General features: G+C 66.6%; 71 protein-coding genes and 3 tRNA genes (1 of these 74 cut by a window edge). 45 read left to right on the forward strand and 29 right to left on the reverse strand.

Going from position 1 to position 80,815, the window contains the following annotated elements; translation table 11 throughout:
- From QWJ37_RS06240 to QWJ37_RS06265, 6 genes are all read left to right on the forward strand, one after another.
- Positions 1 to 345, forward strand: partial view of a tetratricopeptide repeat protein gene (locus tag QWJ37_RS06240; RefSeq protein ID WP_290244756.1) — the final stretch only. It extends 630 nt beyond the left edge of the window; only the last 345 of its 975 coding nucleotides appear in the window; its start codon lies beyond the left edge, outside the window; the stop codon is at positions 343 to 345.
- A 15-nt stretch (positions 346 to 360) separates the two neighbouring features.
- Entirely contained in the window at positions 361 to 1,482 is a 1,122-nt protein-coding gene (locus tag QWJ37_RS06245) for an NADH:flavin oxidoreductase/NADH oxidase (RefSeq protein ID WP_290244758.1), read from the forward strand.
- A 104-nt stretch (positions 1,483 to 1,586) separates the two neighbouring features.
- Complete coding sequence (locus QWJ37_RS06250) at positions 1,587 to 2,378, forward strand: ABC transporter ATP-binding protein (protein ID WP_290244760.1); 792 nt, start codon at positions 1,587 to 1,589, stop codon at positions 2,376 to 2,378.
- Positions 2,360 to 3,943, forward strand: coding sequence for a transporter (locus QWJ37_RS06255; RefSeq protein WP_290244762.1), 1,584 nt, complete (start codon positions 2,360 to 2,362; stop codon positions 3,941 to 3,943). Before QWJ37_RS06250 ends, QWJ37_RS06255 begins: the two co-directional genes overlap by 19 nt.
- A gap of 15 nt (positions 3,944 to 3,958) precedes the next feature.
- A complete protein-coding gene (locus QWJ37_RS06260; RefSeq protein WP_227903965.1) occupies positions 3,959 to 4,276 on the forward strand; it encodes a DUF3039 domain-containing protein in 318 nt (105 codons plus the stop codon).
- Positions 4,277 to 4,451: 175 nt separating this feature from the next.
- Entirely contained in the window at positions 4,452 to 6,245 is a 1,794-nt protein-coding gene (locus tag QWJ37_RS06265) for a DEAD/DEAH box helicase (RefSeq protein ID WP_290244764.1), read from the forward strand.
- Between the two features lie 103 nt (positions 6,246 to 6,348).
- Here the strand turns inward: QWJ37_RS06265 and QWJ37_RS06270 are convergent, their stop codons facing one another.
- Both QWJ37_RS06270 and QWJ37_RS06275 read right to left on the reverse strand, forming a co-directional pair.
- A complete protein-coding gene (locus tag QWJ37_RS06270; RefSeq protein WP_290244766.1) occupies positions 6,349 to 6,966 on the reverse strand; it encodes an isochorismatase family protein in 618 nt (205 codons plus the stop codon).
- A 2-nt stretch (positions 6,967 to 6,968) separates the two neighbouring features.
- Positions 6,969 to 8,294 (reverse strand): nicotinate phosphoribosyltransferase, encoded by a 1,326-nt coding sequence (locus QWJ37_RS06275; protein ID WP_227903323.1) that lies wholly within the window; start codon positions 8,292 to 8,294, stop codon positions 6,969 to 6,971.
- 86 nt (positions 8,295 to 8,380) lie between these two features.
- On the opposite strand from QWJ37_RS06275, the gene clpS reads away from it, so the two are divergent.
- The 8 genes from clpS (at position 8,381) to QWJ37_RS06315 (ending at position 14,584) form a co-directional block, all read left to right on the forward strand.
- Complete coding sequence (clpS, locus tag QWJ37_RS06280) at positions 8,381 to 8,689, forward strand: ATP-dependent Clp protease adapter ClpS (RefSeq protein ID WP_227903322.1); 309 nt, start codon at positions 8,381 to 8,383, stop codon at positions 8,687 to 8,689.
- A 52-nt stretch (positions 8,690 to 8,741) separates the two neighbouring features.
- A complete protein-coding gene (locus QWJ37_RS06285; protein ID WP_227903321.1) occupies positions 8,742 to 9,299 on the forward strand; it encodes a DUF2017 domain-containing protein in 558 nt (185 codons plus the stop codon).
- 187 nt (positions 9,300 to 9,486) lie between these two features.
- Positions 9,487 to 10,500 (forward strand): glutamate racemase, encoded by a 1,014-nt coding sequence (gene murI / locus QWJ37_RS06290; protein WP_290244770.1) that lies wholly within the window; start codon positions 9,487 to 9,489, stop codon positions 10,498 to 10,500.
- On the forward strand, positions 10,497 to 11,342 hold the full coding sequence (locus tag QWJ37_RS06295) for an MBL fold metallo-hydrolase (RefSeq protein ID WP_227929505.1): 846 nt from the start codon (positions 10,497 to 10,499) through the stop codon (positions 11,340 to 11,342). Before murI ends, QWJ37_RS06295 begins: the two co-directional genes overlap by 4 nt.
- A 42-nt stretch (positions 11,343 to 11,384) precedes the next feature.
- Positions 11,385 to 12,140, forward strand: coding sequence for a ribonuclease PH (rph, locus tag QWJ37_RS06300; RefSeq protein WP_269436389.1), 756 nt, complete (start codon positions 11,385 to 11,387; stop codon positions 12,138 to 12,140).
- Positions 12,141 to 12,779: an RdgB/HAM1 family non-canonical purine NTP pyrophosphatase gene (gene rdgB / locus QWJ37_RS06305; protein ID WP_290244772.1), complete on the forward strand. Its 639-nt coding sequence runs from the start codon at positions 12,141 to 12,143 to the stop codon at positions 12,777 to 12,779.
- Positions 12,780 to 12,876: 97 nt separating this feature from the next.
- On the forward strand, positions 12,877 to 13,566 hold the full coding sequence (locus QWJ37_RS06310; protein WP_290244773.1) for a DedA family protein: 690 nt from the start codon (positions 12,877 to 12,879) through the stop codon (positions 13,564 to 13,566).
- Positions 13,559 to 14,584 carry an exonuclease domain-containing protein gene (locus QWJ37_RS06315; protein ID WP_290244774.1) on the forward strand — a complete coding sequence of 342 codons (1,026 nt, stop codon included), beginning with the start codon at positions 13,559 to 13,561 and terminating at the stop codon, positions 14,582 to 14,584. Before QWJ37_RS06310 ends, QWJ37_RS06315 begins: the two co-directional genes overlap by 8 nt.
- 19 nt (positions 14,585 to 14,603) lie before the next feature.
- Here the strand turns inward: QWJ37_RS06315 and QWJ37_RS06320 are convergent, their stop codons facing one another.
- A complete protein-coding gene (locus QWJ37_RS06320; protein WP_290244775.1) occupies positions 14,604 to 15,722 on the reverse strand; it encodes an ADP-ribosylglycohydrolase family protein in 1,119 nt (372 codons plus the stop codon).
- Between the two features lie 186 nt (positions 15,723 to 15,908).
- Between QWJ37_RS06320 and QWJ37_RS06325 the strand changes: the two genes are divergently transcribed.
- From QWJ37_RS06325 to QWJ37_RS06345, 5 genes are all read left to right on the forward strand, one after another.
- On the forward strand, positions 15,909 to 16,919 hold the full coding sequence (locus tag QWJ37_RS06325; RefSeq protein WP_290244776.1) for an aquaporin: 1,011 nt from the start codon (positions 15,909 to 15,911) through the stop codon (positions 16,917 to 16,919).
- A gap of 92 nt (positions 16,920 to 17,011) precedes the next feature.
- Positions 17,012 to 18,175 (forward strand): exonuclease SbcCD subunit D, encoded by a 1,164-nt coding sequence (locus QWJ37_RS06330; protein ID WP_290244777.1) that lies wholly within the window; start codon positions 17,012 to 17,014, stop codon positions 18,173 to 18,175.
- Positions 18,172 to 21,237 carry an SMC family ATPase gene (locus tag QWJ37_RS06335; RefSeq protein ID WP_290244778.1) on the forward strand — a complete coding sequence of 1,022 codons (3,066 nt, stop codon included), beginning with the start codon at positions 18,172 to 18,174 and terminating at the stop codon, positions 21,235 to 21,237. Before QWJ37_RS06330 ends, QWJ37_RS06335 begins: the two co-directional genes overlap by 4 nt.
- A 155-nt stretch (positions 21,238 to 21,392) precedes the next feature.
- Entirely contained in the window at positions 21,393 to 22,712 is a 1,320-nt protein-coding gene (locus tag QWJ37_RS06340) for an MFS transporter (protein WP_290244779.1), read from the forward strand.
- A 120-nt stretch (positions 22,713 to 22,832) separates the two neighbouring features.
- Entirely contained in the window at positions 22,833 to 22,991 is a 159-nt protein-coding gene (locus tag QWJ37_RS06345) for a hypothetical protein (protein WP_290244780.1), read from the forward strand.
- A 93-nt stretch (positions 22,992 to 23,084) separates the two neighbouring features.
- On the opposite strand, the gene QWJ37_RS06350 is transcribed toward QWJ37_RS06345, so the two are convergent.
- The 5 genes from QWJ37_RS06350 to QWJ37_RS06370 all read right to left on the reverse strand — a co-directional run bounded on the left by QWJ37_RS06350 (position 23,085) and on the right by QWJ37_RS06370 (position 27,484).
- Positions 23,085 to 24,056, reverse strand: coding sequence for a serine/threonine-protein kinase (locus QWJ37_RS06350; protein WP_290244781.1), 972 nt, complete (start codon positions 24,054 to 24,056; stop codon positions 23,085 to 23,087).
- 177 nt (positions 24,057 to 24,233) lie between these two features.
- Positions 24,234 to 24,995 carry an alpha/beta hydrolase gene (locus tag QWJ37_RS06355; RefSeq protein ID WP_290244840.1) on the reverse strand — a complete coding sequence of 254 codons (762 nt, stop codon included), beginning with the start codon at positions 24,993 to 24,995 and terminating at the stop codon, positions 24,234 to 24,236.
- Positions 24,996 to 25,040: 45 nt separating this feature from the next.
- Positions 25,041 to 25,370 carry a biotin/lipoyl-containing protein gene (locus QWJ37_RS06360; protein WP_227903308.1) on the reverse strand — a complete coding sequence of 110 codons (330 nt, stop codon included), beginning with the start codon at positions 25,368 to 25,370 and terminating at the stop codon, positions 25,041 to 25,043.
- Positions 25,363 to 26,328 (reverse strand): alpha-ketoacid dehydrogenase subunit beta, encoded by a 966-nt coding sequence (locus QWJ37_RS06365; RefSeq protein ID WP_290244841.1) that lies wholly within the window; start codon positions 26,326 to 26,328, stop codon positions 25,363 to 25,365. Before QWJ37_RS06365 ends, QWJ37_RS06360 begins: the two co-directional genes overlap by 8 nt.
- Positions 26,329 to 26,461: 133 nt before the next feature.
- A complete protein-coding gene (locus QWJ37_RS06370; RefSeq protein WP_227903307.1) occupies positions 26,462 to 27,484 on the reverse strand; it encodes a thiamine pyrophosphate-dependent enzyme in 1,023 nt (340 codons plus the stop codon).
- Positions 27,485 to 27,700: 216 nt separating this feature from the next.
- Between QWJ37_RS06370 and QWJ37_RS06375 the strand changes: the two genes are divergently transcribed.
- Complete coding sequence (locus QWJ37_RS06375) at positions 27,701 to 27,832, forward strand: hypothetical protein (protein WP_269437512.1); 132 nt, start codon at positions 27,701 to 27,703, stop codon at positions 27,830 to 27,832.
- Positions 27,833 to 27,882: 50 nt separating this feature from the next.
- On the opposite strand, the gene QWJ37_RS06380 is transcribed toward QWJ37_RS06375, so the two are convergent.
- Positions 27,883 to 29,238, reverse strand: coding sequence for an amino acid permease (locus QWJ37_RS06380; RefSeq protein ID WP_227903306.1), 1,356 nt, complete (start codon positions 29,236 to 29,238; stop codon positions 27,883 to 27,885).
- A 279-nt stretch (positions 29,239 to 29,517) separates the two neighbouring features.
- Between QWJ37_RS06380 and QWJ37_RS06385 the strand changes: the two genes are divergently transcribed.
- The 8 genes from QWJ37_RS06385 (at position 29,518) to QWJ37_RS06420 (ending at position 38,964) form a co-directional block, all read left to right on the forward strand.
- Positions 29,518 to 29,994: an Lrp/AsnC family transcriptional regulator gene (locus tag QWJ37_RS06385; RefSeq protein ID WP_227903305.1), complete on the forward strand. Its 477-nt coding sequence runs from the start codon at positions 29,518 to 29,520 to the stop codon at positions 29,992 to 29,994.
- Between the two features lie 99 nt (positions 29,995 to 30,093).
- Positions 30,094 to 30,822, forward strand: coding sequence for an NUDIX domain-containing protein (locus QWJ37_RS06390; RefSeq protein WP_227903304.1), 729 nt, complete (start codon positions 30,094 to 30,096; stop codon positions 30,820 to 30,822).
- Positions 30,823 to 30,824: 2 nt separating this feature from the next.
- Positions 30,825 to 32,117 carry a quinolinate synthase NadA gene (gene nadA, locus QWJ37_RS06395; protein WP_290244842.1) on the forward strand — a complete coding sequence of 431 codons (1,293 nt, stop codon included), beginning with the start codon at positions 30,825 to 30,827 and terminating at the stop codon, positions 32,115 to 32,117.
- Positions 32,114 to 33,949 (forward strand): FAD-dependent oxidoreductase, encoded by a 1,836-nt coding sequence (locus tag QWJ37_RS06400; protein ID WP_290244782.1) that lies wholly within the window; start codon positions 32,114 to 32,116, stop codon positions 33,947 to 33,949. The genes nadA and QWJ37_RS06400 overlap by 4 nt, the downstream gene beginning before the upstream one ends.
- Entirely contained in the window at positions 33,946 to 34,818 is an 873-nt protein-coding gene (nadC, locus tag QWJ37_RS06405; protein WP_290244783.1) for a carboxylating nicotinate-nucleotide diphosphorylase, read from the forward strand. The genes QWJ37_RS06400 and nadC overlap by 4 nt, the downstream gene beginning before the upstream one ends.
- Complete coding sequence (locus tag QWJ37_RS06410; RefSeq protein WP_290244784.1) at positions 34,815 to 35,966, forward strand: cysteine desulfurase family protein; 1,152 nt, start codon at positions 34,815 to 34,817, stop codon at positions 35,964 to 35,966. Before nadC ends, QWJ37_RS06410 begins: the two co-directional genes overlap by 4 nt.
- Positions 35,967 to 36,100: 134 nt before the next feature.
- Positions 36,101 to 37,495, forward strand: coding sequence for a M20/M25/M40 family metallo-hydrolase (locus QWJ37_RS06415; protein ID WP_290244785.1), 1,395 nt, complete (start codon positions 36,101 to 36,103; stop codon positions 37,493 to 37,495).
- A complete protein-coding gene (locus tag QWJ37_RS06420) occupies positions 37,495 to 38,964 on the forward strand; it encodes an MFS transporter (protein WP_290244786.1) in 1,470 nt (489 codons plus the stop codon). The genes QWJ37_RS06415 and QWJ37_RS06420 overlap by 1 nt, the downstream gene beginning before the upstream one ends.
- 27 nt (positions 38,965 to 38,991) lie before the next feature.
- Here the strand turns inward: QWJ37_RS06420 and QWJ37_RS06425 are convergent, their stop codons facing one another.
- From QWJ37_RS06425 to QWJ37_RS06445, 5 genes are all read right to left on the reverse strand, one after another.
- The gene (locus tag QWJ37_RS06425) at positions 38,992 to 39,447 is read right to left on the reverse strand and encodes a MarR family transcriptional regulator (protein ID WP_227903298.1); all 456 of its coding nucleotides are present in this window, start codon (positions 39,445 to 39,447) and stop codon (positions 38,992 to 38,994) included.
- 9 nt (positions 39,448 to 39,456) lie between these two features.
- A complete protein-coding gene (locus QWJ37_RS06430; protein ID WP_227903297.1) occupies positions 39,457 to 40,581 on the reverse strand; it encodes an LLM class flavin-dependent oxidoreductase in 1,125 nt (374 codons plus the stop codon).
- Between the two features lie 110 nt (positions 40,582 to 40,691).
- Complete coding sequence (locus QWJ37_RS06435; RefSeq protein WP_290244787.1) at positions 40,692 to 43,805, reverse strand: efflux RND transporter permease subunit; 3,114 nt, start codon at positions 43,803 to 43,805, stop codon at positions 40,692 to 40,694.
- Between the two features lie 132 nt (positions 43,806 to 43,937).
- The gene (locus QWJ37_RS06440; RefSeq protein WP_227903295.1) at positions 43,938 to 45,428 is read right to left on the reverse strand and encodes a malate:quinone oxidoreductase; all 1,491 of its coding nucleotides are present in this window, start codon (positions 45,426 to 45,428) and stop codon (positions 43,938 to 43,940) included.
- A 123-nt stretch (positions 45,429 to 45,551) separates the two neighbouring features.
- The gene (locus QWJ37_RS06445) at positions 45,552 to 47,276 is read right to left on the reverse strand and encodes an ABC transporter substrate-binding protein (protein WP_341482214.1); all 1,725 of its coding nucleotides are present in this window, start codon (positions 47,274 to 47,276) and stop codon (positions 45,552 to 45,554) included.
- Positions 47,277 to 47,400: 124 nt separating this feature from the next.
- Here QWJ37_RS06445 and QWJ37_RS06450 point away from each other — a divergent pair, with 124 nt between their 5' ends.
- Both QWJ37_RS06450 and QWJ37_RS06455 read left to right on the forward strand, forming a co-directional pair.
- Positions 47,401 to 49,122, forward strand: coding sequence for an ABC transporter ATP-binding protein (locus QWJ37_RS06450; RefSeq protein WP_290244788.1), 1,722 nt, complete (start codon positions 47,401 to 47,403; stop codon positions 49,120 to 49,122).
- 95 nt (positions 49,123 to 49,217) lie between these two features.
- The gene (locus QWJ37_RS06455; RefSeq protein WP_290244843.1) at positions 49,218 to 49,727 is read left to right on the forward strand and encodes a tetratricopeptide repeat protein; all 510 of its coding nucleotides are present in this window, start codon (positions 49,218 to 49,220) and stop codon (positions 49,725 to 49,727) included.
- Between the two features lie 86 nt (positions 49,728 to 49,813).
- Here the strand turns inward: QWJ37_RS06455 and QWJ37_RS06460 are convergent, their stop codons facing one another.
- The 5 genes from QWJ37_RS06460 to bcp all read right to left on the reverse strand — a co-directional run bounded on the left by QWJ37_RS06460 (position 49,814) and on the right by bcp (position 54,405).
- Positions 49,814 to 50,746 carry an ABC transporter permease gene (locus QWJ37_RS06460; protein ID WP_290244844.1) on the reverse strand — a complete coding sequence of 311 codons (933 nt, stop codon included), beginning with the start codon at positions 50,744 to 50,746 and terminating at the stop codon, positions 49,814 to 49,816.
- Positions 50,747 to 50,754: 8 nt separating this feature from the next.
- Positions 50,755 to 51,759, reverse strand: a complete 1,005-nt coding sequence (locus tag QWJ37_RS06465; RefSeq protein WP_227903293.1) for an ABC transporter permease — start codon at positions 51,757 to 51,759, stop codon at positions 50,755 to 50,757.
- A 102-nt stretch (positions 51,760 to 51,861) separates the two neighbouring features.
- Positions 51,862 to 53,556 carry an ABC transporter substrate-binding protein gene (locus tag QWJ37_RS06470; protein WP_290244789.1) on the reverse strand — a complete coding sequence of 565 codons (1,695 nt, stop codon included), beginning with the start codon at positions 53,554 to 53,556 and terminating at the stop codon, positions 51,862 to 51,864.
- A gap of 239 nt (positions 53,557 to 53,795) precedes the next feature.
- A tRNA-Leu gene (locus tag QWJ37_RS06475) sits at positions 53,796 to 53,880 on the reverse strand.
- Positions 53,881 to 53,937: 57 nt separating this feature from the next.
- Positions 53,938 to 54,405, reverse strand: coding sequence for a thioredoxin-dependent thiol peroxidase (gene bcp, locus QWJ37_RS06480; RefSeq protein WP_290244790.1), 468 nt, complete (start codon positions 54,403 to 54,405; stop codon positions 53,938 to 53,940).
- 149 nt (positions 54,406 to 54,554) lie between these two features.
- Between bcp and QWJ37_RS06485 the strand changes: the two genes are divergently transcribed.
- Both QWJ37_RS06485 and QWJ37_RS06490 read left to right on the forward strand, forming a co-directional pair.
- Positions 54,555 to 55,061: a MarR family winged helix-turn-helix transcriptional regulator gene (locus tag QWJ37_RS06485; RefSeq protein WP_290244791.1), complete on the forward strand. Its 507-nt coding sequence runs from the start codon at positions 54,555 to 54,557 to the stop codon at positions 55,059 to 55,061.
- An 88-nt stretch (positions 55,062 to 55,149) separates the two neighbouring features.
- Positions 55,150 to 56,322: an RtcB family protein gene (locus QWJ37_RS06490; RefSeq protein ID WP_290244792.1), complete on the forward strand. Its 1,173-nt coding sequence runs from the start codon at positions 55,150 to 55,152 to the stop codon at positions 56,320 to 56,322.
- A gap of 77 nt (positions 56,323 to 56,399) precedes the next feature.
- On the opposite strand, the gene QWJ37_RS06495 is transcribed toward QWJ37_RS06490, so the two are convergent.
- The 3 genes from QWJ37_RS06495 to QWJ37_RS06505 all read right to left on the reverse strand — a co-directional run bounded on the left by QWJ37_RS06495 (position 56,400) and on the right by QWJ37_RS06505 (position 57,171).
- A tRNA-Lys gene (locus QWJ37_RS06495) sits at positions 56,400 to 56,472 on the reverse strand.
- A 175-nt stretch (positions 56,473 to 56,647) separates the two neighbouring features.
- Positions 56,648 to 56,723 (reverse strand) — tRNA-Lys (locus QWJ37_RS06500).
- 115 nt (positions 56,724 to 56,838) lie between these two features.
- A complete protein-coding gene (locus tag QWJ37_RS06505) occupies positions 56,839 to 57,171 on the reverse strand; it encodes a hypothetical protein (RefSeq protein ID WP_290244793.1) in 333 nt (110 codons plus the stop codon).
- Between the two features lie 101 nt (positions 57,172 to 57,272).
- Here QWJ37_RS06505 and QWJ37_RS06510 point away from each other — a divergent pair, with 101 nt between their 5' ends.
- Positions 57,273 to 58,229: a 2-hydroxyacid dehydrogenase gene (locus QWJ37_RS06510; protein WP_227903287.1), complete on the forward strand. Its 957-nt coding sequence runs from the start codon at positions 57,273 to 57,275 to the stop codon at positions 58,227 to 58,229.
- Between the two features lie 54 nt (positions 58,230 to 58,283).
- Here QWJ37_RS06510 and QWJ37_RS06515 read toward each other — a convergent pair whose 3' ends face one another.
- Entirely contained in the window at positions 58,284 to 58,739 is a 456-nt protein-coding gene (locus tag QWJ37_RS06515) for a hypothetical protein (RefSeq protein WP_290244794.1), read from the reverse strand.
- Positions 58,740 to 58,887: 148 nt separating this feature from the next.
- Between QWJ37_RS06515 and ilvD the strand changes: the two genes are divergently transcribed.
- The 9 genes from ilvD to metG all read left to right on the forward strand — a co-directional run bounded on the left by ilvD (position 58,888) and on the right by metG (position 70,835).
- The gene (gene ilvD / locus QWJ37_RS06520; protein WP_227903285.1) at positions 58,888 to 60,594 is read left to right on the forward strand and encodes a dihydroxy-acid dehydratase; all 1,707 of its coding nucleotides are present in this window, start codon (positions 58,888 to 58,890) and stop codon (positions 60,592 to 60,594) included.
- Positions 60,595 to 61,051: 457 nt separating this feature from the next.
- Positions 61,052 to 62,956, forward strand: a complete 1,905-nt coding sequence (locus tag QWJ37_RS06525) for an acetolactate synthase large subunit (RefSeq protein ID WP_227903284.1) — start codon at positions 61,052 to 61,054, stop codon at positions 62,954 to 62,956.
- Positions 62,957 to 62,959: 3 nt separating this feature from the next.
- Entirely contained in the window at positions 62,960 to 63,472 is a 513-nt protein-coding gene (ilvN, locus tag QWJ37_RS06530) for an acetolactate synthase small subunit (protein WP_227903283.1), read from the forward strand.
- A 47-nt stretch (positions 63,473 to 63,519) separates the two neighbouring features.
- Complete coding sequence (ilvC, locus tag QWJ37_RS06535; RefSeq protein ID WP_227903282.1) at positions 63,520 to 64,545, forward strand: ketol-acid reductoisomerase; 1,026 nt, start codon at positions 63,520 to 63,522, stop codon at positions 64,543 to 64,545.
- Positions 64,546 to 64,698: 153 nt separating this feature from the next.
- Positions 64,699 to 66,294: a phosphoglycerate dehydrogenase gene (serA, locus tag QWJ37_RS06540; RefSeq protein ID WP_227903281.1), complete on the forward strand. Its 1,596-nt coding sequence runs from the start codon at positions 64,699 to 64,701 to the stop codon at positions 66,292 to 66,294.
- A 141-nt stretch (positions 66,295 to 66,435) separates the two neighbouring features.
- A complete protein-coding gene (locus QWJ37_RS06545) occupies positions 66,436 to 67,155 on the forward strand; it encodes an ABC transporter ATP-binding protein (protein WP_290244795.1) in 720 nt (239 codons plus the stop codon).
- Positions 67,152 to 68,525, forward strand: coding sequence for an FtsX-like permease family protein (locus QWJ37_RS06550; protein WP_290244796.1), 1,374 nt, complete (start codon positions 67,152 to 67,154; stop codon positions 68,523 to 68,525). The genes QWJ37_RS06545 and QWJ37_RS06550 overlap by 4 nt, the downstream gene beginning before the upstream one ends.
- A 9-nt stretch (positions 68,526 to 68,534) precedes the next feature.
- The gene (locus QWJ37_RS06555) at positions 68,535 to 69,266 is read left to right on the forward strand and encodes a hypothetical protein (RefSeq protein WP_290244797.1); all 732 of its coding nucleotides are present in this window, start codon (positions 68,535 to 68,537) and stop codon (positions 69,264 to 69,266) included.
- 9 nt (positions 69,267 to 69,275) lie between these two features.
- Positions 69,276 to 70,835, forward strand: coding sequence for a methionine--tRNA ligase (gene metG / locus QWJ37_RS06560; RefSeq protein ID WP_290244798.1), 1,560 nt, complete (start codon positions 69,276 to 69,278; stop codon positions 70,833 to 70,835).
- Between the two features lie 63 nt (positions 70,836 to 70,898).
- On the opposite strand, the gene QWJ37_RS06565 is transcribed toward metG, so the two are convergent.
- The 6 genes from QWJ37_RS06565 to QWJ37_RS06590 form a co-directional block, all read right to left on the reverse strand.
- Positions 70,899 to 71,423 (reverse strand): hypothetical protein, encoded by a 525-nt coding sequence (locus QWJ37_RS06565; protein ID WP_290244799.1) that lies wholly within the window; start codon positions 71,421 to 71,423, stop codon positions 70,899 to 70,901.
- Positions 71,424 to 71,597: 174 nt separating this feature from the next.
- Positions 71,598 to 74,099 (reverse strand): ABC transporter permease, encoded by a 2,502-nt coding sequence (locus QWJ37_RS06570; RefSeq protein WP_290244800.1) that lies wholly within the window; start codon positions 74,097 to 74,099, stop codon positions 71,598 to 71,600.
- Positions 74,100 to 74,102: 3 nt separating this feature from the next.
- Positions 74,103 to 74,873 (reverse strand): ABC transporter ATP-binding protein, encoded by a 771-nt coding sequence (locus QWJ37_RS06575; RefSeq protein WP_290244801.1) that lies wholly within the window; start codon positions 74,871 to 74,873, stop codon positions 74,103 to 74,105.
- 69 nt (positions 74,874 to 74,942) lie between these two features.
- Entirely contained in the window at positions 74,943 to 75,275 is a 333-nt protein-coding gene (locus tag QWJ37_RS06580) for an MmcQ/YjbR family DNA-binding protein (protein WP_290244802.1), read from the reverse strand.
- 4 nt (positions 75,276 to 75,279) lie between these two features.
- Positions 75,280 to 75,951, reverse strand: a complete 672-nt coding sequence (locus QWJ37_RS06585; RefSeq protein WP_279326978.1) for a response regulator transcription factor — start codon at positions 75,949 to 75,951, stop codon at positions 75,280 to 75,282.
- A gap of 68 nt (positions 75,952 to 76,019) precedes the next feature.
- A complete protein-coding gene (locus tag QWJ37_RS06590; protein WP_290244803.1) occupies positions 76,020 to 77,225 on the reverse strand; it encodes a histidine kinase in 1,206 nt (401 codons plus the stop codon).
- 123 nt (positions 77,226 to 77,348) lie between these two features.
- Between QWJ37_RS06590 and QWJ37_RS06595 the strand changes: the two genes are divergently transcribed.
- The 3 genes from QWJ37_RS06595 to QWJ37_RS06605 all read left to right on the forward strand — a co-directional run bounded on the left by QWJ37_RS06595 (position 77,349) and on the right by QWJ37_RS06605 (position 80,385).
- Positions 77,349 to 78,413 (forward strand): 3-isopropylmalate dehydrogenase, encoded by a 1,065-nt coding sequence (locus tag QWJ37_RS06595; RefSeq protein WP_290244804.1) that lies wholly within the window; start codon positions 77,349 to 77,351, stop codon positions 78,411 to 78,413.
- Positions 78,414 to 78,474: 61 nt separating this feature from the next.
- Entirely contained in the window at positions 78,475 to 79,581 is a 1,107-nt protein-coding gene (locus tag QWJ37_RS06600; RefSeq protein ID WP_227903269.1) for a branched-chain amino acid aminotransferase, read from the forward strand.
- A 6-nt stretch (positions 79,582 to 79,587) separates the two neighbouring features.
- Positions 79,588 to 80,385, forward strand: coding sequence for an MBL fold metallo-hydrolase (locus QWJ37_RS06605; RefSeq protein ID WP_290244805.1), 798 nt, complete (start codon positions 79,588 to 79,590; stop codon positions 80,383 to 80,385).
- The last annotated feature ends 430 nt before the right edge of the window (positions 80,386 to 80,815 follow it).

Raw genomic sequence — 80,815 nt, forward strand, 5'->3', positions numbered from 1 at the left:
TACCGCAAGGCACTGGCCGAACAGCCCGCAGACGCCGAGGCGAAGGCAGGGCTGGCCCAGGTGGAACTGATGATCCGGCTCCGCGGCGCGGACGCCGAGGCGGTGCGCCGGGCCGGTGCCGACGAGCCCGACAACGTGGCGGCGCAGCTGGCCGTAGCCGACCTTGATATTGCCGGGGGCCACGTCGATGATGCCTTCCGGCGCATCATTTCGCTGATCGGGCGGGTCCACGGTGAGGAGCGGGAAACCGCCCGGCTGCGGCTGCTGGATCTGTTCGAAATTGTGGGTGTCAGCGACCCCCGGGTGACCAAGGCCCGCTCGGCGCTGGCCCGGGCCCTCTTCTAGGCGGCGGGCACCCCCATGGAAACAGCGTCACTGTTTGACCCCATGTCCCTGCGCGGCCTGGACCTGGCCCACCGCGGCTGGGTCGCCGCCATGTGCCAGTATTCAGCTGACCCGGTGCTGCCGGAAGTACCCGGCAACGCCCCCGGTGTGCCCAACGACTGGCATCTGATGCACCTTGGCTCCTTCGCCGCCGGCGGCGCGGCCCTGATCATCACCGAGGCAGCAGCGGTCAGCCCCGAAGGCCGGATCAGTCCCCAGGACGCCGGGATCTGGACCGGCGAGCAGGCCGCCGGCTGGCAGCGGATCACGGACTTTGTGCACCGGCACGGCGCCGTGGACGCGCGGATCGGCATCCAGCTGGCACACGCCGGCCGCAAGGCCTCCACCTATGCCCCCTTCGCAGCCGGGCACGGCAGCGTTCCGGCCGACGACGGCGGCTGGCAGACCGTGGGCCCCACCGCCGATGCGTTCGGCAGCTACGACGCACCCCTGCAGCTGGATGAGGACGGCATCCGCGGCGTCATCAGCGACTTCGCCGCAGCCGCCGTGCGTGCGGTGGATGCCGGGTTCGACACCATCGAGATCCACGGCGCGCACGGCTACCTGCTGCACCAGTTCCTCAGCCCGCTGGTCAACACCCGGACCGATGCTTGGGGCGGCGACGAAGCAGGCCGGAACCGGCTGACCCTGGAAGTCATCGACGCCGTGCGGGCGGTCATTCCGGAATCCATGCCGCTGCTGCTCCGGATTTCCGCTACTGACTGGCTGCCCGGGGGAGTGGACGCTGAATCCTCCGTTGTGCTGGCCCGCCAGGCCCGAGAGCACGGCGTGGACCTGGTGGATGTTTCCACGGGCGGTGCCGTACCGGGAGCAACCATCCCTGTCGCCCCCAACTACCAGGTGGAATTCGCCGCGGCCGTCCGGCACGGCGCGGGGATCCCCACCGCCGCCGTCGGGCTGATCGACTCCGGCACGCAGGCGGAGGAAATCCTGCAGGCAGGGTCCGCCGACGCCGCCCTGATCGCCCGGGCAGCCCTGCGCGATCCGCACTGGTGGCTGCGCGCGGCTGCCGAGCTGGACCAGAAGCTGCCCTGGGTGCCGCAGTATGAACGGGGCAGGCGCCCCGGCGGGTTCTAGCAACAACGCGGTAGTCCGCACGGGGGAGGGGCCGGCGCCCGCGGGTGCCGGATCTGGTCCCTGCTGCGGAGGTCAGCGAAAGCAGCGGCCGCTAGTCTGAACCTATGACAGATTCCGCGCCTGTGACAGATCCATCGGCGGCCGCGCCGGCCCTGGCCATACGGGGCCTGGCCAAGCGATTTGGCCCGAAGACGGCCGTCAACGGCATCAGCCTGGATGTTCCTGCCGGGTCCTTCTACGGGCTGGTGGGACCGAACGGTGCCGGTAAAACCACCCTGCTGTCCCTGGCCACCGGCCTGCTGCGGCCGGACCAGGGGCAGGTGTGGGTGCACGGAACCGATGTCTGGGCACAGCCTGTCGAAGCCAAACGGCTGATGGGCATTCTGCCGGACGGCGTGCGTCTTTTTGACCGGCTCACCGGTGAGCAGCTGGTCACCTACGCCGGCCTGCTGCGGGGAATGGACCGCGATACTGTTTCGTCCCGGACCAAGGACCTGCTTGCCGCCATGGACCTCAGCGCGGACGCCGGGAAACTCGTGGTGGACTACTCGGCAGGCATGACGAAAAAGATCGCCCTGGCCTCGGCCCTGATCCATGCCCCGCGCCTGCTTGTCCTCGACGAGCCGTTCGAGGCGGTGGACCCCGTCTCGGCCGCCAACATCCGCGACATCCTCGCCGGCTATGTTTCCTCGGGCGGCACGGTCATTGTTTCCAGCCATGTCATGGACCTGGTCCAGCGTATGTGTGACCACGTGGCGGTGGTGGCCGGTGGCAACCTGCTGGCAGCGGGGACCGTGGACGAGGTCCGCGGCGCGGGAAGCCTGGAAGACCGTTTCGTTTCGCTGGTAGGCGGACGGACCCACTCGGAAGGGCTGGAATGGTTGCGCACCTCCTAAGGCTGAAGCTGGTTCTGCTGCGCAACTCGCTTCGGCGCAGCCCGTGGCAGCTGGTCGGCATTGTGCTTGGCGGCCTTTACGGGGTCGGCATCCTGGCCCTGCTGCTGGGTGCGCTGTTTGTGGCGGGCTCGAATCCTGCCCTTGCCCGGACCGGTGTCATCCTGGGCGGGGCGCTGGCCGTCCTCGGCTGGGCACTGATACCGGTGCTGTTCTCCGGCCTGGACCTGACCCTGGACCCCGCCCGGTTCACCACCTTCGCCATTCCGGTGCCCAAGCTGCTCACGGGGCTGGCTCTGGGCGGCCTGATCGGCATCCCCGGGGCAACCATGCTGCTGGCCGTACTGGTGCAGGCACTGAGCTGGTTCCGTTCGCCGCCCGCCCTGGCCGCCGCGCTGGTGCTGGCCGGCGTCGCTCTGTTCACCTGCCTGATAGCCGCCCGGGTCACCGTGGCGGCAGCGGTTTCCCTCACCGGATCCCGCCGGTTCCGCGACGTGACCGGGCTGCTGCTGATTGTCCCTCTCATCCTGCTGGGCCCGCTGCTGTCCGCAGTGGGTGAAGGCATCAGCATGAACGGGGACTTCCTCGTCCGTTTGGCTGACGGACTCTCCTGGACACCGCTGGGCGCAGTCTGGGCCGTCCCGGGGGATATTGCCCTGGGCCATTTCGGTGCCGCAGCGGCCAAAACCGTCATCAGCGTCGTGTTTCTGGCGGTGCTGGTTCTCCTGTGGAAGGCGCTGCTGCTGCGGGCGCTGGTAAACCCGCCGCAGGTCTCAGCCGGCGGACGCAAGTCCGCAGGGGTCGGGTTCTTTGCCCGTTTCCCGGCCACTCCCACCGGCGCCGTAGCTGCCCGTGCCCTGACCTACTGGTTCCGCGATCCGCGGTACAGCGCCTCGCTGCTGATTATTCCGATCCTGCCGGTGCTGGTGGTGTTTATGGCCAACAATGCGGGGCCGGACGGAAGCGCCGGGGTGCTGGTCACCTTGGTGATGGGACCTCTGGTCGGGTTCCTGCTGGGGTATACCCTCCACGCCGATGTCTCCTACGACAACACCGCCTTCGCACTGCACCTCGCCACCGGTGTCAGCGGCCGGGCGGACCGGGCGGGACGCGTGCTGGCCTGCGCGGTATTCGCGGTTCCGGCCGTGTTGCTGGCCTCACTCCTGCCGGCGTTCCTGAGCGGTTTGACGCAATTGGCTCCCACCGTCCTCGGCGTAAGCGTGGGCGCACTGCTGGTGGGTATGGGGGTTTCCAGTGCCGTGTCCGCCCGCTACACCTACAACGTTCCGGTCCCGGGTGAAAACGCGTTCAAGACGCCGCCCGGATCGGCCGGACGGACCTTCCTTGTGCAAGGCATTTTCGCCATGGCGCTGCTGGTACTGCTCGTGCCGGTGCTGGTCCCGGCAGTGATCGCCGTGGTGACGGAGAACATGGCCTGGGGCTTTGTCACCCTGGCAGCGGGCACCGTGCTGGGCTCTGCGGTGCTGGTGGCCGGTATCCGGCTGGGCGGACGCTGGATGGACGCCCGCGGTCCGGAACTGCTGCAGCAGGTCTCCGTCAACAAGTAGATGGCGGGTACTAAGATGGAAGCCATGAGCCTGCCCCCAGATCCTTTCGAATCCGATCCCCGCCGCCTGGATGACAACGGGACGTCCACGGCCACCATCGAGCGCGAAGAACTGCGCGAAGAGATTGAACCCGGCGACAGCGAACGCTTTGCGCATTACGTGCGCAAGGAAAAAATCATGGAGTCCGCACTGTCGGGGGAACCTGTCATTGCCCTGTGCGGCAAGGTCTGGACGCCCGGACGCGATCCGCAGAAGTTCCCGGTCTGCCCCACGTGCAAGGAAATCTACGAGGGCCTGCGCCCCGGTGGAGACAAGCCCAAGGACAAGAAGTAGTCCGTCCGCCCGGACGTGTTCACCGTTTTCAAGCCCCTGCGAGGGCAGTTAGTCCTGATGCCTGCATGACCTCTGTGTTAACCCCTGCGCGCCTTTGCATGCGCCAACAGCTGTCCCCGTCCGGCACCCGCACGGCAACAACCAATCGAGTACCTGGAAAGGTTGCGTTCCCAGCGTGAGTTCCGAAACGCTTTTCGGCGCCGGTGCGTCCCTGCCTCCCGCCTATCCTGAACGCGCCGCCTGGGGCACCGCCCCGAAGCTGCGCCAATGGCAGGCAGAAGCGCTGGAGAAGTACTTTGCCTCCAACAACAGCGACTTCCTCGCTGTCGCCACCCCCGGTGCCGGCAAAACTACCTTCGCGCTGCGGGTTGCCAATGAACTCGTGGAGCGCGGGATCGTCAACCGCATCACCGTCGTCGCCCCCACCGACCACCTCAAGCGGCAGTGGGCCGACGCCGCAGCGAAGGTGGGACTGGCGATCGACCCCAATTTCAAGAACGCCGACGGCCGGCACGGCCACGGCTTTATCGGCGTGGCCGTCACTTACGCCCAGGTGGCCTCCAAGCCCATGCTGCACCGCGCCAAAACGGAGGCGGCCCGCACGCTGGTCATCCTGGACGAGATCCACCACGGCGGCGACGCGCTGTCCTGGGGTGACGGCATCCGGGAGGCCTTTGAACCGGCGGTCAAGCGGCTTTCCCTGACGGGTACGCCGTTCCGCTCAGATACCGCGGCCATTCCCTTTGTGGAGTATGTCGAGGACCGGGACGGGATCCGCCGGTCCAAGGCCGACTACACCTACGGCTACGGCCAGGCGCTCAAGGACCATGTGGTCCGCCCGGTCATGTTTATGGCCTATTCCGGACAGATGCGCTGGCGCACCAGTGCGGGCGACGAAATGGCTGCCTCGCTGGGCGAAGCGGCCGTCACCAAGGACATCACGGCGCAGGCCTGGCGGACCGCACTGAACCCTACCGGCGAGTGGATCCCGGCCGTTCTGGCGGCCGCGGACAAGCGTCTCACGGAGGTCCGCCGGTCCGTTCCCGACGCCGGCGGCCTGGTGATTGCCACCGACCACGACGACGCACGGGCCTACGCGGGCTGGCTGAAGAAAATCATGGGGGAATCCCCAACGGTCATCCTCTCCGACGATGCGAAGGCCTCGGAGAAGATTGAGGAGTTCTCCGCCGGTACCCAGCGCTGGATGGTGGCAGTGCGGATGGTGTCCGAAGGCGTGGATGTGCCCCGCCTGGCGGTCGGTGTGTATGCCACCTCCACCGCCACGCCGCTGTTCTTCGCCCAGGCCGTGGGCCGCTTTGTCCGTGCCCGCAAGCGCGGCGAGACGGCGTCCGTGTTCCTGCCGTCGGTGCCGAACCTGATGGCGCTGGCTAACCAGATGGAAGTCGAACGCGACCACGCCCTGGACCGGCCGGAGAACCATCTGGAAGAGGAAGGCTTCGGGCTCGAGGACAGCCTCATGGAGGCGGCCAATCGCGAGGACAAAGCCTCCGGTGAGCTGATGAAGCAGAAGTTCGAGGCGCTGGAATCCCAGGCCTCCTTTGACCGGGTCCTGTTTGACGGCGGCGAGTTCGGCACCGGCGGCGCGCTGGGCAGCGAGGAGGAGCAGGACTTCCTGGGTATTCCCGGGCTCCTGGATGCGGAGCAGATGAGCGTGCTGTTGCGCCAGCGCCAGCATGAGCAGCTCTCCCGCCGGGGCAAACGCGCCGGTGCCGAGGCCCAGGTGCCGGCGGAAGCTCCCGAGGTGGTGGACCACCGCCGGCTCACCGAGCTGCGCGGGGAACTGGCGAAGAACGTTTCCGCCTGGTCCGCCCGCTCCGGCATGCCCCACGGCGTGGTGCACAGTGAGCTGCGCCGGATCTGCGGCGGACCGCCGGTGGCCCAGGCCAACGAGGAGCAGCTGAACAAGCGGCTGAAGAAGCTCCAGGACTGGTTCATCGGCCGGAAATAGTGTCAGGTGCTGAAAACGCCCGCCGCGGTGCGGCGGGCGTTTCAGTGCAGTGGTGCTCCCGCAGTGGTGTTCCCGCGGTGGTGTTCCTGCGCCAAGGGGCCGGCTAAAGGTCGATGATCTCCACGCCGGCGTCTTCAACCTCGGCCCAGGCAGCCAGGGCGCCCTGCCGGGTGATGCCGCGGGTCAGCTCGGGGATCACGGCAGTGGTGTAACCGGCTGCCACGGCATCCAGTGCGGTGGCACGGACGCAGTAATCCGCGGCCAGGCCCACCACCACTACTTCATCCACGTCGTTTTCCCGTAGCCAGTCATCCAGGCTCAGGGTTTCCTCGTTTGACTCCGGCTCGGCTTCGGGATCTCCCGTGGGAACTTCTTCCTCCGGGGCCAGGACGCCCTCGAAGCCCGAGTAGGCGGCCTCGTACTGGCCTTTGCGGAACACCGCGTCCACCAGCTCGGTATCCAGATCCGGGTGGAGTTGGGCTCCCGGGGTTCCCGCGACGCAGTGGCGCGGCCAGGAGTCCACGAAGTCCGGTGTTTCGGAGAAGTGTGCTCCCGGATCAATGTGCCAGTCCTGTGTGGCAGCCACCAGATCGTAGCGTCCTGCGGAATTTTCGACGTAGTCGGTGATCTCACCGGCCACATCCGCCCCGCCGGGCACTGCCAGCGAACCGCCTTCACAGAAATCGTTTTGTACGTCGACAATAATCAGGGCGCGGGCCATGCTTACTCCTCGTATTCGGTGGGGATAGCCGGTTCGCCGCGCTGCAGGCGGTTTACCGAGGTCGGAAGTTCGGCCAGGGACAGTGCATGCCGCTCCGCTGCGCGGGTTACGGCTTCCGGCCCGGTCCAGCCGGGCAGGATCTGTCCGTCGGCCACGAACTGGTGCAGCAGGGGCCGGTCGTTGCCGTCGTCGGCCGGCGCGTGGCCGACTCCGATGACTTCAGCGGTAGCCTTGCCGCGTTCGTCGAGCCGCCGCAGCGCATACTTGCGTCCGCCGCGGGAAATCTTGTTCTTGGCCGCCTTGGCCACGGAAACAAACTCATGGTCCTCACCTTCACGGCTGACCAGTTTGTAGACCATGCCGGCGGTGGGTGCGCCGGACCCGGTCACCAGCGAGGTGCCGACGCCGTAGGCGTCCACCGGCGCCGAGGCCAGTGCGGCGATGGCGTACTCGTCCAGGTCAGAGGTCACCATGATGCGGGTGTTGGTGTTGCCCAGGTCATCAAGCAGGTCCCGCACCCAGCGTGCCTGGGCCACCAGGTCGCCGGAATCCAGCCGCACCCCGCCCAGGGCGGGCCCGGCCACTTCCACGGCGTTGCGCACGCCGCGTTCGACGTCGTACGTATCCACCAGCAGCGAGGTGTCCAGGCCCAGGGCACCGGTCTGTGCGGTGAAGGCTTCCTTCTCGGAGTCGTGGAGGAGGGTGAAGGAGTGCGCCGCGGTTCCCACGGTCTTGAGCCCGTACCGGAGCCCGGCTTCGAGGTTGGAGGTGCTGTGGAAGCCGGAAATCACTGCCGCACGGGCTGCCGCGACGGCTGCCTCCTCGTGCGTGCGGCGCGAACCCATCTCGATGCAGGGCCGGCCGTCCGCGGCGGAGGTCATCCTGGACGCGGCAGAGGCAATGGCACTGTCGTGGTTGAGCATGGACAGCACCATGGTCTCGAGAATGCAGGCCTCGGCGAAAGTGGACTCCACAATCAGGAGCGGGGAGTTGGGGAAGTAGGCTTCACCCTCGGCGTAGCCGTAGATGTTCCCGGAGAACCGGAAATCCGCCAGCCAGTCGAGGGTCCGCCGGTCCACAACGTTGTTGCGGGCCAGGAATTCCAGTTGCGGTGCCTCGAAGCGGAAGCTTTCCAGCGCCTCAAGGATGCGGCCGGTACCGGCGGTGATGCCGTAGCGGCGGCCGTCCGGCAGGCGCCGGGCAAAGACTTCGAAGACGGACCGCCGGGAGGCGGTGCCCGAATGGAGGGCAGCCTGGAGCATCGTGAGCTCGTAGTGATCCGTATACAGGGCGGAGTTTGGGGTGTGCCAAGCGGCGGGACTGTTCACAGGCAAAACTCTAACCCGCGCATCCCCGTTGAGTAGAAGAGGGACCCGGGCGGGGTCCGCAAGGATTCCTCACTACAATTGAACCCATGGTTACCAGCACTGCCCCCGGCACGGACACCCTGACATATGAGGAGACGGAGTCCCTGGTGGCTGCGGACGTCCCGTGGGTCGTGATCGTCTGGAATGATCCGGTGAACCTGATGACTTACGTCAGCTACGTCTTCCAGAGCTACTTCGGCTACTCCGAAGCCAAGGCCCACCGGCTCATGATGGAGGTCCACCAGGCCGGCAGGTCGGTGGTGGCTACCGGGTCACGGGAATCAGCGGAGCGCGACACCCTCGCGATGCACTCCTACGGGCTGTGGGCCACCTTCCAGAAGGCGGACGCCGCGTGAGCCGGTGCCGGGCAGCAGGCTTTGAACATCGCGTCAACAGGAACGGACAGTAGTGGCAACCGGATTCAAGCTCACCCGCAAGGGCATTACCGCCAACCTGGAACCGGGGGAGCGGGATCTGCTGCGCAAGCTCTTTGCCGATGTGCAGGAACTGCTGGAACCGGAGACGGCGGCGGACAGCGATCCCCTGGCAGCGATGGTGGGCATTGACATGAGCGCCGCCGTCCCGCAGGACACGGCCCTGCAGCGACTGCTTCCCAACGGGATTGAGGGCAATGACGAGGACGCCCTGGAATTCCGCCGGTTCACTGAACGCTCCCTGCGCGAGTCCAAGCAGGCGGCCCTGCGCGCCGCGGCCCTGCAGCTCGAAACGGCGCCGCTCCGGCTGGACCCGGCCCAGGCGCAGCTTTTTGCCCGCGCGCTGAATGACGTCCGGCTGGTCCTGGGGGACCGGCTGGGCCTGGCCAGCGATGAAGATGCCGAACGCCTGCAGGATATTACGGACCCGGCCCGGGCCCGTGACGTGGACGGATACCTGGCGCTGGTCTACAACTTCGTCACATGGCTGCAGGACACACTGATGCAGGCTTTGCTGAAATCCCTGCCCTGATACCGGTTCCGCCGCGGCACTGCGCGGGCCGGCAGGATCACATGTGATTCCTGCCGGTGTACCTGTGAGCAAGGGCACGCGGCGGTGAATGTGCGCTCGCTGCAGGGAGGACTATTGTCAGTACATTATGATTTCAAACCCGGTCCATCCGTCCGCACCTTCAGGGGAGAGGTCCCCGGGGCAGCCCGTGGGGGCACCCGGATCCGGCTCCCCGGAGACGCCGCAGGGGCAGGTGCCCGCGACGTCCGCTGAGCCTTCAGTCCGCGTCCGGAACCCGGATGCACCCATCGGTATCTTCGATTCCGGCGTTGGCGGACTGACCGTGGCCCGGGCCGTCCTGGACCAGCTGCCGAACGAGGCCGTGATGTACGTGGGGGACACGGCCAAAGGCCCCTACGGCCCCCTCCCGATTGCCGAGGTCCGCGCCAACGCGCTGGGCGTTATGGACGAACTGGTGGACTCCGGAGTCAAGCTCCTGGTCATCGCCTGCAACACCGCCTCGGCCGCCGTGCTGAGGGACGCCCGCGAACGCTACACACACCGGTACGGGATTCCGGTTATCGAGGTCATCCAGCCGGCCGTACGGCGCGCCGTGGCGGCCACCCGCACCGGACGGATCGGCGTCATTGGCACTGCTGCCACCGTGGGCTCGCGGGCCTATGACGACACCTTCGCAGCCGCACCCCACCTGAGGGTGTCCTCGGTTGCCTGCCCTGCCTTCGTGGAATTCGTGGAAGCCGGGGTCACCTCGGGACCGGACGTGCTGGCAACGGCCGAGGAATACCTCGCGCCGCTGCGGGCACAGGATGTCGATACGCTCGTGCTGGGCTGCACCCACTATCCGCTGTTGACCGGCGTGATTTCCTATGTCATGGGGGACGGCGTCACCCTCGTCTCCAGCGCCGAGGAAACCGCCAAGGATGTCTACCGGGCCCTGATCAGCCACGGCATTGAACGGCAGGAGCGGACGGCGCCCCAGCACACCTTTGTCGCCACCGGCGATGCGGCCTCCTTTGAACTTCTGGCCCGGCGTTTCCTGGGACCCGAAGTGCTCAGCGTCCAGCAGGTGGACCACGTATCAGCGCATTACCCCACCGGCAGCATGGCGCGGGTTACTCCGCAGATGATTGCCGCAGCCCGGGCAGACGCCCCCGAACGCATGGGGGCGCCACAGGGTGCCCTCTGGAACGGCACAGCATGAAACTGACCATCGTAGGCTGCAGCGGCTCCTTTCCCGGCCCGGCGTCTCCGGCGTCCTGCTATCTCGTCACCGCCAACGACGGCGAACGTGACTGGCGGATCCTGCTGGACCTCGGTAACGGTTCCCTGGGCGCGCTGCAGCGCTACATGGACCTGCGCGATATTGACGCGGTGCTACTGACGCATCTTCATCCGGACCACTGCATGGACCTGTGCGGGCTGCATGTGGCCGTGCACTGGGATCCCGCGGGCTGGAACCGGGACCGTATCAAGGTATGGGGCCCGGCCGCCACCGCGGACCGGATGGCCACTGCCTACGGCCTGGAACTGGACCCGGGCATGCACGAGGACTTCGAATTCTCCCACTGGACGCCGGGCCAGCCGCAGCAGATCGGCCCGTTCACCGTCACTCCGTACCCGGTGCGGCATCCTGCCGAAGAAGCCTACGCATTGCGGGTGGAAGCCCGCAGCACCGACGCGGACGGTGTGGAAACACTGCGGACCCTGGCCTACTCGGGGGACACCGATTCCTGTCCCGGGCTGGAGGCAGCCGCCCGGGATACCGACGTCTTCCTCTGCGAGGCCGCATTCCACGAGGGCCGCGATGACGGTATCGAGGGTGTGCACCTCACCGGCCTGCGCGCCGGAGCCGCCGCCACAGCCGCCAACGCCCGCCGCCTGCTGCTCACCCACCTTCCGGTGTGGAACGATGCCAGCGTCAGCGTCGCCGAAGCACGCCGGTCCTACAGCGGTGACCTGGCCGTCGCCGTCGCCGGCGTCTCCTACGACGTCGGTTCCCCCTTTACCGCCCCGCTGGCGGTCCAGAAGGCACGCAGCGTCTAGGTCCTGTCCGGGCCCGTACGGCCCCGGCGATAGACTGAACCCATGACTACCGCACCCACCCCTGCATCAAGCCTGCGCGCCGACGGCCGCACCCCGGACCAGCTGCGCAGCATTACCATTACCCGCGGCTGGTCCAAGCAGGCCGAAGGCTCGGCACTGATCGAGTTCGGCAATACGCGCGTGCTGTGCACCGCCTCCCTGACCCCCGGGGTTCCCCGCTGGCTCAAGGGTGAAGGCAAGGGCTGGGTCACTGCCGAATACGCCATGCTGCCGCGTGCCACCAATACCCGGAATGACCGCGAATCGGTCAAGGGAAAGCTGGGCGGGCGCACCCACGAGATCTCCCGGCTGATCGGCCGCTCGCTGCGTTCGATTATCGATACCAAGGCACTGGGCGAGAACACGATTGTGCTGGACTGCGACGTCCTGCAGGCCGACGGCGGCACACGCACCGCAGCCATCACCGGCGCCTACGTGGCGCTGGCAGACGCCGTGGCCTGGGCCAGGGACAACAAGCTGATTGCCCGCAACGCCAACCCGCTGACGGACAGTGTGGCCGCGATCAGCGTTGGCATCATCGACGGCGTCCCGATGCTGGACCTGCCCTACGTGGAGGACGTACGCGCGGAAACCGACATGAACGTGGTGGTGACCGGATCAGGGAAGTTCGTTGAGGTCCAGGGCACCGCGGAAGGCGCACCCTTCGACCGGGCCGAGCTGGATGCGCTGCTGGACCTCGCCCTGCAGGGGACCGCGGAGCTGGCCGAAATCCAGCGCCGGACCCTGGGCGGCGAATAAATGGCGCCGGCACCCCGCCTGGTCCTGGCCACCCGCAACCCGGGCAAGCTGCGTGAGCTGCGCGAACTGCTGCGCGGGCAGGTTCCCGGCCTCGACGTGGACACCCAGGTGATCGACGCCGCCGCGGCGGGAGTTCCCGACGTCCCCGAAACCGGCGTGACCTTCGAGGAAAACGCACTGCTCAAGGCCCACGCCGTCGCGGCTGCCACCGGCCTTCCGGCAGTCGCCGACGATTCCGGCCTCGCGGTGGACGTCCTCGGCGGGGCCCCTGGCATCTTCTCCGCCCGCTGGTCCGGCCGGCACGGCGACGACGCCGCCAACCTGGCCCTGCTGCTGGCCCAGCTTGCGGATATCGCGGCTGAGCACCGCAGTGCGGCGTTTGTCTGTGCTGCGGCCCTGGCACTTCCCGATGGTGGCGAAACCGTGGAACGCGGCGAGCTGCGCGGCACCCTGCTTGAAACCCCGCGCGGCGAAGGCGGTTTCGGCTACGACCCGATCCTGCTTCCGGCCGGTGAGGAGCGCAGCTGCGCCGAACTCAGCGGAGCCGAAAAGAACGCGATCAGCCATCGCGGCCAGGCGTTCCGGGCACTGGTTCCGGCCCTTGTTGCCGCCCTGGCGGAGGAAAAAACCGGCGCCTAGGCGCAGGGCGGGGGATGTGTGATGCGTCCCAAACACGCCGCGGGGACGCGCGGGGATTCTTCCCGGGCCGGGGGCCTAGGGCAGAATTGACCGCGAGATGACTATTACAGCAGCCGTTCCCACAGCCACCTCTTCTACTACTGCCGAGCCGTCGGCCCTCGGCGGTGTGGCCGACTGGGCGGTCGGGGTGATGGAGGCCATCGGTGCCCCGGGCGCCGGTTTGGCCATCGCCCTGGAAAACCTTTTCCCCCCGCTGCCGAGCGAAATCATCCTGCCGCTGGCCGGTTTCACCGCCAGCCAGGGCAATTTCTCCATGGCGGCGGCACTGTTCTGGACCACGCTCGGCTCGGTAGTGGGTGCGCTGGCACTGTACGGCCTGGGGGCCTGGCTGGGCCGGGACCGGATGCGCCGCCTGGTGGAGAAGGTTCCCCTGGTGGACCTTGAGGATGTGGACAAGGTCGAGGCGTGGTTTGAGCGCCACGGGTACAAGGCTGTGTTCTTCGGCCGGATGATCCCGCTGTTCCGCAGCCTGATCTCGATCCCCGCGGGCATTGAACGCATGCACCTGCTGACCTTTACCGCACTGACCACCGCCGGCAGCCTGATCTGGAATGCCATCTTTATCGTCGCCGGCTTCTACCTGGGCGAAAGCTGGCACGTTGTTGAGGCCTACGCCGGCGTGTTCCAGAAGATTGTCATTGCGGCGGTCATCATCGCAGCGGTCTGGTTCATCACCGCCAAGATCCGCAGCAGGCGGCGGAAGCCGGTGTCCGGCACCGATGCCTGAAACCGGGCTTAGTTTCACCGCAATAGATTTCGAAACCGCCAACGGCTTCCGCGGTTCGCCCTGCTCCGTGGGCCTGGTCCGGGTCCGGAACGGGCAGGTTGTCGAGGAAGCCTCGTGGCTGATGCGTCCCCCGGAGGGGCACGACTATTTTGACCGGCGCAATGTGCGCATTCACGGGATCGAACCGGAAATGGTGGCCGGGGCTCCGCGGTTCGGTGAACTCTTTCCGGAAATCGGTGCCTTCATCGGCAGCGACCTGCTCGTGGCGCACAACGCCGCGTTCGACCTGGGCGTGATCCGCTCCGCGCTGGAAGTCTCGGAACTGGCGGGCCCGGCCTATGACTACACCTGCACCGTGGTGCATTCCCGCCGCACCTATCAGCTGCCCTCACATTCGCTGCCGTTCGCTGCCGAGGCAGCGGGCGTTCCGCTCCTGAACCATCACGATGCCACCGAGGATGCCCGCGCCTGCGCGGGCATCATGATTGACATTGCCCGCCGGGCCGGAGCGGTGTCCATGCCGGACTTTTTCCTTCGCCAGGGGCTGCAGGCATCCCACCTGCCCGCGTATGTGCCGGGCACTCATCAGCTGTCCAAGGCCACCCGGGACGCACTGGCCCGGGGTACCGGCACCGCAGCCGCGGTGGCAACTGCCGGAACACCTTGGCAGGGCTGGCCGTCCGAAGGGGAGAACCCGCCGCCCAACCCGCTGGCGGATCCGCGCCATCCGCTGTTCGGCCAGACGATCGTTTTCACCGGCAACCTGGGCATGCCCCGCCAGACCGCGAAGGACCGCGCGGCCGAGGCCGGAGCCCGCACCGCCAGCAACGTCACCCGCGCCACCACGGTGCTGGTGGTGGGGGACGGCTTTGAACCGGCGGACCTGCGCAGCGGACGCCTCACCGGTAAGGCGCGCAGGGTCCTGGACCTGCACGAGCGGGGCCAGCGCATCGAGGTGCTCTCCGAAGCCGAGTTCCTGCAAACCCTGGGCGGTATCTGGCCCCGAGGCTCCCAGTAACCGGTCCGTGAAGTGCGGGCTAGGGCGCGATTGTCGCAGAGACGTAGCTGTCGGCCAGCCGCTCGACCGCTGCGCGTTCACGCAGCGACGCGAGCAGGGGGCCGGGCAGCACACCGTACAGCGCTCCCAGCAGGCTGCCGGCGACGACGGCGGCCGGCGCCCCGCCGGCCGCGGCAGCTTCGCGAAGGGCCGCCGTCACGGTGTCTTCCGGTGAGGCAGGGGCTCCCGCCGCCGCCTGCCGGGCGAGCGCATTCTCTGCCCTGAGTGCCGCCGACAGTCCAAGCGTCAACGCACCTTCCGCAGTCGTCCCGCCGGTTGCCCCGCTGCCGGAAGTCGTCCCGCCGGCCGCCGTCCCGCTGGCCGCCGTGCCGCCGGTCGCGAAGTCCGGTCCGGAGATGACCGAGCGGAGCCGGTCAGCAAGTCCGGGGACGCCGCCGTCGGAATCCGCCGCAGCGTCTGCCGGTGCCAGGGCCTTCTCCGCTGCTGCGGCCAGAGTAGTTCCCGGCGACAGCAGCCCGTGCACGGTCGCAGCGAAAACGGCAGACGCATGACGGGCCGCGGGATGGCCGTGGGTCAGCGAAGCGGCATCCAGTGCGAGCTTGTAGACGGTTTCGGTGGGTACATAGGGCAGCAGGCCGAACGGCGCCGAGCGCACCAGCGCGGCAGGACTGTCCGATTCCGTGTTCACTGGCCGCTGGCGTGTCCCCATTTCACCGCTGGACAGGGCGGATACCACCTCCGGATCCAGGCCGGCGTCCGCCGTGCCCGCGTCCGCTGTGCCGGCCGGCGTCGGGTGCAGCAGTTCCTCAGCATCAATGGGCCGGGGGAGGGGAACCAGTCCGGTCTCGGGGAGGGCTAGGCCGCGGCCCCGGAGCCAGCGAAGGTAGGCGAGCCAGATGCAGGCGGTTTCATCGGCTCCCACTCCCGAATTCGCCCATTCGACGGCTTCGAGCAGCCCGTCCAGTGAATACAGGGCCAGCTGGGTAGCCGAAGAAACCGACAGCGTGTCCTCCAGGCGCTCCGGGCCGGCTGTGCCCAGTGCGTCGCCCAGAGCCCCGCCGAGCAGGCAGGCTCGGATTTTGGCGCCAAGGGCTGTATGGGAAGAGGACAAGGGTGCGGAATACGGTTCGGAGCTCACTGTTCCAGCATAGGTGCCGGGGCTGGGCCGGAAAGACTCGATTCACCTGCCACACAGCGGGCATTCAGCGGGTTAACAGACTGCACTGACACGGTGGGGTAGTTTGTTGTGAGTTCAACAAGAAGACTTATATATCGGCGGCATGCCTGTTCACGCCGCCCACCACACGTTAGGAATGTCTCTCCCATGTCATCTGAGCCCTTATCAACCAGCGGAGCCCGGGCCGTAACGCCCGTCCGCGACGCAGCGTCCGACACCCGCGGCCACGACTACGGGTTCGTGGGACGGACCGTGGCCGAGGGGATTGGATCATTCCTGCTTGTGTTCGCGGGCATCGGAGTGGGCATCTTCACCGCCGGCAGCGGCATCAGCCCGCAGCTGGCCTTCGGGCTTGCGCTGGCCGGTGCCATGGTCGCCTTCGGCTACATCTCGGGCGGGCACTTCAATCCGGCCATCACCCTGGGCAGCGCGGTTGCCGGACGCACCCAGTGGAAGTACGTGCTGCCCTACGTCCTGGCACAGCTGCTTGGCGCAATCCTCGCCGTCGCCATCCTCTGGGTGGCCATTACCGGCCACCAGCAGATCGGCGAGCAGACCCGCCAGTTCCTTACCGGCGTCTCCAACGGCTACGGGGATCACTCGGTGAACCTGTTCCCGCTGCCCAGCGCCCTGCTGCTTGAGGTTATTGCCGGCGCCCTGCTGACCGCCGTCTTCCTCGGCTCCGTGGCACGCCGGTCCGGCGCAGTCGCCGGTGCCTTCGCCGTCGGCGTGACCTACGCCGTACTCCTGACCGTGCTTGCCCCCGTGACCAACGGCGGCATCAACCCGGCACGTTCCACGGCCACTGCCATCTTCGCTGAAGGCTGGGCCCTGCAGCAGCTCTGGCTGTTCTGGGCCGCGCCCCTGCTCGGCGCCGTGATCGCAGGCCTGATTTTCCGCAGTGTGGACATGACGCTGGCAGCACGCAGCTCCGATCCCGCCTTCTATGCTGTGGAGCCGGACACCCACGCAGCGGATGAGACCCCTGCATCCGCTGAGACACCCGAACCCGCCACGGGCAGCACCGGCAAGCCGGCCGCCCGGACCGGGGACACCGAGGCCCCCGTCGTGGATGAGGAAGCCCGCGGCTTCTTCGACAAGCCCGCGGCCGGTTCGCCGGAGAACCCGCAGGACGGGACGCCGGGCACCCGCGGCTAGGGCCGCAAAACCGTAGCAACCTCCGGGGGCAGTGGCGAACGCCGCTGCCCCCGATCCGTTAACTGTCGGAGCCGGCGGGTAGTTTTGAAGGCATGCGGATACTGCACACTTCAGACTGGCACCTGGGCCGATCCTTCCACGGCGTAGGGATGCTCCCCGCGCAGGCGGAGTTCATCGACCGTCTGGTGGAGACGGTACGGGAACGGCGCGTGGACGCCGTGCTGATTGCCGGCGACGTCTATGACCGTGCCCTTCCGGGGGTGGACACCGTCCGCCTGCTGGATTCGGCCCTTGAACGCATCACTGCCGCCGGGGCTGTGGTTGTGCTCTCCAGCGGCAATCACGACTCCGCGGCCCGCCTCGGTTTCGGCAGCGCGCTTTTTGAGCGCGCCGGAGTCCACCTGCGGACCCGCTACGCGGACATTGCCCGGCCGGTGATCCTGCCCGCCGCCGGCATGCCGGTAGCGGTCTATGGCATTCCCTACCTCGAGCCCCGGCTGGCAGCGGCCGAACTGGAGGTTCAGGAACCGAGCCACTTTACGGTCACCGCTGCAGCAGTGGCACGTATCCGTGCGGATCTGCTGGCCCGGGAACAGGCCGGCGCCCCGGTGGCGGCGGTGGTCATGGCGCATACCTTCGCCAGCGGCGGCATCAGCAGCGACAGCGAACGTGACCTCGCCGTCGGGGGCCTTGGAGCTGTTCCGCTGGACCTCTTTGACGGCTTCGCCTACACCGCCCTGGGCCACCTGCACGGGCGGCAGCAGCTCAGGGAGGATGCACGCTACAGCGGATCCCCGCTGCCGTATTCCTTCTCGGAGGCCCGCCAGGACAAAGGCGGCTGGCTCCTGGAGTTCGACGACGGCGTGCCGGTCTCGGTGGAAGCGGTCACCTGGCCTGCCCGGCGCAGGCTTGCCGTGCTGCGCGGGCGGCTGGCCGATCTGCTGGCAGACCCCGCCCTTGCCGATGCCGAAACCGCCTACTGCCAGGTCACCCTGACAGACCGTGAGCGGCCAGCCAAGGCCATGGACCAGGTGCGCACCCGCTTCCCGGATACCCTCGTCTTGGCTTTTGAACCCGAAGGCGGGGCTGCCGGGCCGGCACGCACCTACAGCCAGCGCCTGGCCGGCGCCACCGATGACCTGGATATCTGCTGCGGTTTCCTGGAGCACGTACGGTCCCGCAGCGCCGCTCAGGAAGAGAAGGACCTCTTTGTCGAAGTCCTCGACAGGGTCCGGGAAGCCGAGGCAGCCAAATGAGAATCCACCGCCTGGAAATGCAGGCCTTTGGCCCGTTCGCGGACCGGCAGGTCATCGACTTCGACCAGCTCGGGGAGCACGGGCTGTTCCTGCTGAACGGTCCCACCGGCGCCGGGAAAACCAGTGTCCTGGACGCCATCTGTTTTGCGCTCTACGGCGCCGTGCCGGGGGCCCGGCAGCAGGCACGCAGGCTGCGCAGCGATCACGCGGACCCGCAGACGGCACCGGAGATAGTGTGCGAATTCAGCTCCGGCACCCGGCGGTTCGAAGTGGTCCGCAGCCCGCAGTGGGAACGCCCGGCAAAACGCGCCGGCGGACGAAGCACCGTCACCGAACAGGCAAAAACCCTGCTGCGCGAGTACGTTGACGGTGCCTGGGTGGAGAAGTCCTCCCGCAATGACGAAGCATCGACGGAAATCACGGAACTCCTGGGCATGAACCGGGAGCAGTTCACCCGGGTGGTTATGCTTCCGCAGGGGGATTTCGCCGCATTCCTGCGTGCTGATGCCGCGTCCCGCGAACAGCTGCTGCAGCAGCTCTTCGGTACCTCCCGCTTCGAAGACATTGAGCGGCAGCTGAAGCTCGATCTGGCCGAAGCCACCGAACGCTTCGACGCTGCGCAGGCACGGTCCGAACACGTCCTGCGCCGCGCCGACGATGAAATCCGGCGCTACCGGACGGAACAGGGCGCCGAATCCGGCGACAGCCCCGCACCGGGCTCCGGACAGGACAGTCCCGCAGCGGACCGTCCCGAAGAGGAAATTGCCGTGTTCCGGGCGGAGCTGGACTCCCGCGCAGCCGGTGCCCGGAAAGAGCTCGACGAGCTGGGCACCGAACGCGAACGCGCCGAAAGGAAGCTGCACGAGCTGGAACACCGCCGCGCCCGGGGGCTCGCTCTGCAGCAGCTGATCCGGGATGAAAACGAGCATCGCCGGGCGGAAGCGGAGATTGCCCCCCGGCGCGCTGCACTGCAGGTGCACGCCGCAGCGGCTGCCGTGGAAGGCCCGGTCAGGGCAGCGGACGCGGCAGCGCAGCGCACCGAGACGCGGCGTACGGCCGCTGCCGCTGCCCTAACGGAGCTAACGGAACATGCGCTGGCGGAAGAATACCTTTCAAGCCCCGAACTGCCGGAAGGGCTGGAAGCACTCATCGGCGCTGATCTCGCCGCGGCCACGGCGGCGCTGGAGGATGAGAAACGGATCGGGGAGCTGCGGGTACTGGCCCGGGATGAGGAAACGGCGGCTGCCGGGCTGCGCGAACGGGCGGAAGCTGCCGCAGCCAGGCTGGAAGCCCTGCGGGCCGAGGAAACCTCGCTCGCCGGCGCCGCGGCGGAACTGGAACGGCTGGCAGCAGATCAGGAGCGTGCCGGCAGCGACGTCGCGCGCGCCGAGGAACTGGCGGCTGCCATGGCAGCCTATGCCTCGGCACGGGAACATGCCGAGGCCGCGGATGCCGCAGCCGCCGAGGCCCGGCAGGAATACCAGGACCTCCGTGAAGCCTGGCAGGATCTGCTGCAGGCCAGGCTGGACCAGGCCGCAGCGGAGCTGGCCGCCGGTCTGGCGGAGGATGCACCGTGTCCGGTGTGCGGCGGCGTCGAACATCCGCACCCGGCAACGCTGGGCGACGGCGAGGCAGCGGTGACCCGGGAGGAGGAGCAGGCGGCCAAGGCGGAGGCGGGCCGCGCAGAAGAGGCGTTTGAAGCTGCACGACGCGAGGCAGGTGCGGCTGCCGAAGAGGCCGCCGGGCTGCGTGCCCGCGGCGGCGACGGCGATCCCGGATTAGCGGCAGAGCAGCTGGCCGCCGCGCGTGCGGAACTGGAACGGGCGCGCAGCGCGGCCGGGGCACTGCTGGAAACCCGGCACCGGCTCGAAGGCATCGGCGAGGAACTGGCCGCCACGGAAGCCGGCCGTTCCCAGGCCCTGATCCAGGCCGCCCAGGCGGATTCCCGCGCTGAATCGGCCCGCGCACAGGCTGCGGACCTCGAGGCAAAGGTGGGTGCCGCGCTGCATGGTTTTGCCGGTGCGGGCGAGCGCGTGGAGGCGCTGACGCAGTTCCGCCGGCTGGCCGCTGCTGCCCGCGAGGCACGGGCGGCCGCCGACGCGGCCGGGGAGGAGCTGGACCGGCTGCTTCGCGAACTCGACACGGCACTAGCCGGCACCGGCTTTGCCTCCGCTGCCGACGTCCGTAAAGCACTGCTGGATCCCGAAACCAGGGATGCCTATGACCACAGCGTGCAGGAGTGGGAGGAGACCGGCCGCCGGCTGGCGCTGCGGCGCGAAGGCCAGGATGCATCTGCCCCGGAGGACCAGGACACGGGCTCATCCGCGGTGCCTGATGAGGAAGACATTGCCGAGGCCGCCGAGCAGGCGGCAGCGGCACGGAAGGAACAGGAAGACGCAGCGCTGCTGGTCCGCCTGCTGGACGGTTCGGCCGTCCGCCTGTCGGAATACTCAGCCGAGCTCGCAGCCGCCTTGGAAGAGACGGCTCCGCTGCGGGCCCGCCGGGACCTGCTGCAGTCGGTCACAGACACCGTCCGCGGTGCCGGTGAGAACACGTACAAGATGACACTGAGCACCTACGTCCTGGCGGCACGGCTGGAACAGGTTGCTGCGGCTGCCACGGAACGGCTGGCCGCCATGACCGGCGGCAGATATGCCCTGGTGCACAGCGACTCCAAGTCCGGTAACCGCAAGGCGGGACTGGGGCTGCACGTCACCGACGAGTGGACCGGCCAGCGGCGGGACACCTCCACGCTCTCCGGCGGCGAAAGCTTTATGGCCTCCCTGGCCCTGGCGCTGGGACTGGCCGATGTGGTGCAGCAGGAAGCCGGGGGAGTGAACATCGAGACCCTGTTTGTTGATGAGGGCTTCGGCAGCCTGGATGACCAGTCCCTTGAACAGGTCATGGACGCGCTGGAGGGACTGCGGGACGGCGGCCGGGTGGTCGGCCTGGTCAGCCATGTGGGCGAGATGAAGCAGCGGATACCGGCCCAGCTGCAGATCCTGAAGGGACGGAACGGATCCACCATCCGCTACAGCCTGGGGGAAGCGGTGCTGCGCTGAACCGGGTGAGGACGCTGCGCTGAACCCGGGCCACGCTCATACGGGAGCGGCAGTTAGGCACCGCAGCCGGGCGTGGGTAAAATTGGCGGGTAGCAAGGGTCGGGCGTACCGGGAGGGGGGACGGTGCGCGGTTCAACGTATTCGGATACCGCACCATGACTCCAAACACGCCCTCCCCAACCCCCTCCACGCCCGCTGACGAAGCCGCGGGGGCACCTCCCGCCGGCCGTTACCAGGCCATTTTCGCACTCGCCGGCAGGTCCTTTTTCCCGGTCGCCTTCCTCGCGCGGCTGCCGTTGGCCATGCTGACCGTCGGAGCACTGACCCTGATCACCGAAGTGTCCGGGTCCTACGCACTTGGCGGGTTCGCCGCCGGCGGAGTGGGAATCGGCTCGGCCGTCGGCGCGCCCATGCTCGGCTATCTCGCCGACCGGATTGGACAGCGTCCCGTCCTGCTCTCCACGGCGGTCCTGAATCCTGTGGCCATTGGACTGTTCCTGCTGACCGCCGCGTTGCTGGACCCTGCCGGCTCTCCCGTCTGGATGCTTATCGCCACCTTCGCCATGGGCGCCTCCTGCCCTCAGGTCGGACCGATGGCCAGGGTGCGCTGGATGGCTATGACAGCCCGGCGTCCGCGGGGACGCGAGATGGACACTGCCCTGTCCTACGAAGGTACGGCGGATGAGCTCACCTTCGTGCTGGGACCGGCGCTCGTGGGCCTGCTGGCCGCGGCCGTCGCCCCCTGGCTTCCGCTGGCCCTGGCCGCAGTGCTCACAGCCACCATGGTGGCGGCCTTCGCCGTCCACCCCACGGTGGAATACGTGGTTCCGTCCTCCCGCCGCCCGGGCGGCGGGAGGCGAAAAACCGGGCGCGGAACAAAGCAGCAGGACAGGACTCAGGGCAGTGCCCGTCCGCAGTGGCTGCTCATCATGCTGCCGGTGCTGGGCATGGTTGCCATGGGCACTTTCTTCGGCTCCACCCAGACGAGCCTGACAGCATTCGCCGGCAGCTTCGGTGTCGCATCGTCCGCGGGCCTGCTCTATGCGGTCATGGGCCTGAGCTCGGCCGCAGCGGCCCTCTCCGTGGCCTTCTGGCCCGAACGGTTCGGTTCCGCAGCGCGCTGGCTGCTCTGTGCCGGGGCAATGACGGTCCTTGCCCTGCTGTTGTTCCTGCCCACGGATATTGCCACCATGCTGGTGGTCCTGTTTGTGCTGGGCATCCCCGTGGGGCCGACCATGGTCAGCATCTTCGGCATCGGCGCCATCGTGGCACCGCGGGAACTGATGGGCACCGTTATGACGCTGCTGGCCAGCGGAGTGGTGACGGGCACGGCACTGGGTTCGTCCGTGGCAGGGCGCCTTGCGGATTCAGGCGGCTACCAGCATGCGTTTATTGTTCCGGCCGCTGCCGCCGGAGCGCTGCTGCTGCTGGGGCTGGTGGCGGTTCGCGCAGCCGCCGTGCGGCGGAATGCCTGAGCCCGTACGGGAGCCCGTGCAGGTGTCAGCTGTGCCACAGTTGGCCTAGTATCGAAGGATAGGTCGGGCAGTCAAGCATGAACTATCCGCCGCAGTTACCAGTACCACTAAGGAGACACCATGGGAGAGAAGGAAGCCGGCCAGGATCCGAAGGAGACCGGTTCAAAAGGCCCCGATGGAACCATCCCGCAGAGCGATGACGGTATTGCGGCTGCGAGCACCGAGGAAGCCTCGAACTTTGAACCTGAAGAGGACGAAGCATCCGGCGACGGCAAGTAGGCCGTCCGGCAGTCCGGATGCAGTCAGGAACTGAAACGGGGCCCGCGGATTACCGCGGGTCCCGTTTTGCTGTCCGCGCCTGGCGGGTTTTTCCTAGCCCAGGCTGGGAGAGTGCAGCGGCGGGGCGGGAATGTAGATGTTGCCCGTGGTGATGCCGCCCGTGGAGTCGCCGGTGACCGGTTCGCGGCCTGCCGAGGCGTCGGCAGATCCCGGCACGGACTCGGGTGTGTCCAGAACTGTGCGTTCCGCCGCAAGGGTGCGCAGCGCCACTGCCACCTCATGGGCTTCGGGGCGGGCGTCCACCAGGCGGGCCGTCATGGCGCGCAGGATCTCCGTCCAGTCCGGGCCCACCCACTCGGGGATCTCAGGGTCCCGCAGCAGGCGCGCAACGGCAGCTTCCACAATCGGACCCGGGAAGGCCTTTTCACCGGTCAGGCATTCCAGCAGTACCAGGCCCAGCGAATAAATATCGGTCCGCGGATCCACGGCGGCTCCCTGGGCCTGTTCCGGGCTCAGGTAGTTCGCCGTTCCAATGGTGGCACCGTGGGCGGTGGCAACTGTTGCTTCCACCATCCGCGCAATGCCGAAGTCGGTGAGCCTCGGATACAGGCGGGTGTCCTGCTCTGCCTGCGGAAAGAGCAGGATGTTGGCAGGCTTCACATCGCGGTGGATGACACCGTTGCTGTGGACGTAGTTCAGCGCATCGGCCAGGTCTGCCCCCAGCGCAGCCGTTGCGGGGGAGGAGAGCGGGCCCTCCTTGAGCTTGCCGCGCAGATCCGGTCCGTCCACCAGTTCCATCACCAGGTAGCTGGACGCCCGGCCTTCTTCGTCCACGCTCACGCCTGCATCGTGCAGGGTGACCAGGCCGGGATGGTTCAGTGTGGCCAGCAGCTGCATTTCGGTCTGCTGGCGGCGGGTCTCGTCATCCTCGTGGAAGCCGGCACTGAAAAGCTTGACGGCTACTTCGCGGCCGAGATTCTCATCGACGGCCCGGTACACCGAAGCTGCACCGCCGGAACCTATGAGTTCAGTGGTGCGGTATCGGTGCCCAAGGAGTACATCCACGGGTGTCCTCCCTACGGGGATAAAAGGTGAAGGCCGGTGGGCCCGGAATCAGCCGAAAAACAATCAGTAGGCTGATTAAAACCAACCTAGTCCACTAGCCTCTCCATCGTAGCGTGGCGCGGCGTCGTCCCGGTGCAGATTGCCCCCTACGTGACCAACTCGTAACTTTTCGCCCGCTCAGCCCGCCAGGAAGTCCAGTGCGGCGGTCTTAAACGCCCGGGATGTGACGGCATTGGCATGCGTACGGGCGGGGAGCGTGAGCATGTCTGCCTGTCCGCTCAGCGCTGCCAGCTCGGGCGCCGTGGCGGCCAGATCATCCCGCTCGCCGGCTACCAGCAGCAGCGGCATCCCGGGCACGGCGGCTGCGGGGGAGAAGGGCTCCTCCTTGATGGCCTCGACCATACGGAAAAGCGCGGCGAGGTTGTTCTGCGGGACCAGCTGCGCCATCCGGAGCAGCTCGGCGGTACGCGGATCCGCTACCGGCGCTCCGCCTGCGGCAGCCTCCCGGGCGGCGTCCAGATCGAAATCAGCCAGCGGATCACCGCTGCCGGGCCCGCCCAGCACCATCCGGTGCACCAGCTCGGGCTGCGTGGCCCCGAACTCCCATGCCAGCCGGGAGCCCAGGGAATAGCCAACTACGTCCAGCCCGCTCCCCGGGTCGGCGTCGGCCAGCGGCCGGACACCCGCGTCCTGTACCACCTGCAGCAGGTCCGCGCGGATGCGGCTGGGACGGTAGGCGTCGAGGTCCGCCGGCGCGGCGCTGGCGCCGTGGCCGGGCAGGTCCACCGTGATGACCTGCCTGCCGGCGGTGAGCAGGGCATTCACCCAGCCGGAATTGTGCCAGTTCAACTGCGAGTCGGAGGCAAATCCATGCAGCAGCAGGACCGGACGGCAGGAGTCCGCGCCGTCGTCGTCGCCCGCGAACACCTGGACATCCAATCGAGGATCGGTGCCTTCCACCAGGGAGCCGTAGCCGGACACCGGTCAGTCCTCGTCCAGGACGGCGCTCAGCCGGACCCGGCGCTTCGCCGGGGCCTCCTGCGGAACGGTACCGACAATGCCGGCGGTGTTGTCCGGCACTTCGAACACAATAAGCGGCTCGCCCACATTGATCCTGTCGCCGGGTTCCCCGTAGATGCGGGCTACCTTCCCGGCCTGCGGGGAGGGGAGTTCCACTGCGGATTTGGTGGTTTCCACCTCCACCAGCGGCTGGTTGCGCTCCACCTGGTCGCCTTCGGCCACAAGCCATTCCAGCACGGTGGCCTCGATCAGTCCTTCGCCGAGGTCGGGAAGGGGGAAGGAAATTTCAGCCACGCCGGTACTCCAATACTCGCTGGATCCCGAACAGGATGCGGTCGATGTTCGGGATGTATTCGTCTTCAAGGTCTCCTGACGGATACGGTACGTCGAATCCGGTGACCCGCCCAACCGGGGCGCGCAGGGTGTCGAAGCAGTGCTCGGTGATCAGCGCGGCCACCTCGGCGCCCAGGCCGGAGGTCAGCGGCGCCTCATGGACGACGACGGCGCGCCGGGTCCGGCCGACGGATTCGGCCAGGGCGGCGGCGTCGATCGGCTTCAGCCAGCGCAGGTCCAGGACCTCCACCTCAATGCCGTCTTCGGCGGCCAGTTCGGCCACCTGGAGGCAGCGTGCCACCATGGCGCCCCACGCCACGAGGGTGACGTGCCTGCCCGGACGGACCACCTTGGCGCCCTCCACCGGGCCGGCGTGGCCAAGGTTGACTTCGCCCTTCTGCCAGTAGCGGGACTTCGGTTCCATGAATATCACCGGGTCCGGAACAGCCACCGAATGCCTGAGCAGGTGGTAGGCCTCATGCGGGCTCGAGGGGGAGACGACCTTCAGCCCCGGAACATGGGCGAACAGTGCTTCCAGCGATTCTCCGTGGTGCTCGGGGGCGCGGATTCCGCCGAAGCTGGGTACCCGCAGGGTCACCGGCATGGGCAGGGTGCCGCGGCTGCGGTAGTTCATCCGGGCCAGCTGCGTGATGATCTGGTTGACGGCCGGATAAGCGAACCCGTCAAACTGCACTTCGGGAATGGGGTGGAAGCCTGCCATGGCCAGGCCCACGGACATACCCAGGATGCCGGATTCGGCCAGGGGAGTGTCCATGACCCGGTCGGCACCGAAACGCTTCTGCAGGCCGTCCGTGATGCGGAAAACCCCGCCCAGCCGGCCTACGTCCTCGCCCAGGACGAGGGCCTTGGGATCTTCGGCCAGGATTTCGGCCAGGGCACGGTTGAGGGCCTGCTGCATGGAAAGCTGCTCTACCTGGCCGCGGCCGGACGGCGCGGGCGGCGTGGCGGCAGACTGGCGGGTGGCAGCCGTGTCTTCGGTGTTGCGGGCCGCTTCGGCCAGATCGGAGGAGGGTACTGCCTCGGTAAGCTGCTCAGACATGTTCGGATTCCTCCCGCCAGGCACGCGCCTGGGCCTTGAGTGCTTCGGTGGGTTCGGCATAGACAAAGTCGAACATCTCCGTGCCCGGCCGCGGGCCCAGGGCTTCCACGCCTTCGCGGATGCGTTCGGCGTTGTCCTTTGCTTCTTCGAGGGCGGCATCCAGGAAGTCCCGGTCCGCCAGGCCTTCGGCCAGCAGCCGGTCGGCCAGCAGCTGGACGGGATCCGGGCCGGCGTCGCGGCGTTCCTCATCCAGGCTGCGGTAGCGCCCGGGGTCGTCGCTGGTGGAGTGCGGACCGCGGCGGTAAGTCATGGCCTCGATCAGCACCGGACCATGCCCTGCGCGGGCATGGGCTGCCGCCTCGCGGGTGGCGGAAACGACGGCGGGGGCGTCGTTGCCGTCCACAGTGATGGCACGCATGCCGTACCCGGCAGCGCGGGCTGCAACCGTGCCGCCCGCCACCTGTGCCTCGGTGGGCAGCGAAATGGCCCAGCCGTTGTTCTGGACGAAGAAAATCACCGGGGCCTTCAGTACGCCGGCAAAGTTCATGGCCTCATGGACATCACCCTGCGAGCTGGCGCCGTCACCGAAATAGGTCAGTGCCACGCCGCCCGTGCCGCCGTTCAGGGTCTGGCCGTGGGCCCAACCCACCGCGTGCAGCACGGAACCGCCGACCACTGCCTGGATTGGAGCAAATCCGGTGCGCACCGGATCGTAGAGACCGCCATGCCAGCTGGCCTTGTGGGTGGACATGTACTCGGTCATGTCCACGCCCAGGGCCAGCGCCGCACCCATTTCCCGGTAGGTGGGGAAGATAAAGTCGCGTTTAGGGTCCATGGCGAAGGCGCTGCCCACCTGGGCGGCTTCCTGGCCCAGGGCAGGGGCATAGCCGGGAATAATCCCCTGACGCTGCCAGGCCACGGCGGCGAGATCCAGCTGCCGTGCGGCGGTGATCAGGCGGTACAGCCTGCGCAGTTCCTCCGGCGCCAGGGGCGCCGGATCCATAGAGTTATCCATAGGGGCAATCTAGTGGCTTGCATCACGCTGGGCAATTCGTCCCGGAATTGCTGCACATTCTGTACAAACGTTCCATTCCCTCCCGCCTTTGCCTAGGCAATCTGTTCGCAGCCGGTATGGGGCGGTGCTGACATCAGGTTTCGGAGAAGGGCTGGAATCCCTCCGGTATCCGCGTATGGTTTCCAGACATCCATCCCCTTGAGTCAGGAGCCGGACATGTCAGGTAAATCTCCGCAGGGATCCAGTTCAAAGAAGCACGGCAAGGCACTAAAGGAAAAGCGCGCCGAAAAGCGGGCGAAGAGCGCGGTTGATGCAGAATTCCTGCCCAAGCGGCGCAAGGGCCGGTAGCCGGGACGGCTGCCCGGCTGCCCGGATGGCCGGGCAGCGGCAGGCCGGGGCTATTCTGCCGGGTCCGCCGCTGCTGTCCGGGACCGGCGGGTGGTGCGGCGGTCGAACAGCCAGGCCAGGAGGACCAGCGCGGCCGTCAGACCGGCCGTGGCCACCAGCTGCACGCGGACGGCCGCGTCGAAGAAACCAAGCACCACAATCGCCGCCAGCAGTGCCAGGGCAAAGTAGGAGAGCCAGGGGAACGCCCACATCCGGAACGTCAGTTCCACTCCGGCGGCATCGGCCCGGCGGCGCAGGATTATCTGCGAAACAATCGAGATGCCCCACACCACCAGGCAGGTGGAACCCACCAGGTTCAGCAGGATCATCAGCACGGTGTCCGGGTAGAGGTAGTTCAGCACCACGGCAATGAACCCGAAGGCCACCGAGGCCACAACCGCGCGCCGCGGGACCCCGCCGCGGCCCAGCCTCGCCAGGGCGGCCGGTGCGCGCCCGCGGTCGCCGAGCGAGTAGATCATCCGTGAGGCCCCGTAGAGATTCGCGTTCATGGCCGAGAGCAGGGCGATCACGATCACCACGGCCATCACGGTGTCTGCTCCAGGCACCTGGGCTGCATGCAGCACGGCCACAAAGGGGCCCGTGTTGAGGGCCTCGTTGTCCCAGGGCAGCACCGTGACCATCACCAGGACAGAACCGATGTAGAAGATCAGGATCCGCCAGATCACCGAGGTGATGGCCCCCGCAATGGATTTGGACGGTTCCTCGGTGTCCGCGGCAGCAATGGTGACAATTTCAGTACCCCCGAACGCGAACACCACGAGCAGCAGGCCCGCGGCCACCCCGGTAATGCCGTTGGGCATAAATCCGCCGTTGTTGAAGAGGTTGTCCACCCCGGGGGAGTCAGCGCCCGGAAGCCAGCCGGCAATGAACGCGGCTCCCACCGCCAGGAAAATGATGATGGCTGCCACCTTCAGGATGGCAAACCAGTACTCAAACTCGCCCAGGCTGGCGGCCCCTGCCAGGTTGATGGCTGTGAAGACAACGATGAAGGCCAGGGCCAGGATCCACTGCTCGATGCCGGGGATCAGGGACGTGACAATGGCGGCGGCCGCCGTGGCCTCGGCCGCAATGACAATGACTATCTGGATCCACCAGAGCCAGCCGACGGTCGTCCCGGCAGTGCGGCCAAGCGCCTTTTCCGCATAAACGGAAAACGCGCCGCTGTTGGGATCCGCAGCGGCCATTTCGCCCATCATGCGCATCACCAGGATCACCATCGTTCCGGCAACCAGGAAGGAGATCAGCACAGCCGGGCCGGCTGCCGCAATGCCTGCGCCGGAGCCGACGAAGAGTCCCGTGCCGATGGCGCTGCCCAGGCTCATCAGGACCAGGTGCCGCGGCTGCATCTTTTTCTGTGACCCGGAGTCTTTCCCGGCCGGAGAAGGCGTATCGGTACGGGACGGGAGGGCGGAACCGGGCATAAAAGGAAAAGGCCTTAGAACGTTGGGGCGGCTGCCGGTGCATCTGCTGGACCGGCGTCAGGCGGCTGGCGGGAATGTACACCGGATTCCATCTTAGGACCGGTTTGTGTCCAGTCATGTCCGACTGTGACCCACGTCGGCTCTACAATTTGTACACTGACAATCATTGTTCACGGCTGCAGACTTCTCTAAGTAAAGGACCCCATGCCAACCGACGCGCTGGACGCCCGCATTGTCACACTCTTTACCGACAACCCCCGGATGTCGGTGCTTGAGGCATCCCGGCGGCTGGAGGTGGCCCGGGCCACTGTGCAGGCGAGGCTGGACAGGATGCAGCAGACGGGCGTGATCGCCGGTTGGGGTCCGCGGATTGATGCCGAAGCCCTCGGCTATGACGTGGTGGCGTACTGCTCCCTGACCATCCGCCAGGATACCGGCCACGATGCGGTGGTGCAGGCACTGTCCCGGATTCCGGAGATCCAGGAAGTGCATACCGTGTCCGGTGAAAGTGATCTCCTGGCCAGGGTGGCGGCGCGGTCCAACTCGGACCTGCAGCGGGTCATCGACGCAATTGTGGCCACCAATACCGTGCTGCGGACGTCCTCGGTGATTGTGCTCAACACGCATTTCGAAGGCCGGATGCTGCCGCTGCTGAACGCGGCAGCCGTCTCGGATCCCTGAGTCCGGCCGGCACCGGGCGCACTGTGATGAAGGCCATCTTTTCGGCCCGGATGAGTTACAGTCATTCTGACTTTTACTAGTGCCCCGGAAAGGGGAGCCGTGTATTCCCCCTACGCCAACGTATCCGAGCGTGAACTGGCACCGCCGTCCCTGGCCATCTCCACCGTCATTTTCGCTCTGCGCCGGGACGGGGACACAGGGCGCCCGGAGCTCTGGCTCCCGCTCGTGCGGCGGATACGGGAACCCTACCGGGACCGGTGGGCACTTCCGGGCGGTCCGCTGGCAGCCCGGGAATCCCTGCAGGACGCAGCCGCCCGGAATCTGGCTGACACCACCGGGCTCACTCCGCGCTATCTGGAGCAGCTCTACGCCTTTGGCGGTCCGGAGCGCTCGCCGTCGCCCCGGGTGGTCTCGATTGTCTACTGGGCGCTGGTCCAGCCGGACGAAGCGGCGCTTGCCAGGGAAAGCGACAACGTGCGCTGGTTCCGGGCCGACGCCGTCGGGGAGCTGGCCTTTGACCACAACACCATCGTGGACTACGCCCTGTGGCGGCTGCGGAACAAAACCGAGTACGGGCAGGCGGCCTATGCCTTTCTGGGGGAGCTGTTTACCCTGGCGCAGCTGCGCGAAGTCTACGAGGCGGTTCTGGGACGCGAACTGGACCCTGGAAATTTCCGCCGCCAGCTGCGGGCAACACCACAGATCTCCGCGACCGAGCACTACCTCGCCGGCGGCCGGCACCGCCCGCCGCGTCTCTACCGCTACACCCCGGACCCGGACACGGTGCCCGGTCCTGTTCCCTCAACACCGCAACGGAGCACCGAATGAGCATGGAAGCTACTCCCGGCGCCAGCGTGGCAACAGCCATTCGGCTGATCAGCCGCGACAAGGCAGCAGCCGCGTCCTCGACCTGCGGGCCCGGCCTGGCCTCGCCGCCCTGGGCGTTCGACGGCGCCGCCCTGCCGCAGTACGGACCAGGGGCCTCTGCCGCTGATCCCGCGCCGGCAGCAACACCGCGCCAGGGTGCGCTGCCCTCGGAATACCTCGAGGCCTCGGACGAGGAACTGGAGGCCAGGATCTCGGCGGCCAAAGCCGGGTTGGGGGACCGCGTGGTGATCCTTGGGCACTTCTACCAGCGGGATGAAGTGGTGCGCCATGCGGATTTCGTGGGCGATTCCTTCCAGCTGGCCCAGGCTGCTGCTTCCCGCCCCGAGGCAGAAGCCATCGTGTTCTGCGGCGTGCACTTTATGGCGGAAACCGCGGACCTGTTGTCCGGGCCGGAGCAGGCAGTACTCCTGCCCAACCTGGCAGCGGGCTGCTCCATGGCGGACATGGCGGACATTGACTCAGTGGAAGAGTGCTGGGAGCAGCTGGAGGCCGTTTTCCGCGGCCGGGAGACTGCCGGAGCGGCGCCCGTCATTCCCGTGACCTACATGAACTCTTCGGCGGCCCTGAAGGCATTCTGCGGCCGGCACGGCGGGATTGTCTGCACCTCCTCCAATGCTGCGGCTGTTCTGGCCTGGGCGTTCGAGCGGGGGCAGCGCGTGCTGTTTTTCCCGGACCAGCACCTGGGCCGCAATACCGCCAAGGCCATGGGCATCCCGCTGGAGGCCATGCCCATGTGGAATCCGCGCCTGCCGCTGGGCGGCAACACGGAAGAACAACTGCGGCACTCCCGGGTTCTGCTCTGGAACGGCTTCTGCTCAGTGCACAAGCGCTTCACCACGGACCAGATCACCGCGGCACGGCAGCAGTTCCCCGGGGTCCGGGTGATCGTGCATCCCGAGTGCCCCATGCCGGTAGTGGATGCCGCTGACGAGTCCGGTTCCACCGACTACATCCGCAAGGCGATCGAGGCCGCCGAACCGGGAAGCACCTTTGCCGTGGGCACGGAGATCAACATGGTCCGCCGGCTCGCCGACGCCCACCCGGAGCACACCATCTTCTGCCTGGACCCGGTGATCTGCCCCTGCTCCACTATGTACAGGATCCATCCCGGCTACCTGGCGTGGGTGCTGGAGGGCCTGGTCCGCGGCGAGCAGCATAACCGCATCACCGTGCCGGATGACGTCGCCGCCCCCGCACGCACCGCCTTGGAGCGCATGCTGGCAGTCCGCCCGTGACGCTGCCCCTGACGGTTGTGGGCAGCGGAGTTGCCGGGCTCTACACCGCACTGTGTGCCGCGCGGGCCGGGTTGGACGTCGCTCTGGTGACCAAGGGCGAACTGCTCAGCGGTGCCACTCCGTATGCGCAGGGCGGGATTGCCGCTGTGCTCCGGGGTCCGGATTCCGTCCGCCTCCACATCCAGGACACGCTGAAGGCCGGTGCAGGCACCAACACCCCGGAAGCCGTCGCTGCGCTGTGCACCGAGGCGGCCGAACACATTGCCGAACTCGTCCGGCTCGGGGTGGACTTTGATCCCGAGCCCGGGCTGGAGGGCGGACACAGTGCCCGGCGCGTGCTGCACGTGAACGGAGACGCCACCGGCGCCGGGATTGCGGTGGCGCTGACGGCTGCGGTGCGAGCCGAACCGAAAATCGGCATCCGCGAGCACACCTTTGCCACGGATATTGTGCTGGCACGCGGGCGGGTTGCGGGGCTTCAGGTGCAGGATCCCGACGGCGTACTGAGCATTCTGCCCGTCACTGCCCTGGTGCTGGCGACCGGTGGTGCGGGGGAGCTCTACGCACAGAGCACCAATCCCGCCTCTGCTACCGGCGACGGTGTTGCGCTCGCCGCCGGTGCGGGGGCAGTGCTGGCGGATCTCGAGTTTTTCCAGTTCCATCCCACGGCACTGGACGTCCCCGGCCATCCGCTGGTGTCCGAGGCTGTGCGCGGCGAGGGTGCGGTACTTCGGGACGTTGCCGGAATCCGGTTCCTCGCTGGGGCAGGCGCCGATACAGGCCTGGTCGCAGGGGCAGGCGCCGATACAGGCCTGGTCGCAGGATCCGGCTCCGATACGGACTCGGACATAGGGTCCGGAGCCGGAGCCGGAGCTGGAGCCGAGCTTTCCGGCCGGGATGTGGTGGCCCGCGGCATTGCGCTCCATCTGCAGGAGACAGGAGCGCACAACGTTTTCCTGGACGCCACCGGCCTCGGGCACCGGCACGGTCCGGGATACCTCGCCCGCCGTTTCCCGGGCCTGGACGCGCTTACCTCAGCCCATGGCTTTGACTGGGAACGGGAGCCGGTACCGGTGGTACCGGCGGCGCACTACTGGATGGGCGGAATCCGTACGGACCTTGCCGGGCGTACCTCGGTCCCCGGTCTCTACGCAGTGGGGGAGAACGCCTGTACCGGCGTGCACGGTGCCAACCGGCTGGCCTCCAACTCACTGCTCGAGGCCCTGGTGTTCGGGGCACGTACCGCTGCCGCAGTCCGGGCTGGCGTGCCCTGGCCCGAAGCCGAAGCCGAAGCCGAAGCCGAAGCCGAAGCCGATGCCGAAGCCGAAGCCGATGCCGAAACCGGAGCCCAGCAATCCGGAGCCCCACAGCCCGGAGCCCTGATGCCCGGAACGGTCGGCCGGCAGGCTTTAGTTCCGCAGGCTTCGGTTCCACAGGCATCAGCTCCACAGGCTTCGGTTCCACAGGCTTCGGTTCCACAGGCCCCGGTTCTCCCGGCTTCAGTGCTGCAGAGTTTAGCCGCGCAGGGTCCCGCCGGGCCGGAGGGCGGCGGGTATGCAGTGGTTACCCGGGACCGGCTGCAGGCACTGATGTCCGGCTCCGCCGGAGTGCTGCGCAACGCCGACGGCCTGGCCGCTGCTGCCCGGCAGCTGGCGTCCTGGCTGCCGCCGGCAGGAAGCTCCGTGGCGGAGCGGGAAACCGCGAACCTGCTCACCTGCGCCCGGCTGCTGGTGGGTGCTGCCCTGCAGCGGCACACCTCGCTCGGGGCACATTACCGAACGGACAGCCCGCATATCCCTGCGCGGCGGGAGAGAACGGACGTAAGAGTATGAACACCCAGGAGATCCCGGCAGCGGATCCGGCCGCCGTCGAACGCATTGTTACCGCGGCCCTGGCCGAGGACGCACCATGGGGAGACCTGACCAGCACGGCGCTGATCCCGGCGGAGGCTCACGGAACGGCGCAGCTGACCGCACGGGAGGCAGGAGTCTTCTGCGGCAGCCAGGTGCTTGAAGCAGCCTTCCGGGCCACCTCGGCGGAAACCCGTGTGGCGCTCCGGGTCCGGGACGGTGAAGCGTTCGACGCCGGTGCCGTCCTGGCGGAGATCAGCGGCCCGTCGCGCGCCATCCTCACCGCCGAACGGGTGGCACTGAACCTGGCCCAGCGGCTGAGCGGAATCGCCACGGTGACGGCGGCGTTCGTGGCGGAAACCCGTGGTACATCGGCACGGATTACCGATACCCGCAAGACCACCCCCGGGCTGCGCATCCTGGAACGCCATGCCGTCCGCTGCGGCGGGGGCTTCAACCACCGGTTCTCCCTTTCGGACGCCGTGATGGCCAAGGACAACCATCTGGCACTGCTGGGCAGCGGCGAGGAGCTCTCCCGGGCGCTGCGCCGGGCCCGCGCGCAGCTCCCGCACACCGTCCATTTTGAGGTGGAGGTGGACCGGCTGGACCAGATCGAGGCAGTCCTGGCCGGCGGAGCGGACACCGTCCTGCTGGATAACTTCATTCCTGCGCAGCTGAGCCGCGCCGTGGAGCTGATCGGTGGCCGGGCCCTGACCGAAGCCAGCGGCAATGTCCGGCTCGACACCGTGGCCGCCATAGCCGCCACCGGAGTGGACCTGATCTCCGCCGGGGCCCTCACCCACAGTGTCCGGGCACTGGACCTTGGACTGGACATGGCAGACACCCGGTGATTTACCTCGATGCCGCGGCCACCGCTCCGGTGCGCACCGAAATCCTGGAGCTGATCAAGCCGCTCCTGACCACGGAATTCGGTAATCCCTCCAGCCGGCACCTGCGTGGTACGGGTGCGGCGGCCGCCCTGGACTACGCACGAACCACGGCGGCCACGGCGCTGGGCTGCAGGCCCGGCGACATCGTGTTCACCTCCGGTGGAACCGAAGCCGACAACCTGGCGGTCAAGGGGCTGGCGCTTGCCGCACCCCGGGGACGCCATGTTGTGTCCAGCCAGGTGGAACACCCCGCCGTGCTGGAATCCCTGCGCTACCTGGAACGGTCCCACGGATTCCGCCTGACACTCCTGCCCGTGGACGGCGACGGGCGGGTGGACCCGGCGGCAGCCGCCGCGGCCCTGACGCCGGATACCACGCTGTGCACCATCATGTATGCCAACAACGAGGTGGGAACTCTTCAGCCCGTGACCGAAGTCGCCAGTGCCTGCCGGTCCCTGGGCGTCCCGTTCCACACCGATGCGGTGCAGGCGGCCGGCTGGCTGCCGGTACAGGTGAGGGACCTGGGGGTGGACGCCATGAGCATTTCCGGGCACAAACTTGGCGCCCCCGCCGGCTGCGGCCTGCTGTATGTCCGGGGCGCACTGCCGCTGGAACCGCTGCTGCACGGCGGCGGGCAGGAGCGCGGGAAACGGTCGGGGACGGAAAACGTCGCCGGTGCCGTCGCCGTTGCCGCGGCACTGGCGCTCGCCGTCGCCGAACAGGATGACGCGGCCCGCCGCACCGCCGGGCTGCGCGACCGCTTCATCCGGGAGGTGCTCGGCGGTGTGCCGGGCGCCTTACTGACCGGGCCGGCCGTGCAGCGGCTGCCCGGACATGCATCCTTCTGTTTTCCCGGCACCGCAGGTGAGGCCGTGCTGCTGGAGGTGGAGCGCCGCGGAGTGCTGTGCTCCTCCGGCTCGGCCTGCGCGGTGGGTTCCGATGAGCCCTCTGCCGTACTGACCGCCATGGGACTGGACCGGGAAACTGCACAGACAGCCGTGCGCTTCACCCTCTCCCCGCACACCACGCCGGCGGAAATGGAGCACGCAGCCAGCGCCGTCATCGACGCGGTGGCAGCGGTGACAGGGACAGCAGTGCAGGGACAATAGTGCAGGGGCAGCAGTGCAGGGACAGCAGTCCAGGGGCAGGACGACGCCGGGTGCCCGGCAGGCCGCCGTCGTAATGTAGCTGCAGGTTCGCGCCCCGGGCGTGAGCTGCACCACACCGCCGCTACACTCGGCCCATGCACAGCACCATTGACCCGCGGACCGGTTCCGCCGCGCCTGCGCCTTCCGCACTCCGGACCGGCAGGGACGCGGCACCGAAACTGGCCCGGCTCCTGACCTTCCGCACCGTCTCCTCCCGGATCCCGGAGGAGGTGGAAACAGACCAGTTCGACGCGTTTATCGCCGCCCTGCCCGAACTTTTTCCCCGCGTCGCGGCCGGCTTGGAGCTGGAACGGGTCAACGGGCACGGCCTGCTCTACCGCTGGGCGGGCGGCAACGCGGAAACCGGTGATGCCCGCGGTCCCGCGGTGCTGATGGCCCACTATGACGTGGTCCCGGTGGAGGACCCGGCAGTCTGGGAGCATCCGCCGTTCGCCGGCACCATCACCGACACCTCCATCTGCGGACGAGGGGCCCTGGATGACAAGGGCGCCCTGGCCGCCGTGCTCGAAGCCGCCGAGCAGCTGCTGGCAGAAGGCTTCACCCCGGCACGGGACATCTACTTCTCCTTCGGCAACAACGAGGAAACCGCCGGTGACACGGCCACCGCGGCCGCAGCCCTGCTCGCCGGGCGCGGCATCCGGCCCTGGCTGGTGCTGGATGAAGGCGGCGCCGTGGCCTCCGGCGCCTTTCCCTTCGTCCAGGCACCACTGGCCGTGGTGGGCGTGGCCGAAAAGGGGATCCTCGACGTTGAACTGGCCACCGAAGATCCCGGCGGGCACGCATCCACGCCGAACCGGATGGGAGCCACCGCGCGCCTGGCCCGGGCGATCCTCCGCCTGGAGCGGCGTCCCTTCCCCGCAGCCCTGCCCGAGGTGACCGTGGAAATGGTGGAGCGGCTCTCCGCGGCCGCCCCGCTGCTTCCCCGGCTGGTGCTGGGGAATGTGCGCCGGCTGCGGCGTCCGCTGACCCGGGTTTTCGGACTGCTCGGCGGGGAGCCCAATGCCATGACGCGCACCACCGTGGCCATTACCCAGCTGCGCGGCAGCAAGGGATCCAACGTCCTGGCCACCCGCGCCAGCGCCAATGCGAATATCCGGGTAGCTGTGGGGGAGAGCGTGGCATCCACGCTTACCCGCCTCCGCACGGTCATCCGGGACCCCAAAGTGTCCCTGCATGTGGTGGAAGGCAACGAGCCCTCACCGGTCTCGGCCACCACCAACGCCCAGTTTGCGCTGCTGGAAGAGACCATCAGCGGAACGTTCCCGGATGCCGTCCCGGTGCCGTACATCATGCTCGGCGGGACCGATGCCCGCCGCTTTACCACCATCTGCGATGCGGTCTACCGGTTTGCCCCGTTCCGGATGAGTGCAGCGGACCGGGCAAGCATCCATGCCGACAATGAAAAGCTGGGCATTGAAACCTTCGGCGAGGGCATTCTGTTTTACCGCGCCCTGATGGGTGCACTCTGATGACCGCTCTGCCGGCGGCAGGGCTGCGGATGCTCGGACCCGTAGTGGGATTCCTGGTGCTGGTGGAACTGACCAGCGGCATCCTGCAGGGCTACTACACCCCCATGCTCACCGACATCGCCCGGCACCTGGGGATCGACGACGGCGACGTCAACTGGTTCGAATCCGCCCAGCTGATGCTCAGCGCCCTCGCGGTGCCCCTCCTGGCCAAGCTTGGGGATATCTACGGGCACAAGCGCATCCTGCTCGTGTCCACGGTCCTGACGGCCGCCGCCTCCTGGGGCGTGGCCTTCGCGCCCGGCTTCTGGACGTTCCTGGCGGCCTGGTCCCTGCAGGGGTTCTACGTGGTCTGGCTGCCCATGGAAATAGCTCTGATTTTCAGCCGGCTCCGCCACGCCCCGAACCGGGCCGTGCTGACCCGGAAGGCCGCCGGCCTGCTGGTGGGCGCGCTGGAACTGGGGGTGATCGGCGGGGCACTGCTGGGTGGCGTGCTGGTGGAACGGTTCGCGGGGATGCTCTGGCTGACGCTGTCCTTCCCCGCAATGGCCGTGACCCTGTGTATTTTCGCAGTGCACTTCGGCGTCCCGGAGTCCGACTCGCTGGACGGCGGCACCGTGGACCGCACGGGATTTGTGCTGCTGGCTGTTGGGCTGCTGACCCTGACCTCCGGCCTGACGTTCCTGCGGATCAACGGACCCGGTACCTGGTGGGCCTGGGCCGTGCTGGCCGCCGGCGTTGCGGCGTTCATTCCCTTTGTCCGCTACGAGCTCGGCCGCAGGGATCCGCTGGTGGACTTCGCCATGCTGCGCCGCCCGTCCATGTGGCCGGTCCAGCTGACCGCCGGCCTGTTCGGCATCTCGGTGCTGGGTGCGCAGGCGCCCATGTCCACCTTTGCGCGCACCGACCCGGCACAGCACGGCTACGGGCTGGGGCTGGAAGCATCCCAGGTGTCCATCATCATCGGCAGCTATGTGCTGGCCCTGCTGGTGGGTGCGCTGCTGTTCCCGGTGGCCGCCCGGCGCACCACCCCGCGCAACACCCTGGTGGGGGCGGCACTGCTGGTCGGCGTCGGATACGCCATGTTCCTGCCCTTCCATGACACGCTGCCGCAGGCGCTGGCCAACATGGTGGTGGCCGGACTCGGCTCCGGAGCCCTGGTGGCGGCGCTTCCGTCGGCTGCGGCAGCGGCCGCGCCGATGAACCGCACCGGCATGGCAACCGGGCTCACCAACACCACCAAGACCATTGGCGGGTCCTTCGCCTCGGCAGTGTTCGGCATCGCCCTGGCCAGCACAGCGGCGAATGCGCTTTCCGGCGGAACCGCAGTGACCGCCGCGCCGCTGGAGGGTTACCTGACGGTGTGGACGGTGTGCTCGGTGACGGCGTTCGTGGCCGCGGCCGTGCTGCTGCTGGTTCCCCGGCTGGCGTTCGCCGACCCGCCGATGGGTGCGGAGGAGAAAGCCGTCTAGTCCGGGCCGGCAGTGCCCGGGCGGGACCTAATCGGTGAGGCTGGCCAGTACCTTGTCCGTGAGTTCCTTCAGTGTGGCCAGCTCGTCGCGGTCCAGCGCCGGGGTGAGCAGGTCATGGATGCCGCGCACATGGATCCGGCCCAGGCGTTTCTGCACCTCGCGGCCTTCATCGGTGAGGGACAGCTCCACGCCGCGCTGGTCCTGCTCCGCGGGCCGGCGCTTGACCAGGCCGCGGGCTTCGAGCCGGTCCACCATCCGGCTGAGGCTGGGCTGGCTGATCAGCAGGTGCTCGTTGAGCTCGTTCAGCCGGGTCCAGCCGGACGGGCAGCGGGTCAGGTTGAACAGCACATCGTATTCCCGCATGGTCAGGTCCTTGAACTCCGCGTCCTTTTGCAGCCGGCGCATCACGCCTACCTGTACGCGGAACAGGGATTCCCACGCTTCGGCTGCCTGCTTGGGGGTCGGGTTGTTCGAGGAGTGCATGGTTCCAGCCTACTGAACGGCGGAGGCTGTTGCGGGCACCCCGGCCCCGGCGTGACGGGCGGCGTCGCGTGCGGCAACGCGGCCGGCATGCGTGGGACCGTCCGGAACGTCCTTCGGGCGGCGGGAATCGAATTCCCTGCGCAGTTCCGGGAGCACATACTCGCCGAACAGATCCAGCTGCTCCAGCACCGTCTTAAGCGGCAGGCCGGCATGGTCGATCAGGAAGAGCTGGCGCTGGTAGTCGCCGAAGTACTCCTGGAAACTCAGGGTTTTCTCCAGCACCTCCTGCGGGCTGCCCACGGTCAGCGGGGTCTGCGCGGTGAAGTCCTCCATGCTCGGCCCGTGCCCGTAGACCGGGGCGTTGTCGAAGTAGGGGCGGAATTCGTTCACCGCGTCCTGGGAGTTCTTCCGCATAAAGAACTGTCCGCCAAGGCCCACAATGGCCTGGTCGGCACGGCCGTGGCCGTAGTGCTCGTACCGTTCCCGGTAGAGCCCGATCAGCTGCATGTAGTGCTCCTTGGGCCAGAAGATGTTGTTGGCGAAGAATCCGTCACCGAAGTAGGCGGCAATTTCCGCCACCTGCGGCGTGCGGATGGAGCCGTGCCAGACAAAGGGGGCGACGCCGTCGAGCGGGCGTGGCGTGGCCGTGAAATTGCGCAGCGGGGTGCGGAACTTGCCTTCCCAGTTCACTGTCTCCTTGTCCCAGAGCTGGCGGAGCAGGTTGTAGTTCTCCACCGTCAGTTCCACCGAGTCCTGCGGGTCCTTGCCGAACCAGGGGTAGACCGGGGCGGTGTTGCCGCGGCCCAGGACCAGATCCACGCGGCCGTCGGAAACGTGCTGGAGCATGGCGAAGTCCTCGGCGATCTTCACCGGGTCATTGGTGGTGATCAGCGTGGTGGTCGTGGAGAGGATGATCCGCTCGGTCTGCGCGGCAATGTAACCCAGCAGCGTGGTGGGGGAGCTGGCGTAGAAGGGCGGGTTGTGGTGCTCGCCGGTGGCGTAGACATCCATCCCGATGTCCTCGACCTTTTTGGCGATGGCCACGGCGGCCTTGATTCGCTCGCCCTCGGTGGGGATGCGGCCGGTGACCGGGTCCCGGGTGATGTCGCTGACGCTGAAGACGCCGATCTGCATGCTGGCCTCCGATGTTGGAATGTTCTTAAAGTATATGCATATGCATAGACTTTTGTTCCAACCGTTGCCGGCCCCGGTTCATTCCCGGGACCGGCTAACGCAGCAGGGGCCTAGGCATCGGCCGCAGCAGGGACCTGTTCCTTGCGCTGCGCCCGCTTTTCCCTGGATCCTTCCACCAGCCGGTACAGCACAGGTACCAGGATCAGGGTCAGGGCCGTGGAGGAGATCAGCCCGCCGATCACCACCACTGCCAGCGGCCGGGAAATAAAGCCGCCTTCACCGGTCACGCCGAGCGCCATGGGCGTCAGGGCGAAGATGGTGGCCAGCGCCGTCATCAGGATGGGGCGCAGGCGCTGGCGTGCCCCGCGGAAGATGGCGTCCTCCACGTTCATGCCGGGCTCACTGCCCCGCGGACGGCGGTATTGGTTGATCAGGTCCATCAGCACAATGGCGTTGGTCACCACAATGCCCACCAGCATCAGCATGCCCACCAGGGACGGCAGCCCCAGCGGGATGCCGCTGATCAGCAGCAGCAGGATCGCGCCGGTGGCCGCGAAGGGAATGGACACCAGCAGGATCAGCGGCTGCAGGAGGGACTTGAACGTGGCCACCATAATCACGTACACAATGGCGATGGCGGCCAGCAGGGCCAGGCCCAGCTGGGTGAAGGACTCGTTCTGCTGGGTGGCGGCGCCGCTGAGTTCGGCGGTGACGCTGGCCGGCAGGTCAACATCGGCCAGCCGCGCCTGGACCTCGGTGATGGTGGCGCCCAGGTTGTCGCCGTCCGGGGAGACGGACACAATGGCGGTGCGTTCACCGCCTGAGGAGGAGACCGACGTCGGCACGGAGACCTCCTCCACGGTGGCCAGCTCGCTCAGCGGCACCGAGCCGGCGCCTGCGGGCACCGAGACGGCATTGAGCTGTTCCAGGGACGTGATGGGGGTACCCTCACCGATCAGCACGGGCAGGTCATCAGTGCCCAGCCGGACCGAACCGGCCGGCAGGGGGCTGATGGTGGAGGCAACCAGGCCGGCGATCTGCTGCTCGTTCAGACCCGCCGCCACGGCCTTGGCACGGTCAATGGTCACCTGGACCACCGGCTGCGAGGAGGAGAGGTTACTGCTGGCCTGGGCGACGCCGGGAAGGTCGGACATGGCTTCCACCAGTGCGTCGCTGGCCGGCTGCAGCTCGGCGGGATCCCCGGCGGAGAGGTTGATGTCCACGGTGTTCGAGGTACCGAAACCGCCGCCGGTGCTGCCCAGGGTGACGTCGCCGGCGTCGTCGAGGTCCTCAATGGCCGCCCGGACAGCGTCCCGCAGGGCCACCTGGTCCTCGCCTTCCTCGGTAATTACGGTGAAGTTGGCCACCGAGGACCCGCCGGCGGTGAATGCCGCAATGCCGGAGGTGGAAGTGCCCATGGTGACCTGGACATCCTTGACCCCGTCCACGCCGGACAGTGCTTCCTCGACCTGTTCGGCTGCTTCGGACGTGCGTTCCAGCGAGGTGCCGGCAGGCAGTTCCTGCCGCACGCTGAACGTGTTCTGTCCGGTATCGCCGAGCAGGTTGGTGGGCAGCAGGGGTGTCATGGCGGCGGTGGCGAGGAGGATGATCAGCCCGGCCACCACCGTGTAGACGGGGTGGCGCTGCGTGCCGCGCAGGATGGGGAGGTAGCCGCGCTGCAGGAAGCTGCGGGTCTCCTTTTCCTCGGCTTCGGCCCGGTAGGCCTCCGGATCCGCCACCGGCGGAGAGGACTTCAGGAACCAGTACGCCAGCACCGGAACAATGGTCAGAGACACCAGCAGCGAGGCCAGCAGGGCCAGGGACGTGGTGACGGCGAAGGGTCGGAACAGTTCCCCGGCCAGGCCGCCCACAAAGGCGATGGGTGCAAACACGGCCACCGTGGTGAGGGTGGAGGCGGTGACGGCACCGGCCACCTCGCGCACGGCGGTGAGGATGGCGGTGCGTTTGTCCTCGCCGTAGCCCAGATGCCGCTTGATGTTCTCGATGACGACAATCGAGTCATCCACCACCCGGCCAATGGCGATGGTCAGCGCGCCGAGGGTGAGGATGTTCAGGGAATAGCCGAAGGCCAGCAGCCCGATGAAGGTCACCAGCAGGGACAGCGGGATTGAGACGGCGGTGACCAGGGTGGAACGGACCGAGAGCAGGAAGACCAGGATGACCAGGACGGCGAAGCCCAGTCCCAGCAGCCCCTCGGTGGTGAGGTCGGAAATGGATTTTTCGATGAAGGGCGCCTGGTCGAAGATCACGGTGAATTTCGCACCGTTGCCCAACTCGTCCTGGAGGGAAGGCAACAGGTCCGTGACCTCATGTGAAATGCCCACGGTGTCCCCGGCAGGGGTCTTTGTGATGGAAACGGCCAGGGTGGCCTGTCCGTTGGTGCGCGTGATGGAGGTGGCTTCGTCCTCCGTGATCTCCACGGAGGCGACGTCGCCAATGGTTACCGGCGTGGCGCTGTCGGAGGAGGATTCAATCGGCAGGGCGGAAATTTTCTCCAGGCTGTCCAGCGGTGCTCCCACCTGGATGGACAGCGTCCGGCTTTCCTCATCCACCGTGCCCGCGGGAAGCAGGGCGCCGCTGTTTTCCAGGGCATCCACAATCGACGACGGCGTGGCACCCTGGGCGGCCAGCGCGGCAGGGTCGGGGAGGATAGCCACATGGCGGGTGGATCCGCCGGTGACCTCGGCCGTCCGCACGCCTTCGATCTTCTGCAGGCGGGGAACGGTCAGCCGCTGCAGGTCCGCATTCAGCTCGGCCAGCGGCTCATCGGAGGAGACGGCGAGGTAAACGATGGGGAAGTCGCTGATGCTGCCGGCAAGGGACTGTGGATTCGTATCCTCGGGCAGGAGCTGCCGGGCGTTGGAAATGGCACGGTCCACCTGGCCGCGGGCCCGGTCCAGATCGGTGCCGTAGGCAAAGGTGAGGGCGATGGTCGAAATGCCTGAGCGCGACGTCGCCGAGGAGGACTCGAGTCCCTCCACCGCTGTCAGGGCACCTTCGAGGGGTTCGCTCACCTGCGCGTCCACCACCTCGGGGGAGGCGCCCGGCAGTGCCGTTATGACGCTGATCTGCGGGAACTCCAGCGACGGGATCAGTTCCTGTTTGAGGGAGCTCATGGAGATCACCCCGAAAACAGCTACAAACACGGTGATCAGGGCAATGAGGGCCCTGTTCGAGAGGGACAGCTTGGCCAAACGATCCATGATCCTGCCTTAAGGAAGGGCGGTGCGCAACGGAGCGGCGCCGGAAACCGGCGGTATAACTGGTTCGCGGCGCAGACCTGCCGGAGGAGCAGGTCTGCGCCGCGTAAAACGGTAAGCCGCGTTAAACGGAGACTAGGACAGGCCCAGAACCCGGCTGGTATCGGCTTCAATCTCTTCAGCCAGGCGTTCATTTTCGTTCAGCTTCACGCCGTAGCCCGGGATCATTTCCTTGATCTTCGGCTCCCAGCCGTCAAACTGCCGGGGGAAGGCCCGCTTGAGCAGATTGATCATGATGGGCGGCGCAGTGGAAGCACCCGGTGACGCGCCCAGCAGGGCTCCGATGGAGCCGTCAGCGGCGGTGATGAGTTCGGTGCCGAACTGCAGCACACCGCCCTTCTTCGGGTCCTTCTTGATGACCTGGACGCGCTGACCGGCGGTGATAAGGTCCCAGCCTTCGGTCTGTGCCTGCGGCATGAATTCCTGCAGCGCTGCGGTCTTGCCTTCGCGGGTCTTCAGAACCTCGGTGACCAGGTACTTGACCAGGCTCATGTTGTCCTTCGCCACGGCCAGCATGGGCACGAGGTTGGAGGGGCGGACCGAGAGCGGCAGGTCCAGGAGGGAACCGGTCTTCAGGAACTTCGGCGAGAAGCCGCCGTACGGGCCGAACAGCAGGGAGCGCTTGCCGTTGACGAAGCGCGTATCCAGGTGCGGCACGGACATGGGCGGGGCACCGACGGAAGCCTGGCCGTAGACCTTGGCATTGTGCCGGGAAATGATGGATTCATCCGTGGCACGCAGGAACTGGCCGGAGACGGGGAAGCCGCCAAAGCCCTTGCCCTCGGGGATACCCGAGGCCTGCAGCAGGTGCAGGGCACCGCCGCCGCCGCCGATGAACACGAACTTGGCGGACACGGTGCTGGTAGTTCCGGTTGCCCGGTCCTTGACCTTGACGTCCCAGCCGCCGTTGGAGGAGCGGGTAACGTTGCCGACCTCGTGGCCGAAGTTCAGGTGCACGCCGTTGGCACCCATGTAGTTGGTCAGCTGCCGGGTCAGGTTGCCGAAGTCGACGTCGGTTCCGCCGGCCACGCGGGAGGCGGCCACCCGCTGCCCGGGATCGCGGCCTTCCATGATGAGCGGAGCCCATTCGGCCAGCTTGGCCGGATCCTCGGAGAACTCCATGGTCTTGAACAGCGGCTGGGCGCTCAGGGATTCGTGCCGGCGGCGCAGGTACTCCGAATGTGCATCGCCCCAGACAAAGCTCATGTGCGGCAGCGGGTTGATGAAGTCATTGCCAATATGGCCCTCGGAGACCAGGTGTGACCAGAACTGGCGGGAGACCTGGAACTGCTCGTTGATTCCCACCGCCTTGGCCGGGTCCACGGAGCCGTCGGCCGCGGCCGGGCTGTAGTTCAGTTCGCAGAGGGCGGCATGGCCGGTACCCGCGTTGTTCCAGGGATCGGAGCTTTCCAGCCCCGCGCGATCGAGGCGCTCGTAGAGGGAAATGTCCCAGTCCGGAGCCAGCTGCTTCAGGAACGCCCCAAGGGTAGCGCTCATGATGCCTCCGCCGATCAGCAGTACATCAGTTTTCGTTGCGGAATTCTCCGCCGGGCTATTAGCAGTCAACTTCTTCTCCAGTCGCGTGGGCGCTAGCCATAGAAGCGTATCCCCGAGCGGGTGCCTTCCTAAAATTATCGCAGTACGAATACTGCTTTTGGAGGTCGGGGCCGATAGCTGTTCGGAGCCGGCTCAGCGGTCCGTGAGGCTGACCCGGTTAAAGACCTCGTGCAGAACCGGGCTCGTGGGGTAGGAGGAAACCCGGGGCGAGAGGGCCAGGGCGGAAATCGGGAAGGCCAGCGGCACGGCCGGCACGCGCTGGGAAATGCGGTCGGAGACGGCATGGTAGGCGTCGGTCTGGTCCTGGCCTTCCGGCAGGCGGGCGGCCTTTTCAATGCCGGTGAAGACCTCGGGGTCATTAAAGGAGAACTCTTCGGTGTAGCGGCCGAACAGCGTGCTTAGGAAGTTGTCTCCGCCTTCGTAGCTGCCGGCGAGGCCGAGCAGGTGGAATGCCCGGTCCTCCTTGCCCTGCACCTTTTCCAGGTATCCCTCGGACCAGTCCACGGGCACCGGGCGGATGTTGAATCCGGCGGCGGTGAGTTGTGCGCTGAGCCGGGCGTAGACCTTCTCCGGTGCGGGCAGGTAGCTGCGGGTGACGCGCCGGGGGTAGTAGAAGGGCAGTTCGCGCCCGTCGTAGCCGGCTTCTTCCAGCAGTTCCCGGGCCTTCTCCGGATCGTAGCCGTAGCCGGTGACCGAATCCGAGGTGAGCCCCAGCTTTTCCGGCATGAACTGATTGGCGGGTTTGGTGCCGTTGAGGAACAGTCCGTCCAGGACGGCGGGCTTGTCGATGGCGTGGGCTACTGCCTGGCGCATCAGGACGCTGTCCAGCCCCGGGAAGTTCTGGTTGATGCCCAGATACAGTACGGAATACGGGTCGCGCTGCTGGATCCGCTGCCCGTTGCGGGCCAGGTCGCCCACGTCGTTGACGGTAACCAGGTCATAGCCGTCCACCTCGCCCTTCTTCAGGGCACGCAGCCGGCCCTCGGGGCTGGAAATGGTGCGGAAGACCACCGAACCGATCTGTCCCTTTTCACCCCAGTACCCGGGGTTGGCGGCGAGTTCCACGGTGTCTTCATTCCAGGCCACAAAGCGGAAGGGCCCGGTACCCACAGGGTGGACGCCGTACCCGGAGACCCTGCGGCCGTTGAGTTCCCGGGTCAGGGAATCCGCACCGGCCTCGGCCAGTGCCTTGGGGGAGGAGATGGCGAACGGAGGCGCGGCGAGCGCAGCGATGAAACTTTCCATCGGAGTGTTCAGCTCCACCCGCACGGTGTATTCGTCCTCCACCTCGCAGCTCTTGTAGACGGCGGTGGCCGGCGTGTCCGAGTAGCCCCGGAACACGGACTTGTACATCAGGGAGCCGCCGCTCCGCACCGATTCGGGCAGGTGGTACCAGCGTTCGAAGTTCCGCCGGACCGCTTCCGCGTTGAAGGGTTCACCATCGTGGAACATGACGTCGCGGCGCAATTCGAAGGTGTAGGTCTTGCGGTCCTCGGACTGGGTCCATCCGGTGGCCAGGAGGGGCACCGGTGCGGAGGTCAGGGCGTCTACGCCCACCAGGCCTTCCAGTACCTGGCGGCTGACCCGGAAGGATTCGGTGTCGGAGGCGAGAGCGGGGTCCAAGGTGACCGGGCGGGCCGCCGTCGCAAAGGTGAAGCGGGCCGCGGGTCCGCTTCCGCCGGTGGCGGATGGCCCCGCAGTGGGGTCCTCGCCGGCGGCTTCGGCTGTGCAACCGGCGAGCATCAAGGCTGCAGCTGCCGCGCCTGCGCGGATGAGGGAACGGCGGGAAAGTGCGGGACGGTCCGGGCCGGGGGCGGGGTTTGCTGCGCCGGATTGTGCTGCGCCGGATCGTGTCACCGTGATACTCCTCCGGGACGCTCCATCCCTCTGTTTCGTGGATTTTCCATTCTAAATGATTAAAAACAGGTAAACAGCGCAGAGACACGCGTCACATGGGGCCAGAGTGGGGCAGGATGGGGAAATGACTGATTTGAGCACTGATTCCCCCCTGCTCGAGGTGAGCAACCTCGCGGTGAATTTCCGTACCATGGACGGCGAAGTGGCCGCGGTGCGGAATGCCGGATTCTCGCTTCCCGCCGGGGAGACCCTGGCCATTGTGGGCGAGTCGGGATCCGGAAAATCCACTACGGCCATGGCCGTGATCGGCCTGCTGCCCGGCAACGGCAAGGTGGCCTCCGGCAGTATCCGCTTCGACGGGCAGGAACTCGTAGGGCTGCCGGAAGCAAAGATGCGCGCTATCCGCGGCCGTTCCATCGGCCTGGTACCGCAGGACCCCATGTCCAACCTCAACCCGGTAACCCGGATCGGGACCCAGGTAGCCGAAACGCTGCTGGTGCACGGGATGGCCACATCCAAGGACGTGGACCGGAAAGTGGTGGAGGTCCTGACCGCGGCCGGGCTGCCCAATGCCAAGGAACGTGCCAAGCAGTATCCGCATGAGTTTTCCGGCGGTATGCGCCAGCGCGCCCTGATCGCCATTGGCCTGGCCTGCCGCCCGCGGCTGCTCATTGCCGACGAACCCACCAGCGCCCTGGACGTGACCGTGCAGCGGACCATCCTGGACCAGATCGACCGCATGACCGAAGAGCTGGGGACCTCGGTCCTTTTGATTACCCATGACCTGGGCCTTGCCGCAGAGCGTGCGTCTCAGCTGGTGGTGATGCACCGCGGTGAAGTGGTGGAAACCGGTCCGGCACGGCTGCTGCTGGAGGACCCGCAGCATCCCTACACCCAGTCCCTGGTCCGGGCAGCCCCCAGTGTTGCCGCCGTCCGGCTGCGGCCCGGTGCGTTCGCCGGGGCTCCCGGAACGGCAGACCTGCCCGCCGCCGCGGAAGCGGAGGACAAGGCAACGGACACCGCAGCCGTGGACAACATTGTGGAGTTCCGCGACCTGACCAAGGTCTTCAAGATCCGCGGACGTGCCGATGATTTCTATGCCGCAAAGAACGTCACCCTGGATATCCCGCGTGGCAAGACCGTAGCCATTGTGGGGGAGTCCGGTTCGGGCAAAACCACCACCGCCCGCATGCTGCTCAAGCTGATCGAGCCCACGTCCGGATCCATGACCTTTGACGGAATGGACGTTGCGAAGCTGGACAAGGTCCAGCTTCGGGACTTCCGGCAGCGGGTGCAGCCGATCTTCCAGGACCCGTACTCCTCCCTTGATCCCATGTACACCATTGAGCGGATCCTGGAGGAACCGCTGAAGACGTACAAGCGCGGGGACCGGGCGGAGCGCCGTCGCCGCGTCCTGGAGCTGATGGACCAGGTGGCACTGCCGCATGACATGCTGCACCGCTATCCTGCCGAGCTTTCCGGCGGCCAGCGCCAGCGTGTGGCGATTGCACGTGCCCTGGCCCTGAAGCCGGAGCTGATTGTCTGCGACGAACCGGTCTCGGCGCTGGACGTGCTGGTCCAGGCGCAGATCCTGCAACTGCTCGGGGACCTGCAGCGCGAGTTCGGGCTGAGCTACCTCTTTATCTCCCATGACCTGGCAGTGGTCCGCCTGATTTCGGACTATGTCTGCGTGATGAAGGACGGCGAACTGGTGGAGGCTGCCACATCGGAGGAAGTCTTCTCCAACCCCCGCCACCCGTATACCCGCAAGCTGCTGGCCTCCATCCCCGGTAATGAACTGAACATCCAGGGCGACGCAGAGCTCGACGGCGAGCTGGCCTCCTAGTCATGATGCCGACGTCGGGTCCGGCGGGGGACCGGGCCCCGGAGAAACCGGCCGGGGAGCCAACAGATCGGCCGGCCGGGGCGCCGGCGGAGGACCTGGACGGTGCCCTGGAAGCCGAGCTGGACGGGTTGTTCGCGGCCCGGGACCGGGCGGACATGGCGCCGACCATCACCGCCCTTCTGGGCGTACTGCGGCGGCACCCGGGCAACCCCCGGGTCCTCTATGAGGTCGGCGGGGCGCATGACACCGCCGGGCGGGAGGAGGAAGCCGCCGGGTACTACGAACAGGCCCTGGCGGCAGGCCTCTCGGGGGACGTGTTGCGCAGGTGTTGCCTTCAGTACGGCAGCACCCTGCGGAACCTGGGGCGCACGGAGGAGTCCCTGGCCGTTTTTGCCCGTGCCCGGCAGGACTTTCCCGGCTCGGTGTCGCTGGGGGTCTTCGAGGCCCTGACCCTGCACGCAGCAGGCCGCGCGGACCGTGCCCTGGCCGGCCTGCTGTTCCTGGTAGCCGAGCATGTCGATTCCCCGGAACTGCAGCGGTATGTGCCGGCCATCCGGGGAAACGCCGAGTACCTCGTGTCGCTCGACGAAAAACCGCCCCATTAAGAAGAACCGCCCATTAAAAGGGAAGGTCCCCTCCGGCCGGAGGGGACCTTCCCTTTTAATACCCGGGACCGGCCCGGCGCGTGCTGTTACTTGCGCCGGGTCTTTGGATCCAGAGCTTCGCGCAGTGACTCACCCAGCAGGGTGAAGCCAAGTGCGGTAATGGCGATGCAAATGCCGGGCAGGAACGCCAGCTGCGGGGCTACGGCCAGTTCAGCCTGGGCGTAGGTAAGCATCCGGCCCCACTCGGCGGTCTGCGGCAGTCCGCCGCCGAGGCCGAGGAAGGACAGGGCTGCGGCGTCAATGACGGCCGTTGCCAGCGTCAGCGTGGCCTGCACAATCAGCGGACCCGTGCTGTTGGGCAGCAGGTGGCTCATGGTGATGGTCCGCCGGCTCAGGCCGAGGGTCTGCGCGGAGAGGATGTAGTCCGCGCTGCGCTGGGAAATCATCGACGAACGCAGCAGGCGGGCGAAGATCGGCACCTGGGAAACGCCGATGGCGATCATGATCGCCATGGAGCTTTGGCCCATCAGCGCGGCAATGCTTACTGCGAGCAGCAGGTTCGGCACGGAGAGCAGGATGTCCACAAAACGCATGATGACGCTGTCCACCCAGCCGCCCAGGCCGCCGGCAATGACGCCCAGGAGCATTCCGCCCAGCAGGCCGAGTGCCGTGGAGACCACGCCGATGATCAGCGATGCCCGGGCGCCCCAGATGAGCTTGGAGAGCACGTCTCCGCCGAAGCGGTCCAGGCCCAGCGGATATCCGTCGATATCACCCGGTCCCGGAATGCTGGTAGGCGTGATTTCGGTCCGGCCGGGCAGGTCATTGCCGCCATACGGGGCCAGCAGCGGGGCAAGAATGGCCACCAGGACAAACAGGCCAACAATGACGGCACCGGCAATAGCGGCCGGGTTGCGGCGCAGCCTGCGGAAGGCATCCTCCCACATGCCGCTTCCGGTGGCCGGCTTGGCGGTGGGTGCGCCTTCGGGAAGAACGGACCCGCCCGCGGCGGGAGGCAGAGTAGTACTCACTGGACACGCACCCTAGGATCGATGAAGCCATAGGACACATCAACCAGCAGGTTGATAAGTGAATACGCTATGGCGATAAAGACAATGAAGCCCTGCAGGACGGGATAGTCGAGGGCGAAAATGGCATCCCGCAGGAACCGGCCTATACCGCTGAACGCGAAGACTGTCTCGGTGAGCACCGCCCCCGAGATCAGGAGCCCGGTCTGCAGGCCGATGGTGGTGGTTACCGGCAGCATGGCGTTGCGCAGGACAAACCGGCCGCGGATGGTTTTTTCCATCAGGCCCTTGGCCCGGGCGGTACGGACGTAGTCGGCACCCTGGACTTCCAGGACTGAAGCACGCGTAATACGCACGATGATCGCCAGCGGGATGGTGCCCAGGGCAATGGCCGGAAGCACCAGGTGCATAATGGCGTCCCAGGAGGCGTCCCATTCCCGGGTCAGTAAACCGTCGAGCACATAAAAGTCCGTCACATGGGTGGCGTTGATACGCGGATCCTGGCGTCCGTCGGTGGGGAACCAGCCGAGCTGAATGGCCAGTACCCATTTGAGGATGAAGGCCAGGAAGAACACCGGAACGGTGATTCCGATCAGGGACAGGACCACCGAGCCGTGGTCCCAGAAGCGGCCGTAATGCCGGGCTGCCAGGTAGCCGAGGGGAATGCCGATGCCGATCGCGAAGATCAGGGCCACGACCGCCAGTTCCACGGTGGCCGGGAAGCGTGTGGCGAATTCCTCCAGGACGGGGCGGCCGGTGACGATGGACGTGCCGAAATCGCCCTGCAGGAGCTTCCCCACGTAGGTGAAGTACTGCTCGATCAGGGGTCGGTCGAATCCGTAGGCCTTATTGATGTTGGCGATGGCTTCGGGTGAGGCCTTATCGCCGAGCAGGGCGGTGGCCGGCCCGCCGGGCAGGTTGCGCACCCACAGGAACAGCAGGATGGAGAGGCCTATCAGGGTGGGAATCAGCATAAGCAGGCGTTTGCCGATGACTCGTAGCACGAGCGTCCTTTCCCAGCCGTGGGAGCTGGAGGATCTGGTGGGGAAAAAGACTGGAACACGCATAAAGGCCGGGGACCGCTGGGGTCCCCGGCCTTCGCTGCGCTACTTGTTGAGCTTGATCTGGTTGAACACTTCGTCATTCACGGGGCTGGCCGGGTAGGAATCCACCCGCTCGTTGAACGCGAGCGACGGCGCCGGGTGGGCCAGCGGTACTGCCGGCACAAACTGGGCGATGTCTTCATTGATCTGCTCGTAGAGCGGGGTCTGCTCTTCGAGCTTGGACACCTGGCGTGCTTCTTCCAGTGAGGCGAAGATTTCCGGGTTGTTGAAGCCGAATTCGGGCTTCTCCTGGCCGAAGAACACGCCAACAAAGTTGTCGGTGTCGTTGTAGTCGCCGGTCCAGCCCAGCAGGTGCAGGCCGTGATCGGGTCCGGCCTGGACCCGGTCGAGGTAGTCCGGGGACCACTTGTTCGGCAGCGGGTTGACCTTGATGCCTACCTCGCCCAGCTGGGCGCTGAGGTTGGTGAATACCTGCTCCGGGGTGGGCATGTACGGGCGGGAGACGCCGGTGGGGTAGTTGAAGTCGATGGTGAAACCGTCAGGGTAACCGGCTTCGGCCAGGAGCGACTTGGCCTTCTCGGGATCGTATTCGTAGGTGGTGACGTCCTCGTTGTAGCCGTTGACTACCTCGGGGATGAACTGCGTGGCCACCTTGGTGCCTTCGGGAAGGGTCTGGGAAACCAGGGCGTCCTTGTCGATGGCGTGGGAGATGGCCTGGCGGACCTTTACATCAGCCAGTTCCGGTACCTGCTGGTTCATGCCCAGGTAAAGGATGGTGAAGGGATCCCGGGGGACAACCTTGAAACCGGCAGCGGCCAGGGATTCGGTGTCAGCCGGTGCCACCAGGTCGTAGCCGTCAATGTCGCCGGATTCCAGCGACTGGCGGCGGGCCTGCGGATCATCGATCACGCGGAAGATGATGTCGGTGACCTGGGCTTCTTCCCCGCCCCAGTAATCCTCGTTCAGGGAAAGCGTCAGCTGGCTGCCGACATCCCACTTATCGAACTTGTACGGCCCGGTGCCGGTGGGGTGGTTCTTGGCATATTCGGTCAGTTCGGGTGCCTCAGCGGTGCCCGAGGATTCGTTGGCGCCGAATTCCTCCATGGCAGCAGGGCTCTGCATCGAGAACGCCGGCAGGGACAGGGCGGCGACGAACCCGGCGAACGGCTTGTTCAGGGTAATGACGGCCTCGGTGTCTGAGGGGGCCTCGCAGGACTTGTACGTAGCCGTTTCGGGGGAATCCGAGAAGCCCTTGAAGAGCATGCCGTAGTAGTACGCCTGGCTTTCCGCCTGCTGGATGCCGCTGAAGTTGTACCAGCGCTCGAAGTTGGCGCAAACCGCTTCGGCATTGAAGTCGGTGCCGTCATGGAACGTGACGCCTTCTTCAAGGTCAAAGGTGTAGGTCATGCCGTCTTCGGAGTTTTCCCACGACTTGGCCAGCAGCGGTGCCGGGTCAGCCGTTCCGGGCTCCACGCCCACAAGCCCTTCGAAGATCTGGCGGCTGACGCGGAAGGACTCGCCGTCGGAGGCGAAAGCGGGGTCCAGGGACTTGGGGTCCGAGGACGCGGCGAAAACGAAGGTGCCGTCAACGTCGCCGGAGTTGCCGGCGTCGCCTTCTTCACGGTTGCTTTGGGCACAGCCGGAGAGCACAAGAGCGCTCAGGGCCAGGCCTGCGGTCAGGGCGGACGCGCGTTTCTTCGCGGAACGGCCTTTCCGGACTCTGTCTGCTGGGAACATATTCGGTACTCCTCTAGGGCGGGTAAACGCTAAGGCGAGTGTTGCCTGCGGCCGGCATACCGGCCGAATGTGTCCTCGGACACAAACGTATGGACAGAGCCTAATGGCGAAGTGTTTCTGTTACGTGAAATACGACACCCCCGGCGCGGTCACGATTTGGTCACGCCTTTGCAGTTCGGGTGCGGCAGGGCTGGCGGAGGGCAGCAAAAAAGCCCCGGTCCGAAGACCGGGGCTTTTGCTGGTGCGCGAGGAGGGACTTGAACCCACACGTCCGAAGACACTGGAACCTAAATCCAGCGCGTCTGCCAATTTCGCCACTCGCGCGTGGTCGCCGGCCTGCCGCAGGCGCGGCCGGGAAACCAGCCTCCAGTGTACCCGAGGTTAATCGAGCCCCAGATCACGGCGCAGCTTGGAAACATGTCCGGTGGCTTTGACGTTGTACTGGGCGAGGGAAACCTTTCCCTCGGGATCCACCACCACCGTTGACCTGATCAGGCCCTCGTAGGTGCGGCCATAGTTCTTTTTCTCGCCCCAGGCGCCGTACGCTTCGGCGACGGCGTGGTCCTCGTCGGAGAGCAGCGGGAAGTTCAGCCCCTCGGCGTCGGCGAACTTCGCCAGCTTATCCACCGGGTCGGGCGAGATGCCCAGGACGGTGTAGCCGGCGCTCTTGAGGCTGTTCAGGTTGTCGCGGAAATCGCACGCCTCGGTAGTGCAGCCGGGAGTGGCGGCGGCAGGGTAGAAGTACACAATGGTGTTGCTGCCGCGCATATCGGCCAGCGAGACGGTGCTTCCGTCGGAGGCGGACAGGGTGAAATCCGGTGCGGTTTCGGCCGGGCTGAGGCGGGGCATTGTGTCTCTCCTAAGATCTAGATTTCGTGTTCGGTGCGTCCGAACGCGACATTCCAACGCAGGGTGGCTATCCTAGTCTGTGGATCCGTGCGTTATCAGCAAACTGACTGTTACTGCGAGTCCGAAGCCGAGAGGAAGAGTTTTATTTTATGCCGGATATGGAGCGTTGGCCCACCGGTCGCCTGCTGTCTACAGCAGCACGCCTCGTAGAGCACGCCTGGAATGAACGTCTGGTCAGCATCGGACTGACCCATGCAGGTGTCATCGCGTTGGGTGTTCTGGAGACGCAGGGACCAATGACACAGGCACGCCTGGCGCAGCTGGTGCGTGTTCAGGCGCAGACCATGGGGAAGACCCTGGCCCGTCTTGAAGCCCACGGCCACGTAACGCGCGTGCGCAATGACCTGGACAAGCGCAGTCACATGGTGACCATTACCGCTCAGGGCAAAGAAGCACTGAACGAGGCCCAGAACATTGAGCGGACGCTGCTCGATGACGGTGAGCTTATGTCCGAGGACCTGCGGAGCCAGCTGCGCAAGGTGATCAGAGAGCTGGGCAGCCCGCGCTGGCAGGTTGCGGTGGATGTCCCCGGGCTTCCCCTCCCGCCCGGCGCCGGCCTGGAGATTATTCCCGAGGCCGCGGCCGAGAGCCGCTGACTCCACGGGCACCTATGTTTATAGGAGGCACATCCGCCGGATGTGCCTCCTTTGCTTTAAGCCGTAGCCCTGATCCGGAAGGCGGTTCATGGAACAGAGAATCAGCGAAAAGTACCTGAACTTTGCCAGTGTCATTGACGAGGCAACGCTGGCACAGAACAGGCTGACCGCGCAGATGCCGTTTATCTATCCGCACCTGGCCTCCATGCCGGACGCGCATCTGGGCAAGGGCGCGGCCGTGGGATCCGTTATCCCTGCACTGGGTGCTGTCATTCCGGCCGCCGTCGGCGTCGATATCGGCTGCGGCATGATCGCGGTCCGGACCGGACACCGGGCTTCGGACATAGCGGGCCTGGACCGCCGGAAACTGCGGGAGGCCATTGAACGGGCCGTTCCGCTTTCCGCCGGACATAACAACAAGGTCCTCACCGCATCCGCCGGGACCCGGACAGGGGAACTGGCCGACGACGCCGCCGCGGCCGGGTTTGATCCTGCAGCTTATCTCCGGGACTGGCGCCTGCAGCTGGGCAGCCTCGGCTCCGGCAACCACTTCATCGAGGTATCCCTGGACGAGGAAGAGTCGGTCTGGCTGTTCCTGCACTCGGGATCCCGCGGGGTGGGAAACAAAATCGCACAGCGGCACATCAAGGCTGCACAGACCTACTGCACCGGACGCTCCATTAAGCTGCCCGACCGGGACCTTGCCTACCTGGAGGAAGGCGCCCCGGAGTTTGACCGCTACATAGCGGAACTGATGTGGGCGCAGAAATTCGCCCTCCTGAACCGGGAGGAAATGATGGACCGCGTCCTGGCGTGCTTCGGTGCGTGGACGGGGGAGCGGGTGCTGGAACGGGAGCGGATCAACTGCCACCACAATTACACGGAAGTGGAAGAACACTACGGCAGGAAGGTCTGGCTCTCACGCAAGGGCGCCATTGACGCCTCGCCCGGCCGTGCCGGCCTGATCCCCGGTTCCATGGGCACGGCGTCGTACGTGGTGGAAGGCAAGGGCTATGCTCCGTCCCTGAACTCGGCCCCGCACGGAGCAGGCCGGCAGTTTTCGCGCACCCGGGCGCGCAGGACGTTCAGCCGGGACCAGCTGCGGCAGGCCATGGCCGGCATTGAATACCGTGACACTGCCGCCTTCATTGACGAAATCCCGGCTGCGTACAAGGACATCGACACGGTGATGGCGGATGCGAAGGACCTGGTGTCGGTGCGGCACGTGCTGCGGCAGATCGTGAACGTAAAAGGCGACTAGGGTTCGGCACCCGGCGCCGGCAACAGAAAACCCCGCCTGGCCGGGCACTGGGCCTGGCCGGACGGGGTTTCTCGCTGTGCACCCCCCGGGACTTGAACCCGGAACCCATTGATTAAGAGTCAATTGCTCTGCCAATTGAGCTAGAGGTGCATCTTCACAGAGACGAACTCGCTGCGCCGTGAAGCGCGGTTCGATCTCCGCAACGACATGAAACACTACCACGTCCCGACCCGGAGCGCGAAACCGCCGCAGACCTCGGGACAGCAGTGGCGAAGCACAAAAAACCCCGCCCGTTCAGGCGAATAACCTGATCGGACGGGGCAGTTGGTGCACCCCCCGGGACTTGAACCCGGAACCCATTGATTAAGAGTCAATTGCTCTGCCAATTGAGCTAGAGGTGCGCATTCGATGCCGTGTAAACCGCGGATATTCCTCCGTGGCTGCATCAGCAACGACATGAAACACTACCAGCAGTTTTGCCGAAGAATGAAATCCGGACCCGTTTTGTGGGCTGTTTCACTTGGATTCGTGGCCCCGGGCAGTCCGGTTGCAGGGGAGGATAACCAGTTCGCCGGGATTTCCGTCCCAATCCGAGCCGTTATCCACTACCCAGGTCCGGGCCGGCAGGTTCGAGGCGGGATCCCCGGTGGTCACCGTGGTCGCCTGGGGCGGGTCTCCGTTTGCCGCCGTCGGTTGCGGTGCGGTCCGTTCGGCTTCCGGCCCGGGGTCGGGGCCCGCGGCCATCTGCACCGCGCCGTGTGCCAGCAGCATGCGCAGCCGGCGGGCCGTCCACACGGTGGCGGCTGATCCGAGTCCAAGGGCGGTGAAAAGAACCGATTTCCGAGCCACGGGGCCTCCTTCGGTCGGCGGAAGGCTCAATTCGACGTTACGGCCGGTGGCCGGCCGTGTCCATAGCCGGTGATGAAGGGCATCCGGCTAGGCTGGCACGCATGGCCGACGTCGAATCCCGCCCCGTACGTGTGCTCACCGTTCCCAGCGCTGAACTGCTCTCCGCCCTGCAGCCCCTGCCGGAGGGAATCCGCGCGGTGCTCTGGGATCTGGACGGTGAGCCCGAGGGCGCGGAGTACTCCGAGATTGACGCCGTGGTCTTTCCCTACCTTCCGGGTAACTACGGTGCCGCACTGTCCCGGGTTCCGGACCTTGCCCTGCTCCAGGCACAGTCCACCGGGTATGACGGCCTGCCCGAACTGGTGGAACCGGGCACTGCCATTGCCAGCGCCGCAGGCGTGCACGCCGCTGCCACGGCTGAAATGGCACTCACGCTGATGCTCGCGTCCCAACGGGGAATCGACGAGGCCGTCCGGGCACAGTCAGAGGGACGCTGGGAAGCCATTCGCTGGCCCGGACTGGCGGACCGCCGGGTACTGCTGGTGGGCGTCGGCGGCATCGGGAATGAGATTGCTGCCCGCCTTCGGCCCTTCGAGGTTGAACTGACCCGGGTGGGCCGGAGCGCACGCACTGATGAGGACGGGAAGGTCCACGGCACCGACGAACTGATCGACCTCGCTGCCGGCGCGGACATCCTGGTGGTGATCACGCCCCTGAACGGCCAGACCCGGCACCTCGTGGATGCCCGCGTGCTGGCGGCACTGCCGGACGGCGCCCTCGTAGTGAACGTGGCACGCGGGGCGGTGGTGGACAGTGAAGCACTGACCAAGGAGGTGTCCTCCGGCCGGCTGCGGGCCGCCCTGGATGTTTTTGATCCTGAGCCCATGCCCTCGGACCATCCGCTCCGAAGCGCGCCGGGAGCCATCATCACCCCGCACTGGGGCGGGAACACCGGAGCCTTCCAGCCGCGGATCGAGGCCTTTTTGCGTAAGCAGGTCGCCTTGCTGGCGCAGGGCCGGGAACCAATGAACCTGGTACGGCGCGGTCCGTGGGAATAGCTCCCGAAGATCCGGTCCGCGGGCGGGCAACCCCAGCAGGTCAGGGCCGCGGTGCTACGCGAGGTCCAGGTAGGACTGCACGAAGGAACGGAAATCGGTCCAGTCAGCAGCCTGTTCCAGCAGGGTGGATGAGTCTTCGGCCGGGAGCGCGGCCTGCGGAAGGACGCTGAAGCGGAAGATGCGTCCGGTGTTGGTCCCCACCTCGTACGCATCCGTGCCGAGTTCATCAGTGTGGGACAGATTCGTAGTGTTGATGGCTGTGGGTGCTTCAAGTGCCGCGAGGGAGTCGACGTCGAACGGGGCAAAGACCAGTTCCGCCGGGCGCCAGCGGTAGCCCAGCACATAAAACCCGGTCTCGCCGTCGAGCCCCGGGGTGGCGCAGACCAGGTTGTAGTCACCGTAATTCGGAATCTGGGTTTCGAAGACGCGGCGGAGCACGAGCTTGAGCTGATCGCTGGCTCCCGTATCCGCCTGGGCGTCCGGACTGCTGGATTCTCTATCCGATGTCATTTCCCCAGTCTATGAACACGCTCCCCCTATCCGGGAACCCCGCCCCGGCGGGTGCCGGGAACTTCATCTCCTGTTCACAGGCCGTAACAAGGGGAGCACGCGCCCGTCACAGAGCGAACGCCGCCGGCTTAAGTCCTAGGATTTAGCTATGAGCGTGGAAAATACACCGGATATCAAGCCCCGCAGCCGTGTCGTCACGGACGGGATTCATGCAGCACCCGCCCGCGGTATGTTCCGAGCCGTCGGTATGGGCGACGATGATTTCGCCAAACCGCAGATCGGCATCGCCAGTTCCTGGAACGAAATCACCCCCTGCAACCTGTCCCTGAACCGGCTGGCCCAGGGCGCCAAGGAAGGCGTCCATGCCGGCGGCGGGTTCCCCATGCAGTTCGGAACCATCTCCGTTTCGGACGGCATCTCCATGGGCCATGAAGGCATGCACTTCTCCCTGGTCTCCCGCGAAGTCATTGCCGACTCCGTGGAAACCGTGATGATGGCCGAGCGGCTCGACGGCTCGGTGCTCCTGGCCGGCTGCGACAAGTCCCTGCCGGGCATGCTGATGGCCGCAGCGCGCCTGGATCTCTCCAGCGTTTTCCTCTACGCGGGTTCCATCATGCCCGGCTTCGCCAAGATGGAAGACGGCACCGAGCGTGAAGTCACCCTTATTGACGCCTTCGAAGCCGTCGGCGCCTGCGCCGCGGGAAAGATGAGCCTCAAGGACCTGGACACCATTGAGCGTGCCATCTGCCCGGGTGAAGGTGCCTGCGGCGGCATGTACACGGCGAACACGATGGCCTGCATCGGCGAGGCGCTGGGCATGTCCCTGCCAGGTTCCGCCGCACCGCCCTCGGCCGACCGCCGCCGTGACGAATTCGCCCGCAAATCCGGCGAAGCCGTGGTCAACCTGCTGCGCAAGGGCATCACCGCCCGGGACATCATGACCAAGAAGGCCTTCGAAAACGCCATCGCGGTCACCATGGCCTTCGGCGGCTCCACAAACGCGGTCCTGCATCTGCTCGCCATCGCCCGCGAGGCTGAAGTGGACCTCACGCTGGACGACTTCAACCGCATCGGCGACAAGATCCCGCACCTGGGGGACCTGAAGCCGTTCGGCCGCTACGTGATGTTCGACGTCGACAAGATCGGCGGCGTGCCGGTGATCATGAAGGCACTGCTCGACGCCGGCCTGATTCACGGCGACTGCCTCACCGTCACCGGCAAGACCGTCGCGGAGAACCTCGCATCGATCAACCCGCCGGATCCGGACGGCAAGGTGCTCCGCGCCATGGACAACCCCATCCACAAGACCGGCGGCATCACCGTGCTGAAGGGGTCCATGGCTCCCGAAGGCGCCGTCGTTAAGTCAGCCGGCTTCGACGCGGACGTCTTCGAGGGTACCGCCCGCGTCTTCGAACGAGAACAGGGCGCCCTGGATGCCCTGGACGCCGGACAGATCCACGCCGGCGACGTCGTCGTGATCCGCTACGAAGGGCCCAAGGGCGGCCCGGGCATGCGCGAGATGCTCGCCATCACCGGTGCCATCAAGGGCGCCGGCCTGGGCAAGGATGTCCTGCTGCTCACCGACGGCCGGTTCTCCGGCGGCACCACAGGCCTGTGCATCGGCCACGTGGCCCCGGAAGCGGTCGACGGCGGTCCCATCGCCTTCGTGAAGGACGGCGACCGGATCCGCGTGGACATTGCCGCCCGCAGCTTCGACCTGCTGGTGGAGCCGGAGGAGCTCGAGGCCCGCAAGGTCGGCTGGCAGCCGCTGCCGGCCAAGTTCACCAAGGGTGTCCTGGCCAAGTACGCCAAGATGGTCAACTCGGCCTCCACCGGCGCTTACTGCGGCGGCTGATAGGCCTCCCCGGTGGTCAGGCGCTGGAGCGCCTGACCACCGGGGCCCCTAAGGCCTTGCAGCCTTATTAAGCCCTGCCGCCTCGTGTGGGCGGGAGAACCGGGTGGGGGGAGTACCCTGCCGGCTTGGCAGGGAGGGGAACCGGACAGGCATGTCCAAAAGACAGGCACCACGTCCACATAGTGAGACGGGCGTCTCATTAGATTGACACCCCCGCAGGGGACCGCAAGACTGAACGGTATGCAGATCGTACCCGTCGTCCTTATCAAGCGCGTGGCGTAATAGCCCGACTTGTCTAAGACGTCACGCGCGAACCCCTACGGAGCCAACCGGCACGAGGGGTTTTTTTATTGGCTTCGTCAGTTTTGGCTTCGCTAAGCATAAAAAAGCCCAACCGGGCACAACCCGGGCAGGCCGCCGCACAGACAATGGATCAGTATCCGCAAAGGAAGTTCCAATGAGTAAGGGATCGCCAATCAGCCCTTCGCTGATGGCCTCGAAGGCAAACGCCGCCGCACGCGCGGCAGCAGCCAAGACCAAAGACGTAGCAAGTTCCATGTCCTCCGCCTATGCCGTGGATGACCGGATCCAAGGGCCTAACAACATTGTTCCGCCCATAGAAATGACCGGTTCCCAGGCCCTAGTCCGGTCCCTGGAGGAGCTTGGCGTAGACGAGGTCTTCGGACTGCCCGGCGGCGCCATCCTGCCCACCTATGATCCCCTGATGGATTCGAAGAAGATCCGCCACGTCCTGGTCCGGCATGAGCAGGGCGCCGGACACGCTGCCGAGGGTTATGCCATGGTGACCGGCCGCGCGGGTGTCTGCATCGCGACGTCGGGCCCCGGTGCCACCAACCTGGTCACCGCCATTGCCGACGCGCACATGGACTCAGTGCCCATGGTGGCCATCACCGGGCAGGTCTCCAGTGCGTTTATCGGCTCGGACGCGTTCCAGGAAGCCGACATTGTGGGCATCACGATGCCCATCACCAAGCACTCCTACCTGGTCACCGACGCCGCGGACATCCCGCGCGTGCTGGCCGAGGCCTTCCACATTGCGACCTCGGGCCGGCCGGGTCCGGTGCTGGTGGACGTCTCCAAGGACGCCCAGCAGGCCAAAACCGTTTTCTCCTGGCCGCCCAAGATTGACCTGCAGGGTTACCGCACCGTGGTGCGCGGACATTCCAAGCAGGTTCGCGAAGCGGCACGCCTGATCACGGCGTCGCAGCGGCCGGTGTTCTACGTGGGCGGCGGTGTGCTTAAGGCCAATGCCTCGGCCGAGCTGCTGGAGCTGGCCGAACTGGTGGGTGCCCCGGTGGTCACCACCCTGATGGCCCGTGGCGTGTTCCCCGACTCGCACCCGCAGCACGTGGGCATGCCGGGCATGCACGGTTCGGTCTCCGCCGTGACCGCACTGCAGCAGTCCGATCTGCTGATCACCCTCGGCGCCCGCTTCGATGACCGGGTCACCGGCGTGCTCAGCTCCTTCGCCCCCGGCGCCAAGGTCATCCACGCGGACATTGACCCGGCGGAAATCTCCAAGAACCGTGCCGCGGATGTGCCGATTGTCGGTTCGGTGAAGGAAATCATCCCCGAGCTCACCGACGCCGTGCGGAGCCAGTTTGAAACCGAGAAGCCGGACATCTCGGCCTGGTGGGCCGTGCTGGACCGGCTGCGGGAAACGTACCCCATCGGTTACGCCGAGCCGGAAGACGGCCTGATGGCGCCGCAGAAGGTCATTGAACGCATCGGAGCCCTGACCGGTCCCGAGGGCGTTTACGTGGCCGGCGTCGGGCAGCACCAGATGTGGTCCGCGCAGTTCATCAAGTATGAGCGTCCCCGTGCCTGGCTGAATTCCGGCGGGCTGGGCACCATGGGCTACTCCGTGCCGGCGGCCATGGGGGCCAAGGTGGGCAACCCGGACCGCGTGGTGTGGGCCATTGACGGTGACGGCTGCTTCCAGATGACCAACCAGGAACTGGCCACCTGCCTGATCAACAACATCCCGATCAAGGTTGCCATCATCAACAACTCCTCGCTGGGCATGGTGCGGCAGTGGCAGACCCTCTTCTACGAGTCGCGCTACTCCAACACGGACCTCAACACCGGGCATGACACGGTCCGGGTTCCGGACTTCGTGAAGCTGGCCGACGCCTACGGCTGCGTGGGCCTGCGCTGCGAACGCGACGAGGACATCGATGCCACCATCGCCAAGGCCCTGGAGATCAATGACCGCCCCGTGGTCATCGACTTCGTGGTCAGCCGCGATTCCATGGTGTGGCCGATGGTCCCCACCGGGGTTAGCAATGACCTGATCCAGATTGCCCGCAACATGACCCCCACCTGGGAAGAGGAGGATTAGGACATGGCCCGCCACACCCTTTCCGTGCTGGTAGAAGACGTTCCCGGCGTACTGACCCGCGTAGCGTCACTGTTCGCCCGCCGGGCCTTCAACATCAATTCTTTGGCCGTGGGCCCCTCCGAGGTGCCGGGCATGTCCCGGATCACCGTGGTGGTCGACGCCGAGGGTGACCTGCTGGAGCAGGTCACCAAACAACTGAACAAACTCATCAACGTCATCAAGATTGTTGAGCTTGTTCCCGATTCCTCCGTGCAACGCGACCACATCCTGGTCAAGGTTCGCGCGGATGCCGCAACCCGGCTGCAGGTAACCCAGGCAGCCGAGCTGTTCCGCGCCTCAGTGGTGGACGTGTCCACAGACTCGCTCATCGTCGAGGCAACAGGCACCGCCGAGAAGCTCAACGCGCTGTTGTCAGTGCTTGAGCCCTTTGGCATCCGCGAAATAGTCCAATCCGGAACTCTGGCCGTAGGCCGCGGCTCAAAATCCATGAGCGACCGCGCCCTGCGCAGCGCCTGAGTTCCACCCCAGACCTTCATCCAGGAAACCAGTAGGAGATAACCACAGTGACTGACATGTACTACGACGACGACGCCGATCTGTCCATCATCCAGGGCCGCACGGTCGCCGTCATCGGCTACGGCAGCCAGGGCCACGCCCACGCACTCAGCCTCCGCGACTCCGGCGTCGACGTCCGTGTGGGACTGAAGGAAGGCTCCGCCTCCCGGGCCAAGGCCGAGGCTGAGGGCCTTCGCGTACTCAACGTCGCCGACGCCGTCGCCGAAGCCGACCTGATCATGGTCCTTACCCCGGACCAGGTCCAGCGCTTTGTCTACGCCGAGGAGATCGCCCCGAACCTGCAGTCCGGCGACGCACTGTTCTTCGGCCACGGCTTCAACATCCGCTACGGCTACATCCAGCCGCCGGCCGACGTCGACGTTGCCCTGGTCGCACCCAAGGGTCCGGGCCACATTGTGCGCCGCGAATTCGAAGCCGGCCGCGGCGTCCCTGACCTGATTGCCGTGGAGCAGAACGCATCCGGCAAGGCCAAGGAACTGGCACTGTCCTACGCCAAGGCCATCGGCGGCACCCGTGCCGGCGTCATCGAGACCACCTTCACCGAAGAAACCGAAACGGACCTCTTCGGTGAGCAGGCAGTCCTGTGCGGCGGCGCGTCGCAGCTGATCCAGTACGGCTTCGAAACCCTCACCGAAGCCGGCTACCAGCCGCAGGTGGCGTACTTCGAGGTACTTCACGAGCTGAAGCTGATTGTCGACCTCATGGTGGAAGGCGGCATCGCCAAGCAGCGCTGGAGCGTTTCCGACACGGCAGAGTACGGCGACTACGTCTCCGGCCCGCGCGTCATCGACGAGAGCGTGAAGGAGAACATGAAGGCCGTCCTCGCGGACATCCAGAGCGGCGCCTTTGCCAAGCGTTTCATCGATGACCAGGATGCCGGCGCACCCGAGTTCAAGGAACTGCGCCAGAAGGGTGAGGACCACCCGATCGAGGCCACCGGCCGCGAGCTGCGCAAGCTCTTCTCCTGGATCAAGAATGAGGACGACTACACCGAAGGCTCCGTAGCCCGCTAGTCGCCACCGTAATATCCGCACCGATTCGCCACGCCCCCGGGAGCAGGCGATAGGCTCGAAAGGCAAGCCGAATCGGCAAGGAGGCCGGACCCCTCGGGTCCGGCCTCCTGCGCGAAACCCCACCTGAATCGTCCACAGCTAAAGAGGTCACCGGTGTCTGCCACCAAACCAGTCGTACTCCTCGCGGAGGAACTCTCGCCCGCTACCGTCGAGGCCCTGGGCCCCGACTTTGAGATCCGCTCCACGGACGGTGCGGACCGCTCCCAGCTCCTTTCCGCGATCGCGGACGTGGATGCCATCCTCGTCCGCTCGGCTACGCAGGTGGACGCCGAAGCCATTGCGGCGGCGAAGAACCTGAAGGTCATTGCCCGCGCCGGCGTGGGGCTGGACAACGTGGACATCAAGGCCGCCACGCAGGCCGGCGTGATGGTGGTCAACGCCCCGACGTCGAACATCATTTCCGCCGCGGAGCTCACCGTGGGGCACATCCTGTCCCTGGCCCGGAACATCCCGCAGGCCAGCGCTGCCCTGAAGAACGGCGAATGGAAGCGCTCCAAGTACAGCGGCATCGAGCTGTTCGAAAAGAAGATCGGCATTATCGGCCTCGGCCGCATCGGTGCCCTGGTCGCGGCCCGGCTGCAGGGCTTCGGTACCGAGATCCTGGCCTATGACCCGTACGTGACCTCCGCCCGCGCCGCGCAGCTGAACGTCCGCCTGGTCACCCTGGACGAACTCCTTGAGGAATCGGACTTCATCACCATCCACATGCCCAAGACCCCCGAGACCCTGGGCATGCTCGGCGCCGAAGCCTTCGAAAAGATGAAGGACACCGCCTACGTGGTGAACGTGGCCCGCGGCGGACTCGTGGACGAGGCTGCGCTCTATGAAGCCCTGCAGGCAGGAAAAATTGCCGGTGCCGGCGTGGACGTGTTCGTCAAGGAGCCCAGCACCGACCTGCCGTTCTTCGCGCTGGACAACGTAGTGGTCACCCCGCACCTGGGCGCCTCCACCGCGGAAGCGCAGGAAAAGGCCGGCGTGTCCGTTGCCAAATCCGTCCGGCTGGCCCTGGCCGGGGAACTGGTCCCCGACGCCGTGAACGTTGCCGGCGGCGTCATCGCCGAAGACGTGCGTCCGGGTATCCCGCTGATCGAAAAGCTGGGCCGCATCTTCACTGCCCTCTCCCACGACTCCGTGACCGCCATCGACATCGAAGTGGCCGGCGAGATTGCCGCCCTGGACGTCAAGGCACTGGAGCTGGCGGCACTGAAGGGCATTTTCACCGACATTGTCTCCGAACAGGTCTCCTACGTGAACGCACCGGTGCTGGCGGAACAGCGCGGCATCGAGGTGCGCCTGCTGACCACCCCCGACGTGGATGACTACCGGAACCTGCTTACCATCCGCGGTGCCCTCTCCGACGGGTCCCGGCTGGAGGTTTCCGGCACGCTGACCGGACCGAAGCAGATCCAGAAGCTCGTCGGAGTGAACGGCTACGACCTGGAAATCCCCATCAGCGAACACCTGATTGTGCTCATCTACCAGGACCGTCCCGGCGTGATCGGCGCCCTGGGCCGGGTGCTGGGCGAGAAGGACATCAACATTGCCGGCATGCAGGTGGCCCGGAACACCGAGGGCGGCCAGGCGCTGTCCCTGCTGACCGTGGATTCCTCCGTGCCGCAGGACGTGCTGGAGAAGCTGCGCGAGGAAATCGGCGCCTCCGTGGCCCGCGAAGTGGACCTGCAGGACTAGCAGTACCGCACCGGGACCGGTTCCGCCACCGCGGGACCGGTCCTGTGCGTTTAAGCCTCCCCCCAGGGTAGGAGGCACCGCAGGGGAGATCATGCCCGCCTCCGACGCGCACCGCACCCGTGCCGCGGCAGCATGGAAGGCATGACTTCATCCATGCCGGGCGGACCTCTGCTGGCCGCCGACAACCTGACCAAAACCTACGGAAGCACCGCTGCACTGGCGGGCATCAGCCTGGCCGTATATCCGGGGGAGGCCGTGGCCGTGATGGGCGCTTCCGGTTCGGGAAAAACCACGCTGCTGCACTGCCTGGCCGGCATTATCCGCCCCGATACCGGCAGCGTCCGGCTGTTTCGCAGCGGTGCACCCGTGGAGGTCACGGCGCTGGACGACGACGCACGCTCAGCACTGCGCCGAAGCGACTTCGGTTTCGTTTTCCAGCAGGGCCTGCTGATCCCCGAGCTGACGGCCGGGGAAAATGTGGCGCTGGCCCTGATGCTCAACGGGGCGCCGCGGGCGGAAGCGGAACAGGAAGCCGTGCAGGCCCTGGCCGCTCTCGGACTGGCCGGAATGGAGCAGCGCCGTATAGGGGAGCTGTCCGGCGGACAGGCCCAGCGGGTGGCCATAGCGCGGGCACAGGTCAACGGTGCGCGGGTCCTGTTCGCGGACGAACCCACGGGTGCGCTGGATTCGCACACCTCCGCGGAAGTGATGGGGCTGCTGCTGCGCACCGTCGAGGGGACGGGGCGCTCCCTGATGGTGGTCACCCACGACCCGTCAGTGGCCCGCTGGTGCGGCAGGGTGATCACCGTGGCTGACGGCCGGATTGTCGCCGACACGGCCGGTGCGGGACGGACCCGATGACCGCCCCCGCGCCCCTGCCCGCACGTCTGTCCGCCATTGACCGTCTTCTGGACTCTTCTCCGGTGGCCGTCCGCCTCACCTGGCTGCTGAACCGTCCCGGCACCGCCGGATGGGAGAAGGCGCTGCTGCCTGTCGCAGCGTTTGCCGTGGTCACCACCTTGCTGTTGACCGTCCTGTCCGGCGCCTTGTCCTTCCTGCAGTGGGGCGACGCTGAAGGGGATCTGTATCTGCTGCTGGCCTGCTTCGCGCTGCTGCTACTGGTGTTGCCCCTCATCACCCTTGGTGGTTCCGCGGCGCGCCTTTCCGCCCGCCGGCGGGACGAGCACCTCTCAACGCTGCGCCTTCTCGGAGGCTCCGCCACGACGGTGCGGCAGGTGACAGTGCTGGAGGCCACCGCCCAGGCACTGGCCGGCGCCGTGGCCGGGGTGGCCGGGTATCTGCTGTTCGCTCCACTGGTCCAGCTGATCCACTTCCGCGGCGCAGCCCTTGGCGCTGCCTATTGGCTGCACCCGGCGGCTGGACTCGCCACAGTGCTGGCGGTGGTTCTGCTGGCCGCGGTCAGCTCCGCCGCCGGCCTGCGGAAAGTGGTGGTGTCACCCCTCGGGGTGCGGACCCGGGCCGCGGCCCAAAAGGTCCACTGGAGCCGGGCCGGGATTGCCGTGGCGGTTCTGGTTGCGGGCAGCCTGGCCCTGACGATTCCGGGCGCCGGAGCGGTGCTGGCCATCATGATGATCTTCGGCGTGTTTGCGGCCGGGATGTCCGTCCTCAACCTGGCCGGACCCTGGCTGGTTGCCCGCTCCGCCACCCGGCGCCTGCGCAGGGCACAGACGCCGGAGGACCTGCTTGCCGCCCGGACAGTGCTGGATTCCCCCAAGGCCGCGTGGCGCCAGGTCAGTGCCCTGGCCCTGGTCTGCTTCACTGCCGTAGTTGCCGGTTCGGCCGCTGCGGCCGTGCAGGGAAGCCAGTCGGAGGGGCCGGAAGACTTCCTGCTGCAGGACCTCATGACCGGTGTGCTGATCACGGTTGTTGCGGGATTCCTGATGGTCGCCTGCTCCGCTGGCATCAACCAGGCAGCCACGGTCCTGGACCGCGGTGAGCTCTACCGCAGCCTGGACCGGATGGGCATGCCGAGGGGAGTGATCGAGGGCGCACGCATCAAGGCGGTGATGCAGCCCCTGCTGCTCGTATGCACCGCTTCCGTGACAGTGTCGGCGGTCCTGCTGTTCCCGTTGGTGGGCGCGGCACTGCTTTTCGCTCCGGCGTCGATGGTTATCCTCGCGGCAACCGTTGCCGTGGGAGTGGGGCTGGTGCGGGCAGGGCTTGCCGTCACGGCTCCGGTGCTGACCTCGGTGCTGGAGGACGGGCACTAAGCTGTCCCAATGTCCCAACCTCCGCCCGAGCCGGCACCAACAGCACTGCAGCGGTCCTGGATTCCAGCCGCCTGGCTGCTGGTAGGAATAGCCTCCTATGCAGGCGTCTTCATCAATGCGTTGTTCCCGCAGGGCAGGGAGGACCAATGGGACAGCATGCTGGTGAACGGGCTGGTTCTGGGTGTGGCAGCAATCCTCACCGGGTTGATGGTCTTTGTGCCGGCCAGCCCGCCCGCACGGGCGCTCCGGGTCGCTGTTTATGCCGTTCCGATCGGATTGCTGCTGCTTGTTCAGCTTCCGACGGGGTCGGTGGAGTTCATGGCCGCCCTTCTGCTGCCCTGGGCGCTGCTCACGGCCCTGTACGGGGTGAAGGGAGGGCTACCCGCCGGGTGGGGTTATACGGCCGCTTATCCTGCAGCCGGGGTGGCCGCCTGTTTGCTGATCGCGACCGTGTGGTTCAACGAACTGGTGTGGCTCATGCCTTTGCTGCCGGTTGCCCTGCTTCTGCGCCGCCGGTACCGGGGCAGCAGGCTCAGGATGGGTATGGAGGTCCTCCTCGCGGTGCTGCTGGCGGCGTGTATCGCCGCCGAGTTCGTCATCCTGCCGCAGGGGGAGTCCTGGCTGCCATACCGCAGCATCGTCGGGACGGCCTGCACCATCAGCGTTTTCTACACCGTCATCCTTCTCGGCCTCGCGCGCCTTGCCGGCCCCAAAGCGACAAGCCCTGCCGAAACAGGGTAATTTTCTTATGTGACTTCTTCCGATTCCAAGACTCCGTTCTACATCACCACAGCCATCTCCTACCCCAACGGCGAGCCCCACATCGGGCATGCGTATGAGCACATCGCCACCGACGCCATGGCGCGCTTCAAGCGCCTGGACGGCTACGACGTGTTCTTTATGACGGGTACGGACGAGCACGGGCTGAAGATGCAGCAGTCCGCGGACAAGGAAGGCATTACCGCCAAGGAACTCGCGGACCGCAACTCGGCCGCGTTTAAGCAGATGGAAGCGGACATGGGGAACTCCTATGACCGCTTCATCCGTACCACCGACGCCGACCACTATGCCGCCGCCCAGGCCATCTGGAAGCGGATGGAGGAGAACGGGGACATCTACCTGTCCAAGTACTCCGGCTGGTATTCCGTCCGGGATGAGGCGTATTACAGCGAAGACGAGACCGAAGTCCGCGAGGACGGCGTGCGGTACTCCAAGGAAACCGACACCGAGGTGACCTGGACCGAGGAGGAGAGCTACTTCTTCCGGCTGTCCGCGTACCAGGATCGGCTCCTGGCCCTCTATGAGTCCCAGCCGGACTTCGCCGCCCCGCGCTCGCGGTTCAACGAGGTCATCAGCTTCGTGAAGGGCGGGCTGGAGGACCTCTCCATCTCCCGCACCACGTTCGACTGGGGCGTGCCCGTGCCCGGCAACCCGGACCACGTGATGTACGTGTGGGTGGACGCGCTGACCAACTACCTCACCGGCGTCGGCTTCCCCGATACCGAAAGTGAAGCCTTCCGGAAGTACTGGCCCGCCGACGTCCACGTGATCGGCAAGGACATTTCACGCTTCCACGCCATTTTCTGGCCTGCCTTCCTGATGTCCGCCAAGCTGGAACTGCCGAAGCGGATCATGATCCACGGCTTCCTGCACAACAAGGGCGTCAAGATGTCCAAGTCGCTGGGCAACGTAGTGGCCCCGAAGGACTGGGCTGACCAATACGGCCTGGACTCGGTGCGCTTCTTCCTGCTCCGCGAGGTCCCGTTCGGTGCCGATGGCTCCTACAATCACGACGCCGTCGTTGGCCGGATGAACTCCGACCTTGCCAATAACCTAGGCAACCTGGCCCAGCGCTCCCTGTCCATGGTGGCCAAGAACTGCGGCGCAGCGGTGCCGCAGCCCGGTGATTTCACGCCGGAGGACACCGCCCTGCTGGAAGCTGCAGGCAACCTCCTGCAGATCTCCCGTGAAGCGTACGATGTGCAGGATTTCCACGGCGCGCTGGAAGCTACCTGGAAGGTCCTGGGGGACACCAACGCGTACTTTGCCGAGCAGGCGCCGTGGGTGCTGCGGAAGACCGACGTCGAACGCATGAACACGGTGCTGTATGTGACCCTCGAGGTACTGCGGATTGTCGCCATCCTGATCCAGCCGGTGATGCCGGAGAGTGCGGCCAAGCTGCTGACGGTCCTTGGCCAGGACGACGACGCCGCGCGGCAGTTCAGCGCGATCGGCACACCGCTGGTGCCGGGCACTGCGCTGCCGGCGCCCACGCCCATCTTCCCGAAGTACGAGGAGCCGGCGGAATAGCCGGACGCAAAAGAACACCCCCGACAATTCGTCGGGGGTGTTCTTTTGTTAGCGGGGCCCGGCTTAGTCCGTAGCCAGGAACCGCTCCACGGCTGTTTTCTCCATCACCTCGGCCACGGCCTCCTGCTGTCCGCGGGCCATCTCGATCAGTTCCTGAAGCCGCGCCGTGTTGAACCGGTGGTCGGTGCCGGAAAGCACCAGCAGTGTCCGCCACAGGGATTCCTTCATCCGGACCAGCGACTGCAGGGACTCAAGCTCCAGCTGCCCGGTGGCGCCCCCGCCGGTGCTCAGCGGATTCAGCGGACCCAGTTTCCCGGCTGCCGCGCCCACGGCCGCTGCTGCAGCCTTGGCCTTGCTCCTTGCATAGCCCAGGGCGTGGATCAGGGATTCAAGTTCATCCCGTTCATCGGAAATCTCCTCCATCAGGCGGGCGAAGGTCTCCTCGTACGGTGATCCCTCCCATGTGCGCTGCGCGGCGGTGAACAGGCGGACGCCCGTCTCTGCGCCAATGAGGTGGTCATCCAGGTACGCGGCGAGTGATTCCCGTCCCGGGGTGAAATGTCCGGGGGCGGCATCCTGCTGGGTCATGCTGATCTCCTTACGCCTGCAGCCTGCCGGGCCAACGGTCCGGCATAAGCGTGCTTAGTAATTTGTCCTTCCCAGTATCCTTGCAGATCTGCGGCCCGACCGCGAGGCGCATGCCCCGCGGCCGGGCCGCAGATCAGCCGCAGACCGGTCCCGGCCTGATTCAACGGGTCCGGATCAGTCGGCAGCGAGTCCGGCCACCGGCGAGAGGCGGGCGGCGCGACGGGCCGGGAGGACCGACGCCGCGAGGCCGGCCAGCAGCGCCACGGCCAGGACACCGAGCAGCTGCAGCCACGGAACCGATGGCTCCACCGAGGCGAAGGAGCCCAGCGCCGACTGCGCTCCGAGCCAGCCGTAAACCGAGCCGAGCACGGTGCCCATCAGGGCAGCCACCCCGGCGATCAGCACGGCTTCGAGTGCCAGCATGCCGCGCAGCTGTCCGCGGGTCAGGCCCAGTGCCCGCAACAGGGACGACTCGCGGGTGCGTTCCAATACCGAGAGGGACAGTGTGTTGGCCACACCCACCAGGGCAATCACCACGGCCACTCCCAGCAGGCCGGTGACCACCATCAGCAGGACGTCGATGACCTGGTCAAACGCGGCACGCTCAATCGCGGAACCGTTCACCGTGTACTCCTCCACATCCAGCCGTTCCGCCAGATCGGCGCGCAGGTCTATCAGGGCGGAGGTATTCAGGGTCTCCTCCACGGACAGCCAGAGCTCCGGCAACGGAACGTAGTCAGCGGAAGCGGGCAGCGGTGCAGGGCCACCCAGCTTCGCCGCCGTGTCGGCACTGATGAGCGGGCGCAGCTGTTTGCTGTTCGATTCCAGTACCTTCAGCTCCGCGGTGGAGCGCGCCCCGGTTACCGTCAGCGTTTCGGACTTGATGCCCTGCGGCATCAGGATGGTGTTGTCCGTGAGGACCAGGTCGGAATCCTGCAGGACCTTCGCCGCTTCAGCAGGATCCAGCGCGTACACGTCGTAGGCGCCGTATTCCTCCGTGTCGGTGGTACCGGCCAGGGGCACCAGGACAGCGTCCTGCACACCGTCAACGGCACGTGCGGTGTCCGCGTCGGCGGCGGTGAACGGACGGTCCTGGCCGGCAACGCTCACATCCACCGGGAACTCTCCCGCCAACACGTCGTCCAGGGAGGTCCGCGCCGTGGCGGCCCCGGTCATCATCATGGTGACCAGGGTGACGCCGATCAGCAGGGCGGAGGATGTTGCCGACGTACGCTGGGGGTTCCGGACGGCGTTGACCGCTGCTAGTTTGCCGGGCACTCCCAGCGGAGCAGCGATCCTGCCGACGGCCCGCACCAGACCCGGGACAAACAGCGTGGCGCACATCAGCACGCCCACAAAGCTCAGGATGCCGCCGGGCAGCGCCACCAGGAGGTCCGAGGAGACTGCACCGGCAGCCAGCAGGGCGGCACCGCCGGCCAGGAGCACCAGGCCGATGGCCAGGCGGACCCGCCCGCGCTTTGTTCCGGCCCGAACATCTTCGGCAGGGCGCAGGGCAGCCAGCGGGGCAACCGCGGTGGCGGCCCGGGCCGGAACCAGGGCGGACAGGACGGTCAGCAGGACACCCACCACCAGTCCGGCGACTACCGAGCCGGGGGAGACCGCCAGTGTGGCGAAGCCGCTTTCGGGAATGGTCTGCAGGTAGGCAATGATGCCGCCCACCAGGGCCACGGCGGCCAGGACACCTGCAACGGATGCGACTATGCCCACAATCAGGGCTTCCACGATGACGGAGCGGCGGATCTGCGAACGTTCGGCACCGATGCAGCGCAGCAGGGCAAGTTCGCGGGTGCGCTGGGCCACCAGCACGGAGAAGGTGTTGGAAACCACCAACGCGCAGACCAGCACCGCCACCGCGGCGAAGGCCAGCAGGATGATGGTCAGGGCATCGTCTCCGCCGGTGTACATGGCCACCAGGACATCGGTCTGCTCGGCAGCGGTACGGACAACCACCTCACCCATGCCCGCGGCGGAAAGCTCCTGCTCCACGGCGGCCCGCACCTCGTTCACGTCGGCGCCGTCGGCCAGCGCCAGCTGGATGGTGTCGAAGCCGTCTTCCACGTTGGCGAACAATGCCGCGGTGGCGCCGGTGGCATAGAGCTGGGCATTGCCCATGCTGGTCGGGTCATCGGACGGGGCTACCAGTGCGGTGACTGTCAGCTCCACGGCAGCTGAATCGTCCGTTCCACCGGTGAGGCTGAGCACGGAGCCCTTCGACAGGCCCGCCCGCTCGGCGGTGTCGCTGTCCACGGCCACCTCGCCGTCGGACACCGGCAGCGAACCGTCGGTGACCTTTCCCGGGAAGAGCCCCGTGTACTCGGGAATGCTGTCCAGCTTGCCGTACACCGTGTCCCGGCCCGTGCCGAAGCTGACGTATCCCTGCTGCACCTCGTAGCTTCCCGCCACTCCGGGGAGGTCACGGACAATGGCGGCGGTGTCCTCGTCCAGCACCAGCGGATCGGACCGGAACAGGTTGCCGTTGAGGATCAGATCCGCGTTGCGGTAGCTCTGGCCGACGCTCTGGGTCAGCGAGGCCTTGGAGGAGGAATTAATGATCAGAGTGGCCGTCAGGAAGCCGACGGCGATGAGGACTGCCAGGGAGACCGCTATGAAACGGCGGGCGTTCAGGCGCACCTGCGCCAGCGCTACCTGCAACATGCCTTACGCCCCCAGCTTGGTCAGGGCGGCCAGTACGGTGTCCGGGGTGGGATTCGCCAGTTCGCCCACCAGCGCGCCGTCATTCATGAGCACAACCCGGTCCGCGTAGGAAGCGGCCACGGGATCGTGGGTGACCATGATGATGGTCTGGCCCATCTCCTTGGTGGAACGGCGGAGCAGGGAAAGGACCTCGGCTCCGGACTTGGAATCCAGGTTGCCGGTGGGCTCGTCTCCGAAGAGCACGTCCGGGCGGGTCAGCAGGGCACGGGCTACGGCCACGCGCTGCTGCTGGCCGCCGGAGAGTTCATGCGGCCGGTGCTTCAGCCGGCCGGTGAGGCCCAGGGTTTCGGTGATGCTTTCCAGCCAGGCCCGGTCCACCTTGCCGTTGGCCAGCGCGACGGGGAGGGTGATGTTCTGTTCGGCGGTAAGCGTGGGGACCAGGTTGAAGGACTGGAAAACGAAGCCCACGGAGTCCCGGCGAAGGCGGGTCAGTGCGGCGTCGTTAAGTCCGGTGAGTTCGGTGCCGCCTATCCAGATGCGTCCCGAGTCGGAGGTATCCAGGCCGGCCAGGCAATGCATCAGGGTCGACTTTCCGGAGCCGGACGGACCCATAATGGCCGTGAAGGTGCCGGTTTCAAAGCTCACGTCCACATCCCGAAGGGCGTGGACCCGGGTTTCACCGGTGCCGTACGTCTTGTTCAGCCTCTGCGCGGCTGCGGCCAGGCGGGTTTTCCCCGTGCCGGGGACAGGATTCTGCTCTGCGAGTGTTGTCATGGTTCCCACGCTATGCCCGCGGCATCATGGGCCACATCGAGCCGGGGGACGGTTCCCGGGGAACCGGCCTCATACCGTGGGTGGAAGGGCGCCGGCCAGCCGGTAGGACTCATGCAGCATTTCTGCCAGCTCATCCTGCGGAACACATGCCAGCCGCACCAGGACCAACAGCGGAGAGGACTCGTGATGCGGGGTCCAGAAGTAGATGTCCGGCTGCAGCGCCGCCAGTGCCTCCCGTTCCGCACTTTTGACCGTCAGGGAGTCTTCATCCCACATCCGGGCCATCAGCGTGCGGGCAAACCAGGCGGGCTGCTTCCAGCTGAGCCGTTCCGAGACGCCGGGCAGGGAGAGGCAGACCTGACGGACGTCCTCGACAGTGGCCGTGCGCCGTCCCCGTTCCATGCCCCTAGGGTGCGACTATGCCCGTCTCGTACGCAATAACCACGGCCTGCACCCGGTCCCGGGCGCCCAGCTTGGCCAGGATATGGCCCACGTGGGTTTTGACCGTTGCCTCCGAGAGGAAGAGCTTCGCGGCGATCTCAGGATTGGAGAGGCCCTGGGCTATCAGGGTGAAAACCTCGTGTTCGCGCGGCGTCAGGGTTTCGACGGCGGCGGCATGCGGGCTTCCGGGTGTTCCGGCGGTGCGCAGCATGGGGGCAACGTGGTCCAGCAGGCGGCGGGTGGTGGACGGCGCAATCACCGCATCACCGCGGTGCACGGTGCGGATGGCTTCCAAGAGCTCCTCGGGCGGGGCATCCTTGAGCAGAAAGCCGCTGGCGCCGGCCTGGATGGCGGAAAGCGCGTACTCATCCAGGTCGAAGGTGGTCAGCACCACCACCTTCACGTCTTCGTTCCGCTCCCCGCCGTTTCCGGCGTCGAGGATCCGGGAGGTGGCCTCGATGCCGTCCATTCCCGGCATCCGGACGTCCATCAGCACAACGTCGGCCCGTACGGCGGCCAGTGCGGCCAGGGCCTCGTGTCCGTTGCCGGCTTCGGCAACCACCTCGAGATCCGGCTGTGAATTGATCAGCATGCGGAAACCGCCGCGCACCAGCTGCTGGTCATCCACCAGGACCACCCGGATGGGATCGGCGGAAGGGAGCGGTGTTTCGGACGCTGCGGTCCAGGGGGAATCCGGCACTATGCCTAGGCCTCCGTGTAGGGGATGAATGCTTCAACGCGGAATCCTCCGCCGGCCGCCGGAGCAGCCTTTAGGGTTCCATCGTAAAGCGCCAGCCGCTCGCCCATCCCCTTGATGCCCTGTCCGGCGCCGTCGCTGTCGATGGCTGCAGCGGCACCTATCCCGTTGTCGGTGACAGTGAGGGCCAGCCCCCGCGGTGACCACTGGAGGTCAACAGCCGCCCGGGCGCTGGGACCGGCATGCTTCAGCACGTTGGTCAGGGATTCCTGGATGACTCTGTACGCGCTGAGCTCAGCGCCCGGCGGCAGGGGCCGGCGGGGCGCGCCGTCCACCTGCACGGAAACATCCACCCCGCCGTGCCGGACAGAGTCCACCAACGCATCAACATCTGCCAGTGAGGGCAGGGGGCGGGTGGAGGCTGCCTCGTCGCCGCGGAGCACGCCGAGCAGCCGGCGCATTTCGCGCAGGGAACTCCGCCCGGTTTCGGCGATCACGCCCAGGGTTCGCGGGGCGACGTCCGGATCGTCGGCGCTCGCATACCGCGCGCCGTCGGCCTGCGTAATGATCACCGAGAGCGAGTGCGCCACAATGTCATGCATCTCCCGGGCAATGTGGCTGCGTTCGTCCGCGGCGGCCAGGTCCCGCTCCTGCTGGCGTTCAATCTCCAGGCGGTGGGCGCGGTCCTGGAGCGCCTGCATCGCCAGGCGCCGGGTGCGGGCCAGGTCCCCGAAGGTCCAGAAGACCAGGACCACCGCATCAACGGCGATGACCAATATGAGCATCGGGATGAACCCGGTAGTCCCGGGAAGGCTGCCTCCCATGGCCGGCACAATGAAATACACCAGCACAAAGGCCATGCCGCCAGCCAGCGCCAGCCCCAGCCCGGCCAGGCTTGCCCACCGTGGAGCGAAGGCCGCCAGCGAGTAGACCATGCCCAGGACAAGAATGTCAGCCGGCAACCCCGTCTCCGGGACCAGGAACAGGGAGAGGATGCAGGCGGTGGCCTGGACCGCCGCTGCCGGTACGGGCCTGGTGCGGCGCCAGGCCATGCTCATGCAGATGGCTGTCGACAACAGGAATTCGACCGGCTGCCAGCGGCCGATGAGCAGGACCGGCACCGCGAGGAACAGGGTGAAGCCCAGGGCGGAGCACAGGTCCACCTTGGCGGGGTTTGCCTGCATCCAGGCATAGATACGTCGGTGCAGGAGCATGGACAACAACTTTAGGCCCCCCGTTCCTCCGGCGCGTCATGCCAGGGGTGGAATTCTCGCCGCAGTGTTCAGCATGTGAGATGGGTTGTCCGGCATCCGGACCGTCTTTCTATGATGGGCGTTATGAGCGAAGAACAGTCCAAAGTCATTTCCCTGGCCGTGATCCCGGGCGACGGAATCGGCCCGGAGGTTACGGCCGAAGCAGTGAAGGTGCTGAACAAGGTCACCGCGGGCGGACCAGCCCGGTTTGACCTGACCGAGTATGAGCTCGGGGCTGAGCACTGGCTGGCAACGGGGGAGACCCTGCCGGATAAGACACTGGACGCACTCAAGGGCCATGACGCGATTCTTTTCGGAGCCGTGGGTGCGGCGCCCGGGGACACGAGCATGCCCTCGGGGCTGATTGAACGCGAGCTGCTGCTCAAGCTGCGCTTCAGCCTGGACCACTACGTAAACCTCCGCCCGTCCAAGCTGTACACGGGAGTTGACAGCCCGCTGGCCAATCCCGGAGACGTCGATTTCATCGTGGTTCGCGAAGGAACCGAAGGGCCATATGCCGGCAACGGGGGAGTGCTCCGTGAGGGAACCCCGCAGGAGATCGCCACCGAAGTTTCGCTCAACACCGCCTACGGCGTCGAGCGCGTGGTTCGTGATGCCTTCCGCCGGGCCTCGCAGCGGCCGCGCCGGAAGCTGACGCTGGTGCATAAGCACAACGTGCTGGTCAACGCCGGGCGCCTGTGGAAGCGAACCGTGGAAAAGGTGGCCGCGGAATTCCCCGAGGTCACCCACGACTACCTGCACGTGGACGCCGCCACCATCTTTATGGTGAGTGATCCCTCACGGTTCGACGTCATCGTCACGGACAACCTCTTCGGCGACATCATCACCGACCTGGCTGCCGCGATCACCGGCGGCATTGGTTTGGCGGCCTCCGGCAACATCAACATGGACCGCACCTACCCGTCCATGTTCGAACCCGTACACGGCTCTGCCCCGGACATCGCCGGGCAGCAGAAAGCTGATCCCACCGCAGCCATCCTCTCGGCTGCCCTGCTGCTGGAGCACCTGGGATTCGATGATGAAGCCGCGCGGATACAGCAGGCCGTCGCCGCGGATCTCGCCAACCGGGGCGGAAAACGCCGTACCACCGCCGAAGTGGGCGATGCCATCGCCGCCGCGGTGTCATAAGCTCAGTCATAGCCAATAAGTAGTCGTCGAACGGGTTTTTGCCGTTCACCGTGGAGGAATCATGACCGTCAGCGCACTGGAATTCACCCAGGAGCTTTCCACCAACCCGAAGTCCGCCTCCGAGCGGGCCACCATCCTGGCGAACCCCGGATTCGGCGACTACTTCACCGACCACACCGCCGTCATTGACTGGAAGGCAGCCGAAGGCGGAGACGCCCAGTGGCAGAACGCCCGCATTGAGCCCTACGGACCCATCTCGATCGATCCGGCAGCCGGCGTCCTGCACTACGGGCAGGAGATCTTCGAAGGCCTCAAGGTATACCGGCACGCAGACGGTTCCGTGGTGAGTTTCCGCCCCGAAGCCAATGCTGCACGCCTGAACCTCTCCGCCCGCCGGCTGGCGCTGCCCGAGCTTCCCGAGGAACTGTTCCTGGAGTCCATCCGCCGGCTGGTGGCCCTGGACCAGGACTGGATCCCGGACGGCGACGGCGCCGCGCTCTACCTGCGCCCGTTCATGATCGCCACAGAGGCGTTCCTGGGTGTCCGTCCGGCCCGCGAGGTGTCCTACCGCGTGATTGCCTCGCCGGCGGGGAACTACTTCGGCGGGGAACTGAAGCCGGTCTCCATCTGGCTTTCCTCCAAGTACGCCCGCGCCGGCCGCGGCGGCACCGGTGAAGCAAAGTGCGGCGGCAACTACGCTGCCTCACTCATCGCCCAGATGGAAGGCGAAGCCAACGGCTGCAAGCAGGTGCTGTTCCTGGATGAATTCAACGACAACGCCGTGGAAGAGCTTGGCGGCATGAATGTCTTCTTCGTCTTCAAGGACGGACGCCTGGTCACCCCCGCACTCTCCGGCACCATCCTGCACGGAATCACGCGCTCTTCCGTTCTGCAGCTGGGCCGGGACCGCGGCATGGACGTTCAGGAACGCAAGATCACCCTGGATGAATGGCGCGACGGCGTTGCCTCCGGTGAAATCACCGAAGTCTTCGCGTGCGGCACGGCAGCGGTCATCACTCCCGTGGGCCAGCTGAAGTCCGAAACTGAGGTCATCGGATCCGCGGACGCGAAGCCGGGAGAAGTCACCATGTCCATCCGCGAGCAGCTGCTCGGCATCCAGACCGGCACCGTGGAGGATACCCACGGCTGGCTGACCCGCCTGGCCTAGGAACCCATGTCAACCACCGAACAGCTTCCGGATTCCGGGCTGGTCCGCAGCAGCGAGCTCAGCCGTGTCCGGCTTGCCCCGAACCCGGGGCCCATGTCCCTGGACGGCACCAACAGCTACGTTTTGGCTGCCCCGGGATCCGGAAGCACGGTGGTGGTGGATCCGGGTCCGCTGGACGAGGAGCATCTGCAGGCCCTGGCCGGCGCCGGAACCGTGGAACTGGTGCTGATTACCCACCGGCACCCTGACCACACCGAGGCGAGCCGGCGGTTCGCGGAGCTGACGGGCGCACCGGTGCGCGCACTTGATCCGAAGTACTGCGTCGGAGCGGATCCGCTCGGCGCCGATGAAAGCATTAAGGCCGCCGGACTCCAGATCAGGGTCCTGGCGACGCCCGGACACACCTCGGACTCGGTGTGTTTCTGGCTTCCCGACGACGGCGGCAACGGCTCCGTGCTTACCGGAGACACCATCCTGGGGCGGGGGACCACGGTGCTGGACTATCCGGACGGGACCCTGGGGGACTACCTGCAGACACTGGAGATGCTGGCTGACCTCGGTGCCGCCACGGTTCTTCCCGGACACGGGCCCGTTCAACCGGATCTGAGCTCACTGGTCCTGACCTACCGGGACCACCGGGAAGAGCGGCTGGAACAGATTCGTACCGCCCTGGACCACATCGGTTCGAACGCCGGCGCCGGGGACATCGCGGACCTGGTGTACGCGGATGTGCCGGCCAACGTGCGTGCCGCCGCCGAGCTGTCGGTGGCCGCACAGCTGGCGTACCTCCGCGGCAACGGATAGGCGCCCGCGCTGCCCGGCAGAGATGGGGCCCGCCCCGGCAGGGAATGGGACCCGGTAGGGAACGGGACCCGACAGGCAGGTGTCCTGATTTGCCGTCCGATGGCCGGCCCCTCTGTTCATGTGACGGGTGTTTATGTGACGAGGCTGACCGGGAACCGGCTTGCGCAGAGGGCAGCCTGAGGCTTTACCATGGATGTATCGGCCGAAACGCTGGCCCGCACAGCCGGATCTGCGGTGTTGCGGACAGCGTGCGGCAGGTCACTTCGATCCGGTTTGCAAGGACCGGTCGGGGTGTGTAAAGTAATTGAAGTCGCCGCGGCAGGGACGCTGAAAAAGCGCCCGAGCATGGCGGCCAAACCCCTTCGAAAATCAGAGTCCAACTCCCGTGCCCTTCACCGGGCCGGCGGAAAAGACTCCGGTTCACGCTGGG

This window comes from Arthrobacter sp. YD2 (assembly GCF_030410475.1).
Lineage (GTDB): Bacteria > Actinomycetota > Actinomycetes > Actinomycetales > Micrococcaceae > Arthrobacter_B > Arthrobacter_B zhangbolii.

Coding starts and splice junctions, on each gene's coding strand:
- QWJ37_RS06245 (WP_290244758.1), top strand. CDS start 361: ATGGAAACAGCGTCACTGTTTGACCCCATGTCCCTGCGCGGCCTGGAC.
- QWJ37_RS06430 (WP_227903297.1), bottom strand. CDS start 40,581: ATGCAGATCGGCGTCTTCAGCGTCAGCGACATCACCCGGGACCCGGTC.
- QWJ37_RS06580 (WP_290244802.1), bottom strand. CDS start 75,275: ATGGAACGGGGACGGCGCACGGCCACTGTCGAGGACGTCCGTCAGGTC.
- QWJ37_RS06490 (WP_290244792.1), top strand. CDS start 55,150: ATGGAACAGAGAATCAGCGAAAAGTACCTGAACTTTGCCAGTGTCATT.
- bcp (WP_290244790.1), bottom strand. CDS start 54,405: ATGCCCCGCCTCAGCCCGGCCGAAACCGCACCGGATTTCACCCTGTCC.
- QWJ37_RS06425 (WP_227903298.1), bottom strand. CDS start 39,447: ATGCACTCCTCGAACAACCCGACCCCCAAGCAGGCAGCCGAAGCGTGG.
- QWJ37_RS06450 (WP_290244788.1), top strand. CDS start 47,401: ATGACTGATTTGAGCACTGATTCCCCCCTGCTCGAGGTGAGCAACCTC.
- QWJ37_RS06310 (WP_290244773.1), top strand. CDS start 12,877: ATGACTATTACAGCAGCCGTTCCCACAGCCACCTCTTCTACTACTGCC.
- clpS (WP_227903322.1), top strand. CDS start 8,381: ATGGTTACCAGCACTGCCCCCGGCACGGACACCCTGACATATGAGGAG.
- QWJ37_RS06435 (WP_290244787.1), bottom strand. CDS start 43,805: ATGGATCGTTTGGCCAAGCTGTCCCTCTCGAACAGGGCCCTCATTGCC.
- QWJ37_RS06330 (WP_290244777.1), top strand. CDS start 17,012: ATGCGGATACTGCACACTTCAGACTGGCACCTGGGCCGATCCTTCCAC.
- nadC (WP_290244783.1), top strand. CDS start 33,946: ATGAACACCCAGGAGATCCCGGCAGCGGATCCGGCCGCCGTCGAACGC.
- QWJ37_RS06555 (WP_290244797.1), top strand. CDS start 68,535: ATGTCCCAACCTCCGCCCGAGCCGGCACCAACAGCACTGCAGCGGTCC.
- nadA (WP_290244842.1), top strand. CDS start 30,825: ATGGAAGCTACTCCCGGCGCCAGCGTGGCAACAGCCATTCGGCTGATC.
- QWJ37_RS06370 (WP_227903307.1), bottom strand. CDS start 27,484: ATGGATAACTCTATGGATCCGGCGCCCCTGGCGCCGGAGGAACTGCGC.
- QWJ37_RS06250 (WP_290244760.1), top strand. CDS start 1,587: ATGACAGATTCCGCGCCTGTGACAGATCCATCGGCGGCCGCGCCGGCC.
- QWJ37_RS06565 (WP_290244799.1), bottom strand. CDS start 71,423: ATGACCCAGCAGGATGCCGCCCCCGGACATTTCACCCCGGGACGGGAA.
- QWJ37_RS06470 (WP_290244789.1), bottom strand. CDS start 53,556: ATGTTCCCAGCAGACAGAGTCCGGAAAGGCCGTTCCGCGAAGAAACGC.
- QWJ37_RS06590 (WP_290244803.1), bottom strand. CDS start 77,225: ATGCTCCTGCACCGACGTATCTATGCCTGGATGCAGGCAAACCCCGCC.
- QWJ37_RS06315 (WP_290244774.1), top strand. CDS start 13,559: ATGCCTGAAACCGGGCTTAGTTTCACCGCAATAGATTTCGAAACCGCC.
- QWJ37_RS06595 (WP_290244804.1), top strand. CDS start 77,349: ATGAGCGAAGAACAGTCCAAAGTCATTTCCCTGGCCGTGATCCCGGGC.
- QWJ37_RS06415 (WP_290244785.1), top strand. CDS start 36,101: ATGCACAGCACCATTGACCCGCGGACCGGTTCCGCCGCGCCTGCGCCT.
- QWJ37_RS06485 (WP_290244791.1), top strand. CDS start 54,555: ATGCCGGATATGGAGCGTTGGCCCACCGGTCGCCTGCTGTCTACAGCA.
- QWJ37_RS06340 (WP_290244779.1), top strand. CDS start 21,393: ATGACTCCAAACACGCCCTCCCCAACCCCCTCCACGCCCGCTGACGAA.
- QWJ37_RS06545 (WP_290244795.1), top strand. CDS start 66,436: ATGACTTCATCCATGCCGGGCGGACCTCTGCTGGCCGCCGACAACCTG.
- QWJ37_RS06365 (WP_290244841.1), bottom strand. CDS start 26,328: ATGCAGCAGGCCCTCAACCGTGCCCTGGCCGAAATCCTGGCCGAAGAT.
- QWJ37_RS06295 (WP_227929505.1), top strand. CDS start 10,497: ATGAAACTGACCATCGTAGGCTGCAGCGGCTCCTTTCCCGGCCCGGCG.
- QWJ37_RS06375 (WP_269437512.1), top strand. CDS start 27,701: ATGTCAGGTAAATCTCCGCAGGGATCCAGTTCAAAGAAGCACGGCAAG.
- QWJ37_RS06345 (WP_290244780.1), top strand. CDS start 22,833: ATGGGAGAGAAGGAAGCCGGCCAGGATCCGAAGGAGACCGGTTCAAAA.
- QWJ37_RS06420 (WP_290244786.1), top strand. CDS start 37,495: ATGACCGCTCTGCCGGCGGCAGGGCTGCGGATGCTCGGACCCGTAGTG.
- rdgB (WP_290244772.1), top strand. CDS start 12,141: ATGGCGCCGGCACCCCGCCTGGTCCTGGCCACCCGCAACCCGGGCAAG.
- ilvD (WP_227903285.1), top strand. CDS start 58,888: ATGAGCGTGGAAAATACACCGGATATCAAGCCCCGCAGCCGTGTCGTC.
- QWJ37_RS06575 (WP_290244801.1), bottom strand. CDS start 74,873: ATGACAACACTCGCAGAGCAGAATCCTGTCCCCGGCACGGGGAAAACC.
- QWJ37_RS06550 (WP_290244796.1), top strand. CDS start 67,152: ATGACCGCCCCCGCGCCCCTGCCCGCACGTCTGTCCGCCATTGACCGT.
- QWJ37_RS06380 (WP_227903306.1), bottom strand. CDS start 29,238: ATGCAGCCGCGGCACCTGGTCCTGATGAGCCTGGGCAGCGCCATCGGC.
- QWJ37_RS06325 (WP_290244776.1), top strand. CDS start 15,909: ATGTCATCTGAGCCCTTATCAACCAGCGGAGCCCGGGCCGTAACGCCC.
- QWJ37_RS06335 (WP_290244778.1), top strand. CDS start 18,172: ATGAGAATCCACCGCCTGGAAATGCAGGCCTTTGGCCCGTTCGCGGAC.
- QWJ37_RS06515 (WP_290244794.1), bottom strand. CDS start 58,739: ATGACATCGGATAGAGAATCCAGCAGTCCGGACGCCCAGGCGGATACG.
- QWJ37_RS06605 (WP_290244805.1), top strand. CDS start 79,588: ATGTCAACCACCGAACAGCTTCCGGATTCCGGGCTGGTCCGCAGCAGC.
- QWJ37_RS06270 (WP_290244766.1), bottom strand. CDS start 6,966: ATGGCCCGCGCCCTGATTATTGTCGACGTACAAAACGATTTCTGTGAA.
- QWJ37_RS06385 (WP_227903305.1), top strand. CDS start 29,518: ATGCCAACCGACGCGCTGGACGCCCGCATTGTCACACTCTTTACCGAC.
- QWJ37_RS06260 (WP_227903965.1), top strand. CDS start 3,959: ATGGAAGCCATGAGCCTGCCCCCAGATCCTTTCGAATCCGATCCCCGC.
- QWJ37_RS06570 (WP_290244800.1), bottom strand. CDS start 74,099: ATGTTGCAGGTAGCGCTGGCGCAGGTGCGCCTGAACGCCCGCCGTTTC.
- QWJ37_RS06510 (WP_227903287.1), top strand. CDS start 57,273: ATGGCCGACGTCGAATCCCGCCCCGTACGTGTGCTCACCGTTCCCAGC.
- QWJ37_RS06255 (WP_290244762.1), top strand. CDS start 2,360: ATGGTTGCGCACCTCCTAAGGCTGAAGCTGGTTCTGCTGCGCAACTCG.
- ilvN (WP_227903283.1), top strand. CDS start 62,960: ATGGCCCGCCACACCCTTTCCGTGCTGGTAGAAGACGTTCCCGGCGTA.
- QWJ37_RS06600 (WP_227903269.1), top strand. CDS start 78,475: ATGACCGTCAGCGCACTGGAATTCACCCAGGAGCTTTCCACCAACCCG.
- QWJ37_RS06525 (WP_227903284.1), top strand. CDS start 61,052: ATGAGTAAGGGATCGCCAATCAGCCCTTCGCTGATGGCCTCGAAGGCA.
- rph (WP_269436389.1), top strand. CDS start 11,385: ATGACTACCGCACCCACCCCTGCATCAAGCCTGCGCGCCGACGGCCGC.